Here is a 115,343-nt window from a genome sequence, read left to right on the forward strand (position 1 = left end):
ATCCCTTCCCGAACTCGGCCGTGAAAAACAGCTGCGCCAATGGTACTTTGCCTCAAGGCACGGGAGAGTAGGTCGCCGCCAGGTCTTCCCATCTCTCAAATCAAAAAAAAATAAACGCTTGCTTCTATAAAGTACATAAAACAGACGCGGGGTGGAGCAGCCCGGTAGCTCGTCAGGCTCATAACCTGAAGGTCGCAGGTTCAAATCCTGCCCCCGCAACCAAAAATAAAAAAATCCCACGTAGTAAAATACGCAGGGGGGGTTATATGGAGAAGCAGAAAAATCTTAGAGAGATTTGTTCTTGATAGGTTGTCTGAATGCGTTGCTCGTACGCAAAAGATGGATGATTTATCTGTTCAGATAATACTCTTATCTACGTTATTTTTATGATTATTTCAAAAGATTGGCACCTAATTTCTATTGGTGAGATTGGGGTGCTATTATTTATCTGGTTCTGGTCCTTTCCTAGGCAGGTATATGCTAACAATAGCCCAGAAGCTGGCGGAATCGGAGTGATCAGATCTGCTGTCATGGATACAGTGCACGTTCCGGCAAAAGCTCGTGATCTTGTTTCAGGGCAAGAAGAAGACCCGTCATAATACAGAGCGCCCCAAGCCAGCCGGTCACACCAAGGCTCTCTCCAAAAACCACAAAGGCAAAAAGGGTCGCAAACAGAGGGTCACTGCTTTCAATAATCTGGACGCTGCTTGCGTTGCCGCGTTGTATCGCTTTTGTGGTGAAGTAGAAGCCCCCAATAGTCGGGAATATGACAAGCCCGAGGATGGCAATGGCAACCGGCGGGCTTGGTATTGAAAGTCCCTCCATGGCATAAGGTATCGCCAGATACAGACTTCCAAATCCGAACAGCCATACGAGATGGGCAAGTCCAGACTCTATCTTTAGCAGCTTTGAGGCAAAGATAAACAGCGCGTACCCCAGGCCGCCAAGAAGGGCCAGTATGATGCCAGCCATGCTTCCCGATATGCCGGCTTCATGGGCGATTATAAAATAGACGCCGGATACGATGGCAGAAAATGCCAGTATTTTCATCAGGCTGATTTTTTCTTTCAGGAAAACAGATGATAGGACGAGCGTCACACCACCCGCTGCATAGGTCAGGAATGAGACAAGGGGGATATTAGCTTCCTTGAAAGCCCATGTTTCAAAGAAGTAGAGACAGAATATCCCCAAGAAAGACAAGATCATGAATTTCGGGGCTGATGTCCGCAAGGATACGAGTTCTGATCGGAGTTTTTTTGTGATGAGCAGAAGATCAAAAGAATCAGAAAAGCGGCAAAGCATTTGAAAAATGCGATCTGGTGATGTGACCCGCCTTCCATAAAGCCAGCGCGATTGAATGGGCCTATCATTCCATTCAGGGCCGCAGCAGCCAGCGCATGGAACTCTGGTCTTGATCTCCAGTTTTTTTCGTTCATGTGCGTGCAATCCGTACATTTTTTTTGAAGCAGGTATTGTCGGTCTCAAACTCATGTTCGTTAATGATATATTTGATTAGGCTGGTATTTTTAGGACTCCTTGAAGAGAAAATTCCACCCCACGTGTTATCCCATTCACGGAAATATTCATTGTTGCGTAGAACTGCTGTTGCCTTTGCGAGATTCCAGTGTGGCACTCCTGGTAATAGATGATGTGTTAAATGATAGTTGTCACCATGCATGCCTATTATGAATCTTTCAATGGGACCTGCGTACCGATTACGGGATGAGTAAAGTGGTGTTCCCAGACTATCTTTCATCATAGGGAAATGTTCAGAGAGTTCACTGAACCATCCAATAACTGGATGTACAATCATAAATGGGACGTACCAGAATAATAAATACTCTATTGTATTTAAGTGTATAGATAATGTTATAATTATGGAATGAAACAATATAATCCAGATGGTTTCATGACGATATGCATCTTCTCGCAGTGATCCAAGAAATCGATCTACGAGAAGGAACTTTACATAGCTTAGTGTGCGCCCGCCGAGAAAGGGAAGTATGAAAAATTTCCATATAAAATGATACCGCGTTTGGTTATCGTATACACCTTCCTTTGTCATATAATACAAGTCTGGTTCATTCGATTTATCGACAATATTACGATGATGTTTTAAGGCATGAGATGCCTTATATGCTCTAAGTGATTGGAATATAGTCCAACCACAAAATATTCGTCCTATTGTATTGTTTAGTTTGGTATTCAGTAATAGCGTGCCATGGGCAGCGTCATGGAATAAAGTGGCTAAAGTTATTTGCCTGGATCCTATAATTATTATTGATAATATAACTGTAAAGTGAGAGTTCGATAAAGTCAGCATAATAGAAGAATAAATCTATAGCACATTCTTAATCATGGAAATAATTCCATGATAATTATCTCTTTTGCAAAGAGATTTGAGTTGTATGATGTGCTCATGTTCAAGGCCAATGAAAGATCTGCGCATAGCAATGCCCCCCCCCCCCCTCATTTATAATCTTAAATATATTATATTTTTATTATTAAAACCAGAGATTATTTTTACTAGCAAGTGGGTATGTTCGGAACGAATCTTTTGAGTGCGCTGGGATCCGGCTTACGCTGTGTTTTGTTGTGGGCCAATCATTTTGCCTGCCTTCTTGCTGTCGTTTTCACCACATGAGGGCAGGCATGGAATAATAATCCGTGCCCCATTATCGTCGAGGATGCGTGTTCGGATAGCGAAGACCTGCTCTATGATATCCGGCACGAGAACATCATCGGGGTAACCGGTGGCTGCAATCTTGCCGTCGGCCAGAAGGATAATGTGATCTGCCCACGCAGCAGCCAGATTCAGGTCATGCAAGACAGCAACAACCCCGTTTCCTTGGCGAGCGAGAGCCTTGGCCTGCGCCAGAATTTGGTGCTGATGGGCTGGATCCAGGCTCGACGTTGGCTCATCCAGAAGCAGGTATGCCGGTTCTTTGTTTTCGCCATCGGCCAGTTGTGCCAGAGCTCTGGCAAAGTGCGTGCGCTGTTGTTCTCCACCCGACAGGTTAAGGTAATTACGTGCCTTCAGATGATGAATGCCGGCCTTCTGGAGGGCCTGATCTACAAGGCAGGCATCGTGACGGGATGTGCTGGCCTGATGCGGGCTTAGTCCGAGCTGTACAACCTCGGTGACTGAAAACCCGAACTGAAGAGACGGGTTTTGCGGCAGAACAGCCCGACGTCGTGCCAACGCCTTGAGCGGCCAGGCCTCCAGAGGGGTATTGTCCAAGTGTATCTGACCGGCGTCGGGCTTGCGTTCGCCAGCCATGACAGACAGCAAGGTCGATTTCCCCGATCCATTGGGACCGAGAATAACGGTCATGGTCCCCGGATGCACAGACAGGTTGATGTCAGACAGGATAGCGCGGTTACCGAACTGAACGTGAATATGGGATAAATCCAGGCTCATGATGCCGTGCTTCTTCGTGTGTGACCAAACAGTAACCAGACCAGGCACGGCGCGCCAATCAGGCTGCATAAAAGACCGATTGGCATTTCTGCCGGCTCAGCAAGGGTTCGTGCAGCCGTGTCGGACAGTGTCATCAGGATTGCCCCGGCTAGTGCGGATCCGGGAAGGAGGAGACGGTGATCAGCCCCTATCGCCAGGCGAACCAGATGAGGCACAACAAGGCCAACAAAGCCGATAACACCGGAGACCGAAACGGCTGCGCCCACGCCCAAGCTGATCAGAATGGTACTCCACCGTATGAGGCGTGGAACATCCATGCCCAAGTGCCCTGCTTCCCTCTCCCCCAGGACGAGAATATTCAGTTGGTTCGATTGCCGGACGAGAAGAAACACGGTCATAAACATGATCAGTGATGCGGGCACAATCTGGCTCCAGTCACTGTTGCTTAGGCTTCCCATGGTCCAGAACAGGAACTGGCGCATCTGCAGGTCATCGCCCAGATAGACAAGCAGGCCAATACCGGTTGCGCACAGCGCATTGACCGCAATGCCGGCCAGCAGCATGGTGGCTGGGTTGACCCGCCCGTTGATGGCTGCCAGAAGGTGAACAAAAGAAACGGCTGCCATGCCGCCGGCAAAGGCGGCTATTGGCAGAAGCCATGGCTCTCCTGTCAGTGTTGTTCCAAAGACAATGGCTCCGGCCGCTGCCAGCGCGCATCCACTGGAAATGCCAACCAGTCCGGGATCAGCCAGCGGATTACGGAAAATGGCCTGCAAGCTGGCCCCGGAGACAGCCAAGGTTGCGCCAACCAGCGTACCGAGAAAGATCCGGGGCAGGCGGATGCTGCCCAGAACAGCTTCGTGCTGCCAGGGGATTCCCGCATCAGTCAGTCCGGTATGGGATGCCATGTATTGCAAAACATGGATCGCGGGAATGGAAACACTGCCGGTACATGCCGCTGCCACAACCGTGATAACCAGAAGGATGGCCAGCCCGGGCACGGCAAGGCGCCTGCCTTCTCTTTTCATGGACGTGTTTCGCTGGTTCAGTGGGCGGGCCATGGTTCATCCCCTGCTGTGCCAAAGGATCGGGCCAGATCCATGATGGCCCGTGGCGTGCGCGGCCCGAGCCCCATCAACAGCGTGCTGTCGATGACCACAACCCGTTTATTCCGGGCCGCAGGTGTTGGCGCAATCTGGGGCAATTGAATAATAGCATCTGTCTTTTTGTCTGGCCCCAAGGTGTGATCCCCAAGGAGTAGGATATCGGGAGCTAGCAGCATGGCACCTTCACCGGACAGCGGTTTGAAGCCTTCCGTCTGACTGGAGACATTGCGGCCCCCGGCCTGCTGGATCAAGTAATCCACCACCGTCTTACGCCCGGCGGTAATCGGTGGTCCGGCCCCGGCTGACAACAGACACAGGACACCGGGTGCACTGGATTCTGCAGGGCGTTGTATGGCGTTCAGGGTTGCCATCAGGTCCTTGGCCAGATCATCGGCTTCCTGTGGTCGGTGAACCCAGTTCCCGATGTGGTGAATGTTGCTGCGCAGTGTTTCCAGAGTCAGGGCGGTGGGCAGGGTCTCCACCCGCACCCCGGCCTGCCGTATCTGCGACAGAACATGGGGTGGTCCGGCATCTGCCGGTACCAGAAGCAGGTCGGGCTCCAACGACAGGATGCCTTCTGCAGCCAGGGTCCGCATATAGCCAACCTTGGGGCGCCGGGCTGCGGCCTCGGGATACTGGCTGGTGGTGTCCACGGCAACAACGCGATCCCCGGCACCCAAGGCAAACACGATCTCTGTGACCGGAGCGCTGATGGAAACAATCCGCTGTGGTGCCTGACCGCTGTAAACGGGAAATACAGGCAGTATTGCCAGTGTCAGGGCCGCAAGAATGGCGACCCTGACAAAACAATGCTGTGGTTTCATGCGACAGCGGCGTGGTGGTCATGACCGGGCAGGGATTTGACAATTGCCCGCCAATCTTCGCGCTCGGGCTCCTGCCCATGCCTTTCCCCGCACAGGATGGCGACGTTCCGTCCCTGTGTGTCATACAGTTCCAGGGTCGTGATAACGCCGTTCATGCTGGGCTTGCGAACCACCCAGGTACCGGCAATCTCTTCGCCGCGGACGTGAAGGTTGAAATCCGGATCCATGATGTTCAGCCAGCCGTCCTTTTCCATGACCCGCTGTATGGTCCCGGTGTGGATCTGGATGCAGCCGGCACTGCCGACAAAGACCATCAGCGGGGCTTTCTGGTTGACGGCCATGTCCAGGGTGCGACGCAGGGCATCGGTGCTGGTTTCAAGGGCAAGATCCGGGCCGACCAGACGCATGGCCTGCAGGCGGTCAACCCCGAATTCCCTCAGCATGTCGTGGAAGTGATGGACATCGCGCAGGGCAGACCAGTGCGCCCGCAATCCTTCCACGTCAATCTGATCGTCAGGGCGTTCAACAGGCGTGCGGGCCGGAACAACATCCAGCCCGGTTGACTGGTTGTCAGAACGATATTGTTCTGTCAGACGGGCCCAAGCATCAACGTCACCATCAGCGGTCAGGAAAACCTTGTGTACAGCGGTTCCGTCAAGATCAAAGAATTGTAGTGAACGCCGAATTCCGTGCTGGTTCTCGGTCTTGACGGCGAACCCGTGGTGCCAGCGCCCCAGGAACAGGCGCAGGTCAATGCCGCCGTTATAAACAACGCCGCTGCCGCCGCTGATGTTGATGTTGCCAAAGGCGCCGGTTTTCTCGTGAACAACGGCATTGTTGCGGGTGATGACCTTGACCGGCCCCAGGGCGGGCAGCGCCTGTATCAGTTCGGCCCAGTCGGCGTCCAGGCGCACAACATCGTGCCCGCAGCCGGCCGCGACCAGCTGCGCTTCAGTTGTGCCAAGATCGGCAGCCAGATCGCGGGCATAGCGGCGGGCTGTTCCCGATGCCAAGGATGCCCAGGCGTGTTGCAGATCGGTGGTGGCGGGTGATTGAGAAGTCATGAAAGGTGTCTCCTTCGGGAAAAAGGCCGGCGGGGCGGGGTGCGACCGCTGTTCCGCCGGCAGATGCACAAAGCCGGTTGAAACGGTTGCCTAGAACTGGATCACAGCACTCAGGCGGATATCACGACCAGCGGCGTAGATCGCTGACTCGTGGGGTTTGTAATACCGGTCAAACAGGTTGTCGGCTGTCAGGTTTACACGCAGGGCATCGTTGAACTGTTCCGGCGCCCAGCTGACAAAGACATCGTGGATTGTGTAACCACCGCTTTTCTTATCGGTCTTGGCGCGGTTCTGGGCTGCCACCATGTGGGTGCGCCAGCCGGCTTCCAGATCCGTGCCGGGAATGCGGGTGCCGATGGTGGTCACAGCCTTGGCGGCGGGGATGCTTTCCAGCGGGGTGTGGCTGCTGCGGTTGTCGCCGCGCAGTTTTGAAGCCCCCAGGCTGGCAAACACAATCCCGGCGTCATAGGCGGCTTCCAGCTCCACCCCCCGGATCCGGGCGTTGGGGACGTTGCTGGTTGTGGTTGTGGTTGCCCCCACTGTTTGTTCGATGTAGTCCTTGATCCGGTTTTCAAACCCCGACACCTTCAGGCGCAGGCTGTCCCGTTCCAGTGCCAGGTTCTGAAACCGGAAGCTGGCACCAAGTTCGGCGTTGCGGGCTTTTTCCGGGCGCAGGTTCGGGTTGGGAACGAAGGTGTTATCAGTGAAGGTGCTGGGTGGGGTGAAGAACGTGAAGTGAGTGCCCTGATTGTAAAGGCCTTTCAGGTTCGGAGCGCGGAAGGCCTCGGCATAGGACACATAGGGCATGAACCACGGGGTCACCCGCCACGACAGCGCCGCCTTGGGCGAGGTGGAACTTCCGTCGCGCCCGGCCCGGTCGGTGGGTGACAGGTCAAAGCGGTCGTGGCGGACACCGGCGGTCAGGGTCCAGTCGGTGAACAGGGTGATTTCATCCTGCACAAATACGCCGGTCGTTTTCATGGTGGCATCGGGGTAGAAGCCCGGCGTGGGGCTGCCGTCACGCCGCCCTTCCTGTTTCTCCTCCATATACTCGACGCCATAGGTCAGGCGGTTGTGGGCGGAATCCCCGAACGAAAAACGGCTGGTATTGGCCACGTCCACACCGTTGACGGTTTGCTTGCGGGTGTCATGACGTACGCTTGCCCGGGTTTTCTCCTCGATATCGGCCTGATTCCGGTACAGGGTGGCCTGGACGTCAAAGAGCTTGTCTGCCGGGTTCTTGTAGTTCCACGACAGGGTATAGGTATCCTGCCTGGTGTCGCGGTCAACGGTGGGGTTTTTGTGCACATTGAGCGGATCTTCGGCGCTGGCGCCTGCCTTCTCGTCGCCGTCATAGCGCAGGGCCGACAGGGTGATGCGGTGGAAGGTGTCGGGATTGATGCCAACCTTGAACAGGGCGGAACGATTCCGTTCTGCCGAATAGGGCAGGTGAGTGTCGTTGCCGTGGCGCAGGTCGGCCTGGGTGTGGGCGCTGCCGCCAATCAGAAAATCCAGAGTTTCCATCGGGCGGGCATAGGCCATCAGGCTGCCGCGCTTTTTGTCGCTGGCGCTGGCATAGCCCGCTGACACCCTGCCGCCCATCATCTGCCCCGGCTTCAGGAAGTCGGTGGCGTCAACGGTGGTCATGTTCATCACCCCGCCCAAAGCCCCGGATCCGAACAGGGTTGATCCCGGCCCGCGCAGCACGTCTACCTGGCGCAGGAATTCGGGCTCGACGAAAATGCGTCCCTTGTGTTCGGCGTTGAAGTTCTGGCGTGCATTGTCCAGCCGCACCACCACGCGTTCCCCGCCCAGACCGCGAATGGTGGGGCGTACAGCGGTGCCGCGTGGCCCGCCAGAGAAGCTGGCGCCGGGAATGTCACGCAGCAGTTCAACTACGGACCCGGGCTGGCGTTTCTCGATGTCTTCACGTCGGACGACACTGACAGCTTCCGGAGTATCGATGGCAGTTTGTTCCGTCCGTGTGGCCGAAACGGTGACCGCATCCAGCCGCGTGGTTGTTGGCGCAGGCTGTGTCTGGGCCTGGGCCACACTGGCTATCAAGGGAAGGAGTATACCGGCCCCGAACAGCGGGGCCCCGAAATGTTTGTGCATGTCTTGCTCACCTCGTTTGATTGCTTTTTTGTGCGGGACCGGCAGGCCGGCAGATTTCCGGGCGGGAATTCATGAAAAAAGGGCAGGAGAAGGCGCAGCGTTCTTGCGTGCAGGCGATAGGCCCGGCTGAACGTCGTGCCATTATGGCTTGGTAACCGGCTGTGATGCAGGGGTGTTGCTGTATCGGATATTTGCAAAGCGGTGCGCGCATGGCGCAGAACGGCGATCTGTTTCCCGTACCGGGCAGATGTCAGGATACATGGCACCCTCTGCATGTAATAATCATTATCACACGCACTATGCACGGAGATTCCCAAAGGTCAAGCGCAGATCGTTTCAAGCGATCATCTTTGGGTTGTTTTTCTTTTCCTCGCAGAATCTTCCGCGCGGAAATCCCCGTGACCTATCGATAGGTCACGAAGGAACAGGTGTAGTGCGTCAGTGTTTGCAGCACGAAACACTACACCCGTTTTTCCTGTCTATTTCTTATTGGTTTTTCAGGCAGCGACCGACCGTTGGCGATTAGTCTTTATTTCGTATAAACGTTCGCGGGCGATGGTATCGGCGATGTCTGCCGTTGTCTGACCACCCAAGCGGGCTCTCTGGTAGATTCCGGTCAGTGTTTCTGCAATGGCAGCCGCTTTTTTCCGCAGCCCTTCGGTCGTGAAGGTCCCGTCTATATCCGATGCAATGGCCATGACCCCGCCAGCATTGATCACATAATCCGGGGCGTAAAGAATGCTGCGCTTTTGCAGCTCCATTGCCATATCCGGTGTTGCAAGCTGGTTGTTGGCAGCCCCGGCGACAGCCTTGGCTTTGATATCCGGAATGGTGACCGGGTTCAGCGAAGCGCCAAGTGCGCAAGGAGCAAAAATATCGCACTCCACGGCATGGATGCGGTCTGGGTCAACTGCAACGGCACCATATTCCCGAACGATATAGTCAACACGGGCAGGATCAATGTCCGATACGATCAGCTTGGCGCCGGCTGTGGCAAGATGGCTGCATACATAGTGCCCAACATGTCCCAGGCCTTGTACGGCGATGGTGCGGCCCTGAAGGTCCGGGGTTTCGAACAGTTCAGTTGCGGTTGCCCGGATGCCATGGAAAACGCCCCATGCCGTGAAGGGAGACGGATCGCCCAGCCCGTTCTTGCGCCCGGTTCCGGCAACGTGCTGCGTTTCAGTGGCAATGATGTCCATGTCTGCCGGTGAGGTACCGACATCTTCGGCAGCGATATAGCGACCACCCAAGGCTTCAACCTTGCGACCAAAGGCCCGGAGCAGGGCTTCGGACTTGTGCTGTGCCGGGTCCCCGATGATAACGGACTTCCCGCCACCCAAGGGCAGCCCGGCCATGATGTTCTTGTAGGTCATTCCGCGCGAGAGTCGCAGGGCGTCGATGATGGCTTCTTGGTGTGAGGCATAGGGCCACATGCGGGTTCCGCCGCACGCGGGGCCGGGAATTGTTGAATGGACGGCAATCACAGCCTTCAGCCCGGAGTCGGTGTCTGTAGCCAGCACAACGAGCTCGTGGTCATCGAAATCACGCAGTTCCACGATATTCATGGTGTTTTGTCTCCCTTGCTCTCCGGACATTCCTTGTTGTTCCGGCAGAGTTCTTATTTATTCGTCATAATGTGAACGTAAGATTATATTTATGCAATTCTCTTTCTCGCAAATGTTCTGAAAACAGCACGATCCGGTGCTTGTCGGTGTGTCAGTTATTTTTCCGGCTTGCGTATCTGGACACGGTTATGCAGGCACGTGTTGCCTGATGGCGGGGGGGAAGGTATCGTGTTGCCTGTTGTATCGTGGCCGGGGTTTGCCGGCTGTCCGGCGATGATCAGGGGAGTGTGCGGATGTCGGAAACCAAGTTCCGTCTTGTGACCCGCAGTGACTTTGATGGTCTGGTCTGTGCCATGATCCTCAAAGAGCTTGATATGATTGATGATATCAAGTTCGTTCACCCCAAGGACATGCAGGATGGAAAAGTTGAGGTGTCAAAGCGTGACATCACAACCAACCTGCCGTACGTGCCGGGTGTCCATCTGGCTTTTGACCATCATCTGTCAGAAACCATAAGGATCGGTGGCAAGCCCGAGAATCATATCATTGACCCGGATGCGCCCTCGGCGGCGCGCGTGGTCTACAAGTACTATGGTGCTGAAAAGGTCATCAAGAAAGTAACGGCAGATATGATGCTGGCCGTTGACAAGGGTGACTCCGCCAATTTCACCCGCGAAGAGGTTCTGAAGCCGGAAGGCTGGAACCTGATGAACTTCCTTATGGATGCCCGGACAGGGCTTGGGCGATTCAAGGAATTCCGGGTTTCCAATTACCAGTTGATGATGAACCTGATCGATTATTGTCTGGATCATACCATTCAGGATGTTCTTGCCCTGCCCGATGTCCGTGAAAGAATCGACCTTTACTTCGAGCAGCAGGAAAAGTTCACGGTCCAGATGCGCCGCTGCACAACGGTCAAGGGCAAGGTGGCTATTATTGATCTCAGGGAAGAGGACCCGATTTATGTCGGCAACCGTTTCCTTGTTTATGCGCTGTATCCGGATGCGAATGTATCCATACATATCATGCGTGGCTTTCAGAATGAAAAGACGGTTTTTGCGGTTGGCAAGTCGATCTTCGATAAATCCTCGAAAGCCAATATAGGCGAGCTGATGCTGAAGTACGGTGGCGGTGGCCATGCCAATGCTGGAACGTGTCAGGTTTGGCATCAGGATGCCTCCCAGGTGATGGAGGTTCTGGTGGCGCGTCTGAACATGGCGTCCTGACGCGCCCGGGGCAGGGTACGGTTTCCTGCCCTTGGTATTTTTCTGTTTTTGGTCTAACGCTTTGCAGCCTTGTGCTGACATCTAACGTGGACCCTGAACCGCCATGAATGACGACCCCCTGTCTCTTTACCGCGCCCGCCTTGCCCAAGGGTGTCTGCGTGCCGATCCTGTGCAGGAGCTGGCAGCGGAAAAGTTGAATTCCCTGCATCACGCCCTGAAAGGCTATCAGCCCTCTTCAGGCCGCAGCGGGTGGCGTGCCCGCTTTGGTTTTGCGCGGATGTCTCCCGACATGGATCCGCCCCAGGGTTTGTATCTGTATGGCCCGGTTGGACGCGGAAAGTCGATGCTGATGGATGTCTTTGTCCATACAGCCCCGGTCAAGGCTTGCCGGAGAGTCCACTTTCATGAATTCCTGCGTGATTTCCACAAGGCGGTGCATGCTTGGCGTAAGAGCCCCGACCGTGAGGGGACTGATCCTGTGCCACCCCTTGCACGGCGCATGGCGCAGGAAAGTTGGTTGTTATGTCTGGATGAGCTGGAGGTTCGCGATATTGCCGATGCCATGATCATCGGTCGTATTTTCGAGGAATTGTTTCGTGCTGGTGCGGTGATCGTTGTGACCTCGAACCGTGCACCGGATGAACTTTACAAGGATGGTCTGCAGCGCGAGAAATTTTTGCCCTTTATCAGCATGATCAAAACGCGGCTTGATTTGCTTGAATTGACGTCGCCAACGGATTATCGGCTGGGTCGGATGAAGGGAGCGCAGATCTACCATACTCCGCTCGGATCGCACGCGGATCGGGCGCTGGACGATGCATTTTTCCGCTTGGCCGGAGGATTGGCCGCGGTGCCGGTACAGCTGGATATCAACGGGCGTGCCCTTTCTGTGCCCCTTGCTGCCGGGGATGTGGCTCGTTTTTCATTCCGTGATTTGTGCGAGCATCCTTTGGCAGCGACCGATTATCTACATCTTGCTTCTGCGTATGATGCTGTTGTTCTGGACAGTGTTCCCGTTCTGGGGCCGCATAACCGTGATCATGCACGCCGCTTTGTCATGTTGATTGATGCTCTTTATGACCATAAAACCTTACTTGTCCTGTCGGCAGAGGCTGACCCGGAGCATTTGTATCCCGACGGGGATGGAGCTTTTGAATTCCAGAGAACGGTTTCAAGGCTGATGGAAATGCAATCGGAGGGCTATATTGGTGCACGTCATGTGGCATGATCACGTTTCCCCTTGTTGTGTCTGATGCCGGGACGGATTCGCGTATTTATGCCCTTGGTCATGGGGTCTTGTTTTCCATCATGCATCCAGAGCGAAAAACAGCCGTCAAAACCTTTGGCATGGCGTATGGTACGGGATACGGTGCTGTTTGGACGGCTGCATGCGATGCAGCATGGTCAAGAGGGGTCGATCGCGACAATGGTCCCCACAGGCACAAGAGAGGTGTTGCCGGGACCGGCTTTGGACGGTTTTGGCTTTTGCCTTGAGAGATATGGTCTGCAGTACAGTCTGCGGATGCCTTTGGTTGTGTGTCCGTGGAAAGAAACTGTTTGTCTGCAGGTGCTGTTCCTCCGGTGTGTTTGTATGCCTGCGGTGTTGGCATGCCAACTTGTTTTCAGGTGGGTATGTCGTTGTGTGATACCGGAAAGTGTGTGTCCTGGCGGCTTGCTTTCCGTGCAAAATCAGGCTATCGAAGGCCGCCTGTCGGGGTTGTCGACTCCCGCGCGGTACCCGTCCGGGAAACGCGACGAGCGGACTTGGCCTTTGGCATTCGCGCAGTTCGTAATCATACGAGGGGATTTTCCATGGCACGCAAGAAGATTGCTCTGGTCGGTGCTGGCAACATCGGCGGCACGCTGGCGCATCTGATCGGTCTGAAAGAACTGGGCGATGTCGTCCTGTTCGACATTACAGACGGTATCCCGCAAGGGAAGGGGCTTGATATCGCCGAATCCACGCCGGTGGAGGGTGTTGATGCCGCCTATTCCGGGGCCACGGACTATTCTGCCATTGCCGGTGCCGATGTCGTGATTGTTACGGCCGGCGTTCCCCGCAAGCCCGGTATGTCGCGCGATGACCTGATCGAAACCAATGCCAAGGTCATGGTTTCTGTGGGGAAGGGGATCCGCCAGTATTGCCCCAAGGCTTTCGTGATCTGCATCACCAATCCGCTTGATGCCATGGTATGGGTGCTGCGCGAAGCGGCCGGCCTGCCTCATCACAAGGTCGTTGGTATGGCCGGTGTTCTTGATTCCGCCCGCTTCCGGTATTTCCTGGCCGAGGAATTCAAGGTCTCGGTCAAGGATATTACCGCGTTTGTGCTGGGTGGTCATGGTGACACCATGGTGCCGCTGGTTCGTTATTCGACGGTTGCCGGCATTCCGTTGCCGGATCTGGTCAAGATGAAGTGGATCTCCCAGAAAAAGTTGGACCAGATTGTCCAGCGGACTCGTGATGGAGGGGCCGAGATCGTTGGCCTGCTGAAGACGGGGTCGGCATTCTATGCGCCGGCTGCTTCTGCAGTTCAGATGGCGGAGTCCTATCTTAAGGATCAGCGCCGTCTGTTGCCTTGCGCGGCTTGGGTTGACGGGCAGTATGGGCTGGACGGCATTTATGTCGGTGTGCCTGTCATTATCGGCGACAAGGGTGTTGAGAAGATTGTGGAGATCAAGCTCAACAAGGACGAAAAGGAAATGTTCGATCATTCCGTTGATTCCGTCCGTGGCCTGATTGCCAAGTCCCGGGAATTGATGCCCAAGGGGTAGGTCACAACAGTCCTCCCCCCGGGGGGCAAACCAGGAGAAGGCTGAAACATGAATATTCACGAGTATCAGGCCAAGGAACTGCTGAAGAAGTTTGGCGTTCCTGTTTTGGCGGGCGGTGTTGCCTATACCGCCGATGAGGCTGCCAAGGTGGCCTCTGGCCTGTCGTCACCGGTCTTTGTCGTAAAGTCCCAGATTCATGCCGGTGGGCGTGGAAAAGGCAAGTTCAAGGAATCTGCCGCCGGAGACAAGGGTGGCGTTCGTGTCGTCAAGTCCGTTGATGACGTCAAGGTGAATGCCGGACAGATGCTGGGCAAGACGCTGGTGACCCATCAGACAGGTGCGGACGGCAAGGAAGTCAAGCGGGTTTACATTGAATCCGGTTGTGACATCCGCCGTGAACTGTACCTGTCGATGCTCGTTGACCGTGCTACGTCGCGTGTTGCGGTCATGGTATCCACCGAAGGCGGTATGGATATCGAGGAAGTAGCTGCCCGCACCCCGGAAAAGATTATCGTCCAGGATATTGATCCCGCCTCGGGGATTTCCGGCTTCCATTGCCGCAAGCTTGCCTTTGCCTTGGGTCTGGAAGGAGGGCAGGTCGAGGTTTTCGGCAAGCTGCTGACAAGCCTGTACACGTGTTTCCTAGGCCTGGACATTGCCCTGCTGGAGATCAACCCGCTGGTTGTGACCGGTGATGGCACAGTCATCCCTCTGGACTGCAAGATGTCCTTTGATGACAACGCTCTGTACCGTCACAAGGAGCTTGCCGACCTGCGTGACGAGGATGAGGAAGACCCTTCGGAAATTGAGGCGGCTCTCCATGCCCTGAACTATATCAAGCTGGATGGCTCGATCGGTTGTATGGTCAACGGTGCCGGTCTTGCCATGGCGACAATGGATATCATAAAGCTTTATGGTGGTTCACCGGCCAATTTCCTGGATGTTGGCGGTGGTGCGACCAAGGAGCGTGTGACCACAGCCTTCAAGATCATTCTCCGTGATCCCAATGTCAAAGGGATCCTGGTCAACATCTTTGGCGGGATCATGCGGTGTGATGTTATTGCCGAGGGCGTGGTGGCTGCCGCGCGTGAGGTATCGTTGAATGTTCCTCTGGTGGTCCGCCTGGAAGGCACGAATGTTGATCTGGGCAAGAAGATCATGCGTGAGTCCGGTCTGCCCATTATTGCCGCCGACAACCTGGCGGACGCGGCCGAGAAGGTCGTCAAAGCCGTGAAGGAGGCAAAATAAAATGGCCGTTCTTATTGGCAAGGATACCAAGGTTATCTGCCAGGGTTTTACCGGCAAGCAGGGTACGTTCCATTCCGAGCAGGCCATTGCCTATGGCACCCGGATGGTGGGTGGCACCAGCCCGGGGAAGGGTGGGTCGCGTCATCTGGACCTGCCGGTTTTTGATACGGTGCTGGATGCCCGGGCAAAAACCGGTGCCAATGCCTCGGTGATCTATGTTCCTCCCCCGGGTGCGGCGGATGCTATTCTCGAAGCTATTGATGCCGAGATGGAGCTGATTGTTTGTATTACCGAAGGGATACCGGTTCTGGATATGGTGCGTGTCAAGCGGGCCTTGTCCGGATCGCGCAGCCGTCTGGTTGGCCCCAACTGCCCGGGTGTTATTACGCCGGGTGAGTGCAAGATCGGCATTATGCCCGGCCATATTCACCAGCGTGGCAAAATCGGCGTGGTCTCACGCTCTGGCACGCTGACGTATGAAGCGGTGGCACAGACCACGGCTGCGGGATTGGGGCAGTCTACCTGCATTGGTATTGGTGGTGACCCGGTTAATGGAACCAACTTCATTGATTGCCTGGAAATGTTCCTGGCCGACAAGGAAACCCAGGGCATCATCATGATTGGCGAAATTGGTGGATCTGCCGAGGAAGAAGCGGCCGAGTTCATCAAGAAGAGCAAGGTGAAAAAGCCGATGGTCGGTTTCATTGCCGGGGTGACAGCGCCTCCGGGCAAGAGAATGGGCCATGCCGGTGCCATTATCTCCGGCGGCAAGGGCACGGCGGATGCCAAGATGGAAGCCATGCGCTCTGCCGGCATTGTGGTTGCGGACAGTCCTTCTGCTCTTGGCAGCACCATGCTGTCCTTGATGAAGGGTTGAGATGATGGTGGGGAAACCGGTTGTCACGTGTTGTGGTTTCCGGTTTCCTGCGCATCCGTTCTGTTGGGGTGCGTTTGTGTGATATGGCCCGCACCGCGCCGGAACATCCCGGTCCGATCGCGGTTTGTTCAACAACGGGTATGACGTAAAGGACAGGAAGCGTGGAAGCTTCGTTCTTGACCGGCGCCAATGCCGCCTTTATCGCCGAGTTGTACCAGCGGTACCTCGACGATCCGTCGTCGGTCGATCCCAGCTGGATCGGCATGTTCAAGGAACTGATGGATGACCCCGCTGCCTTGGCGCGGGAAGTATCCGGTCCGGTCTGGGGACGTTCGGGAACCAAGGTTATTGGCGCTGCTGATGCTGATGCCCCGGCTGGGGGTAACAAGAAAAAGCCCGGCGGTGGGGGTGGTGTATCAGAAGCCGAGGTTCGTGCACGGGCCTTGGATTCCATACGTGCTCTTATGATCATCCGGACATATCGGGTTCGTGGCCATCTCATGGCGACCCTTGATCCCTTGGGAATTAACGAGCCGACACCACATCCCGAGCTGGATTATCGTACCTACGGCTTCACGGAAGCCGATCTGGACCGCGAAATTTTCATTGATGATGCTTTTGGGCTGGAAAAGGCTACGCTGCGCCAGATCCTGACCCTGCTCCGGAAAACGTATTGCGATACCATCGGTGTGGAATTCATGCACATCCAGTATCCGGACCAGAAGGCCTGGATACAGGAGCGGATTGAAGCCCCCCGTGTGCCGGGTGATGGTCCTGCCCTTGGGCGTCGGGCTGTTTACGAGCGTCTGTGCGAAGCCGAGGGGTTCGAGAAATTCCTTCAGGTCAAGTACACCGGCACCAAGCGGTTCGGGCTTGAGGGGGGAGAAGCAACGATCCCGGCGATCGAGCAGATTCTGCACCGGGGCAGCCAACTGGGTATCGAGGAAGTTGTAATTGGCATGGCGCACCGGGGCCGGCTGAATGTGCTGACCAACATCATGCGCAAGCCGTTCCGGGCCATGTTCTCTGAGTTCCAGGGCAACTCCTCGAATCCTGACGAAGTTCAGGGATCCGGCGATGTGAAGTATCACTTGGGAACATCGGTTGACCGCGAGTTTGGCGGCAAGATGGTTCACCTGTCACTGCAGGCCAACCCATCGCATCTGGAAACCGTTGATCCCATCGTTCTGGGCAAGGTGCGTGCCCGTCAGACCCAGCTGGGTGATACAGCCCGGACCCGCGTTCTGGGGCTTCTTCTGCATGGCGACGCCGCATTCTCTGGCCAGGGGGTTGTGGCCGAGTGTTTTGTGATGAGCCAGTTGAAAGGGTATCGTACTGGCGGGACCATTCATGTTGTGGTCAACAACCAGATTGGTTTCACAACGGCGCCCCAGTACAGTCGTTCAGGAACGTATTGCACTGAAATTGCCAAAATGGTGCAGGCCCCGATCCTGCATGTCAACGGGGATGATCCGGACGCTGTTGTCCACGCGGCTCGCATTGCTGTCGAGTATCGCCAGACCTTCGGTTCCGATGTGGTTCTGGATATTGTCTGCTACCGTCGCCACGGCCATAATGAATCCGATGAACCGGCGTTCACGCAGCCAAACATGTACCGCCGGATCGGTGCGCATGAAACGACATGCAAGCGTTACGCCGGGCGTCTGGTTGCGGACGGTGTTCTGAAATCGGACGAGGCTGACGGTATCTATAATGCCTTCCAGCAGCATCTGGAGCAGGAGTTCCAAGCGGCTGCCTCCTATAAGCCCAACAAGGCGGACTGGCTTGAAAGTCGCTGGAAGGGGTTGACCCGTCTTTCGGATGAAGAGGAAAGCCAAGAGTATGATACCCAGGTTCCGCTTGATGTCCTGAAAGATGTTGGTCGCGCCCTTTACACGCCACCGAAGGATTTCGACGTCAACCGGAAGATCCTGCGCCAGCTCAAGGCAAAGGAAGACATGTTCAAGACAGGCAAGGATATTGACTGGGCAACCGGTGAAGCTCTTGCCTTTGGGACCCTGCTTCTGGAAGGACACCCGGTTCGCTTGTCCGGTCAGGACTGCGGGCGCGGTACGTTCTCGCAGCGTCATTCGGTTCTGGTTGATCAGACAAGCGAGAAAACCTATGTTTCCCTCAATCACATCCGTACAGGCCAGGCCCAGTACGAGGTTCTGGACAGTCCGCTGTCGGAATACGGGGTGCTGGGTTACGAGTACGGGTATTCCATGGCAGAACCCAATGGCCTGACCCTCTGGGAGGCCCAGTTCGGTGACTTTGCCAACGGGGCCCAGATTATCTTTGACCAATACATCGCGTCTTCGGAGTCAAAGTGGCTGCGCCTGTCGGGTCTGACTGTCCTGTTGCCGCATGGTTTCGAAGGGCAGGGGCCGGAGCATTCCTCCGCCCGTCCGGAGCGTTATCTCCAGCTGTGCGCCGAGGACAACATGCAGGTCTGCAACCTGACGACGCCTGCCAACTATTACCATGCCTTGCGTCGTCAGCTGCGCCGGAATTTCCGCAAGCCGCTGATTATCATGACCCCGAAATCCCTGCTCCGGCACAAGCTGGCAGTCAGCGCGTTGTCAGAGTTTGGTCCGGGGTCTGCATTCCGGCGTGTGATTGGCGAGAAGCCAGGTGACCTGAAGAAAAATGTGAAGGTGCGTCGGGTCGTTCTGTGCAGTGGCAAGGTCTATTATGATTTGTTGCAGGCCCGTATGGATCAGGATATCGGCGATGTTGCAATCATAAGGGTCGAGCAGCTGTATCCATGGCCAAAGGCTGCTATCGTCCGCGAGTTGTCCCGTTATCCGGGTGCAGAGATTGTCTGGTGTCAGGAAGAGCCGGCCAATGGTGGATACTGGACCTTTGTGAAGATGCGTCTGGATGTTCTTCTGGAAGAAATGGGCCACAAGACCGGCAAGGTTCATTATGTCGGTCGTACGGCTTCGGCTTCCCCCGCGACAGGCAGCTATAAAAAGCACAATGCCGAACAGGCTCTGCTGGTTGAACAGGCACTGTCCTGGGCCTTCAAGGATTTGCCACAGCCCTTCCGACGGGCACCCACCCCGGGCAAGCCGGCTTGATTGCCGGGCTGCTCCGCCGTAATACGACGACACAATCGAGGACGTCATGGCTACCGAACTCAAAGTCCCCGCCCTGGGTGAATCTGTTTCCGAAGCAACCGTTGCCAAGTGGTTCAAGAAGCCGGGCGACGCGGTCAAGGCCGATGAGCCATTGGTCGAACTTGAGACCGACAAGGTAACGGTCGAGGTCAATGCCCCGGTTTCTGGTGCGTTGGCAGAGATTGTTGCCGATGTTGGTGCCGAGGTGGCTGTGGGTGCCATTCTGGGGCGGATCAACGAAGGTGCTGCCGGCTCTGCCGGGTCTTCTGCTGCTCCGGCCAAGGCGGCTCCTGCTGCTCCGGCCCCGGCCAAGGCAGCGCCGGCACCTGCTGCTCCTGCGGCCCGTTCCGGTGCTAATGCCGATCACCCGTTGTCACCGGCCGTACGCAAGTTGGTGGAAGAGAACAGCCTGGATCCATCGCGGATACCGGCATCAGGCAAGGATGGTCGCTTGACCAAGGAAGATGTGCAGGCGTTTCTTGCGTCCGGCAAGTCGGCCCCTGGTCCGGCGGCCCAGGCTGCGGCGGCGATGCAGCCGGGTGCGGCAGCAACCATGGCCCGCGGCCCGCGAGAAGAACGGGTGAAGATGACCCGTCTGCGTCGGGCTGTTGCCAAGCGTCTGAAGGATGCCCAGGATACGGCGGCGATGTTGACCACCTTCAACGAGGTGGACATGACCAGTGTCATGGAGCTGCGCAACCGTTACAAGGACGCCTTCGAGAAACGCCACGGTGTGCGGCTTGGCTTCATGTCCTTCTTTGTGAAGGCTTGTGTCCAGGCTTTGCAGGAAATTCCGGCAGTGAATGCCGAAATTGACGGCGATGACATTGTCTACAAGAACTACTACGACATTTCGGTGGCGGTTGGTGGGCCCCAGGGGTTGGTTGTGCCGGTTGTCCGGGATTGCGACCGCCTCAGTTTCTCTGAGATCGAGAAGACAATTGGTGACTTTGGCAAGAAGGCCCGTGATGGCAAGCTGACCATGGAAGACATGCAGGGTGGTACGTTTACGGTGTCCAACGGCGGGGTTTATGGCTCCCTGATGTCTACGCCGATCCTGAACCCGCCGCAGTCCGGCATTCTGGGAATGCACAAGACCCAGATGCGCCCGATGGTCATGCCCGATGGGTCCATTGCAGCCCGCCCGATGATGTATCTGGCCCTGTCCTATGACCACCGCATTATTGATGGCAAGGAGGCTGTTACCTTTTTGGTGCGGGTGAAGGAATGCCTTGAGGATCCGGGACGGATCCTGATGGATATCTAGTTGTGTGTTGACGGGGGGCCGGGAATCCAGCCCTCCGTTGTTTGTTTCTGGCCCCGGGGCGTGGGGTTTGTCACATCCTTTCCAGAAGGGTATATCGCATGTCGGAAGTCTACGATCTGGTTGTCATTGGCGGGGGGCCGGGCGGATATGTTTGCGCCATCAGGGCGGCTCAGCTTGGCATGAAGGTCGCGTGTGTCGAAAAGCGCGGCGCCCTGGGCGGGACCTGCCTCAATGTCGGCTGTATTCCATCCAAGGCTCTGTTGCATGCTACACATATGTATGAGCATGCGGCCCATCACATGGGTGATCTGGGCGTTGACGTGTCCGGTGTCCGGCTGGATCTGCCCAGAATGATGTCCCACAAGGACAAGGTGGTCTCGGACAATACCGGCGGCATCGAGTTTCTGTTCAAGAAAAACAAGATCACCTATATCAAGGGTGCAGGAAAGATTACCGCACCGGGTACGGTGCAGGTCAGTGGTGCCCAGGCCCAGACGGTGCAGGCAAAGAATATCGTGATTGCCACCGGGTCGGACGTCATGCCTTTGCCGGGTGTTACTATTGACGAGAAACGTATTGTCTCGTCCACCGGCGGGCTTTCGCTGTCGTCTGTTCCGGGGAAGATGGTGGTGATCGGGGCCGGGGTGATCGGTCTGGAACTTGGGTCGGTCTGGCGTCGCTTGGGGGCGGAGGTGACGGTCGTTGAATACCTGGACTTTATTTTGCCGCCAATGGATGGCGAGATCCGCAAGCAGGCCCAGAGAATTCTGGAAAAGCAGGGAATGAACTTCCGTCTGGGATATAAGGTCACGGGCGCTTCTACGGGCAAGAAGGGTGTATCCCTGAAGCTGGAGCCCTCAAAAGGTGGCGCAGGCGAAACCTTGGATGCCGATGTGGTGCTGGTGGCCATCGGGCGTCGCCCCTATACCGAGGGACTTGGTCTTGAGAGCATTGGTGTTGTTCCGGATGCTCGCGGCTTTATCGCGGTTGATCACGATTATCAGACCAAGGTTCAGGGCGTGTTCGCCATTGGTGACGTGATTGGCGGGCAGATGCTGGCCCACAAGGCCGAGGAAGAAGGCGTGGCCGTGGCAGAGCTTCTGGCTGGGCAGTCCGGGCACGTCAACTATGGTGCTATTCCGTCCGTGGTCTATACAGACCCGGAGATAGCCATGGTCGGGAAGACCGAGGAGCAGCTGAAGGAACAGGGTGTGGCCTACAAGGTCGGCAAGTTCCCCTTTACGGCCAATGGGCGGGCACGGGCCAACAACACGACCGACGGGTTGGTCAAGGTTCTTGCCGATGCAAAAACTGACCGGGTTCTGGGGTGCCACATTGTGGGAGCCATGGCCGGGGACCTGATTCAGGAAGTGGTTGTGGGTATGGAGTTCGGGGCTTCGGCCGAGGATATCGCCCGTTCCAGCCATGCGCATCCCCAGCTTGGAGAGGCGATCAAGGAAGCCATGCTGGCTGTGGACAAGCGCCCCCTACATATCTGAACAGGTGGCTGTGTCTGAAGAAAACCCGGCCATATGGCCGGGTTTTTTGTGGTGGTTTTATACTTCTGCCGGTGTTCCCTGAATGGATACCATCCGGATGCAACGATGACGGTACAGGGATGCGGTGATCAGGCCAACACCCCCCATGCCCAAGGCAAACCACACGCAGATCCAGGTGTTCTCCGGCATCAGGGCAATCAGCAGGGGTGGGGTAAAGCTGGCCCACAGGGAGTAGGCAATATTGTAGGTCAACGAAATGCCTGATACCCGCATTTCTGTTGGGAACAGGCCAACCATAACCGATGGAACCGTACCGACAATGCCACAGCACAGGCCGGAGACAACGCACGCCGCAATGAGCCAGGCGCCGCCCCCCAGGATACCGGCATACAGAACGGCAACGCCAATGGGCAGAAGCACGCTGTACAGCATTACGCTCTTCCAGGCGCCGATCCGGTCCACGACCATACCGGCAATCACGCAGCCAATGTTCAGGCACATAATGGCTACGCAGCTGAGAGAAAATGTATATTCAGCCGACATGCCAAACAGCTTTTGCAGCATGGTCGGCGTCACAACCACCAGAACAATGACAGCAGATGCAAGCACACATGTCAGGATAACAGCTGGAATCAATGATGCGGACTGTGTACGTACGACATCGCCCAAGGGGAACTTGCCGGAACGGTCACGCATGGCGGCCATGCGGATGAACAGCGGGGTTTCGTTCAGCCATTGACGCAGCCAGACCCCGGTGATGCCAAAAAAGCCCCCGATCAGGAAGGGCAGGCGCCAGCCGTAATCCAGCATCTCTTCGGGGCTGAAGGTTTTGGCCAGCAGGGTTGCAACAATGGCGGCAAGCAGATAGCCCAAAGTCAGGCCAGCCTGCAAAAGGCCAAGGGAATAGCCACGGCGGTGAGCCGGTGCGTGTTCTGCCACAAAAACCCAGGCGCTGGGCACCTCTCCCCCGACGGCTGCGCCTTGAATAATGCGCAACAGCAGAAGAATGCCCGGAGCCAGGTACCCAATTTCAGCATAGGTCGGCATGGCACCGATAACAAAGCAGGGTAGGGCCATCATCAGGATGCTGAGGCTGAATGCTTTCTTGCGCCCGTGTCTGTCGGCAAAGTGAGCCATAAGAATGCCACCAAGCGGGCGGGCTAGGTAGCCTGCTGCAAAGACACACACCGTCTGTAAAAGGCGGAACCATTCCGGTCCTTCAGGTGGAAAGAACAGCTGGCTGATCGTCAGGGCAAAAAATACGAAGATAATGAAGTCATAAATCTCCAGTGCACCCCCCAGGGCGGCCAGGCACAGGGTTTTATGATCAACGGCAGACATGCCGTCAGGCTTGACAGATGATTTGCTGAACACGGCGATCCTTTCATGAAGACCCGTTGTGTCCTGTTGACAGGGATACTCCGGGCTTGGCGGCACATTCACCCAAGCAAAAGACGAAGTATGGGCCCGGCAGTCCGACCCGCGGATGTAAAATACATAAGGTTGATCAAACTTCAAGAAATCTATATCAGCGTGTTTGTGGTCTGGTCCCACAGAGTCTGTGTAGCGGCAGCAATATGTCTGTACGTCTCTGTCGAGCTGTCATACCATCTGGGTTGTTCCCATCGTCTTTCCCTGCATGGCGAAAGGAAAACCGCATGTCCCGCAAGACGGCTTCTGCACCGGCAACAAAAATTGATATCGGTATTCCCGAAAAACAGAGACTGAAGATTGCTGAAGGTCTTTCCCGTCTTCTGGCTGATACCTACACACTTTACATCAAGACCCATAATTTCCACTGGAATGTTACCGGTCCGATGTTCAATACCCTGCATATGATGTTTGAAACCCAGTATAACGAACTGGCCTTGGCCGTTGATCAGGTGGCGGAACGGATCCGGTCCTTGGGGGCTTATGCGCCCGGTTCGTACAAGCAGTTTTCGGCTCTGACATCCCTGAAGGAAGAAACCGGCGTGCCCGCAGCCGAGGATATGATTGCCCAGCTTGTGAAAGGGCATGAGGCTGTTGCCCGCACGGCGCGGGACGTTTTTCCCCTGGCGGAAGATGCCCGTGACGAGTCAACAACAGACTTGCTCACCCAGCGGCTTCAGGTGCACGAAAAGACGGCCTGGATGCTGCGTTCCATGTTGGCCTAGGTCTTCTGTTTTCAGGCTCGGGGGTGCGCGGAGCGATGCACCTCCAGAAGGCGGCTGTCATCTACAGCTGTGTAGCGTTGTGTTGTGCTGAGCGAGGCGTGACCCAGAAGCTCCTGAATAGTGCGCAGGTCTCCTCCGCCGGCCAGGAGGTGTGTGGCAAAGCTGTGACGCAGTGCGTGCGGTGTTGCGTTTTCATCAAGGTTGAGCAGTACCCGTAACCGCCGCACCTGGCGCTGTACAACGCCCGGGTTCAGGGCCTTGCCCCGTGTTCCCAGGAACAGGGGACGGTTCGGGTATTCCGGCCATGGGCATGTGCTACGATACTCCAGAATGGCTTCCCGGACCATGGGCAACACGGGGACGACCCTTTGCCGTTTGCCTTTGCCGGTGACCACCATACTGTCCGAAGCCGGGCTTTGGCTGACCGTCAGGCCAAGGGCTTCCCCCAGGCGCAGGCCGCATCCATACAGCAGCAGAAGTAAAGCGGTGTCCCGGGCTGCCAGCCATGGTTCATCGTGCAGGGTTGATGCGCTTGCAATGGCTTCCAGCGCGGCATCTTCGCTCAAGGGGCGGGGGAGGTGCTGTGGCTGGCGGGGGGTTCGGACGGTTTTCAGAGCCGGGTTGCTGCAAAAACCAGCCCGGTCCAGGAAGCGAAAAAAGTTGCGCAACGTTGAAAGTCCGCGCGCCAGCGAGGGGCGTGACAGGCCTTCCTGCGTTCGTGCGGCCAAGAATGCCCGGAAGTCAGATCCTTTCAGCTTTGCCAGGGTCGGCAGGTCAGGAACGGTGCCGTGGAAATGAACAAGAAATTTCAGAAAGGTGGCCAGGTCGCGGGTGTAGGCATCCAGCGTATGTGTGCTGCAGCGTCGTTCTGCTGACAGCCAGCTGCGCCATTCATCAATGGCGTGGTGCAGGTCGGCGGCGGTACAGGTATGGAGATCAGTCACGGGTCAGCCAGCGTATCAGGCAGAAGTCAAGGACGGTGGCCAGGAAAACCAGAAGTTCGGTTCCCTGCCCGGGTTCAAAGGCTCCCGTGTCCCGGCTGGCCAGGGCCAGAACCGCAGGGGGGTGGCCGGAATGTCGCAAGCGCACCAGCGCATCGGAGCGGATCAAGGCCGATGCTTCACCATACAGGGCCGCTCCGGTTCCGCAGAAAGGACGCAGACGCACGTCACTATTTCCCAGCAGCCGGTCAATTTCACCATGCGGAACCTGGATGACCTGACCGGCAAGGGGAAGGGGCAGGCCTGGTTCACAGATCAGGGCCGCCAGATCCACGTGCACCATCATGGGTACATCCTGGGTCAGGACAATCATAAGGTCTTGCAGGCTTTCAGCCCCCAAAAGCGCGACGACGGCCTGGTGGGTTGCGTTCTGCAGGCTCATGTTTTCGCGCGCTGTGTGTATGACCTCCCGGGCTCCTGCCCGCAGCTCGTCAGCCTCTGTGCGCAGGGCTTTGAGGGCACGTGCCTGGAAATCAACCACCCCGGTACCAAGATCACGGTCCGGCAGCAGGGATGCCATCAGCTCCGGTCGCTCCATCAGGAAATCCGGGTTGGACTTCAGGAAGAGTTCCACGTCTGAAGGTAGCAAGGGCTGTGGAACCGGATCTTGGGTGCCGGGGGTCATGAGCCTAGCCCTCCAGGATGGACTGGCCGGTCCTGGCCCAATCGGACAGGAAGGTTTCCAGGCCGCTGCGTGTCAGCGGGTGGCTGATCATCTGCTCCATGACCTTGGCGGGCATGGTGGCCACGTGGGCACCCATGCGGGCTGCGTCGACCACATGCAGGGGCGAGCGAATCGATGCGGCCAGAATTTCGGTCTGGATGGCAGGGTAGTTGGCGAAGATCGTGGCAATGTCATCGATCAGGGCCATTCCGTCGTGGGACAGGTCATCCAGCCGTCCGACAAACGGGGATACAAATGTTGCCCCGGCCTTTGCGGCCAGAATGGCCTGTGCAGCTGAGAACACCAGCGTGACGTTGACCATGCCCCCGTCGCCGGTAATGGCGCGGCATGCCTTCAGCCCATCGGCTGTCAGGGGAACCTTGACGGCTACATTCGGGGATATGCGGCGCAGAATCTCTGCCTCGCGCATCATGGTGTCAAAGTCGGTCGCGGTGACTTCGGCGCTGACCGGACCACGGACAAGGTCGCAGATCTCACGAACCACTTCGACAAACTTGCGACCCGAGCGGGCAACCAGGGTCGGGTTGGTGGTCACGCCGTCGACAAGGCCAATGTCGGCCATGGCGCGAATTTCGGAAACATCGGCGGTATCAAGAAAGAATTTCATGGCAGGAGAATCTCTGTGGCTGAATACGCAGGATCGGAATTCAGGCTTACGAAGGCATGGTATCCTTGGGCCCGTCCGGTTAGAGTGTAGCCCATGCCGGAGTCCAATCCCACCCCAGACATTGTCCTTTCGCCCCTGTCCCCGCGTTTGCCTGCGGATGACTGCGGGGCTGATGACGCGTGTTTTGTTGCAGGAAGCATTGTGGCGGTTCTTTTGCCACTGCCTGTAGAGGGTCCCTATGACTACAGCGTGCCATCTGGCATGACCCTGAGGCCCGGCATTGCGGTGCGGGTTCCGTTGGGGCGGAAGATGGTTTGCGGCATTGTCTGGGGGCCGGGGGCGGGCATGCTTGATCGCGCTCGCATTCGGCCGGTGGATGCGGTGCTTGAGAATGCCCCCTATATCCCTGCCGTCTCGCGGCGTTTTGTGGAGTGGGTTGCGGCCTGGACAATGGCGTCCCCTGGCGCGGTCCTGAAGATGGTTCTGCCTGTTGCCGATGCGCTGGAGGAGGGGCCTGTCCGTTCTGTGTGGCGCTGGGCTGATGATGGTCCGGACCATGCGGAAATGCCTCGTATGACGCCGGCACGGTTGCGGGTGCGTGATGTCATGGCCGGGCAGGCTGTTCCATTATCCCTGTCGGATATGGCCCGGCTGGCCGGTGTCAGCGTATCGGTTGTACGTGGCCTTGCGGATGCCGGCTTGTTGCAGGCTGTTGCCGATAGTGTGCCTGCTGATGCCATGCCGGACGGAACCTGTGCCGGCCCCGTTCTGTCGCCGGAGCAGGAGCGTGCCGCAGCCCGGCTGGTGGATGCTGTCGGGCATGGATACCGCTGTACGATCCTTGAAGGCGTGACCGGATCCGGCAAGACGGAGGTTTACTTTGAAGCCGTTGCCTCTGCGCTGCGGGCTGGTTTGCAGGTGCTGGTCCTGTTGCCGGAAATTACTCTGACCGCGCAATGGCTGGAGCGTTTCCGGGTGCGTTTTGGCGCCTTGCCGTCGCAGTGGCATTCCGATCTTTCGTCGGCTGTTCGGCGGCGGACCTGGCGCGCGGTTGCCAACGGGACAGCCTCTGTCATCGTGGGGGCCAGGTCTGCGCTGTTCCTGCCGTATGCCAAGCTGGGCCTGATTGTTGTGGATGAAGAGCACGAGGCGGCCTTCAAGCAGGAAGACGGTGTGGTCTATCACGGCCGTGACATGGCTGTGGCCCGTGCGCATCTGGCGGGCATTCCGGTTATTCTGGCATCAGCGACGCCATCCCTGGAGACCGTTATCAACGGGCGGGAACGGCGCTACGATCGTGTGCATCTGGGCAGCCGTCATGGTGCAGCGGTTCTGCCGGACGTCGATATTCTGGATGTGCGTCGTGATCGTCCCGAGCCGGGGGCGTGGGGCCCGTCATGGTTGGCACCAACCTTGGTGAATGCCCTGGAGCAGACTCTTGCTGCGGGAGAGCAGGCACTGCTGTTCCTGAACCGTCGCGGCTATGCCCCCCTGACATTGTGCCGGACGTGCGGGCATCGTTTGCAGTGTCCGCATTGTACGGCGTGGCTGGTGGAGCATCGCCGCCATGCGCGTCTGCAGTGTCATCATTGCGGATATTATGTTGCCCGTCCTGACTTTTGCCCGTCCTGTGAAGCGCCGGATGATTTTGCAGCCTGCGGCCCGGGCGTTGAACGGATTGCTGAGGAAGTGGCAGGCCGCTTCCCTCATGCCCGCATGGCGCTGGTTGCATCCGACACGCTGTCAGGGCCGCGCGCCGTTGCGTCTTTGGTCCAGCAGGTGCAGAACCGTGATGTAGATATTCTGGTTGGCACGCAGGTGCTGGCAAAGGGGCTCCATTTTCCGTTCCTGACACTGGTCGGGGTTGTTGATGCGGATCTTGGTTTGTCTGGTGGTGATCTGCGCGCGGCGGAGCGAACCTATCAGATGTTGTCGCAGGTTGCCGGCCGGGCCGGACGCAGTGATCGACCGGGAAAGGTTCTCCTCCAGACTTTCCAGCCTTCCCACCCTGTTTTGCAGGCGCTGGCCGGAGGGGATCCCGCTGTGTTTCTGGAAGCGGAGGCCGAGGGGCGTCGTTTGATGGGAATGCCGCCTTTCGGACGTTTGGCCGCCTTGATCGTTTCTGGCCCGGATGCGTCCCGTGTCGAACAGACAGCACGTGCCCTGGCCCGGGTGGCACCGTCCATGCCGGAGGTTGAGGTTCTGGGGCCTGCCCCGGCTCCCATGGCTTTACTGAGAGGTTTGCACCGCTGGCGCTTGTTGTTGAAGGCGCCGCGCAGTGTGCGCATTCAGCCGATCGTGCGGTCATGGCTTTCCCGTGCTCCTGTATCCGGGCGGGTGCGGATCCAGATTGATGTCGATCCGTACAGCTTTCTGTGACCGGATTGTACCGGGTATGACAGCATGTGTGGGCGTCAGGTGCTTGCAACGCAGGACGCGTTATGTTACCAACCAACCGCGCCGGAGGGAGCCTTGATCCTTTCTCCGGTTTCCAGACGTTTGAAAAACAGCTTTCAGAAGATTTATATCCACCTGTATTCTTTTGTTTTCCCGGGGCAAGCAGAACGTGTCATCCGAAATTGCAGGAACAAAAGGTTTGGCAGACCGATATGCCTTGGCGCTGTATGAGCTTGCCGAGGAACGTGGTGTGCTTGACCAGGTGGCCGGAGACTTGCGGCAGTTCCAGTCCATGCTTGATGAGAGCGCTGACCTGAGGCGCCTGATCGCCTCTCCCGTTGTCACCCGGAAGGAACACCGGAAGGGTATTGTCGCGCTGGCCGAGAAAGCTGGTCTTTCCGAATTGTCGCGTCATTTTCTTGGTCTCTTGTCCACAAACCGTCGCTTGCCAGCTTTGTCCGGCATTATAGCGGCGTATCTGGCGCGCCTGTCCGCCGCGCGCGGCGAGGTAACGGCCGAGGTCGTTTCTGCCAGAAAGCTTTCCGACAGCCAGTCCCAAGCCCTGTCTGCCGCCTTGCGTCAGGCTGTGGGCAAGGACGTTGCTGTCCGCTCTACAATTGATCCGTCCATCCTTGGCGGTCTGATCGTAAGAATTGGGTCAAGGATGGTTGACAACAGCGTTCGCACAAAGCTGCAACGTCTTCAGCTTGCCATGAAAGGGGTCGGGTGATGGAAATCCGCGCCGCGGAAATTTCCGCTATCCTCAAGGAACAGATTGCCAGCTTCGGTACTGAAGCTGAATCCGCCGAAGTTGGTCGTGTGCTCTCCGTCGGTGACGGTATTGCCCGCATTCATGGCCTGGACAAGGTCCAGGCGGGTGAAATGGTCGAGTTTCCCGGCGGCATCAAGGGAATGGCTCTTAACCTGGAAACAGACAACGTCGGTGTTGTTGTTTTTGGTGATGACCGTTCGATCCGTGAAGGGGACACCGTTCGCCGCACCAGCTCCATTGTGGATGTTCCGGTTGGCAAGGGGCTTCTGGGCCGTGTGGTTGACGGTTTGGGCAATCCCATTGACGGCAAGGGTGCTCTGCCCGATGTGTCGCGGAGCATGGCTGACGTCAAGGCTCCTGGGATTATTCCCCGCAAGTCTGTTCATGAGCCAATGCAAACTGGCCTGAAGGCCATTGACTCCCTGATTCCAATCGGGCGTGGGCAGCGTGAACTGATCATCGGAGACCGCCAGACAGGCAAGACTGCGGTTATCATCGATACCATTCTCAACCAGAAGAAGGTCAATGATGCGGCCCGCAACGACAGCGAAAAGCTGTTCTGCATCTATGTGGCCGTTGGTCAGAAGCGTTCGACGGTTGCCCAGGTTGTGAAGACCTTGGCAGACCACGGTGCGCTGGACTACACCATTGTGGTGGCCGCTACCGCATCCGAGCCGGCTCCCATGCAGTTCCTGGCGCCCTATACAGGCTGCACCATGGGTGAGTACTTCCGCGACAATGGTATGCACGCGGTTATCTTCTATGACGACCTGTCCAAGCAGGCTGTTGCCTATCGTCAGATGTCGCTGCTGCTGCGTCGTCCTCCCGGGCGTGAAGCTTATCCGGGCGACGTGTTCTATTTGCACAGCCGCCTTCTGGAGCGTGCGGCAAAGCTTGGTGATGCTGCGGGCAAGGGGTCGCTGACAGCTCTGCCGGTTATTGAAACCCAGGCGAACGATGTTTCGGCCTATATTCCGACCAACGTGATTTCCATCACCGACGGCCAGATTTTCTTGGAAACAGACCTTTTCTTCAAGGGTATCCGCCCGGCTGTGAACGTTGGTCTGTCTGTGTCCCGCGTTGGTTCTGCAGCGCAGATCAAGGCAATGAAGCAGGTTGCCGGTACCATCAAGATGGATCTGGCCCAGTATCGTGAAATGGCGGCTTTTGCCCAGTTTGCCTCGGACCTGGATCCGGCAACGCAGAAGCTTCTGGCCCGTGGTGCCCGCTTGACCGAGCTTCTGAAACAGCCCCAGTTCAGCCCCATGCCGGTTGAAGAGCAGGTTGTTTCAATCTTTGCCGGTACGCGCGGCTATCTGGATTCCTTGCCCGTGTCTGCTGTCAACCGCTATGAACGTGAGATGTTGGCCGAGATGCGGAACAAGGGCGCAGATATGATTGCAGCCATTCGTTCCGAAAAGGCCATTTCCAAGGAAACAGAAGCGAAGCTGATTGCGTTCCTGGATAGCTTTGCCAAAGCTTTTGCTGCTTGAGACAAGGGTGTCGCGTACTGTTCCCGGCTATGTCGGGAACAGGTAGTTTGAACCAGACGGAGTGCCCCGGTTATCGCCGGGGAGTATTTCGAGTGAAAGAAGGCCTGACAGCCGATGGCTAGCCTCAAGGATCTCCGCGTTCGGATCAACTCGGTGAAGAATACCCGGAAGATCACGAGCGCCATGAAAATGGTTGCGGCATCCAAATTGCGTCGTGCCCAGGATGCTGCAGAAGCCGGGCGCCCCTATGCAGAGCGTATGGGGCGTATGCTGGCGGGGCTGGCTGCTTCGGTTGCTGGTTCTTCCGGCGCACCGAAGCTTCTGGCAGGTACTGGCCGTGATGATGTTCATCTTTTGGTCCTTATGACGGCCGATCGCGGGCTTTGTGGTGGCTTCAATGCCAACGTTGTGCGGTCAGCCAGAAACATGATCCGGGATTTGATCGCTGCGGGAAAGACCGTCAAGGTTCTGTGCATCGGGCGCAAGGGGCGTGATGCCTTGCGCCGCGAGTATGCTGGCCTGATTATCGGCACCCGTGAGGGAATGACCCGTCGTGGGGCCGAGTTTGGTTCGGCAAACGACGTGGCGCAGACCATTCTTTCCATGTTTGATGCAGGCCAGTTTGATGTCTGCACGGTGATCTACAACAAGTTCCGTTCTGCGATTTCGCAGGAAGTTACTCGGCAGCAGCTTGTTCCATTCTCTCCGCCTGAGGTTCCATCATCTGAATCTTCTGCTTCCGGCGTTGCTCGTCCGGTTTACGAGTATGAGCCCGGTGAAGAAGAAATTCTGGCTGACCTGTTGCCGCGTAATGTGGCGATGCAGGTTTTTTCGGCTCTTCTGGAAAGCGACGCTTCCGAGCAGGGCGCACGGATGAGTGCAATGGACAATGCCACACGGAATGCCGGTGACATGATCAACAAGCTGACGCTGGTTTACAACCGGACCCGTCAGGCGATGATCACCAAGGAACTGATCGAAATTATTTCCGGTGCTGAGGCTATCTAGCATTCCGGAACAGCCGGTACTGTTATGCGGTTCCGGATGCAGTGATAAACAGAGACTTTCCGGTTTTGAACAACCGGCCTAACAGGAGCGTCAAGCCATGGCGAACAAAAACGTCGGTACTATCAGCCAGGTTACTGGCGCCGTTGTGGACGTGAAGTTCGACGGTGATCTTCCCGCTATTCTTTCGGCACTTGAGACGGATAATCGTGGAAACCGTCTGGTCCTGGAAGTAGCTCAGCATCTTGGTGAAGGCATCGTCCGTACCATTGCAATGGACTCAAGCGAGGGACTGGTACGTGGCCAAGAAGTCCGTGATACAGGCAGTGCTATCTCGGTCCCGGTAGGGAAGGAAGTACTGGGCCGCATCATGAATGTGATTGGCGAGCCTGTGGATGAACGTGGCCCGATCCCGACCAGCCGTCGTTCCCCGATCCACCGTTCGGCTCCGCCGTTTGTCGAGCAGTCGACGGATACGGAAATTCTGGTGACCGGGATCAAGGTTATTGACCTGCTGGCTCCGTATACCAAGGGCGGAAAGATTGGTTTGTTCGGTGGTGCAGGTGTTGGCAAGACCGTGACGATCATGGAATTGATCAACAATGTTGCCAAAGGCCATGGTGGTTATTCTGTTTTTGCCGGCGTTGGCGAACGCACCCGCGAAGGCAACGATCTTTACCATGAAATGATTGAGTCCGGGGTTATTGACCTGGAAGGTGCCAATTCCAAGGTGGCCTTGGTGTATGGCCAGATGAACGAGCCTCCGGGAGCCCGTGCCCGTGTTGCCCTGTCAGGCCTGACTCAGGCTGAATACTTCCGTGACGAGGAAGGGCAGGACGTGTTGTTCTTCGTGGACAATATCTTCCGCTTTACACAGGCTGGTTCCGAAGTGTCGGCCCTGCTGGGACGTATTCCGTCGGCCGTCGGATATCAACCGACCTTGGCGACCGATATGGGTGCCTTGCAGGAACGTATCACTTCAACGAAGAAGGGATCGATTACGTCGGTTCAGGCAATCTATGTTCCGGCCGATGACCTGACAGACCCCGCGCCTGCCACGTCGTTTGCTCACCTTGATGCAACAACGGTGTTGTCGCGTGCCATTGCAGAGCAGGCTATTTTCCCGGCCGTTGACCCTCTGGATTCCACGTCTCGTGCCCTTGATCCGCGCGTGGTGGGTGAAGAGCATTATGCAGTTGCCCGTCGCGTCCAGGAAATTCTTCAGACCTACAAGGCTCTGCAAGATATCATTGCGATTCTGGGTATGGACGAGCTGTCTGAAGATGACAAGCTGACCGTTGCCCGGGCGCGCAAGATCCAGCGCTTCCTGTCTCAGCCGTTCCACGTTGCGGAAGTCTTTACGGGAACACCTGGTGTGTTCGTTGCACTGGAAGAGACCATTAAGGGGTTCCGTGGTATCGTTAATGGTGACTATGATCACCTGCCGGAGCAGGCTTTCTATATGGTTGGAACCATTGAGGAAGCGGTGGAGAAAGGCAAGAAGCTGGCTGCTGCAGCCTGATCTGTATCGGGTTGGTGCCAGGCGTTCTTGCTCTGGTTTGTTCTGATTGCTTTGGAGCCACGTGCTTATGGCTGAAACGCTTGAATTTGAACTTGTTTCTCCGGCCCGTCTTTTGGTTTCCGAACCAGCGGAGATGGTTGTCGTTCCCGGGGTTGAGGGGAATTTCGGTGCGATGCCGCAGCACGCCCCTTTCCTGTCGACAGTTCGCCCCGGTGTTGTTGAAGTTCATCGTGGGACAAGCCCGGTTCGCAAGATCTTTGTTGCCGGTGGCTTTGCAGAGGTGACGGCGGAGCGCTGCACGCTTCTGGCAGAAGAGGCTATTCCTCTTGATGAGATAGACCGTGAAGCCGCCTTGGCGCGGCTTCAGTCTGCCCTTGCTGTTCTTCAGGAGGCTGAAACCCCCTCTGAAGCGGCTGCTGCTCGTAAAAATGTGACAGTTGCCCAGGCGCTCGTTGATGCCTTGCCCTGATTTTTATCTAGCGTAGTGTGTGACCTTATAACCCCGCCGCTGCCCCGGCGGGGTTTTCTAATCCCAATAGCCGTCCGTGTCGTGCGCGGCTATGTCATGGCTTGCCCATAACAAAACCACTGTCGCGTGCTGCGACAGTGGTTTATGCGCGGTGTGCTTGGTCGATCAGCGCTCGGCTGTTTTTGCGGCTGTTTTTGATGAAGACTTGCCGCCGCCTGTCGGTCCATTTTTCACGGATTTCTCAATCATACTTTTCATTTCGTCCATGGATTGTGACATCCGGGCGCTCAGCAAATTGAGAACTTCATTCTGTGACTTTGTCATCATGTCGACCAGCTCGCGGGCGTTGGCGAGATTGGTTTCCAAGGCAGACTTGGCCAGTTCTGTCTGGCGCACAAACTGGTCTCCCGGGTTATCCACGCTTGTCAGACGTGAAGAGAGGGCGGAGGTATCCTCGACAGTCTGCCTCAGGATCTCGGCTTGGCGCTTCATGATGGTCTGGAAACCATCAAAAACCATTTTATTGGCAGCGTTCAGTGCCTCGATGTTTTTCTTCTGTGATGAAACAATGGAATCCACGTCAATTCCCGGCACCTTCATGTCGGCGATCAGGCGGCTTACGTCGAAATCGAACGGCATTTCAGTCTTGTACGCCATATCTCAGATCTTTCCTATGTACAAGGAGGCCGATGCCACGGAGACAACAGGAACAGGCAATGCCAGCAACCTACCCCGAAGCGCTGCGATACCGGATGGTACGGTACGCCAGAATGGGGGTCAAGTGTATATTGCGATGCAAAAATCGCTATGGGTGTTATTGTTCCGCGCCCTGACTATTCTTGATCGCATCAGCGTGGGATTCCCTTGTCCCAAGGTACGCACTTCGTTCGGCTGCGGCTTGAAGGGTTCTTGTCATCAGGGATGTTAGTTCCGGCATAAGGACGGCCAATCCCGCTTCTGTCGTACCGCCCGGGCTTGTCACATATTGGCGTAGTTGTTCCGCTGTGTCCGCTGATTGGTACATCAATTCCCCGGAGCCACATACGGTATGACGGGCCAAGGCTGTTGCCAACCTGGGCGGAAGCCCAAGGGCTTCTCCGGCTTTTGTCAGTGCCTCTGTCATGTGAAAGATATAGGCAGGGCCTGATCCGGACAGGGCTGTGACGGCATCCATCAGGCGTTCGTCATCAAGCCAGACAGCCAGTCCAGTCGATTCGCCGAGAGTGTGACACAGCTTCTTTTGTTCCTCACCCACGCCTGGTCCAGCGCACAAGGCGGTCACCCCGCGCCCGACGGCCGTAGGTGTATTGGGCATGGCTCGCACGCTGCGTGTTTGCGATCCAAGGCCGTCTTGAAGAGTTTTCAAGGATATGCCGGCTGCTACGGAAAGAAAGACTGTTTCCGGGTTGACCAGGAAACGGCATGAGCCCATGACGCCAGCCATGGCCCCTGGCTTGACGGCAAAGACAACCGCCGAGGCTTTCTGGGTGCGGGGAAGATCACCGATATCCCGCAGGACCCGTAAATCAGGATGCTGAGCGCCTTCGGGAAGATCCGCATGTCCCTTGCGGGCGATCACAAGGATGTTACCGGGGTCAAAGCCATTGCGCAGCCATCCGGAGAGCATGGCTCGTCCCATGTTTCCGCAACCGACAAGAACAACGGGCATTAATGGGGAAAGCACAAATATATCTCCGGACCCTGTACGCTGTGTTACGCGCTTTGCCTATGAGCACGATGCCTGGCAAGGCAGGCCCGCTTTCCTGTCAGGCTGCTCCCGCAACGTCAAAAAGGCAGGCATCGACGGCACGCCGGGCATCCATACCCTCTTCCAGAACGAAACGGAAGGCAGGAAAGACCCGTTCGCATTCAGCAACAGCGATATCGATCATATCTTCTACTGTGTTGTCTGTAACGGTCAGTTCCGGCGCCAGCAAGGTATGGCGAAACATGGGGATGCCTTCATCCAGCCAGATGGTGAAATGACCGATCCAGCAGCGCTCATTGAGCAGAACGAGAAGTTCGAGAACCCGTTCCTTGGCGTCATCGGGTATCTTCAGTTCGAATGTACACGAAAGGTGAAGGACATCCAGTTCGCGCGCCAGAACAAGGTAAAGGCACCATGAACCCCATTGTCCCGGAATCTGGACGGCAGCCTCTGCCTCGCTTCTGCGTTCGAAGATCCAGGCATTGCGGGTTGCCAGACGTTCTATACGGTTGATGGGATGGTCAATACTGTCTTCTGTAAACGGTTCGTCTGCAGCAATAGCGGGCATCCAGGTATCTCCCCTGATCGTGGATGCAGTGGACCTGATCTCTCAAGACAGGATGCACAGATCCACCCGGCGACAACCGAACCGTGCCAGAGCATACTGTGTCACGCAAGCAATAAGCCCATCATGCACTCAATATTCTGTGGATAATATATGCCTGATACCCCACCTGTTGGGGATATCTCTTCAGGGCTTGGGTTTGTCTGCCGCTTTTCGCCCCGGATTGGTGCCTTTGCCACTGTGTGGTGTGGCTTCTCCATGTTTTGGGTCAGAGACCCCCTGCAATGCCCGCTCCATCTCGGCCAGCTTCTTTTTCATGGCATCCGCATCGTTCCGGGCCTGGACTGCCATGGCCTTTACGGCCTCGAATTCCTCGCGGTTGACCAGGTCCATGTCTGCGAGGATGCGATTGACCCGGCTGCGGACCAGGATTTCCAGTTCCTCTCTCAGGCCGGACAAGGCGCCAAGTGCCCCCCCGGCAACGCGGGCAACATCATCAAACAAGCGATTGCGGGTTTGCATTGAACAGTCCTCCGGAACTTGGGCGCATGGCTTTTCCATGTCGCCACATTTCCATTATGGAGTGGCTGTTCATTTGTCGCAATATGTTGCAGGCATTGCCGGGAAGGCACTGTGACCGCATGGTTCTTGCCGGTTGTCGATGCGCCGCCTATAACGGTTCATACGGAACTTCACGCCGTGTGTCGTATGTATGGGATGGATATCGTCCGACATGGGTGTTCACGAAGGCTCCGACGGGAGGAGACAGAGCAATGTACGTAGTGACAGGTGGTGCCGGTTTTATCGGATCCAACGTCCTGGCAGCCCTTGAAGACCGGGGTTGTGAAGATCTGGTTGTCGTTGACAGGTTGCGCGACGGCAACAAGTGGCGGAACATCGCTCACCGGGAACTGGCTGATATTGTCGAACCCGTGCGTATTTTCGATTTTCTTGAGCAACACCGCACGAAAATAAAGGCCATCCTGCACATGGGGGCTGTGTCGTCGACGACCGAAAAAGATGTCGACAAGATCCTGACCAACAACTTCGATTATTCCATCGCCTTGTTGCGGTGGTGTGCCATGCATGGGATCCGCCTGATTTATGCGTCGTCCGGCGCAACATACGGGGATGGCAGCAATGGCTTTGACGATGATGCCAGCATTGCGCACCTGGCAAAAATGCGTCCCCTGAATGCTTATGGTTGGTCCAAGCATCTTTTTGACCGCCGGGTAGCCCGTCGCCTTGCCCAGAAGAAGAAGATGCCGCCGCAATGGGTCGGGCTGAAGTTTTTCAATGTGTATGGGCCCAATGAATATCATAAGGGGCAGCAGTCCAGCGTTGTATCCCAAGTGTATCCCCACGCAGCGCAGAACACCCATTTCAACCTGTTCCGCTCCCATAATCCGGCTTACAAGGATGGTGGCCAGCTCAGGGATTTCGTCTGGGTTGGCGATGTCGTGGATGTGATCATGTGGCTTCTGGATAATCCCCAGATTTCCGGGCTGTATAATCTGGGGACAGGTAAGGCCCGCTCTTTCTTTGATTTGGCTGCCGCTGCCTACCGTGCCTTGGGGCTGGAACCGAACATACGTTATATTGATACGCCGGTTCCAATTCGTGACAAGTACCAGTACTTTACAGAGGCGAAAATGGACCGGCTGCGCGCTGCGGGTTACACCAAGCCCTTTACCGGGGTTGAGGAAGGGGTGACGCGGTACGTCAAAGACTTTCTATCCCAGTCGGATCCCTATCGCTGATAGGATAGAGCTGCTTTCCCCTGATACGTTGCCGGGTATGTGTGAATGAGTGAACCCCTGATGTTTCCGGCTTTTGATCCGGTGGCCCTGCAGATTGGTCCCTTGGCAATCCGGTGGTATGCGTTGGCCTATATGACCGGCTTGCTCGGCGGTTGGCAGTTGATGAAATATCTCGCAGGTCGCATAGCGGGCAGCGGGATGATTCTTCTCAGCGATCCCGAGATCGATGACTACCTGGTCTGGGTTACATTGGGTGTGGTGCTGGGGGGGCGCCTGGGCTACGTGCTGTTCTACAAGCCGGATTATTATCTTGATAATCCGCTGGAAGTTGCTGCGCTCTGGCATGGGGGCATGTCATTTCACGGCGGTTTTCTGGGCGTCCTGGTTGCAACCATCCTGTTTTGCCGGTTCCGGGGTATACCGTTGCTCTTCTTGCTTGATCTTGCAGCCATGGTTGCGCCTCTTGGGCTTATGCTCGGGCGCTTGGCCAACTTCATCAACGGTGAGCTGTGGGGCCGCGTTGCTGATCCATCCGTCGTGCCGTGGGCCATGGTCTTTCCCGGCGCTGGTCCTGACCCGCGTCATCCCAGCCAGCTGTACGAGGCCGGCCTGGAAGGGCTGGCGCTGCTGGTTGTCATGCTTGTGCTCTTTTTCCGTTTCCCGGCGGTTCGTCTTCGCTTTGGTGTGCTGACGGGTGTTGGCATGGCCGGTTACGGATGTGCCCGGTTTTTTGTCGAATTCTTTCGCGAGCCGGATGCCTTTCTTGGTGTATTCTGGGGGGGGGTATCAATGGGGCAGATCCTGTCCCTGCCTATGGTCGTGTTTGGAATCTGGTTGATGTCATGGGCATGGAAACGTCCGGCGTGAGTTCTGCAGGTGACCGTTTGCGTGCTGAAATTGCTGCAACGGGACCGGTCCCTCTTGTGTCTTTCATGCAGCAGGCTGCGGATGCCTATTACGCCAAGGGTCGTGTCTTCGGACAGGATGGCGATTTTACGACAGCCCCTGAGATCTGCCAGGTTTTTGGCGAAATTGTCGGGTTGTGGGCTGCTGTGGTGTGGCAGTCTATGGGATCTCCTTCGCCGTTCTCCTTGGTCGAACTTGGGCCGGGGCGTGGCGTTCTGATGGCCGATGTCCTGCGGGTTGTCCGGTGTGTGCCGGGTTTCTTGGAGTCTATGTCCGTCCATCTGGTTGAGCGTAGTCCGGTGCTCAGGCAGCTCCAGCACCAGTCTCTGGAGGCTGTGAGTCCGGATACACCGGTATCCTGGCATGATGGGGTTTCTGATCTTCCTGATGGTCCGTTGCTGGTTCTGGCCAATGAATTTTTTGACGCCCTGCCGATCGAGCAGTTTGAATATACCCGGTCCGGATGGCTGCGCCGTCATGTGACGGTGGATGATGCGGGCAACTTTGTTCTGACAACGGCCGGTGAGCCCGTGGATGTCTGGTTTGATGAGCCTGATATCGGCATGGTGGCAGAGATTTGCCCGGCGGCCTGCGCCATTGTTGATGCCTTGTCCGGTCGTTTCCTGCGCGGGGCAGGGGCCATGCTGCTGGTGGATTATGGTTATGCGCGCAGTGCACCCGGTGATACCCTGCAAGCGGTCCGGAACCATGCGTTTGTTCCGCCGCTGGAGGATCCGGGGAATGCCGATCTGACGTCCCATGTTGATTTCGAACGGTTGACCCAGGTTGCGCGGGCTGCCGGGGCCTGTGTGTGTGGGCCTGTCGGCCAGGGCCGTTTCCTGTCATCGCTGGGGGCGGAGCAGAGGGGGCGTGTCCTGACGCGTGCAGCCGGTGGTGATTCAGCGCGTGCCATGAACCTTTCATCAGGATTGCGCCGTTTGATACATCCATCTGAGATGGGCTCCCTGTTCAAGGTTCTGTGTGTTCACAGCCCCGATCTTTCTGTTCCTCCCGGGTTTGAGTTCTGTTGATGATTACTGTCTCTGCCCTTAACAGCCTGAGCAAGGTTCGCCACGGATTTTTCACGCGCCATGACGGTGTTTCGGAGGGGTCTTTTGCCTCCCTGAATGTCAGTTTGTCTGTTGGTGATGATCCTGTGCGGGTTCTGGCCAATCGCGCCCGTGTTGCCAGTGCGTTTGACCTTTCTCCGGACCGTCTTGTCCTTGCCAGCCAGAACCATACGGCTCATGCCGTGGTTGTTGATGCCCCTTTCCTGGATGGCGCGATTCCTGTGGCAGATGCCTTGGTTACAGCATCGCCGGGTTTGGCGGTGGCTGTTCTGACTGCCGACTGTGCGCCTGTTCTTTTGGCGGACGGGGTGGCTGGTGTTGTGGCTGCGGCCCATGCAGGTTGGCGCGGTGCCGTTGGCGGTATTCTTGACAGCACGGTCCGCAAGATGGTTGCGCTGGGGGCAAAGCCGGGCCGGATCGCGGCGGCCATTGGCCCCTGCATAGCCCAGCGTTCCTACGAGGTTGGACCTGATTTCCCTGAGCATATCCTGTCCCGGGATCCTGATGATGACCGTTTCTTGGCCCCATCCCGCCGGGCGGGTCATTTCCTGTTTGATCTTCCGGGGTATGTGGCCCGGCAGCTTGCCCGTCTGGATGTTGGTACGATTATGCCAACGCCATGTGACACGTTCCGCGAGGAGAGCCGTTTCTTCAGCCACCGACGGGCAACCTTGCGGGAAGAGGGGCCGGTAGGGCGTCAGATTTCTGTTATTATGCTTGAACCGCAGGAGTAGCCATGAGGGGGCGGGGTTTCCTTGTATCAGCCTTGATGCTGGCAGGAATGATCTTGTCAGCTTGTGGAGATGTGCCGCGTCCCTTCTCCCATGTGTCCGGCGGTGCGTCTGCTCCCCTTGCCATGTTGCCCGGGGCTTTCGGTGTTGCGGTTCCTCCCGTAAAGGGCCTTCCTGCTCTGCAGGACCGGCAAGTAGCCGAAGATATGGTGCAGGCTCTCAGGGTTGCCGGGATTCCGGCTTTCTTTGCCCCTCACGGCATTGGCTATACGTTTCGTGGTCAGGCAGAGGAACATGGTGTTGGCGCTATAAGCTGGTCCCTGTCGGGGCCGGATGGGGTGGATATCAAACAGGTTACCCAGAATCCCGACCAGGATCGTACAAGCGTGGTTGCTGCTGTGGTTCCGCTTCTGGAGCGGGAGGCTGGTAACCAGTCTGCTCATGGCAATGGTCTTTCGGGCGGATCAGGGGATGTTGTGTTATGCGTTGTTATCCGCGGTTTGCCTGACACGCAAGGGCGTCTGCTGCAGCGTGCCATGGAGGTTGCCTTGCGTCAGGATGGTATCCCGGTTCAGCAACCAGGTGATGTGGCTTCGCCTGGTTCTGACGTGTTGACGGTAACGGGAACCTTGTCGCATCGCCCTGTATCTGACAAAGGCAATGGAAAATCCCTGGTGCGTCTGGTGTGGCGTGTCGAGGATTCTTCGGGCCAAAGTCCCGGTACCGTGACGCAGGAGAACGTTGTGCCGGATGCGGCATTGAAGACACGCTTTCCAGCCTTGGCGGTCCTGATTGCCCAAGGTGGCAGTGCCGGTGTTCTCGATGTGCTGGGTTCACGGAAAGCGTCTGTCGAGGCGCTACGACGCAGTGATCACAAAACGGGGAACCATGGTCCCTGATCCCTGTTTACAGGAGGTGTCAGGGTTGTTATGGTCCGCCCGCCCCCGAACCGGACTCTCGGGATAGCCGCTGTGCGGGGACGTATGTTGACACTGTGTCTGTTGCCCTGCAGCGGGAGATTGCTTTCATGAAAGTTCTGGGTTGCAACGCCAACCGCCCGCTGGCTGAGTCGATCGCGGCCTGCCTGCGTCTTGATGTGACCAATGCCAGTATCCGCCGCTTTGCGGATATGGAAATCTTTGTTGAGGTCCATGAGAACGTGCGTGGGGAGGACGTGTTCGTTATTCAGCCGACCTCCTATCCCGCCAATGACAATCTGATGGAACTGCTTGTCACCCTTGATGCCCTGCGCCGTGGTTCGGCGCGCCGCATTACTGCGGTCATTCCCTATTTCGGGTATGCGCGTCAAGACCGCAAGACAGGTCCTCGTACGCCGATTACAGCCAAGCTGGTTGCCAACCTGATTACCCAGGCTGGTGCCAACCGCGTTGTGACCCTTGACCTGCATTCCGGCCAGATTCAGGGTTTCTTCGATATTCCGGTGGACAATCTGTTTGCAGCCCCTGTTTTTGCCAATGATATCCGTCAGCAATATGATGGGGAACGTTTGATGGTTGTGTCCCCGGACGTTGGTGGTGTCGTCCGTGCGCGCCTTCTGGCCAAGCGTATTAATGCCGATTTGGCCATTATCGATAAAAGACGCGAACGGGCTGGTGTGTCCGAGGTTATGAACATCATTGGCGATGTTCGTGGCCGTACCTGCATTATGGTTGATGATATTGTTGATTCAGCCGGAACGCTGTGCAATGCCGCTGTTGCTCTTACAGAGGCCGGTGCGACGGCCGTCTCGGCATATGTTACCCATGGCGTTCTGTCCGGTGGTGCTGTTGCAAGGGTTGCTGCATCGCCCCTGAAGGAAATGGTTGTTACGGATTCGATCCAGGCCACGGAATCGGTGTGTATGGCATCCAATATCCGTCCTATTTCGATCAGTTCTCTTTTGGCCGAGGCGATTGCCCGTATTTCTGACGAACGGTCTGTGTCCAGCTTGTTTGACTGACTTCTGCCTTATAGTGTTTGTGTTGCGGCTCATTCTGGTAGAAGGGCCGCTTTTTTTTTATGAAGAAAAAAGATTGACCGAAAACAATTAATCGAAAACTATTTTCATTGGGTTGCATTGTTGTGCATACCCTGTTGTCCCGGCAATTTTGCAAGGGGTTATAAAAAGAAACAAACCGGTTATCCGGGTGCGCAGCCGGGTCCGACCTCTCTATGGGGTGTTGGTCGGTTACAGAAAATAAAGGATTTTATAATGACGCGCGAGCATTGGGGCTCAAAGCTTGGTTTTATACTGGCTGCCGCCGGATCGGCAGTTGGTTTGGGTAATGTCTGGAAGTTTCCTTATCTTGTGGGGCAAAATGGTGGTGCGGTATTTGTCATTACCTACCTTGTCCTTGCTTTGACGATTGGCGCGGCGCTTATTCTGGCAGAGCTTGCCTTGGGGCGCGCTGCGCAGAAGGATCCTGTTGGTACATTTGCAAACCTGAGAGGGGGCGCATGGTCACTGGCGGGTTACCTCGGCGTTCTTTCCGGCTTTCTTGTGCTGACCTTCTACAGTGTTATCGGTGGCTGGACCTTGGCCTACATTGTCAAGATGGTTGATGGCTCCCTTATGGAGACGGGGCTTGATTTGACAGGTGTGTTCAACGGGTTTGTCAGTAACTCGGTTGAGCCATTGATTTACCATGCCTTGTTTATGCTGATGACCGTGCTGGTTGTTCTTCGTGGTATTGGCTCCGGAATCGAGCGTTGCAACAAGTTCCTGATGCCGGCCTTGTTCCTTATTCTGGTATTCCTTGCCGTTCGCGCTGTGACCCTGGATGGGGCTGCTGCCGGCGTTGAGTTTTATCTTAGGCCCGATTTCTCCAAGTTCAGTGGTGATACACTGGTTGCAGCCTTGTCCCAGGCCTTCTTTTCGTTGTCGATCGGGCTTGGTATCCTGATCACATATGGCTCTTATCTGGATCGTTCCCAGAATATCCAGCGTTCAACGCTGTGGATCATTGTTCTGGATACGGGCGTCGGGATTTTTGCTGGCCTTATTATCATGCCTGCCGTGTTTGCTTTCGGTATTGAGCCGGGAGCTGGTCCGGGCCTGACATTTATTACTTTGCCCGGTATCTTCCAGCAAATAACGGGTGGTATTCTGTTTGGAACAGCCTTCTTTGTCCTGCTTCTTTTTGCTGCCTTGACGTCGTCGGTCTCCTTGCTGGAGGTTCCGGTTGCCTATCTGATGGATGAGCTGCAGCTTTCGCGCAAGACTGCGGTCCTTGTGCTGGGTGGGGTGGCGTTCCTGATCGGTATTCCCAGTTCCCTGTCCTTTGGTGTCATGTCCGACATGACTCTGTTCGGTATGGGCTTTATGGATCTGCTGGATTATCTGACAACCAAGGTCATGATTCCGGCTGGCGGTCTGGCTGTTTGTATCTTTGCAGGCTGGATTGTATGGCCCCGGATCAGCGCAGAGGTGTCAAATGACGGTACGTTGTCATTTCCGCTGTCAACTATCTGGGGTTGGGTGCTGAAGGTTATTGCACCTGCTTCCATTGCTATGATCATGGTTTATGGTTTCCTGCACTGATGGAAAGTCTGGGTCGGGCCGGTTGCAATGCCGGCCCGACTGGTGTATGACGCCCCATTCTCGTCTTTGCGACGGGCCCGGGTCAGCACCCCTGGAGGCTGGCCGTGGTATGTTATTGTGGAGATCCAACCATGGTTGATGTTGTTACCTTCAAGGTTGAAGCGCGCGAAAAGGCAGGTAAGGGGGCAGCCCGCGCCGTCCGTCGTCAGGGACTCGTCCCCGGCGTCATCTACGGCGACAGGCAGACTCCGGTTCTGGTACAGATGGATCCGCGTCAGCTTGTTGCGGCCCTTCATAAGTCCGGTTTTTACAGCCGTCAGTATGATCTGGAAATGCCGGATGGCACAAAGCACCGTGTTCTGGCCCATGACGTGCAATTTCACGTTGTGACTGACGCGCCGCAGCATGTTGATTTCCTGCGCATCAATCGCGATACCCCGGTTCATGCCGATGTAACGGTCGAGTTTGTGAATCAGGACAAGTGTCCGGGGCTGAAGCAGGGCGGTGTGCTGAATATTGTGCGTCACAGCATTCCCGTTATTGCCAAGGCAGATGACCTGCCCGAATCGTTCCGCGTTGATCTGTCAAATGTGGCGCTGAATGCAAGCGTGCATATTTCTGACATTGTAATGCCCGCAGGGGTTCGTCCCTCTGTGACAGAGCGTGACTTTACCATTGCTTCCATTACAGCACCTTCAGGCTTGAAGTCTGATGTTGCTGCAGAGGCTGCCAGCGAAGAATAGAAGGTATTTTCCGGATTCTTCCGGGGTGCCTGTAGAGGAAGAAAAGCAATGTGGCTTGTGGTTGGTCTGGGTAATCCGGGTGCGGAGTATGCTGGAAACCGCCACAATGTCGGCTTTATGGCGGCGGACGCTTTGGTTCGCCGCCATTCCTTTTCGTCCTGGCGCAGCAAACACCATGGCGAGTTGGCTGATGGCAGCATTGCCGGTCAGCGTGCGATGGTGCTCAAGCCCATGACCTTCATGAACCGGTCTGGTCAGTGTGTTGGAGAAGTTGCCCGGTTCTACAAGATTCCCCTGTCAAATATTCTTGTGCTGCATGACGAGCTGGAGCTGTCTCCCGGGCGCTTGCGTATAAAGCAGGGCGGGGGGCATGCAGGGCACAACGGGTTGCGCGATATTGACGCGCACCTTGGGCATGCGTACTGGCGCCTTCGTATCGGGATTGGTCGGCCGCACGACAAAGCTTTGGTCAACAAGTGGGTTCTTGGTGATTTTGCCAAGGCGGATTCTGTATGGCTGGATCCTTTCCTTGATGCGGTGTCCCTGCACTTTCATTTGATCCTTGATGGGGACCATGCGGGGTTCATGAACCGGGTTACAACAGCGACCCAACCGCCTCGTCCGAAGAAAGAAAAGCCTGCCGCGATATCGGGCGGCGAGGCAACGCAAGATACAGATAAAGGGAGCGCCTGAATGGGCTTCAATTGTGGTATAGTCGGGCTGCCCAACGTGGGAAAGTCCACCCTTTTCAATGCGCTGACATCAACGGCAGCAGCCCAGGCAGCCAATTTCCCGTTTTGTACCATTGAGCCCAATACAGGGCGTGTGTCTGTTCCGGATGAGCGCCTTGATATTCTGGCAGGGATTGCCGGGAGCAAAGAGACGATTCCGACCCGTCTGGAGTTTGTGGATATTGCGGGTCTGGTGCGGGGAGCCTCCAGAGGTGAGGGGCTCGGGAACCAGTTTCTGGCCAATATCCGTGAGACAGACGCGATTGTTCATGTGTTGCGCTGTTTTGAAGATGACAATATCACACACGTCGAAGGCAGTGTGGACCCGCTTCGTGATGCAGAGACGATCGAGACCGAGCTGATGCTCTCGGATCTGGAAAGTCTGGAAAAACGCATTGTTCCGATCGTAAAGAAAGCACGTTCAGGGGAGAAAGATGCCAAGGACCAGCTGGCTGTCATGGAGCCTGTCCTTGAGCTGTTGCGTGCCGGAAAGCCTGCACGTCTCTTTGTGCCTGCTTCAGCAGATGAGGGCAAAATTTTTCGTTTGCTCCAGCTGTTGACAGCCAAGCCTGTCCTTTACGTCTGTAACGTTGAGGAGAGCGCAGCGGCAACGGGCAACGAGTTTTCGGTCCAAGTTGCCGGGAAAGCCGAGGCGGAAGGCGCGGCAATGGTGGTGATCTCTGCGGCGATTGAGTCCGAGGTTGCTCAGCTGTCCGATGAGGATGAGAGGGCTGCTTTCCTTGAAGATCTGGGCCTTCAGGAGACCGGGTTGTCCCGGATTATCCGCGCTGGGCACACTCTGCTTGGTTTATTGACCTTCTTTACCGTTGGTCCCAAGGAAGCGCGCGCCTGGACAGTTCGCTGTGGTGCCAAGGCCCCCGAGGCAGCCGGCGTTATTCACACGGACTTCGAGCGCGGCTTTATCCGTGCCGAGACGATATCTTGCGCGGATTACATTGCCTGCAAGGGGGAGGCCGGTGCGCGCGAGGCTGGGCGTCTGCGTCTGGAGGGTAAGGAATACGTTGTTCAGGATGGTGATGTCTTCCACTTCCTGTTCAATGTTTGATTTCTGAACGATTTCCAAGCCAAGAAAGGTACGACCTGACCGCCAAGGAAGGTCGTACCTTTCTTCTTTCTTGATGCGGGCTTGGCTGTGAAATACGTGCCTGTCTTAGACCAGGACGTCCAGATTTAGTCCGCGACCGGGGCCTGGTGCAGAGAGTACAGCGCTCCTCTGGCTTGTTTTGTCCAAGGTCTCGACCAGTAATTTATCAACATTTCCTTGCTGACGGACAAATGACGTCATCATATTCCGGCGTGTTGCAAGGCGCCCCATGGTTTCCAAGGTGCTGGCCGTTGTCAGTGCATCCATGGTTTTTCCCCCATTTGGAAATGGCACAGTGATTGTATTGTATGTCCTCATGCATCTCAAGGTGAAGGCGTGTATTGATGTGTAAACACGGCTGCTGCGCAACAAAAGGAGATCACGCGGATGTGAACGTTTCTTCTTTTCTTTTCAAGTCTCGCTGATATTGTGCGCTTACACATTATTTGAGGTGGGGCGAAGGAGCCCCTTTCTTTATTTTCCGGAGAACCGTGCAAGATGGAACTTGCCTTTGTTGCCACAGATGTTGAGTGGCACGATGATGGTCATGGTTTGGCCTGTGCTTTTCTTTCCAAGGATTGCTATCTGACCTTCCGCAGGAGCGCGGGTAATGCTGAACTCTCTGTATTGTCGATGGAATGTGATGGTCTGCCGCCAATTGATGCCGGGCAGATCCATTCATGCACGCTTGGACTGTCCAGCCTGACTGTGGAATGGTCGTGTCCTGTGCATGGAGAAACGACGCTTCAGGTTGAATTCCAGCTTGCTCCGACGATTCTCAGCTTGGTTGGCGCTGTCATGCCGCGCTTGCTCTCTCAGAACAAGCGAATCCTGAGGTTCCTGAAAGCCTGATCGGGAAGAGGGGCTGCTATCCCGTGTTCCCGTGCAGGAGACTTGTTTCTAGTCAGGCCGCAGAGGGCGTTTCGGTCGTTTGGCGGTTTTTCAGACGTTCTCTTTGACTGGCGCTTTTCAACTGCCCGCAAGCAGCCAGAATGTCCCGTCCGCGTGGACGACGGACAGGAGCCGAGTAGCCAAGGTCACACAGAATATCGGCAAACCGCTCGATTCGGTCCCACGATGAGCATTCCAGATCACTGCCGGGCCACTTGTTGAAGGGAATCAAATTGAACTTGCAGGGAATGCCCCGGACCAGACGCGCCAGCTCGCGTGCATCGGCGTCGGAATCGTTGATTCCTTTGAGCATGACATACTCAAACGTAATACGGCGGGCATTCGATACAGCCGGATATTCCCGGCAGGCCTTGATCAGATCCTTCAGGGGCCATTTCTTGTTGATCGGCATGATCTGGTCGCGAATATCATCGCGGGCAGCATGCAGCGAAACTGCCAGGTTGACCCCGACATCCCGGCCAAGATCATACATCCGCGGTACAACACCGGATGTGGACAGGGTGACCCGTCGCTTGGACAAGGCAATGCCATCTGGGTCTGTCAGAATCTTCAGAGCCGTGACCGTGTTGTCATAGTTGAAGAGCGGCTCCCCCATTCCCATGACAACCACGTTCGACAAAAGACGCCCGGTTTCGTTGGGTGTCGGCCATTCACCGTAGGAATCCCGTGCGGTCAGGAACTGGCCGACAATCTCGGCTGCACCTAGGTTCCGTACCAGTTTTTGTGTGCCGGTATGACAGAAGCGGCACGTCAGCGTACACCCGACCTGGGTGGAGATGCATACCGACCCCCGGTCCCGATCCGGAATGTAGACCGTTTCTGCTTCATTTCTGTCCCCGAACTTCAGAAGCCACTTGCGGGTTCCATCTTCGGAATCCTGTTGGCTTGTGATGCAGGGGCGCGAGATATGGAAGACATCCTGCATTTTTGCCCGGGTCTCGCGCGAGATGTTGGTCATCGCGTCAATATCCCGGACCCCGCGATTGTAAAGCCAGCTCCAGACCTGGTTGACCCGGAACGGCTTCTCGCCAAGAAGAGCAAAACGCTCAGCCAGTTGCTCACGCGAAAGCCCTATCAGGTCCTCGCGTCCCTGATGGTCGGGGTTGTTGGGAATGCGTCCGGCGGCAGAAACGGGGATCTCTACCTGCGGGGTTTTCATGAAGGATGTGTCTGTCATGCTCGCTGTATAGCGCTGTCGGGGCATTCTATAAAGAGGTTTCCATTCTCTTGTTGAGTGCCAAGGTGGCATTTAACAGCGGGAAATCCCGCTCTTCAGCCGTTCTTGACCCCACAGGCCTCGCTGATGGCTTCCCATGCCTGGGTAGCGCCGCTCAGGCTGTATGTATCTGTGGTAAGTGTGCCCCGGGAAGATGTTCCCCGAATCACCATTTCGTTGCCTTTGCGGATCTGGGTGCTGATGGTTGTGTCAGTCTTGGAGTCGTGGGCCCACGCCCGTCCCCCGCTTGTGAACAGCGAGAATGTTTTCTTGCCTATTTTCAGTTCAACCGAGCTGCCATCCTTGTACGTGTAACCGGCTACAATCTGGAACACATCAAGGGCATTCTGGGCAGGTCGATGCGTGATCAGGGCAAAGATGTCACCGCGGTTGATGTAGTCACCTTCTGCCTTCAGGGGTTGACTTGCCATGTAGCACAGCTTTTTCCCTTTCTCCGTTGCTGTGTAGGCGGTCCATTCTCCATAAGTCCCCAAACGCTGGAGCTCCCCTGTCTCGGCGGCTTGGACTGGCTGGATCAGCAGGCGCAGAAGAGTCAGTACCGGAAAAAGGAGAGTACAGGACAGGACCAAGCGCAGGAACATGGGTACGCCTCCGACGTCGGGGCTGCGGTGACAGCAACCAAGCTCTTGGCATTCTAGCACAATCAAGGCGTGTTAAAAACCCTGTGCGGGGCGGCCTCATGTGCTTTCGGCTTGTTTTGACCTGTTATTGCTTGCCTCTGTTCTACAGCCACATGTCGAGGATTGGGATCAGGGGAAGGTCGGCCTCGGGCATGGGGTAGGAGCGCAGGGCTTGTCGAGAAACCCATGCCAGCTCCTGTCCCTCGCGGCTGCGCGGCGTTCCTTCCCATTGCCGACAAATGTAGAGAGGCATCAGCAGGTGGAAATCATCATAGTGATGGCTGGCAAAGGTCAGCGGAGCCAGGCAGCCAGTGCGAATATCAATACCAAGTTCTTCATGCAGTTCCCGCACCAATGCCTGCTCGGGTGTTTCCCCGGGGTCGACTTTGCCCCCCGGAAATTCCCACAGGCCTGCCATGGGCTTACCCACTGGTCTTTTCTGGAGGAGAATCCGGTTGTCCGGATCAATCAGGGCTGCTGCGCTGACCAGAACTGTGCGTCGCGTTGTGTGGCTGCGGAAGGAGCCGCGTTCCAGGATCAGGCCCTGAGGTGTTTGTGTGAAGCCAAGGGCGTCAAGTATTGCATGTGCGTCATCGGCTTTGAAAGGGTGATCGTTCAGCAGAATCTGTGCAACAGGCTGACTGTCGAATACGAAATCAATGATGGTCCGCAGGACGATGGTTGCCTGCTGTCCACACAGCAGGGGTGTTGCGTTCTCCACCCACATTGTGCAGCGACCATCTATTGTACAACGTAATCGAACGTGTCCAAGCTGTTCTTTTCCAGGTTTGCTTTCCACGGTCAGCAGAAGGTCTTGATCTGGCGATGCGTGGGCATGGCTGGGGTAGATCAGCGTATTCTGGGTTGCGAGCGGGAAGCGGGCAAGACAGCCGGCTGTCTCCACGTCGTGGAACCACGGATTCGCATTTGCTATGACGGACGGGGTGTGGGTTTCAGACATTGAGCCATGTTTCCCTTGATAGGGCGTGAAAGGGCATGCTTTCCGAAGAAAAATACCGGCTGCCTTGGCGGGGCCGCCGGTATATCAAAGGCCTGTGTCAGGATGCCCTGTCAGTCAGTTGGCTTGCTGCCGTCGGCATTGAAAACTTCGATGGCAGCTTCTTTGCGCAGGTCTGACAGAATCTCTGCTGCCACTTTTGCCGTAAGCTCCTCACGGATCTGATTGGCTACGTCCTCGAATTTCGGGGGCTGAACAGGGCGCTTGTCGCTAACCTGGATAATGTGCCAGCCGAACTGGGTCTTTACGGGGGCCTTGGAGATGTCGCCTTTTTCCATGGCAAAGGCGGCATCAGCAAATTCCGGCACGACGTTGGCGCGGGTGAAGTACCCAAGGTCACCATCTTCGGATGGGCCTGGATTCTGGCTTTCGGCCTTGGCCAGGTCCTCGAACTTGGCACCTTTGCGCAGCTTGGCAATCAGCTGCTTGGCCTTGCCTTCATCATCGACCAGAATGTGACGGGCATGTACTTCTTCTTCATTGGGTATATCCCTGACCAGCTCTTCGTAGCGGGCCTTGATGCGTTCATCGGTCAGCTTTTTCTCTATGGCTTCTGCAATCCAGGCGTGGCGGACCAGCTCTCCTTCCACTTCTTTCAGGCGAGTCTTGATATCCGCACTGTCTGCAAGACCGGTCTTTCCGGCCTCGCGCGCGACCAGCTTCTGGTCAATGGCCCGGTCCAGAAGCCCCTTGTAGACGGCGTCCAGATCAACGGATGCCAGCTGTGGAACCTGCTTTGTGATTTGTTCCTTCAGGCTTTCCAGATCGGATCTGTGGATCTTCTCGCCATCGATGGTGGCTACAACTGGATCATTGGCTGGTGCCTGTTCGTTGGCGCTGATGTCACCATAGGCAAAATAGGCGGCCACAGCGGCAGCAGAGGCAACAACCACGGCCAGGATCGTACCGCGAATCAAGGAAACAGACATGACAAACCCTCTTTGAACCCCAATAGGAGACAGCAGACCAGACAATCCGGGTGTACAGGCAACTCCGGAACGGGCAGTACAACACCACAGATAGCGCCTTCTGGCAAGGCTTGCGGCGGCATAAAATCCGCGCTTTCGTTGACACTGCCGATGGCAGGCACTATGTGTGGTCGCGGCCTTGTACGATATGTCCCTGTGTCGTTACGCCCCATGATGTCTTGAGGTTTTTAATGTTCGGTGCTCTTGCCCGGCGGCTTTTCGGGACCGCCAATGATCGCTTGATAAAGTCCCTGCGCGGCACGGTTGATGCTGTCAACGCGCTGGAGCAGTCCCTGGAGTCCTTGTCTGACGAGGCCCTGAGGGGGCGTACGCAGTGGCTGAGGGAGCGTCTGGCCGCGGGGGAGTCCCTTGACGATCTGCTGATCGATGCCTTTGCCACGGTACGCGAAGGCTCCCGACGGGTTATGGGCATGCGGCACTTTGATGTCCAGATCATGGGCGGGATCGTCCTGCATCAGGGTCGCATTGCCGAAATGAAGACCGGGGAGGGGAAAACCCTGGTGGCCACCTTGCCGACGTACCTCAATGCCCTGACGGGGAAGGGTGTTCACGTTGTGACCGTGAACGACTACCTTGCCAGTCGTGATGCGGAGTGGATGGGGCGTTTGTACCGGTTCCTGGGGCTGACGACCGGGGTGATTGTCAATGCCATGTCCGATGCCGAGCGCCAGGCCGCCTATGCCTGCGACATCACCTATGGGACCAACAACGAAATCGGCTTTGACTATTTGCGCGACAACATGAAGTTCCGCCTGGAGGATATGGTCCAGCGGTCCTTTCATTACGCTATTGTTGACGAGGTGGATTCCATTCTTGTCGATGAAGCCCGCACGCCGTTGATCATTTCCGGCCCGTCGGAAACATCGACAAGCCTGTATGCCGATGTTGATCGGCTGATCCGCGATGTTCGTCCCGAGCATTATGAAAAGGACGAAAAAGCCCGTACTGTTACCTTTACCGAAGAAGGAACCGAGTTTGTCGAGCAAATTATGCGTCAGGCCGGGCTTCTCGGTGAGGGGGGGCTTTATGACCTGAACAATGTCAGCCTTGTGCACCACGCCCAGCAGGCTCTGCGGGCGCATGCCCTGTTCTCACGCGATGTGGATTATATCGTCAAGGATGGCCGGGTCGTCATTATTGACGAATTCACCGGCCGTATGATGGACGGACGACGCTACTCCGAGGGGTTGCATCAGGCGCTTGAAGCCAAGGAAGGTGTCGCTGTCCAGAACGAGAACCAGACTCTCGCCTCCATCACGTTCCAGAACCTGTTCCGCCTGTACCCCAAGCTGGCCGGTATGACCGGAACGGCCATGACCGAAGCTGGCGAGTTCATGGAAATCTATAATCTGGAAGTGGTCGAGATCCCCTCCAATCGTCCCTTTTCCCGCGATGATCAGGATGATGAGGTCTATCGCATGGCCAAGGACAAGTACAAGGCCATTGCCGACCTGATTGCGGAGTGTCACAAGCGGGGGCAGCCTTGCCTGGTTGGTACCACCTCGATTGAGAAGTCTGAATACCTTGCGGATCTTCTGCGCAAGGACAAGAAGATCAAGCCGCAGGTGCTCAATGCCCGTTATCACGAGCAGGAAGCCCATATCATTGCACAGGCCGGTGTGCCCGGTGCCGTGACCATTGCGACGAATATGGCCGGTCGCGGGACGGATATCCAGCTTGGCGGCAACTTGGATATGCGTGTGGCGATCGAGCTGGCCAAGGTCACCGATGAGGCTGATCGTACCCGCCGTATTGCAGCTATTCGTGCCGACGTGGAAGACAAGAAGCAAAAGGCGCTTGCCGCAGGTGGCCTGTTTGTGATTGGTACCGAACGTCACGAGAGTCGTCGTATCGACAACCAGCTGCGGGGCCGTTCAGGGCGTCAGGGAGACCCCGGGGCATCACGTTTCTTCCTGTCGCTGGAAGATGACCTGATGCGGATTTTCGGGTCAGAGCGCATGGATGGCATGTTGCGCAAGCTTGGTCTGCGTGAGGACGAGGCCATTGTTCATCCATGGATCAACAAGGCTTTGGAGAAAGCGCAGCAGAAAGTCGAGGCGCGGAACTTTGAGGTTCGCAAGAATCTGTTGAAGTACGACGATGTGATGAATGACCAGCGCAAGGTCATTTACGAGCAGCGCCGCGAGTTGATGCAGGGTGACACTGTATCGGCTGATCTGGCCCAGATGCGGGCCGAGACGGTTGCTGATCTTGTGCAGCGCTGTATCCCCCGCCGGGCAATGGCGTCCCAGTGGGATGTGCCTACCCTGCATGAAGAATGCCTGAGGTTGTTCGGTCTTGATCTTCCGGTACAGGGCTGGGCTGCCGAGGAAGGGATTGCCGAGGAGGAACTTCACGATCGTATTCTGGCGGCTGTCGAGGAAAAGATGGCGGCCCGGCGTGCGCGTTACGGGGATGATATCTGGCTGATGATGGAACGCGGGCTGCTGCTCCAGATTCTGGATCAGGTCTGGAAGGATCACCTTCTGCAGCTTGATCATTTACGGCAGGGAATTACGCTTCGTGCCTATGCCCAGCGTGATCCGCTGAATGAATACAAAAGTGAAGCGTTTGAAATGTTCCAGGCGATGCTTGTGCATCTTCGCGAACGTGTGACGCAAGTCATGGCTTTGGTCGAGTTGCAGGTTGATCCGCAGCAGGACATTCAGGACCGTGTCCGTTCTCCGCGCCGTCCGGAATCCCATCCCCGGCATGAAATGGCGCATGCCATGGCCGGGTCTGGTGATGCACCTCTGCGTCACCCCCTGATGCGTGATCCGGCCAACCCGGAAACGTGGGGGCGGGTTTCACGGAACGAGGGATGCCCATGCGGGTCCGGGCGCAAGTACAAGCATTGCCACGGTTCCCTGAAATAACATTTCCGGCATTGAATGGATCCCGGGTCAGGGCATCAGCCATGCAGGCGGCCGTGCCTGTCTACAAGCTGTTCCCTGATCGTCTCACCTTTTGGGCTGAGTACGATGATACGCCGCCGCGCATCATCCTGGTCCGGTTTGGTTCTGACAAGGCCCAGTCCGCCAGCGCTTTCCGCCAAGACTGCAACCTGTCGTCCTATTGTCGGGGTTGAGGTCCGCAGCTGCCTTGCAAGGTCCCGGAAGCAGACATCCTTGGTGTGCCCAAGGCAGGCCTGCACGAAAACAATCACGCTGTTGAGCGGGATATCCGGATCAATGGTCTTGAACAGCATAAGGCAGCGCTCAAGGTATCTGAGCCCGGCGTCGGTATTCCGTGCCGTTATCGTTGCGGGTAGGTGATTCAGGCGTATGGACATGCAGAACTTCCCCATCAGTACTGTCTGTCGCCAGAGCCTAAACCTTATTCGCGCATAATTCCAGATCAATACCACTTTTAATGGTTCTGCCTTCTGCGGGTGCGGTCCTGTGTTGCTTTTCTGCAGACATAAAAAAACGCACGCCAGTTCTGCAATATGGCGCGCGCTTCTTTTGGCAGCGGGATATCTTACTCGGCTGTTTCCAATTCAACCTGGCGGAACCGGCGCGGGTCAGCAATGACATCACAGCTGTACGTTCTGGAATCCACACGGGTTGTCAGATTGCGCAACCGGGCATGCGGAACGCCGTGGCCATCCGTATAAAGGAACTCTACTTCCCAGAGCGAGCGCGGGTTTTCAACCCCCCTGAATCGCTGTCCGAGTTCTATTGGTTTGCGAGCCATAAAAGTCCTCTATTCTTGCACACGTCACACGCAACAACAAAAGATGCAGGCTATAAAAAAAAACGCCGACACCATTCTGTTACCAGTTTCTGTCACAGCGCGGCATTCTAGTGCATTGGCACATGGTGCGGCGAGCTTTTTTTATGACGGCAAGGTGTTGCCCGGTTGTTGTTGTGCATTCATCTGGACAGGATAGCGGTATAAACGACGTTCTTTCCTGCATGCATCTGACAATGGCGGGCTTGTCATTTTCCGACTGCTGCGGGCATGGGGAAGGCCCGTGCCGGGTTCCCCGATGCCGTTAACTTTGGCCCGACATGTGTATAGACAACGGAACCCGCAGCAACGCGCCCATGATTTCCTATCTGGCATCGTGCTGTTACAACGGCCCCTGATCCAATCAGGACGCAGTGACCCATTTCAACCCACCCATTGAGTACACTGTGTGGGCCAAGGGTTGATCCGTCGCCAATTCTGGTGTCATGACCTATGGCCGCGTGGGTATTGGCCAGCACATGTGCCCCCAGGATGGCTCCGGTTCCTATGGTGACAAATGGTGCGATGATGCAACCTGGACCCGGTTGGATTCCAGGCGCAAGCCATGCCAGCGGATGCACAAGCGGCGGGGCGAACAGGGCGCCCCGGTCGTGTAGTCGCTGTGCAAGGGAAAGGCGGCTGTCTGGGTCACCCAACGCAACAACGACCCTGTCGCCCTGCAAGGGCTTCCATTGGTCTATGGGCTCGGGCGGCGGCAGGGCAAGACCCGCTATATCGGGCCTTGCCCCCGTGTCATCCAGAAAAAGGACAGGAATCTGGAAGCCCGGGCACTGGCTGGCGTACACGGCCACTTCACGACCAAGGCTGCCTGCACCAACAATAATCAGGCGCTGCATGCTTTTTCCCTTTTATTGCGTCAGATCACCATGCCTCCGTCGATGCCCAGTGTTTGACCTGTAATGTACGATGCGGCATCAGATACCAGAAAGCAAACGGCGTTGGCGACATCATCGGGTGTACCTGGCCGCCCCATCGGAATGCTGTTCATGTGATTTTGTCGCGTTTTTTCATCCAGGTGTTCTGTCATGGCTGTATCGATGAAGCCCGGCGCTATGGCATTGACCCGTATGTGGTCACGTCCCAGTTCCTTGGCAGCAGACAACGTCATGCCTATGAGCCCTGCCTTGGCCGAGGCATAGGCAACCTGTCCTGCATTACCGCGTAGCCCGATAATCGAGCTGATTGTAACCACAGAACCCCCGCTTCTTCCGCGGCGCATCAGGCGGCTGGCCGTCTGCAGGTTCAAGAGGGCAGACCCCAGGTTGGTCCGTAACATATGTTCCATACTGTCAGGACTGATCATGCCCAGTCTGGCATCGTCCAGAATGCCAGCGTTGTTGATCAGAATGTCCAGTCGTTTGCATCGGGTATCAATTATCCTGTACAGGTCGGATACAGCTTTTGGGTCGGCAGCATCTGAAAGCAGGGCATGACAGTTCTGTCCTGTCTCTGCGCGGATTGCCGCAGCTGTTTCATCCAAGGTTTCCTGGGAATGTCGTCCTGTGATGATGACTTGTGCCCCGGATCGAGCCAAGGACTTTGCAATGGCTTGGCCAATGCCACGGCTTCCCCCCGTGACAAGGGCAACTTTGCCTGACAGATCAGCGCGATACATCGATGCCGTGCCGCTCAAGAATCTCGATGGCTTTGTCAAAGCTCGATAGTTCGATGATGTCCTGTGTTTCCATCATGAATTGAAATGCATTCTCTATAGCAGCGACTAGCTGCATATGCCCGACAGAATCCCACGTGGGTACTGCGCGATAGGCTAGGGAATGGATATCGATGCCTTCGGGTAAGTTCAGGCTGTGCAGAAATGTGTCAATCAAACGACGATGGGCAGACATATGTCAGGGTGTCCTTCTTTTGTATCTGGTGCATATGACTCGTTCATGCTGTGGGTCATTCCTGACTGACGTGTTCGCAGGCTGTATTTGCGATGCGCTGTATCGTTTCGTGATCCATGTCTTCGGAAAAAGGAAGCCCGAGTGTACTGCGTGCCAGATGCTGTGCGACAGGCGTGTCGTATTCCGAGAAGGATGCGAACGCGGTTTGCTCCGGCAAGGGACATGGCCACCAGCGCCGGGTTTCAATGCGTGCCCTTGCCATATCCCTCTCCAGGTTTTCTATGACATCGGGATTTGCTGATACCAGGCATGTAGAGGTAATCCATTCCTGCCCCCATCCGGGAAGCAGGCTTATGTCATCGACCGTGGACAATGCACGGCGCATGGCTTGGGCGACGCTGTATTGACGGGACCGGCGTTCTGGCCATTCCTCCAAAGCCGCCAAGCCTACGGCTGCCTGATACTCGCTGAGCTTGCCATTGATCGCGATCCGTTCTGCATTGCGCATCCCTAGGTACCCGAAATTGCCACAACAGGCAGCAGCACAACAGAACGCAGCGTCATGTGACACGATAAAACCACCTTCCCCGATACCAAAGCATTTGGTGGCGTGAAGGCTGACAATTTGCGGGATATGTGTCATACGCAGGCTGTCAAACCCTGATGCAGAGTCAATGACGACGGCAATGTTGTGATTGTCTTGCAGGTCTTCCCAGGCTGCTGGATCCAGTGGTTGTCCAAAGGCCCTGACAGGCATGGCTGCGCGCAAGGGGGGGGTATCCTTGTGGCGGCTGTGTGCTGCGGCCAGCACGGAATCCGGAGTGATAGTCCAGCTATTCTGGCTGACATCCAGCAGTACAGGTTCCATGCCGGCAGCCAGGACAGCATGGGCGCAGGCCGGAAAGGCCCAGGCCGGAACGGCGCACGCCGAAGGCCGTGGCAGATCCAAAGCCAGCAGCGCCATGGTCAAGGCTGCTGTTCCACTGCTGGCAAGGACGATCGTATCAGGATGGGTACCAAGACAGGACGCAAGGTTGGCACGGAACAGATTGGCCAGTGGACCGTGGTTGGAATAGATGCGCGTTGCATCGATTTGTTTCAGCCATGGAAGGAGATGTTCTGTCCGTGGAAGGCAAGGGCGAAGGACCGGGACGCTGTCAGGGAAAGACATGGAGCCATTCCAGAGAAGAGGACGTGATAATCCGGGGACGGAAATAAAAAGTAAAAGCCCTTTTTATGGTCATGCCATTGCATGTCCCTGTCGTCAATATTTGCGCATAATCCGTTAATGGCGAGTGATTGTGACACGTTATCCTGCCATTGTGTATGATCGCTTCTTGATATCCAGCCGGGGAGTCCGGTTTTCTATGCGCCTTATTAGTGGTTACACTTTGGAATCATGCCTCCATGCTGGACGTATACATACAGTATGGCGCGGTCGGCGTGATAGTGATGCCCTTGCTGTTGTAGTTAAATATATCAACACCGGCCTGCCGTCCCTGGATGCCGTCGAGCGTTTGCACCGCGAGTATCGGCTTCTTGTCCGTTTGGGGGGGACTGTAACGCCCCCGGCTGTCGATTTTCTGGAAGATCAGGCTGGCGTTGTTCTCGTTATGGCCGATACCGGTGCCCGGACATTGGCAACCGAGATCTCGCGTGGTCCTTTTGACCGTACGACATTCATTGATACATCGATCGGGCTTGTGCGTGCGCTGTCGTATCTGCATGCGGCAGGCCTTCTGCATCGCAATGTGTCAACCGTCAATGTCCTTCTTGATCATGATGGTACCGTACGCCTGGCTGACCTGGATGCGGTTCTGGACCGGACGGATCCGGCGACATTTCCCTTGCCTCCCGAACTGCCGCAAATGCGTTCTGTGCATGGTGAAGGTCGCGGGCCTGTCCGTCCGGATGATTTCCGTAATGACTACTATGCGCTCGGTTGCGTTCTTTTTGAGATGCTGACGGGGAACCCGGTGCGCTCCGGCTCTTCGTCGGTTCAGGTTGCCTTGCGCAGTCCGGGTATTTCACGGTCGTTGGCCGCTATTGTACTCAAGTTGCTGGCTCCGGCACCCGAGGACCGATACCAGAGTCTGGTTGGTCTGGAGGCTGACCTTCTGGCATGCCGGACATCTTCTGCTTCCCCTGTGTCTGCTACGGATACGGCATCGCGTGCGGGAGGGTTCCACCCCGGTCGCTTTGATCGTTTTGAACGGTTTGCCCAGCCCAGTCGCTTGTATGGACGATCACGCGAAATCACGATGCTACGCCGCTGTCGCGATAATGTTCTTAATGGCGAGGGTGGTTTTGTCATGGTCTGCGGACCGGCCGGGATTGGTAAGACAACCTTGGTAAATGAGGTATTCCCGCTTTCCGGTCATTTGATGGCTGTCATACTTGCCCGCTTTGGTGGACGCGAGAGCCGGTCACCCCATGGTGTTCTGGCAGAGGCCTTCTCGGAGTTTGTTGCTGCTCTGCTGGGGGGCGGAGAGTCTGATTTGCATGCGGCCCGCGCCCGTCTTGAGGCTTTGCCAGCGGATTATCTCGGGGTTTTGCTGGATCTGGTGCCTGACCTTGCCTTGATTGTTGGTCGCCGTCCTTTGCCTGATCCTCTTCCGCTCCGTGAGAACCAGGCGCGGTTGTTCCGTTCTGTTCTACGTTTCCTGCAGGCTGTTTCTGGTCCATCCAGACCTCTGGTTCTGGTCATGGACGATTTGCATGAAGCGGATTCCTCCAGTATCGCCTTGGTGCGCTATATTCTGGTCGAGGGTGACCTGCGCCATTTACTGGTTGTTGTCGCGTGGCAGGAAGATGCGGTGGGTGCCAATCATCCTGTTTCATCCTTGTTGCGTCGCAGTGACCGTAACGGCAGCATGCCACCTCTTGTGGCGCTTGGCGCCTTGTCGGTTGATCATGTCGTTGCCCTGCTGACAGATATGTTTGGGGGTGCTCCATCAGGTATAGAGGAGCTGGCCAACCTTCTTATTGTCCACAGCGGGGGGAATCCATTCTGGATTCACACGCTGTTGCGTATCTTGAATGACCAAGGGAAAATTATACTGGACCGTACCACATGGACGTGGTCTTGGGATGGTGCTGTTCTTGGCGAATACCTGTCTGCTCACGATCCCCGCGATGCCCTGCATCAGGCCATTGATGATCTTGGTGCAGAGTGTTGCAAGATTTTGATAACGGCGGCGTGCCTTGGATCTTTTGTATCCATGGATCTTTTGACCCGGGTTGTACACCTTGCTCCCGCTGTTATTCTCGAGCGTCTTGGTATTGCCCTGGAGCGTGGCGTCCTGCTTTTGCCTCATGCTCCTGTTCCTGATCCGGATGGCGTTCATGGTGTTCCCTATCTGATATTCAGTCACCACCTTGTTCGTGATGCCGTTGTTTCCCTGATGTCGGAAGAGGAGCAGGCGCTTCATCACCAGATGATTGGTTTGACCCTGTGTCAGGAACTGGGTACGGATGCTCCCTCTGTTCTTTTATTTACAGCGCTGGATCATGTGCGTGCCGGCCATATAGAGCCGGATGACCCCCGGCTTGGGGGGCGTCTGGCCGAGCTGGAGCACGAGGCAGCCCGGCGTGCTGCTGCCTTGGCTGCCTATGCTGTGGCTTATGATCATGCCGTCTCTGGTATCGACAGTCTTGGACCGGATCCGTGGCAGTCTTACCCTATTCTGGCCCATGATCTTTTTCTTGCGCAAGCGGAGTCAGCTTGTGCACTGGATTTCAGGGACAGTCTGCAACACGCGGCGGATGCCTTGCTTGCCGGGACAGGAGATGTCGCGGCGGCAGCACCGGCTCTGGAGTACCGTATTTTTTCCCTTGCTGCAGAAGGCAACCGGGCAGAAGCTATGGCTGTTGCCGTTTCTGCTCTTGCTTCCATGGGCCTGAATGTTCGGCCGGATAGCAGCTGGTTTGGCCGTGTGCTGACCAAGATTCGACTGTCTTGGCTTCTTCCTCGTTTGATGGCGACAGAACCCCGTGCAAATTCTGATGCCAGTCGCTCACTGGATGCTGCCGTGGGGCTTCTGTTTACAGCAGCAACGGCTTGTTTCCCATCCGGGCCATCCCTGTCTCCGCGGGCTGTTACCGTGCTTGTCCGGCTTGCGCTGGACAGTGGGACGCCGGGATCTCTTGCTGCCGCACATGCATCGGCAGTTATGCAGGTTGCCAGCGAGGGGCGTATCCGCCTGGCTGAAAGTCTGGCCCGTCGTACAATCCGCTTTATTGCCTCCCTGCCCTCGGGGATGATGCGGGTTCGGGCCGAGCTGGCTGCGCGTTGCCTCGGGCTGCATTGGGGAGAGAACTTGCATGCAGCCCGCGATGCGTTGCGTGCCTGTGCTGCCGAGGCAGGCCGTATCGGAGACGATGGCTCCGTTGTCATGGCCATGGGGCTTTCTGTTGAGCTGGCTTTCTATAATGGTGGATCTTTGCCCCAGCTGGCTTCTGAAACCGCAGGAACCCTTGATTTCTGCCAGCGTACGGGAAGCCGTGACTTTCGCCCCTGGTTGATGACGGTTCAGCGTACCTGCCGTCTCTTGATGCAGGACAGCCTTGTATCTGCCGATCTTCCCGGGCTTCTTGAGGAGGAACGTGCCTTTCTGGAGCGTCTTTTCAATTCGGCTCATCCTGCGTTGGCAGGGGGGGCAGGTATTGTTGTGCTGTTTCTTGCAGTCATCTGTGGCGAATATGGTCATGCCCTGGAGTTTGCGCGTCGTATTGCGGCCGTTGCACGCCGTATCGAGGGGACACTATCTGTTGCCATTTATGACTGGCTCTACATTCTGACGATTCTGAACAGTCGCAGTGTTAGCGAATCCGAACGGCGTCTGGCACTGCGGCGCTTCTTGCCCCTGATGCAGGAGCGGGCCGATATCGGTCCGGTGAACCATCTGCAACGATTGTTGCTGGTCGAGGCCGAAGTTGCCCGCGTATCGTTCCGCCTGACAGTGGCCGAGGGCCTGTATGCCAAAGCCTTCCAGACAGCAGCAGATAACGGTATTTATGCTGACGAAATCCTGATTTGCCTTATGGCGGCATCCTTTCATGATGGGCAACGCCAGTCCCGTATTGCCTTGTCATGGCGGCGCCAAGCTCTGGATGTAGCACGCAGTTGGGGAGCGGAGGGACTGGTATCCCTTTTGCGCAGCCGTTGGGTTGATTTGCGTGATGATGTGGGAGAGCGTCCTGGACGGCCGGTCAAAACATCCCGTGAGGGAGGTCTTGATCTTGCGGCAGCCATGCGGGCTGCGCGTGTTATTTCCGGCGAGCTTCAGCGATCGGTCCTGCTGGAGAATATTCTGCGGATTACAATGGGTGCTGCAAGTGCCAGCCGTGGGTTGTTATTCCTGAGGGGAGGCGATGGCTGGGCTATCGAGGCTGAAAGTGATGCCTCAACAGCGCGGGTGGATAGTATCCGGCGACCGGTTGCTGTAACTGGGGATCCGGGGCAGAATGATGTTGCGATGCTGTTCAGTCCGGCTGTTTTTGCCTTGGCGGAGAGCACAGGTGAACCCGTGCTGCTGGATGATGCGACGAAAACGGGTCCGTTCGTTCTGGATCCCTATATCAGTCATACCCAGACACGTTCCTTGCTGTGCATGCCCCTCTCAAAAGGTGGAGCACCCGGTGGAATGCTGTGGCTGGAGCATGCCCGGACCGCTGGCCTTTTTACACCGGCCCGGATGGAGTTCTTGCACTATCTTGCAGCACAGGCTGTTGTTGCCCTGGAGAATGCAAGGCTTTACCAGCACCTGTCCGCCCTGAACAGTGATCTTGAGACCCAAGTGGCCGAACTGGCCAGAACGCTTGGTCGCCAGAGCCGGTTGGTGGATGCAACCCTGGAATCCATACCCGATGCGTTGATTGCCTGCGATCCTGAAGGACGACTGGTGGCCTGGAACCGCCGGGCCTGTGATTTGTTCCGTATTCCACCGGGTTTGCGACGACGGGGGACACCCCTGTCATCTGTTATGGAAGCTGCCGTTGCTCCGGGTTCTGCGGATGCGGATGCGGTGCGTCTTCTGGAGAGGGGGGGGCGCCCGCAGGGTGACGGGGGCCCGGAGATGGAGAGTGCTGACCTTGTTTTTGCTGATGGGCGGATACTACGGGTCCGGCGGCAGGTGATGCCTGGCGGGGGAGAGGTCCTGATTTTCAGGGAAGTCACCGGCGAGCTGAAGCGCGAGCAGGAACTGGAAACGGCACGCACTGCAGCAGAGCGTGCCTTATCTGATTTGCGCAGCGCCCGCCACGACCTGATCCAGGCAGAAAAGATGGCATCCCTGGGTGAACTGGTGGCCGGCGTTTCCCACGAGATCAATACCCCGGTTGGTGTGACCCTGACTGCCGCTTCTTTTTTGATGGAGCGGGCCAATGTGATCAACCGCCAAATGGCATCAGGGGTGTTGCGCAAATCCGAGTTCGAACAGTTTGTGGCGCAGGCCACGGAAACGACGTCCCTGATGGTGGCAAATATCCAGCGGGCGGCAGATCTGATCAACAGCTTCAAACAGATTGCTGTCGATCGGAGCGGGGGTGAAAAAACGCGCTTCCGGTTGTCGAATTATATCAATGATGTCTTGCGTAGTTTCGGGCCCATGCTGCGTAAGGCCGGCCATCGTCTTGAGGTTTCTTGCCCCCCGGATCTGGAGATTGTCAGTTGGCCGGGAGCCTTGTCCCAGATTTTATCCAATTTTGTGACAAATGCCGTCATGCACGCTTATGACGAAGGGCAGAAAGGCGTCCTGTCCGTCAGTGTCCGTCCTATTGCCGGAGGTATGCTGGAACTGGTGTTTGCCGATGATGGAAAGGGAGTATCTGGAGAAGTGAGGGACCGTATGTTCGATCCCTTTTTTACAACCCGTCGTGGCTCCGGAGGGTCAGGGTTGGGTCTGAACATTGTGTTCAATCTGGTGACCGGTGTCCTTGGGGGAACGATAACGGTGGACTCCGAGCCTGGAAAAGGAACCCGCCTTGTTATTACCATGCCGGTTGAACCGGAAGGAGCAACGCAAAGTGGTCCTTTGGCCGCCCTGACTGTTACAAACCAATGGCCGCCACGTTTTCAGGACTGATCAGGCGGCAATCCGGATTTTGCTTTTGAGCAAGGGCGGGACTATGCCTAGATGGAGACTTTGAGGATCGTGTCAAAAATCTTTGCGTTCCGGATTTTTTTCTTGAGAAGGAGGGGGTTGTCCCGGATTTTGAGGATCGAGGCATAGGTTTGTGAGAGCCGTTCGCTTTGCATCACAGAGCGCAGCAGAACTTGGGCCTTCAGGGATTCCTCGCTTTTCAGTTTCTCGATTTCCGCTGCCTGGGCTTCTGCAGTCTTGATGTTATCGGCATCAATCGATGCGATGGCTGCTTTTGCCCTTTGTGCGTAGAACTCAGCGGTAATTTTCATGCTTTCAATGCGGGTCTTTTGTACGGCGATGGTGCCCCGCGCAGTCTCGATGTCTTTCAGTGCACGCGCACGCCCGTCCTCGGTTGCCAAGTCTTCGTAGAACCATGAGTCAGCAACGTCAAGCCCGCTGCGTTTCAGCGTAAAGCCAGTCATTGTCTGCGGTGATGCGGTACTGGCTCCGATTGTGAAGTCTACAGTTCCATCGGTATTGATTGCGTCCAAGCGCGCACCACCAGTCAGGAGCCCTGAATTCTTGGTTGCCTTCCCATCCACATACTCTATTAAAGAATTTGATGCTCTGTCCGCTTCCCACCGAATATTATCCTTTTCGAGGGAGAAGCGTGTGGAAAGATCCCGTCCATATTCAGTCTGTTCGCCCTCAGTGATTCCGGTCCTGTAGATCAGGCCACCGCTCTGGCTGTCCAGCAGTGGGGTTCGCCCCCGTGCACTGGTAATGGAGACGTCCATGGAGCGGATATAAGACTGAAGGGTTTGTGCATAGGCTTTTAGATTCTCGGGTTTCTCAACAGAATCAGCCGTTGCCTTCTGGACGACGTACTTCATCTGGGGCAGCGTGTTGGCAATATCGGTTAGGGCCTGAAGTGCATAGTCAATCTTGTCAACGGCACCCCGCACGCTGTCTTCGGTACGTGCCCATTTTGCCCGATCGAGACCTTTTGCCGATACCGATGCGGCATAACGATCGCCGATCATGGCCGCCTTGGCATTCAGCTGATTTTGTATGGTTTCCTGAAGCTTGGCTGTTACAACCAAAGACTTGTTGAACGTATTGACGGCGGTCAAGACGTTGGGTGTTGGCATTCTGCGTAGTTGGGTCAGATCTACCATAAGTTGCCAAGCCCTTTTCTCAGAAACTTCTGACGGCAACACTGCCAGAAAAGCCTTACGGAAAGCTTTCCAAGCACAGCTTACATAGTGCGTGCTTTGTCATGGAGAGTCATCTGCAAAGAGAAGCAAGGTGTTTCACCATTTCCCTGCGTTGCTTTTTCTCGTTGTCCAACAAGGGGGAAGGGGTACGGATTGCTTCCGGAAGACTCGTGTCAGATGTCAAAATATGTCTGTTCTGAAACGAATCGCTGGCTATGGAGTCCCTTGCCGTTTTCAAGGGGTGGTTGGAGCAGTCTTGTGCCCGATTCGTTTTGCAAGATGGGTGCCGCAGGCTATATCCGGGAGGCGGGGATATGTTCATGGCGATGGCTCCTGTACAAACAGGTTGTCGGCCCGGGGCGTGTATCCGGCCTGTATCAGTATAGTGCCCGGGACTGTGTTTTTACGGACAAACAACCTTTCCTGCGGGGCCAGGCGGCGGGTCAGGATCAGGGCAGCTTCGATCACATCTGCAGTCTCTGTTTCCAAGGATACTGTAAGCAGCATTGCGGGTGCTTTTGCATTCTCATCATCGTTGCCCGCGTTGTCAGATATGTGTTCCAGTGTTAGTGATCCGGCCTTCTGACCATCAACCCGGATATCGGATACGAGATGATCGCGCCTTTGCGCCTTCTGCGTTGCCGCTTGGGCTGGATGGAGTGTGATGGAAGATCCCGTCGGGGTGAGGACTGGAAGCAGAGCGCACATGGCCCGGAACAAGCCACGTCCGTCACACAGGGATGATGCTGTTTGCGCCATTGCAGCCCGCTTGCCCGGATTATGGATCAGGGCTTGTATCGCCCTCTCCAGGTCATCAATCTGGAGATCATGCCGGGATCCCAGATCCAGCGCGGCCCGGTGCTCTGACAATAATGCGCTCGTTTCTTTCTGATTGTCGGCAATCTGGATCAGTATGGACGGCAGGCCAAGACAACACCGTTCAAAGGCGCTGACGCCTCCGGCGCCAATGGCCATGTCAGCCTCGAGCAGTAATGCGGGTATATTGTCCGCATCAATGTGAAGCTGTGCGGGGGGATCACATTGAGCGGCGGCGGCCCTGATGGCTTCCAGCCATGGTGAACCCGAGCCGATGACAACATCAATGCTCAGGTCACGGACTGTTGTACGCAGAACATCCAAAACCAGGGATGTTGTATTATCCGGGTCTGTCAGGCCGAATGAGATCAAAATTCTTTCAACAGGTTGCATGCGCTGGCGCCGTTCCAGTGCTTTGTGACGTAGTGCCAGGAATGCGGGATTGAGGATTGCCCACTCCGGGCCACACAGCCACGGCCCTGGCCCCGCCGGGGGCAGGGGAATGGCAGACAGGACAGCACCGGAGTGTGGGCGCCCCGGGAGGTCATCAAGGCTCAGGATCATTCTTGCCCAGCCGTACAGGCTTTGTTCCCACGTGGCATCCAGGTCATAGTGATCGACAACAAGAAGGTCGCAGCCATCGGGCATCCAGTGACGCAGGGCATCGGGGTTCATGACTGAATCACCCGATAATTCAAGGGTTCCCGGTGGTTTGGTCCGGCCTGTTGCCTCAAAGCTGCCTGTTGCAGCGGCAAAATGACAGGACCAGCCCAGGGCTGTCAGCCCTTGGCTGAGATTCAGGCAGCGCATCAGGTGCCCCCCTCCGCGCCTTGGATCGGCATCACACCGGATGATTGCCGTCTTGCCTGAACGTAGGGCATCTGCCCGCAGCGACTTTTTCAGCCCTTCCAGACGATCATGTCCGGCATTGATGGATGCCAGTTCGGGATACCGATGCATGATGGCTGCCGGTACGGACCAACTGAAACGGTTTTCATCCACAGGCATCTTGGAAAAAAGAGTGCGCAGAAAAACCAGATCATCCGGGGTATCAAGAGTCCAGCGCCACAAGCATTCCGGCTCGCCCGGGCCGGGCAGGATTGCCGTGCGCGCAGCCGGATGGTTACGGATAAAGGGACCAACATGTTCCCGCTCGCTGGGGCGACGGGCTTCCCTGTGGGCACGGTCAAGCCATTGCAGGGTAAACGCCTCTGCCTCCAGCCCGTGAGGCCACAGGGGAGGAGCCGCATTACAGGCATAATCGATATCGGTCGTAACCAGTGCCAGAACCTGTCCATTGACCGACGGGTCTGTCAGCGGGCAATCGCTGGTGACCCTGAGAATGATATCAGCGCCGAAGGCGTGAGCTGCGCCGTGAAACCGCGACAGGACGTCATCGCGCGATCCCCTCCACACGGGAAAGCCAAGGCGGGTTGCTTCCTGTACAACGGGTTCATCGGTTTGTTCGTCGGGGATTGCCACCACAACCTGGTTTACCCCGGGCGTTGCGGCACATCGTTCCAGGACATGCGCCAGAACAGTCTTTCCTGCCAGGTTTTCCAGTACCTTCCCCGGTAAACGGGATGATGTCATCCGGGCCTGGACAATGCAGACTGTTCTTGTCATCAAACCTGCAACTCCGGCAGGGACTGCAGGGTATCGACAACGCGGTCGACCTGATCGACGGTCATCCCCGGGAACAGGGGTAATGACAGTGCGCGGCGATAATATTCCATGGCACCCGGTAGTTCAGCCCATGGACTATGCTGGCGATAATAGGGTTGTGTATGCACCGGGATATAATGAACCTGGGTTCCTATCCCTGCCTTGTGCAGTGCGTCCATGACGTGTGCACGGCTGGTCCCGGCAGCGTCAAAGTCGATCAGGGCAACAAAAAGATGCCACCCGGTTTGTGGGCGGTGCAGGTTCTTCAGTGGACGGATCCGGGGAGCCATGGGAGCAAGTCGCTCGTGGTAGCGAGCGACTTGGGCCGCCCTGCTTTCCAGGAACCGGTCCAGCTTGCCAAGCTGGCTTAGGCCAAGGGCGCACTGGATATCCGTAATACGGTAATTCGGGCCGATATCCTGCAGTTCATAGTACCATGGATTGGCGTGTTCTTCGGTAAAACCCATATCCCTGTTCATGAAAGCAGAGGGTTCCCGCGTGATGCCATGACTGCGCAGGCGCTGCAGCGTTTGCCCCAGATCGGGGTCTGCGGTGGTGACGGCTCCCCCTTCGCCGGTGGTAATTGTTTTGACGGGATGGAACGAGAAGCAGGTCATGTGTGCCGTGCTTTGGTCACTTCCGACCGGAATGCCCCCTGGTTCCTGCGATCCCAGTGCATGGGCGGCATCGACCACCACGGCGCAGCTGGCGCTGCTGGCAATATCAACCAGAACCGGAACATCGGCGCTTTGTCCGGCAAAATGGACGGGCAGGACAACGCGGGGAACCAATCCGTCGGAGCGGGCCCGGAACAGGGCGGCTTCCAGGTCGCAATCCCGCATCAGGCCTGTGTCTGGATCGACGTCGGAGAATACAACGTGCAGACCGATAAAACGGGCCACATTGGCCGTGGCTGCAAAGGTAATGCTGGGAACAATCGCGGCATCCCGCTTTCCCGGTTGCAGGTTCAGTGCCAGGAGTGCCAGGTGTAGGGCTGCTGTGCCACTGGAGCAGGCGACGACAGAAGACGCCCCGATACGCTGCCCCAGCGCGTGCTCGAAGTGTGTGACAACCGGCCCGGTTGTGATCAGGTCACCACGCAGGACCTGCACGACAGATTCGATATCATCCTCGTCAATAAGTTGGCGCCCATAGGGCAGGAACGGTTCCAGACTCATGATGTCGCTCCGGCACGGTGCTCCCTACGATGTGGAAAGAAGATGGCGTTTGTCAGGAAATTTGCTGTGAACAGCAGCCAGAAAAGTGTCCCGGTCAATCCACTCGTTATTTTTGTCTGATGTATAGGAGAAGGACTCATCAACCGGTGTCGCTCCGGAAAATTCCCGGCGCGGGGTGTCTGAGTGCGTCGGTACCGGCAATAAAATATAGCGGTCCGGCAGCTCGAGCGTAGACCGGGCATCATCCAGGGGGATCATGGCTTCGTGCAGTTTTTCGCCCGGTCGTATGCCAACGGTGCGCAATGTCAGGTTAGGAGCCATCCATTTTGCAATATCAACAACACGGGCGCTGGGAATTTTTGGAACAAAGACTTCGCTGTCCTGCATCATGGCCAAGCTGGACAGGACGAAATCCACGCCTTGTTCCAGGGAAATCCAGAACCGGGTCATCCGCTCGTCCGTTACGGGCAGGCTGTCGACGCCTTGCGCCATCAAGTCCAGGAAGAAAGGGACCACGCTGCCCCGTGATCCCAGAACGTTGCCATAACGGACAACGCAAAAGCGGGGAGAGCCGCCCGCAATGTGGCGTGCTGCAACAAAGATTTTGTCTGAAGCCAGTTTGCTGGCCCCATACAAGTTGATGGGATTGGCAGCCTTGTCAGTAGACAGTGCAACAACCTTTTTCACGCCAGCCCGGATGGCAGCGTATACAACGTTCTCGGCCCCTATGATGTTGGTATGGACGCATTCTATCGGATTGTATTCGGCTGCTGGAACCTGTTTCAGGGCGGCGGCATGAATGACGTAATCAATGTTCCGCATGGCAAATTCCAGGCGCATGCGGTCGCGTACATCACCCAGAAAATAACGCATGCAGCGGTGTGTTTCCGGTCGGAAGACAGCCGCCATTTCACTTTGCTTCAGTTCATCGCGGGAGAAGACAACCAGGCGTCTGGGGCGGTAGCGGTCCAGGACCGTGCGTACAAACTGCTGGCCAAAAGACCCGGTTCCCCCGGTTACCAGAATGGAAGCGCCGTCCAGATCGGGTGACGGAGAGTCGAACCGGCGGATGGGAACTGGGTCGTGCATAAGATTTCCCCCTGTTAATGACAATCGGGAAACAATGGTGATTGATAAAATTCCCTGTCGGTACTGTACACGGAATCCGATGCAGATGATGTTTGTTTTTATATTTCATAGGCCTTTCCGGCACTAGGCAATATCTGCCTATATGTTTGTGTTTTGAATGGGTTAGCCACTAACCATTGGGTAACACTTCTCCTGTAAATGCAGTATTGCGTCATCGGGACAGCCTGCACGGACAGATCTTCCGGGCGCGCTTGTGCTGGAGATCCCCCAGAACGGGGTTGAAGGCATTTTCAAGAATAGAGGATGCAAACCCATGGCTGACATCTCCCTTACTGCCTCCAGCCGGGCGAACCTGTTGTCACTGCAGTATACGCAGTCTTTGGTCAATCGTACCCAAGGGCGTCTGTCAACAGGCAAGGCCGTATCTTCGGTTATTGATGATGCCCTGAAATACTTTCAGGCCAAATCACTCAGTGACCGTTCCCGCGATCTCTCTGCGCGCAAGGACTCGATTGACCAAGGGATCAACGCCCTGAAGGTGGTGGTCGAGACAACCGAGCGACTTGAGCAGCTGGCCAACCAGATGCGCGGTATTGTCAACAGCTCGCGTACGGCGACCAAGGAACAGCGGCAGGAATTCACGTCGCAGCTTGGCTCGCTGGCCTGGCAGATCCAGAAGCTGATTGATGATACGTCCTATCAGGGTCAGAATCTGCTGAACTCCTCAGCGGCCAAGCTGACAGTTTATTTCTCTGAAAAAGCTGACTCAAAGCTGGAGATCAACGGCCTGAACTTCAACGCTTCGCGTTTGTTCCGTACGACCATCAATGGCGTATTGAGCATGAATGTTTCAAAGGCGGGTTTGGGGATTACTGTTCTCCAACGTCTCGGATTTACGGCGGCTCTTTCAGTCTATAACCTTTCGGTTGCGCCAAATCTGGCCAGCTATAACAACTTTGCCGACAAGGTTACCAACCGGTTGGAACGCACAATCGACAACGTGCGCGCCAAGGCAGCATCCTTTGGTGGTGCAGTGGCTATCCTCCAGGTGAGACTGGACTTTACCAAAAACTATACAAACATCCTGTCTGAAGGGTCTGACAAGCTTGTTCTTGCCGACCTGAACGAGGAAGGCGCAAACCTTCTGGCCCTGCAGACCCGGCAACAGCTGGGGATTCAGGCCCTGTCGTTCGCTGGTCAGTCTGAACAGTCGGTGCTGCAGCTCTTCAGGTAGTGTGCTGTTTCCTTGTTGCATATGTGCGGTGCCGGATGAACAACCCGGCACCGTTTTTCTTTGCCACAGTTTGCAGACGTTTCTTATGGTGATACCCGTTCTCGGGTGCAGGTGGTTTTGGCCTGTTTATCTGTGGGGTATCGGAATGTCTGTTTACTGGGTTGTCTTGTTTCTGGCCGTTATTACCGAGGTGATGTGGGCACTCAGCCTCAAGGCTGTCCAGCAGGAGCCCGGGGTTATGACACTTGGAAGCTGTTTGCTTCTGACGGTTCTGAATATCGGGCTTTTGTCCTTTGTCATGAGGGGAATCCCGATTGGGACGGCCTATGCAGTCTGGACCGGGTTAGGGGCTGTCGGGGTTGTTGCCGCCGGAATCATCCTGCACCAAGACCCGCTGACGGTCCGGCGGGTTGTCTTTACCGCATTGATTGTCTGCGGAGTCATAGGCTTGAAACTGGAATCCTGACTCACGCACATGTTATCGCTATGCGCTGGCTGGCGGGTTTCCCTGGCTGGTGTCCTCAGCCTCAAGCGGGCAGGTCTGGAAACCGAACAGGACGTAAACCGGGCAGTAGCCAAACACGGCGGTCAGCAGCGGGATTACTCCTACATAGCCCCACACATCAATGGCCCCGACAAGGGCTGAACCAATCAGCGCAACGCCTGCAATCAGGCGCAGGGCCCGGTCTATTGTTCCCATGTTGCGTTTCATGATCGTTCTCCGTGTTTCCGCACAGGTTTGCTACGAAGTTTCATATACATCAGGGCTGTCATAACGGCGTCGTCCAAGGCATTGTGGGCTTGGAGGCGTGGCAGGTCCAGTGTTTGCATCATGGTATCGAAGCGTAGGTCAACATGCCCCCTCCACAGCGGATCGTGCCGTGTAATTTCTCTGTCGTAGTAGAGAGAAGATACCTCGATTCGGCGATTCGGAAGGCGAATCCCCAGCCATGGTTTCAGCAGTCGGTTTACCAGTGCAATATCAAATTCCAGATAATAACCGACCAGCGGGCGCGTGCCGATGAAGTGCAGGAAGCGCGCCATGGCCTCCTGTGGGGCAAAGCCACCGGCCACATCGGTTTCACGCAGATGGTGGATGCGGATGGCATCCCGGTTTATGGCCCGACCCGGGCGAATGAACAGTTCCAGGCTCCGGCTGGTCAGGATCCGGTTTCCGCGAATACGGACCGCAGCCAGCGAGATAATATCATCCTTTTCCCGGTCCAGGCCGGTTGTTTCGCAATCAAAGCAGACGACTTCGTCCGGGTGTTCTGGCCCGAACAGGAAGCGCCACGACAGATCTTTCAGGCAGCGTCTGTTCCAGGCATGGCTGAGCAGCGAGAACACAGGGTAGCCCTTTCCTAGAATGCATCCAGACGCAGGCGCGTCACCAGGTGATTGCGGAAACGGCGGACAATCGCCAGGGAATCCCGCAGGGCATCGTACTGCAGCTTGCCAAGGGTCCCGGGATTGATCAGGGTGTCTGTGCCTGCGATATCCGTACCTTTATGGCCAATGCTGGTTCCAAGGCGCAGCTCCATCATGAACTGCAGGGCCTCTACCAATTCATCGGCCAGGCCGCGGTCAAGTTTTCCAGTGTCCCGCAGGGTATCAATGCGATCAAAAGTATTGGTTTCCATGATCCGTCCCTGCAGGGCGAGTGCCCTGACACCATGTATAACGGGAAAGATTCCGGCCTTCTTGATATCCAGGGGATCGCTGCGACTGCCTCCTTGCAGCAGGGTGTGCCACAGGCCGCCCCCGGGAGTATCAAACCACAACACAGGTCGTGCAAAATGGCTGATGAACATGTCGCTGTTGCTGACGCGGCTGAAAAGATTTTCCTTCAGGCTGTGCAGCAACAACGGGGACCCGGCAACCGGCTGTGCATCCAGGAATGCGGCCAGGTTGATGAAGCTTTGTTCACTGGGTTGATCTATCCACTGGAACAGGTTGTCGCGGAAGGCGGAACAGGTTTTCCGCCATTGGGGGTTGGAGACCATGATGTTGCCGGGGCAAGGTGGCCATCCAAACCGGATCATGGCTTCTGTAAAGCGCTGACACAGGGGTTCCAGCGCATCCGGATCAATGCTGTCTTCGACAATCAGGGCATTGTCCTGGTCGGTCCGGGCCATTTGTTCGCCACGTCCTTCCGATCCCATCACAATCAGGCAGCTTTTTTCCCCAAGTTCCGGTTCGGCCAGAAACTGGAACAGGCGTCTTTGCAGCTTGCGCGAAAGATCTGAGACCATTTCGGCAATAAAGCGGACCTTGACCCCCGAGCCATGCAGCCCTCTTAACAGGGGATCAAATGACCGGGCGGCCTTGTCCAGGGTATCAACAGAGTCAGCTCGCTCGATCTGGATGGCAACCAGATGGGAATGACTGGACATGTAGCCAAGCAGATCGATCAATTCCAGGACACCGATAACGTGGCCGTCATGAAGGACAGGCAGCCGGCGTACACCGTGCCTGGTCATCATGACCTGGGCATTGAACAGGAAGTCATCGGCACGGACAGTTATTGTTCCGAAGCTGGCGCATTGTTCGACCGGTGTATACAGCGGTTTCTGTTCAATCAGAACCGCTTCGCGGATATCGCTGCCGGACAGAATTCCAATGCGACCATCAGCGTGTTTTACCAACAGGCTGGTGGCGTGGTTTTTCTTCATTATCAGTGCGGCATCGCGCAGTCCTGTTGTGCCATCGGCAAAAACGGGCGGATGCAGGTAGGCATCACCGACCTTGGCGACCATAAAGGCCGCCATACCCCTGTTTGTCCGGGCTTCGGCACGAGCCAGAAGACGTTCGCTGACCGATGCGGTGAAGTACCGTTCAAAAGGTAGGTTGCTGCGGCACAGGTCCAGCAGCAGTTGGCGCGGAAGTGTATAGGCCAGCGTTTCTTCCCGTGCCTCGCATACAGGGGACGCACGCCCGCGTATCAAGGTCATGGCGCCGACGCAGTCCCCCGGTCCATGGACGGTGACCAAGGTGTCACCGTCATATTCCGTGACAATGCCCTTCATGATGACAAACAGGTGGTCTTGTGCTGTGTCTGGTGATGTCAGGCGTTCACCGGGCTGGAAGTAGGCAATGTCGGCCGCGCGTGCAACCTTCTCCCGTCCCGGGGTGTCCAGAAGGTCAAACGGTGGCATGGAAAAATCAAAGGCACTCATCGGGCCTGTATCCACAACATCAGGCGGGTTTACAGATGAAAAAGCCCCCGGCGTGCCTTGTGTGCATCCCGGGGGCTTCCGTTTTGCCGGGGTTCTTGTTCCTAGTGCTTGGACGCTCCCTCTGCACCCAGGCCAGTTTGTGAACGGACATACTGGTCTTCAAAGGCCTCCATTTCGGCGGCGGCCGTGGCGGAAGAGTCCGTCTTCGACATAATCCACGCGACCAGGAACGCCAGAGGCATGGAAATGATGGCCGGGTTGCTGTACGGGAAAATGGCAGCAGGATGTCCCAGAACCGTTTTCCAGACCGGCGGGCCCAGCACAACAAGAACCGTGGCGCATATCAGCCCGGAGAAGCCGCCATAAAAGGCCCCTTTTGTCGTCAGCCCTTTCCAGAACATCGACAGGAAGAGAACCGGGAAATTAGCGGATGCCGCAACCGAAAACGCCAAGCCAACCATGAAAGCGATATTTTGGCTTTCGAAGGCAATGCCCAGCAGGATTGCGATAATCCCCAAGCACAGGGTTGTGATCTTGGATACCCTGATCTCGTCGGCTTCCTCGGCTTTCCCGTCGCGGAAGACAGAAGCATAGAGATCATGGGAAACGGCCGAGGCACCGGACAGGGTCAACCCGGCGACAACAGCCAGGATTGTGGCAAAGGCAACCGCAGAGATAAAGCCCAGGAAGACATCGCCCCCCACTGCGGCCGCGAGATGAATGGCGGCCATGTTCGATCCGCCCTTGATCCCTTTTCCGTCTGCTGCCATGAACTCTGGATGTCCCAGAACCAGAACAATGGCCCCGAACCCGATGATGAAGGTCAGAATGTAGAAGTAACCGATGAATCCGGTCGCATAGAATACGGACTTACGGGCTTCTTTGGCATCCGAGACAGTAAAGAAGCGCATGAGGATGTGGGGCAGCCCCGCGGTTCCGAACATCAGGGCAATGCCCAGCGATATGGCATCAATCGGGTCGGATACCAAGCCACCGGGGGCCATAAGGGCTTTGCCCTTTGGGCTGTTAGCCACAGCACGCGCAAACATTTCTTCCGGTGAGAAGCCAACAGTGGAGAGCACCATGATCGCCATGAAGGTTGCGCCTGACAGCAGCAAGACAGCCTTGATGATCTGGACCCACGTTGTGGCCAGCATGCCGCCGAACATGACGTAAGCCACCATCAGAATGCCAACCACCGCAACAGCGAGGCTGTAGTCCAGACCAAAAAGCAGCTGGATCAGTTTGCCGGCCCCGACCATCTGGGCAATCAGGTACAGGATGACAACAACCAATGTTCCGGATGCGGCCATGGACCGAACCGGCGTTTGCTGGAGCCGGAAAGATGCGACATCGGCAAAGGTGTATTTACCCAGGTTGCGCAGGCGTTCAGCCACCAGGAACAGGATAATCGGCCATCCGACAAGGAAGCCGATCGAATAGATCAGGCCATCAAAGCCCGATGTAAACACCAAGCCAGCAATCCCCAGGAACGAGGCTGCGGACATGTAGTCACCGGCAATGGCCAGCCCATTCTGGAAGCCGGTGATACCGCCTCCCGCCGCATAGAAATCCTTGGCCGATTTTGTGCGTTTGGCAGCCCAGTATGTAATACCGAGCGTTGCTGCAACAAACGCAAGAAACATGGCAATGGCGGTCCAGTTGGTTGCCTGTTTCTGGACAGCGCCGTCAACGGAACCTGCCCCCAAGGCTGTGGATGCAGCCAGAACAAGGGGGCAGGCAAGAAGGAGGGAAAAGCCGGAACGATGCAACATCAGCGGGATTCCTCCACAATCTGGCGGGTCAGATCATCGTATTCGCTATTGGCTCGGGCAACATAGATCCCTGTCAGGACAAAGGCGGACACGATAACACCAATTCCTATGGGAATCCCGACTGTTGTAACGCCTTTATCCGAGATGGGAATTCCGAACAGGGATGGAGAGAAGGCGATAACAGCAATAAAGCCGAAGTATATGGCCAGCATGATCACCGAAAGAATCCATGCAAAACGGGTGCGCCGTGTGCAGAGATCGTGAAATTTTGGATTGGATCGAACTTTCTCGTACACTGTGCTGGACACGATATTCCTCCCGTTTTCTACTGCATCGTATTTCTTGATCCATATTGGCTTGTAAAAGCTGGCTACGACATGCAGCGCCTATTACGGCACTGTACACAGCGTGTTATTTGACACTAATTACGCTTATAGCATGTAGGGCGTAATCAAGATATCGTGAATAAGGAAGAATTCCACAACAAAATATGCAAGAGACTCTGGTCTAGGTTGCATTTGTAGGGCGGAGTTTTTCCGGAAGAGATAAAGAGAACAGATACGGACGTTATGTATTGTCTGTCTTGGCGTGACTTCAATGTTTCATGATCACCGCGCTTTTTCTCTGATTGCCACGTTAACAGGTGCACCAGAGCCTGTTGTGCCTGTGTTGTCATGACGTGATACCGTCCCGGATGACCCCTTCTGTCACGAAAGCAGGCAGAGTCATCCGAGACGTGTTTTTTATGAGGATGGTTTTGTTTCCGGGGAGACAGACGGGAGAGGATCTGTCCGGATTTCTTCCGTTTTCCGGTTTGCGTGCAGGGCTTGTCTCCACAAGATGGTCCCGACACCCGTAAGGGTAAGGAGTGCACCACCAACCTTCCACGCTGTTACATCCTCGCCGAGCAGCAGAACACCAACAGTCATGCCGACAACGGGATTAAGTAGGGAGAAGGGGACAACATGGCTGACCGGGTGTCGGCGCAATAACCAGTACCACAGGCCGTATGCGATAATCGATGATGCGACCGCTGTATAAAGAAGGGCAATCCAGGTTTGGTATCCGGCAGATGCGATGGCTTGCATCTGTCCTTCTTCAGTCAACCAGGACCACAGCGCCGTTTGCGGGAAGGCAAACAGGCTCATCCAGCCGGACAAGGCGACCGGGTTGACGGTACTGGTTTTTTTGGCCAACAAGTTGGATACTGCCCACGCGAAAGCCGAGATGATCAGCAACAAGGCCGGTGCAAGCGCGGGGACGTCAGGGCCGCCAGCCAGAAGAGCCGCGCCGGAGAAAGCAACGGCCAACCCCCCTATGCGCCAGGGACCAAGCTTTTCGCGGTACAAGATGACACCAAGAAGAGCAGAAAACGGAACACCCAACTGAATCAGGATACCGGTTGTTCCGGCGCTGATATCAGCCATACCGATAAACAGCAGGGCAAAGTGGAGTGTGCCCAGTGTGAAGGAAAGCAGGATGACATCACGCAACGCATTCAGCGGGATACGCAGAAAAGGAACGACCAAAAGGGCGACCAGGCCAAAGCGCAGCGTGACCAGAAGGATGGGGGGGAAGTCTGCAAGTCCGGTTTTGACGGCAACAAAGTTCAGGCCCCACAAAACCTGAACCAACAGGGCAAGAAAGATGTCAACAGGGCGCACGAAAAAACTCCGCAAAACGGGAATGTGGGATCTGGAGGTTAACGGCGCAGGCCACGATGGCGGGCAATCTCATCCCATGCTGCGTTGATGGATGCCATGCGTACACCGGCTGCGGCTATATCAGCCGGGCTTGCACCCTGTGCCGTCAGGGCATCGGGATGATTTGTGCGCAGCAGGGCTCGGTAGGCCTTGCGCACCGTGTCATCATCGTCGTTATCTCGGACGCCAAGCGTGGAATAGGCTTCATGTAGCCCCATTCCAGTACCGCCGGGCATCGTGCCGGGCCGACGTCCCAAGGCAGCTGCCATTGTGTCCAGTGCTTCCTGAACCGTGGCTGAAGGTTTTCCTTCGCAGGCTGAAAAAGCACCCAAAGCGGCAAGAAGGGCATCGGCCCTGTCGGGGTCGTTGTCCAGAAGAACAGCCAGTCCCCGCAGCAGGGGGAGTGGAAGCTCGGGCATATCATAGCCCCGGGTGAACAGGGCAAGGGCGGTTTCTCTGTCCTGAGGTGCCAAGGACAGGACCCGGAACAAGGCTGTTTGCCCCCGGTCGGGGTCCCAGCCAGACAATCTGGCCAGATGACCGGACAGGATCAGCAGGGCCGCTGACAGGGCGGTGTCGGTTGTCCCCGCCTGGAACTGGCGCAGGGATACTTCGGCAATGCGGAAGAATCCCAGAGGATCAAAGGTACGGAAGACGCCTTGGCGATCCCAGAAAAAGTGGCCAAAAGACGCCCCCAGGAGAGCGCCAAGCGGTCCCCCGGTCATCAGTCCCGCCATTCCACCGAATACCTTGCCCCACATTGCTCCAGTCCATCGCATGCGCCCGGTCACCATGTCGCTTGACCGGCGTGCCGTCAAGACGGCACGATTTTTCTTTTGTGCAGGGCAGGTAGCATTTTTTGTCAGTGCTGGAGGTTTTATGACATCTTTTATATCCCGGGCGGAGCTGTTTACCTTTCTGAACCACCTTGGAATCAAGACCATAACCCGGGAGCATGTCCCGGTCTTTACCGTGGAGGACGGGGCTGAATGCTGGGCTGATATCCCCGGCGTGCATTGCAAGAACCTGTTCCTGCGGGATGCTGGCCGCCAGAACTGGCTTCTGGTTGCCCCGGTACAGCGCCGGATTGATCTGAAGACCTTGCCTGATCGCATTGGGTCACGGCGGTTGTCGTTTGGTTCAGCCGATCGTTTGTGGGCAACCCTTGGGGTGCGCCCGGGGTCGGTTACGCCGTTTGCCCTTCTCAATGATCGTCAGGAGCAATCCGTGCGTGTGGTTCTGGATGCCTGGATGATGCAGCAACCCCTGCTGAACTTTCATCCCCTGGAAAATACGGCGACAACGACCATTGCGGCATCGGACCTTCGCCGTTTTCTGGAGGCCTGCGGACACGTGGTGTCGCTGGCTGTGCTGGATCCAGAGGCCGTTAACCCCGTCAGCGTGCCGGCCTGCAATACGATCTAGCCCCGCCCGCGGTATGGAGGCACGCCCTGATCCGGAAGCCAGACTCCGTCAGGCACCGGACCGGTCTGATAAAAGACGTCAATCGGGATTCCTCCACGCGGGTACCAGTACCCCCCGATCCGCAGCCATACCGGCTTCAGGGCTTCGGCAAGACGTTTCCCGATGTAGACGGTGCAGTCTTCATGAAAGGCCCCGTGATTGCGGAATGACCCGAGGAACAGCTTCAGGCTCTTGGACTCAACCAAGGTGGCGCCGGGTACATAGTCGATGACCAGGTGGGCAAAGTCCGGCTGTCCGGTGACCGGGCACAGGCTGGTAAATTCCGGTGCAGCAAAGCGTGCGACATACAGCGTGCCCGGATGCGGGTTGGGCACGGTCTCAAGGGTGGCTGCTTCCGGAGAGGAGGGCAGGGCAGACGCGTGGCCAAGCTGGGTCAGGCCCGAGGGGTCGCTGTTGGTCATTCCGGTTTCTCCACCGTCAGGGGTTCGATATCGCCAAGCGCCTGGCTTGCTTCAAACTGTGTCCTGTACTGCGACAGGGTTCCTTGCCCGATAGCCGAGCGAAGATCCTTCATGATATCCTGATAGTGCTGGATGTTATGCCATGTCAGCAGCATCGGCCCCAGCATTTCCCCGGCCCGGATCAGATGGTGCAGATAAGCGCGCGTGTACTGGCGACATGCCGGGCAGGGGCAGGTTTCCTCCAGCGGTCGCGGGTCGTCCTGGTGACGGGCATTGCGCAGGTTGACCGTGCCGCGGCGGGTGAAGGCCTGGGCCGTGCGCCCCGACCGGGTGGGCATCACGCAGTCAAACATGTCGATGCCACGGGCCACGGCACCAACCATATCGGAGGGTTTTCCCACCCCCATCAGATAGCGCGGCTTGCCGACCGGCATGTCGGGTACCGTGCTGTCAAGGGTCTGGAACATCAGTTCCTGTCCTTCCCCGACGGCCAAGCCCCCGACGGCATAGCCCTCGAAATCAATGTCCCGCAGCCGGGCCATGCTTTCCGCCCGCAGGTCAGGGAAGACGCTGCCTTGTACAATGCCGAACTGGCCATAGCCTTCACGCGGGACAAAGGCATTACGCGAGCGTACAGCCCACCGCATGGACAGCCGCATTGAATGGGCAGCTGTTTTCTTGTCCACAGGCCAAGGGGTGCATTCATCGAAGGCCATGGTTACCGTGGCATCCAGTTTGTACTGGATATCGGTGGAGTATTCCGGGGTCAGCGTCCATGACGACCCGTCAATATGGCTGCGGAAGGTGACGCCATCTTCTGTCATCTTGCGCAGCTTGGCCAGGCTCATGACCTGGAATCCGCCGGAATCCGTCAGGATCGGGCCGGGCCAGTTCATCATCCGGTGCAATCCCCCCAAGGCCTGCACCCGATCGGCCCCGGGCCGCAGCATCAGGTGATAGGTATTGCCCAGAATCATCTGCGCCCCCGTGGACGCAACGCTTTCAGGCAGCATGCCCTTGACCGTTCCGGCTGTGCCAACCGGCATGAAGGTGGGTGTATCCACGGGGCCGTGTGCGGTTTCAATGCGCCCCAGGCGGGCAGCGCCGTCTGTTTTCAGAACAGAGAAGGAGAAAGCCGTCATCAACAGGAATCCTTGCACCGCAACAGCGACCCGTCGCCGTAGGAATAAAACCGGTATCCGGTCTTTATAGCGTGGGCATAGGCCGCGTGCATCGTGTCCAGGCCGGCCATGGCACAGACAAGCATGAACAGGGTGGAACGCGGCAGATGGAAGTTGGTAACCAGAAGATCGGCGATCCGGAATTGATAGCCGGGTGTGATAAAAATAGAGGTGGAACCGGACCACGCCGACAGGGAGCCATCGGGTGCAGCCGCACTTTCCAGCAAGCGCAGCGATGTTGTGCCAACGCAGACGACCCGTCCGCCCTGTTCCCGGGCTTGTGTGATGGCCCGGGCAGCTTCGGCTGAAATGTCCCCTGTTTCGGCATGCATGCGGTGATCACGGGTGTCTTCGGCCTTTACGGGTAGAAAGGTGCCGGCACCGACATGCAGGGTGACGTGTACCCGACGAATCCCCCGGCCATCAATGGCTCCCAGCAGTTCCGGCGTGAAGTGGAGACCGGCCGTGGGGGCAGCAACAGCGCCATCGCGGGAGGCATAAACCGTCTGGTAGTCCTGCCGGTCGCGGGCGTCATCTTTCCGTCCCATGTAGGGGGGGAGGGGAATATGGCCGTGACGCTCCAGTGCGGCCATCAGATCAGCCCCGCTGCGGTCAAAGCGCAGGACGATCTCGCCCCCTTCCTGCCTGTCTTCGACACGGGCCGTAAAGTCTCTATCTGCTGACAGGACAACGGTTTGTCCGGGAGACAGCTTGCGGGCGCCCTTTGCAAAGGCGGCCCAGGTGTCTGACCCCAAGCACTGATGAAGGGTGATGTCCACGCCGGCCGGCTGACCGCCGGGATGGATGGCAGGCCGCAGCCCGGACAGGCGGGCTGGAATGACGCGGGTATCATTGAACACCATCACATCGCCCGGTTCCAGAAGGCCGGGAAGGTCCAGCATGGTCCGGTCGTGCAGGCCATCGGGTGCCACATCCAGAAGCCGGGCGCTGTGGCGTGGTGACACGGGGCGCGTGGCAATCTGTTCCCGTGGCAGATCAAAGTCAAAGGCATCAACCCGCATCGGTTGCCGTATCCTGTTTCCGTTTGCAGGCAAGAAAAGAAGGGAGGGTATGCCTTGCCCTGTCCCTGTGAGCAAGAGGGAAATCTGCCTGGTCCATAGTTTGGCTCCAAGGATGTCAATTTAGGATTGTGGGATCCGGGAGCGAGAAGCGTATGGGTAGAAAGTAATTCCAGGCAGAGACTGTTGTTAATGTGAGTTCATCTGCTGTCTAGTCTTGTCATATTGATCTTTACATGAATATTCATAGTTAAAAAGTATCCATATAATACCGTGCATTATAATTAATGATCTGATTCATAATGTAGTTTTATTGTTGACGTTTTCATTGATCTTCAATGCAATTGAATGGTTATTTTCACAGCCTGCGGGGGAGCAGATGTCTGTCGAAAGAGAATACCAGCCTACCGATATGGGTGTTAGCCGTGCGGTTATTGGCACACGCGGCAATGACGAAATCATCGGAACAGACCGCCGTGATCGTATGATTGGCGATGATGGCGATGACCGTCTGTTCGGTCGGGACGGCGATGACCTCCTGATTGGTGCGGATGGCGATGACTACCTTGATGGCGGTGATGGTGCTGACAGACTTGTGGGCAATGGGGGTGCCGATACGTTTGTTTTCCGCGAACTGGCATCTGACAAGCGCGACATGATTGTCGACTTCAAAAGTGCTGAAGGCGATAAAATTGATGTGTCGGTAATCAGTGAGCATATGATCCAAGCTGGGCTTCCGTCGCTTCGATTCAGTGGGCAGGAGCCGTCTCCCTATTCTGTCTGGTACCGCGGTGGGCCGGGTGAGCATGGCGTGACGCTGGTTGTGGACGTAGATGGTGATGTATCACCAGATCGTGTTGTCTGGTTGAGAAGTGCGTCCTCTCTTTCCAGTCAAGACCTTGTTCTTACCGGACCACAAAGAAAGGTTCCTGATTCCTCGGTACAGGAAGGGACGGATTATAATGATCGCTTGGTTGCCGGTTTCGGTCCTGACCACATGGACGGTCGGGGTGGTGAGGATGCCATCGATTACCGGGATGCCCTGTTACCCGTCAATGTGGCTCTTGCGGGATCCCAAAACGCAACGGTTTTTGTGGATGGCCGCGAAGAAGATACTGTCGTCAATATTGAGCATGCTTTTGGTGGTTTTGGTGATGACTGGTTGGCTGGGGACGATGGCAGTAACATTCTGTCCGGTCGTTCTGGTTCCGATATTCTGGTCGGTGGTCCAGGTGCGGATACCCTGAACGGTGGTCTTGGTGCGGACCGTTTTCTGTACATGGATTCTGTGGAAACCCATGGTGACCTGATTGTCGACTTCAATCGGTCCCAAGGGGATGTGGTTGATGTTTCATCGATCGATGCCAATGTTCATGAACCCGGGCGTCAGGAATTTGTGTTTTCCGGGCAGTTGCCCCAAGCGAATTCCATTTGGTACCGGATCTTTATCGATGGTGATGATACTGTTCACGTTCAGGGTGATGTGGATGGTGACCCTGAAACCCCGGAAATTGATATTGCTATGGAAGGGGTGACAAGTGTCAATGCCCGTGATCTGGGCCTGTTGACAGTCATCCGCGGAAATGCTGTCGATTTCTCGGCCCATATCCAGCCGACAGCGGTCAACCTGGATCAATTGGCTTTCCAGGGTGTCAGTTCGGTGGTTGGTGCCCTGAACGCCTGGAACAGGATACAGGGCTCCGACAGTGTCACCGGGGCATTTGTCGGGGGTGACAAGGGGAATAACATTGTTGGTGCCAGTGGCGATGATACCCTGCGCGGGGGGCGCGGTAATGACAGCCTGCACGGAGAAGGCGGCCGCGATATCCTGGATGGCGGGGATGGTGATGACTTCCTCAGGGGAGGATCCGGGGCTGATATTCTGACCGGTGGTCCGGGGATGGACCGGTTCCATTATCGGACTTCTGCCGAAGTGCAGGGTGACGTTATCAGCGACTTCAACCGCGATCAGGGTGACTGGGTTGACCTTTATCGCATTGATGCCAACACGCACGTGGATGGGTGGCAGCTGTTCACATTCAGTGGCGAAGAACCACGTCCCCATGCCTTGTGGTCCGGGCCTGATCCAGATGGGTCAGGTGTGCGACTTTATGGAGATACGGACGGGAATCCTGAAACAGTTGAGGTTGATCTCCAGTTTCTGGGTATCGAGGTCCTTGATGCCTCGGATGTTCAGTTGCCTGTCAGCAGGGATGGCACCCTGGATTTTTCAGACCTGATTCACTACGACCTGGTAAACCTGCATGAACATCATCCCTTCCTTCAGGTTATGGGGCCAAGGTCTGTTTCCTCAACGCTGCTGGGTGGCAGTGGTGCCAATGTCCTGATTGGCGGCCTGGAGGATGACTCGGTTATCGGGGATGAGGGGAATGACACGCTGTACGGCATGGAAGGTGATGATCATGTCAACGGCGGAGCCGGCGATGATTATCTCGATGGTGGGGAAGGTGACGACCTTGTCACGGGGGGCTTGGGTGCGGACAAGATGACCGGAGGGCGCGGAGCCGATCGTTTCGTCTACAGCAGTGTCGAGGAAGCTCAGGGTGATGTGATCACGGATTTCAATATGCTGGAAGGGGACTGGATTGACCTGACCAGGGTTGATGCGGGAAGCTCATCGGACGAGCCTTCATGGAGTGGTTTTGTTTTTGCTGGTACCACGCCGCAGGCTCATGCGCTCTGGTCCCGTTTTGACCGGGAACGGTTTGGGACGGAGCTGCTGGGTGATACGGATGGTAATCCTGAAACAGCAGAGATTTCCATCTATCTCAAGGGCACCGAGTTCTTTGGCCCCGAGGCGCTCCAGCTTCCCTCCCTTGCGGGGGATACTGTCGATTTCTCGGCCACAACAAAGCATACCTATATCCATCTTGATTACTACAACGGCATGAATCATGTGCGTGGCCCCCTTGATGTCGCGACAGAGATTCATGGAAATACCGACGCCAATACCCTGTCCGGCGGAGACAGGGGTGATACGCTGTCGGGGCATGACGGTGATGACACCCTGATCGGTGGGGGTGGGGATGACCAGCTCTACGGCGAAAGGGGAGATGATGTTTTGCGCGGTGGAGATGGTCGTGATGTGCTGGAGGGTGGTCCCGGTGCCGACACGCTGAGCGGTGGTACGGAAGCTGATCGTTTCCGCTACACATTGGCCAGTCATACTGTTGACGACGTGATCCTTGACTTCAATCGGGATGAAGGGGACTGGCTTGACCTGCACCAGGTTGATGCCAACATTTACGAAGCGGGATGGCAGGTCATGTCCTTTGGTGGTGCAAAGGCAGCGCGCCATTCACTGTGGTTCAAACCGGGGGAAGACGGGAACAGTGTGACCTTGTGCGGGGATACAGACGGAAACATCCGTACCCACGAAGTCAGCCTGGAAATCAGGGGTATAACGTCACTTCTGGCATCGGACTTTGATATGCCTGTGCTGCGTGCCGAGGCACCGAATCTTGCCGGGACACTGCAGGCTCTGCGTGGGGTTTTTGTACCATCGCCCCATGATGGTTCCAAGGCAGATTTCCGTTTCGATGACAGTGCGTTGTCGGGGGAAACAACGCCGGAGCAGGTTCCCGGCAACGATGAAGAGGGCTCTTTGCAGGCCCCGCTTGTTATTTCGCCGGGCGACGGGCCTTACGATACCCCCCAGGCTTCCGTATCTGGTTATACGGCATCCCAGTTCTCCAAGTTCCTGTTGCGTGTTCTGGATGACGAGGGGCGTTTCTCGGGGTTGCAGGGGCGTGACGCAGGTGGCAAGCCTCCGGCGCTAGAGACTCTTGACTTCTCGATGACATCCCATCACCGGCATATCGATATCACCACCTACAGGGGCTTCAACAATGTCGTCGGGCCGGCTGATTCCGGTGCGGAGATTCGCGGTGACAGCGGTCCCAACGTGCTGACAGGGGGGGATGGTCCCGACCAGATATACGGAGAAGCCGGTGATGATATCCTGGTCGGTGGATCCGGTGATGATACCCTGCACGGTGGTAGCGGCAACGACATCCTGACCGGAGAAGCGGGCAATGACACCCTCTACGGTGATGATGGCAATGACATCCTGACCGGCGGGACCGGAGCTGACATCATGCATGGCGGTCGTGGTCACGATACCCTGACCGGCGATGCCGGAAATGACACGCTTGAAGGTGGTGACGGAAACGATACCCTTTCTGGCGGCGCCGGGGCCGATATCCTGCGTGGTGGCCTTGGTCGGGATACGTTGTCCGGCGGGTGGGGTGCGGATCGCTTCCATTACCGCTCTGTCGATGAAACCGTCGGCGATGTGATTGCAGACTTCAACCCGTTACAGGGGGACTGGATTGATTTGCACGGGATAGACTCGGGCGACAATCCGGATGTATGGCAGGGTCTTGTCTTCCACGGAGCCAACGTGCGTCCGCATTCCCTGTGGTATCAGGTCGATGGGAATGGAAAAGGTGTACATCTTTACGGAGACACCGATGGCAACGTGGACACGCGCGAAATCAATATTGCCGTGAAAGGTGTTGCCGTTCTTGAGGCTCGCTCTGTTCCCCTGCCAGTCTTTACCATGGATACCGTAGATTTCTCGTCAAGCCGGTCTTATACGGCGATTGATCTGGCCGATTATCGGGGCATATCCAATCTGGTTGGTTCCCGTGTCGTTGGGATGGAGCTGCATGGAACCGGTGCGGACAATTCCCTGACCGGGGGTGATGGTGATGACCACTTGCATGGTGGTGGCGGTAACGATGTCCTTGCGGGCGGGGATGGCAAGGATGTGTTGACCGGCGGTAGTGGTGCGGATTCTTTTGTGTATTGGTCTGCTGCGGCAGCGGTTGGCGATGTTATTACGGATTTCAGTCAGGATGACAGGGATACCTTGGATTTCAGTCTGGTTGACGCTGATACATCCGCAGCCGGCGTTCAGGATCTTGTATTTTCTGATACGGTGCCGCGCGCACATGCTGTGTGGTATGTGCCCAATGCTGCGGGGAGTGACCTTGTTTTGTGTGGTGATACGGATGGTCATGTTGAAACCACGGAGATAGCCTTCCTTCTCAAAGGCGTCTCGTCACTTGCCGCATCAGATTTCCTGTTCTGAGATATTCTGATCTGCAAGGTTCCGTGGTGCGGCATGCCGTGTCACGGAACCTTTATTTTTGCAGGGAACATAACAGGCGCTGTGGCGTCGTGGCCTGTCATGAGTGCAAGATTACTTGATATATGGACATATTTTCGACCCACGAGGGTGTATCCTGTTAGAGGTATTTCCAGGATAAGGCGTGTGTTCCGGTACAGTGTTGCGGATTATTTGACAGGCAGGAGCAGGGATATTGAACGTGACAAATTATTCCACGTATGACAGCAAGGCGATGCCCGGTTCGGGCGGGCTTGTTCTTGTTGGGGGAGCAACGTCGGATACGTTGCAGGGGAGCAGTCTGTCCGATGTCCTTGTTGGTGGAGGTGGGTCTGATATCCTGCATGGCAAGAGTGGATCCGACACCCTTGTTGGTGGGGACGGGAACGACACACTGTATGGCGGTCGTGGCGCTGATCTTCTGGATGGACAGGGTGGGGATGACACATTACGTGGCGGGCCGGGTCGCGATATCCTTTCCGGTGGGGATGGGAACGATTTTCTGGACGGCGGTCGAGGGAACGATACCTTGGTGGGTGGTGTCGGTGATGATGTCCTTGTTGGCGGCGCTGGTGCTGATGTGCTCGTTGGTGGTCCGGGTGCTGATTGCTTTCGTTACCATTCTGTTGGTGAGGCGCTGGGCGATGTGCTGATGGATTTTGATCCACAGCAGGGAGACCGGATCGAGATGAGCCTTCTTGATGTTGGTCCTGGTCTGGATGCTTGGCATGGTTTTGCTTTTACCTATGAGGATTCCGCCCCTTTTTCGGTGTGGTTTGTGCTCCCCGAAGTCGTGGAGCCAATCTCTTTTCCCTGGGGGGTCGGAGAATTCAATGTGTCCCGCAAGGGAGGCAATATCAAGCTGCGCGGTGATACCGACGGTAATCCCGAAACGCTTGAAATGGATATGGTGATCCGGGGTATGGACTCCCTGGATGGAACACATCTTGATCTGCCCACCATTTCGGGAGGCATTGCTGATTTTTCATCCCAGATCCGGTATCGGGTTATTGATCTGGGGCAGCGTTCAGATGTGACAAGTATTCTTGGTCCCCGGAATGTGGGTGTCGAGATCCGGTCCGGCAAGCAGGGCACATTTATGGCTGGTGGGGATCTGGGCGACCAGCTGATTGGTTCTGATGGTGATGATGTCCTCGCAGGGGGGCGGGGATCCGACATCCTGACCGGCGGAGGTGGTGCGGACCGGTTCTGCTTCTGGCATGGCGATGGTTATGGCGTTGAAGATGTCATAACAGATTTCCGTCGCACTGAAGGCGATCGTATTGACTTTGCGCGTGTTGATGTGGACAGGGATGCCGAGGGGCGCCAACCCTTGTCCTTCTCTGGCACCATGCCAAGGGCGCACGCCGTTTGGTATCAGGTGCGTGATGGCGGGGTCGGTGTCACGTGTTATGCGGATGTGGACGGCGATCCAGCCAGTGCAGAGATTCGTATTCTGGTCAGCGGCAATACGTTTCTGGAAGAATCTGACTTTCTGTTCTGACAGCCCCATGCGAACAAGGCCCCTGTCATGCAGGAGCCTTGTTCATTCAGAGCAAGTTTTAGAATATGCCTACCGGAAGACAACAGTCTTGTTGCCGTTGGCCATAACTCGCTTCTCGACATGCCAGCGAACAGCCCGTGACAGGACCATCGTCTCGATATCGCGCCCGGTCCTTACCAGAGCATCGACAGAGAAGGTGTGGTCTACCCGTTCAACAGCCTGTTCGATAATCGGTCCCTCGTCCAGGTCACCAGTTACGTAATGCGCTGTTGCCCCGATCAGCTTGACACCTTTGCTGTGCGCCTGCTGGTAGGGCTTGGCACCCTTGAAGCTGGGGAGGAAGGAGTGGTGGATGTTGATGGCGCGTCCCGACAAGGCCTTGCAGGCTTCTTCCGACAAAATCTGCATGTAACGCGCCAGCACCAGCAGGTCAGACTTCGTTTCCGCAAACAGCTCTAGCATCCGGGCTTCCTGGTCTGCCTTGGTTTCCTTTGTCACCGGCAGATAGTGGAAGGGAATGCCGTGCCATTCCACCAGATCACGGAAATCAACGTGGTTGGACACCACCCCGGTGATATCGATCGCCAGCTGTCCCGTACGCCAGCTGTGCAGCAGGTCATTGAGGCAGTGCCCGAAGCGGGATACGGCAATCATGACCTTGGGGCGGTCGCCGGAACTGTTAATGTTCCACTCCATTCCGAACCGGCTGCCGATCAGGTCAAAGCCTGCCTTCAAACGATCCAGGGATGGAAAACTTTTGCCACCGGCGCGGAAAGAGGTGCGCATGAAAAAGAGGCCGGTATTCGGGTCGCCGTAGTGGGCGCTGTCGGTGATGAAGGCTTCGTTTTCGGCCAGAAAACCAGACACAGCGGCAACAATGCCGACCGTATCCGGGCATTTGATGGTCAGTACATAAAGCGGTTCGGTAACGACAGCGGCAACGTTCATTCGGGCCGGCTTCCTATTTTGCGGGATCTCGGGATGCGGGGCAATCTTTCGCGGCGGGCCAGCCATGGTGGGGGTGGAGGGACTCGAACCCACACTCCTTGCAGAACACGATTTTGAGTCGCGCGCGTCTACCAATTCCGCCACACCCCCGTGCGTGGCCCGCCAATGCGAAGGCGAAACTCTATAGAGGCTTTTCTGGACTCCGCCAAGGAAAAAATGGCGTTATCCTGATTGTATGCTGAAAATTATGGTGTCGGGGCTGGTCATTTTGTCGCCAGAGGTGCACTCTGCGGCGGTGTTTGCCCTGTGTGCGGAAGTTCCATGCCTTTATCTGCAATATCCTGTCGCCTGTTCTTTTCCTGTATCCTGGGGGCTGCGGTCCTGGCTCTTGCCGGTGCCCTGACGGCCGAGCATGTCTTCGGTCTGGAGCCGTGCATCCTGTGTCTGTATGAGCGGGTTCCGTGGGTTCTGGCCGGTTTGCTTTCCGCATGCTGGCTTGTTTTTCCCTTTGTCCGACGCAGCCCCATGCCGGGGGTTCTTCTTGTCACGGCGGTCTTTTCCGCGGGGGCTTCCCTGGCCGGGTATCATGTTGGAGTTGAACAGGGATGGTGGGCTTTTCAGGGATGTACCGGTGAGCTTCCCGGCCCCTTGGCGCTTGCCGACCTGATGGAGGGGCTGGACCGTCCGGTGCGCCCGGCCTGCAATGTCGTGCAGTGGACCCTGTTCGGGCTGTCCTTTGCCGGTTACAATGCCTTGGCCTCCCTGTTCATGACGGGGCTGGGTGTGTTTGTCTTCCTGTCGGGCGTGTTCCCGGTTTCCCGGCAGAAGGGGGAATAAGCCATGACCAAAAGCCTTGTTCGTGAATCGTCTTCTGCGGCCAGGGATATGCCTGCCGGGCGGACAGCCGACAGGCATATCCCCGGTGACTTGACCCGCGAGCAGCTTCTGGAGCGTTTTGTGCGGGTCAATCATGCCGGAGAATATGGTGCCGTCCGGATCTATACCGGGCAGCTTGCTGTTCTCTCGAAAGGAAGGCATGCGCAAACCCTGCGTCATATGCTGGACCAGGAAGTAGAGCACTGCACCTACTTTGAGAGACAGGTTGCCGCGCGGCATGTGCGTCCGACCGCCCTGCAGCCGTTGTGGCATGTCGCCGGCTGGATGCTGGGGGCGGGAACGGCCCTGTTGGGTGAAAAAGCAGCGATGGCCTGTACCGTGGCTGTCGAGGAAGCGATTGACGAGCATTATCAGGGCCAGATCGACCAGCTGGGTGATGATGAGAAGCCCCTGCGTGACACGATTGTCCGCTTCCGCGAGGAAGAGCTGGAGCACCGTGACATCGGGTATGAGAATGGTGCAGAGCAGGCACCGGCCTATACCCTTCTGCATGGTGCGGTCAAGGCCGGAACCCGGCTCGCAATCTGGCTGTCCGAGCGTATCTGAGAACAGCCTTCACCCCGGGGCCGTGCGTTCAGGCAACGCTTGCCCCGGGATTGGTCTTTCCGGTCAGGATGATGCGGCTTTGGCTTCGCTGTCCTGCGGTTCTCTACAGAATACCAAACGATGGAACAGGCTGTCCGGCATGGCGTGGATGATGCGCGCCAGAACCGCAATCACGCCGACGGCCATGATGATGCGGGCGACGATGATGCCGCTCCAATGTCCGCCCATGGCCAGAACCAGAAGACTGTCCTCGATCAGGTTGTGGCACAGCGACATGAAGCACACCGAGATCACCACATCCCGTGGCTTCAGAGCGCCGCTGCGGGCCCGGTCGATAATCAGCCCGCCACCATAGGTCAGACCCAGCAGCACACCGACCATGGTCAGGGGTGCCGCATCACGGCTCATGCCCATAACGCGCAGAAGGGGGCCCATGATCCGGGTCAGCCAGGCGGTGATCCCGGTACGGTCCATGATGCGCAGGACCAGCACAAGCCCGGCAATAACCGGCAGAATGACGGCCAGTGATTTCAGGCTTTCGATCAGCCATACCAGACGGGTTTGCGTCTGAGATGCGCCTTCTGTTGCCAACAGGACCGTGCCCGGTTCCTGCAGGATATCCAAGTGTCCGTAAAAGGCCTGCAGAAGCGCCCCCTGTCCAACGGCAAAGGCCATACGCAGCAGAACCGTCAGGGCAATGCCTACGCCGGCACGGCGGGCAACCCTCAGTTCGATCGGGAAGCTGTGCGCGGCCAGCATCATGCCGCCCAGAACGGTTAGGTCGGCGGCGCTGAGGGACATTTCGGGCAGCAGGCCCAGCAAGACAGCCACGCCGCCGTAAATACCCACCAGGCAGGTGGTGGCCCAGACCATGCCGGTCTCCGGGGGCAGGCCGACCAGGCCGGTCAGGGGTTCAAAGGCTGCGGCCAGCAATGGAACCGCATCCAGTTCGACGGCGATGCGCACCAGCACCATGACCGGGACCATGATTTTCAGCAGTGACCAGTACAGGCGCAGGGTGTCGCGGCCAATAGCCTTTACAAAGGAAGCAGGAGAGGACATGTACAATCCGGTTTCAGAGAAAGGGCATGCCTGATATTTATCAGGCAGCCGCGTGGAGGGAGTGTAGTGAAAAAGAGGTGTGACGGTATGGTCACGTCTGTTCACGGGCTACGGCACGCCAGCCGATATCCCGCCGGCAGAATCCATCCGGCCAGTCCAGGGTATCGACAGCGGTGTAGGCGCGTTTCTGTGCCTCGGTGACCGTCCTGCCAAGGGCGGTGATTCCCAGAACCCGCCCCCCGGCCGCAAGAATACGCCCGTTTTCTTCACGGGTTCCGGCGTGGCAGACAAAGACACCTTCGCAGCGGGACGCGGCATCAAGCCCACGGATTTCAGTATTGCGGGCATAGGCACCGGGATAGCCACGTGCTGCCATCACTACCACCAGGGCGGCCTGATCCTTCCAGCGCAGGTGGATATCCGCCAGTCGTCCTTCCGCTGCGGCCAGCAGGACCTCCAAGATGTCACTGTCCAGGCGCTCCATCAGAACCTGACATTCGGGGTCGCCGAAGCGCACATTGTATTCCAGAACCTTGGGGCCATCAGCGGTCAGCATGACCCCGCAGAAGAGGACACCACGATAGGGGCGCCCCAGTTTCTTCATGTGGGCCACAGTGGGCAGGATGGCCTTCTGCATCAGTTCGTCACGCAGGGCATCGGTAAAAGCCGGGGCTGGACAATAGGCCCCCATGCCACCGGTATTGGGGCCTGTATCCCCGTCTCCGACCGCCTTGTGATCCTGTGCGGCAGCCAGAGGAATGGCTGTTTCGCCGTCACTGATGGCAAAGAAGCTGAGTTCCTCGCCTTCCAGAAACTGTTCAATGATAATTTCTGTACCGGCATCTCCGAAAATGCGTCGGTCCATGATGTCTGTGACCGCTTGAAGGGCCTCTGCGGTGTTCTGGCACAGGATCACGCCCTTGCCTGCGGCCAGGCCATCGGTCTTGATGACAATCGGAGCACCTTTTTCGGTGACAAAGTCCCGGGCAGCATGGCTGTCGGTGAATCGCTGGTACCAGGCCGTCGGGACAGCGGCATCACGCAGGACATCCTTCATGAAGCCCTTGGAGCCTTCCAGCGCCGCGGCGGCTGCCGATGGGCCGAAGACCTTGATGCCGGCTTCTTGCAGACGGTCGGCAAGGCCGAGAACCAGCGGTGCTTCCGGGCCGATAACCACCAGGTCCACGGCATGGGTCTTGGCCCACGCGGTCAGGTCAACCACCGCTTCGGCGGCAACAGGTACCAGGGTAGCAAGGGCAGCAATGCCGGCATTGCCGGGGGCGCAAAACAGGGCGGAACAGCGCGGAGACTGACTCAGGGCCCGGCACAGGGCATGTTCCCGCCCGCCTGAGCCAACAACCAGAACTTTCATGGTGTTCTCTTTCGACCAAAGATATTTACCGGCAACGGCTGTTGTTCTAGCATCCTGTTTTCGCCCCGTCACCTTCTGTGCTGAAGACAAGAAACGGCCATCGCCCACGTTATGACAGCAACTGAAACCACCGGCCAGGCAGATCCGGTTCACAATCTGCCCGAACGTACTGTTTCCGAGGTCTCCGCCGACCTGAAGCGCACGGTGGAGGATCATTTTGCCCGTGTCCGGGTGCGTGGTGAAATCAGCCAGCCCAAGCTGGCCGGGTCAGGCCATTGTTATCTGCGTCTGAAGGATGACAATGCTGTTCTGGACGGCGTGATCTGGAAGGGCACGTACCCGAAGCTGGGAACCAAGCCGCAGGATGGTCTGGAGGTTATTGTTACCGGGCGTCTGACCACGTGGCCCGGGCGTTCGTCCTATCAGATTGTGATTGAATCCCTTGAGCTGGCCGGGGAAGGGGCCCTGCTCAAGCTTCTGGAAGAACGCCGGCGTCGGTTGGCCGCAGAAGGTCTTTTTGATCCTGCAACCAAGAAGGCGCTGCCGTTCCTGCCCCGGGTGATCGGTGTGGTCACCAGCCCGACGGGGGCGGTGATCCGCGATATCCTGCACCGCTTGTCCGACCGCTTCCCGGTTCATGTTCTGGTCTGGCCGGTTCTTGTACAGGGAGAGGGCGCCGCCGCCCAGATTGCCGCAGCGGTCCGGGGCTTCAACGCGCTGGGTTCCGACAGCCCTGTTGTTCGTCCCGATCTTGTGATCGTGGCCCGGGGTGGCGGATCTTTGGAAGACCTGATGGCCTTCAACGAGGAAGAGGTCGTGCGGGCTGTTGCGGCATCGGACATTCCTGTTATTTCCGCCGTAGGGCACGAGACCGACACGACCCTGTGTGACTTTGCCGCGGACCGGCGGGCTCCCACCCCGACCGGGGCTGCGGAAATTGCTGTGCCGGTGCGTCTGGACCTGTGTGTGCAGGTGGCCGATGTGGCCCGCCGTTTGACAGCGGCAACACGGCGGAGCTTTGCAGAGCAGGGGACCCGGTTGCAGGGCTTGGCTCGTGGCCTGCCACCCCTTGACCGTCTGGTGCAGGGCCATGTGCAGCGTCTGGAAGACCGGGCGGGGCGTCTGGGAACGGCTGTTGGCAGTTTTCTGGAACGGAATCGGTCCAGCTTTCTGGCTCTGGCGGCAGCCTTGCGCCATCCGCGTGACCGGGTGGCAATGGCCTCTGCCCGTCTTGATACGGTCGGATCCGCTCTGTCCGGTGCCTTTCGGCTGTCTCTGGGAGGTACTTCTACCCGACTGGGGGCCGCTGCGGTCCGTTTGGCAGCCGTATCACCGGTGCGTGGTCTTGCGCAGGGGCAGGATCGTGTAACCGGTCTGGAGCAGCGTCTGGTGGCCGCAATGCGCCGTTTGCAGCAGGATGAGGGGCAGCGGTTGCTCAATGCCGCAGAGCGTCTTGAGGCGGCTTCGTGGCAGCGTGCCTTGCAGCGTGGTTATGCTGTGGTTCGGGACTCCAATGGTCTGCTGGTTGACCGCAGGGCTTCCGTGCGCGTCGGGGATGTCCTGTCCATCCAGCTTGCGGATGGAGACCTGCCTGTTGTGGCTCGTGGCCCCGGGGGGCGGGTTTCACGCCGGACTCGGCAGGTTTCCGACCCCCGGCAGGATTCGCTGTTCTGACCCCCGGTTTTCGGCTGTGTTCGCACAGTCATATTCCTTGTCCGGGGCTTGACGGTCTAGAGCGGCGGGGATTGTCTTGTCCATCAAGCCTGCCCCCTGACGTTCCGGGGCTGGGATCAGGGAGCCCGTTATGGCGTTTGTTGAATGGTCTGTTTATGCGGTTCGTCTGAAGCGGTGTGCTGAACGTATGAGCCGGGCGCGAACCGTGGAAGAACTGCGGGTCTGTGTTGCCGAGAACACCCAGCTCTGGGCCCAGCTGGACGAGCTTCTGAGCGAGCGCCTGGAGGCCCGGTGCGCGGATTTTCGTACCCTGCACAACCGGGCTCGTTATGTAGCCGAGACATCCGCCGTGATCCCGACCCTGTCAGATTCGCACATCGAGGCTTTTATTGCCATTAACCGTCAGAGCGCTGAAATCCTGCCGATGCTGGATCTGTCGGCCGATATCAACCCGGTACGGAACTGACGGCGCGATTCCCCTCTTTCTGACGCTCAAGGACGGAGTCCAAGGCCCTGCCCAGACAGGCCAGATCCTGGGGGCGGGAGAGTCGGTGGTCGCCGGACTTGATCAGGATACATTCCACACTGGCTGAGCGCAGATGATCTGCCAGCCGCACGGATGTGTCCCACGGTACGGTATCATCCTGTTGCCCGTGCAGAAGGCAAACGGGACCATCAAAAGGCAAAGGGGTTCGCAGGACCAGGTTCTGCCTGCCATCCTCAAAGAAGGCTTTGGTGAAAACATAGGGTCGTTCTGAATAAGGGCACGGGATTTCCGTGCGTCCCTGTGTTTCCACATCCTGGCGCTGGGCCGGGCTCAGGGCTGACCATGTCAGGTCTTCGCTAAAGTCGGGTGCGGCGGCAATCCCCACCAGTCCGGCCACACGCTGTGGACGGGCCCGGGCCGCCAGAAGCATAAGCCACCCACCCATGGATGATCCGACCAGGATTTGTGGCCCCTCTGTCAGGGTATCCAGAACAGCCAGGGTATCTTCGACCCATGCGCTAATCGTGCCTTCGTCGAAGCGCCCGGATGAAGCACCGTGGCCCATCTGGTCGAAGCGAACAAAGGCTCGCCCTTGCATCCGGCACCGTTGCTCCATATACAAGGCTTTGTCACCCTCCATGTCCGACATCAGGCCGTGCAGGAATACAACGCCGGTCGTGGCGTTCGGGTTTGTTTGTGCCAGGCTCCGGAATGCAAGGAAACGTCCGCCGGGGCAGGGCATGTTTTGTGGTTTTGCAGATGCAGGGTACCCGGTTGTGGTATTCATCAGGAATGGTCTTTCGAAATGAAAACAGAGTCTGTGGGTTGGCCAGAGTGACGCACCTTAACACTGATTCTGCAGGCGAGCAGCCTGTCCCGGTGATTTTGCAGGTTCTGCCCCGTCTGGTGACAGGCGGTGTGGAGCGGGGCACGGTCGAAGTGGCGGCCGCGTTGCAGGCCGCAGGCTGGAAGGCGGTTGTCGCCAGCGAGGGTGGCCCGATGGTGCGCGAGCTGGACCGGGTTGGTGCCCTGCATGTGACCCTGCCGATGGCCAGCAAGAACCCTTGTCGCCTGCGTGCAAATACGGATGCCTTGAGAGCCCTGATCCGCGAGCACGGTGTTTCCTTGGTTCATGTTCGTTCCCGGGCACCGGGCTGGGCGGCTTTGCGGGCGGCGCGGAGTGAGGGTGTGCCCCTGGTCACGACCTTCCACGGTACCTATAACCTTGGTGTTTTGGGGGTCAAGCGTCCCTATAACAAGGTGATGGTGATGGGGGACCGGGTTATTGCCATTTCCCGTTTTATCCGTGGCCATATCCTGGACCATTACCTGCCTGATGACGGCCCGGTCCGGGTTATCCACCGTGGTGTGGATATCAGCCGCTTTGATCCGGACCGGGTCAGTGCGGAACGCATGATCCAGCTCAGTCGTCGCTGGCGCCTGTCCGACGGGGAGCCGGTGATCATGTTGCCCGGGCGTCTGACCCGCTGGAAGGGGCAATTGCTCTTGATTGATGCCCTGTCGCGTCTGAAGGATCGTCGTTTCCGCTGTATACTTGTTGGATCGGACCAGGGGCGGACGTCGTTCCGGCGCAAGCTGGAGCGTGCGGTGGCCCGTGCCGGCCTTGAAGATCGTGTGCTTCTGGCCGGGGAGTGCAATGACATGCCCGCTGCCTACATGGTCAGCGATGTCGTTGTCAGTGCTTCTACGGATCCGGAAGCCTTTGGCCGGGTATGTGCCGAAGGTCAGGCCATGGGGCGCCCCGTTGTGGCTCCTGATCACGGGGCCGCGCCTGAAATTGTCGAGCCGGGTCGCACCGGTTGGCTGTTTGCCCCCGGGCAAGCAGATAGTCTGGCCGCCGCCCTGGCCGAGTGTCTGGATCTGGATGCCGCGCAACGTCTGGAACTGTCCGCCCGTGCCATTGCACACGTGCGGGAGCAGTTTACAACCGACGCCATGTGCCGACAGACCCTGGATGTGTACCGGGAGCTTCTGGGGCGGTGAGTGCCGGTTTGCAGCGTATTCTGGTGATCAAGCTCTCGGCGCTGGGCGATTTTGTCCAGGCTTTTGGTCCGTTTGCCGCTCTTCGTGCAGCCCATCCGCGTGCACACATCACCTTGCTGACAACAGCCCCGTATGTGGCTCTGGCAGAAGCATCTCCCTGGTTTGACGCGGTGTGGACAGACAGCCGTCCCCGCATCTGGCAGGTGCCATCCTTGCTGGCGTTGCGATCTCGTTTGCGCGGTGGTCGGTTCGACCGGGTTTATGATCTGCAGACATCCTGGCGCTCATCGTCCTATCGACGGCTTATTGGTGGTGATGTGGAATGGAATGGCATTGCCCGTGGCTGCAGTCATCCGCACGACAATCCGCAACGGGACCTGATGCATACGGTTGAACGCCAGGCCGAGCAGCTGCATGTGGCCGGTATTGAGGCTATTCCGTCTCTGGATTTCTCTTGGCTGGAGAGGGGCACTCTGTCGTGTGGTTCCCTGCCCGATGGTCCCTTTGCCCTTCTTGTACCCGGCGGAGCCCCGCACCGTCCTGACAAGCGCTGGCCCGCAGACCATTATGCCGCACTGGCCCGTGTTTTGCTGCAATCCGGACAGACACCGGTTGTCATCGGGACTGCGGCTGAGCAGTCTGAAGCGGATGCCATTATGTCCTGGTGTCCCGGTGCCCTGTCGCTGGTTGGCAGGACGTCTATCATCGATCTGGCCGTTCTGGCTCGTCGGGCAACGCTGGCGGTCGGGAATGATACCGGCCCGATGCATCTTCTGGCCGGTATCGGGTGTCGGTCGGTTGTGTTGTATTCATCCGCTTCCGATCCGCGTCTGTGTGGGCAACGTGGTCCGGATGTAATCATTCTGCAGTCCTCTGATCTGGCGGCCATGCCGGTTGCCCATGTGTGTGAGGCCCTGGGTCTGCCCGGACTCGACAGTGCAGGGTAAAATGCGCTATTCCGGGGCTTGGTTTTTTCTTCGGATGGGACTCTCCTGCGTGTCGTGTATTGTCGTTTGCCCCGGTGCTTCCGGTTTTGCCGCTGCCCTGTTTCACGGCAGGGACGGGATCCGAACTAGTGGCACGGGGCCCGCAGTGACCCCTGTGGTCTGATCCTGCCGTTCCTCGTTTTGTTGTGTTGCTGATTCCGGGTCGTGCCGATCCGTATTCTGGCTGATGTTTTCCCTGTTCCGGCCCGATATTCTGTTTTCCGTACCGTGGTGTAACGGGCTGCGACGCTGAAGAGATATAGAGACAAATCATGGTTGCGATTACCCTGCCTGACGGCAATGTCCGTGTGTTTGATCATCCAGTCACCGGTATGGATCTTGCCCGTTCCATCAGCTCTGGTCTGGCAAAAGCCGCCTTGGCGGTGCTGGTGGATGGCGAGATGCGGGACCTGAACCGTGTGATCGAATCCGATGCAACCGTATCCATTCTGACGACCCGTGATGATGCCGCGCTGGAGCTGTTGCGTCACGATGCCGCACACGTGATGGCCCAAGCGGTTCAGGAATTGTATCCGGGGACCCAGGTGACAATTGGTCCGTCTATCGAAAATGGCTTTTATTACGATTTTGCCCGTGACGAACCCTTCTCCACCGATGACCTGGAGGCCATCGAGGCCCGTATGCGGGAAATCGTGGACCGTAATCTGGATATTGTACGCGAGGTCTGGGACCGGAACGAGGCAATTGCTCACTTTGAGTCCATCGGCGAGGCTTACAAAGCCGAAATCATTCGTGACCTGCCGGAGAGCGAGACGATAACAGTATATCGCCAAGGCGACTGGAAAGACTTGTGCCGTGGCCCGCATCTGCCATCTACCGGGCGGCTGGGGAAGGCTTTCCGCCTGATGAAGGTGGCCGGGGCCTATTGGCGTGGCGATTCACGCAACGCCATGCTGCAGCGTATTTATGGCACGGCCTGGGCCACCTCGCGCCAGCTGGATGACCATCTGCACATGCTGGAAGAAGCCGAGAAGCGCGACCACCGTCGGCTGGGCAAGGAGCTGGATCTGTTCCATTTCCAGTCCGAAGCGCACGGTGCCGTGTTCTGGCATCCCAAGGGGTGGTCCATTTACCGGACCTTGCAAACCTATATGCGCAACCGCCTGGAAGCATCCGGCTATGTGGAGGTGAACACCCCCCAGCTTGTGGACAGTGTGTTGTGGGAACAATCCGGTCACTGGGGCAAATACCGAGAGCATATGTTTGTGACCGGGTCTGAAGACAAGACCTTGGCCATCAAGCCGATGAACTGTCCATGCCACATCCAGATTTTCCGGCAGGGGATCAAGTCTTATCGCGATCTGCCGCTGCGTATGGCCGAGTTTGGCAGTTGTCACCGCAATGAGCCCTCTGGGTCCCTGCACGGGTTGATGCGGGTGCGGGCCTTTACCCAGGATGACGCCCACATTTTCTGTACAGACGAGCAGATCGAAAGCGAGACCCGCGCGTTCTGTGATCTTTTACAGTCTGTGTATGCTGACTTTGGTTTTACCGAGATCAAGGTCAAGTTTTCGGACCGTCCCGAGAATCGGGCTGGATCCGATGACGTCTGGGACCGGGCGGAAGATGCCCTGCGCCGGGCGACGGCGGCGGCTGGGCTGGAAGCGTTGCCAAACCCGGGTGAGGGGGCTTTCTATGGCCCAAAGCTGGAATTTGTCTTGAGAGATGCTATCGGGCGTGACTGGCAGTGTGGTACCTTGCAGGTTGACTATGTTCTGCCCGAGCGTCTGGATGCCAGTTATGTTGCCGAGGATGGCAGCCGGCAGCGTCCAGTTATGCTGCACCGTGCGGTTCTCGGGTCCTTTGAACGCTTTGTCGGCATTTTGATCGAGAATTTTGCAGGGCGCTTTCCCGCATGGTTAGCACCTGTTCAGGTTGTTGTCGCAACGATCACATCCGATGGCAATGCTTGGGCTTCCGAAGTTCTGGCTGCCCTGAAAGAGCGGGGAATCAGGGCTGACTTGGACGTGCGTAACGAAAAGATCAACTTCAAGGTCCGCGAGCATTCACACGCCAAAGTTCCATGGATACTGGTTGTTGGGCGCCGAGAGGCCGAAGAGCGAACGGTTGCACTGCGTTGTTTGGGTGGTCAGGCGCAAGAAGTACTTGCGCTGGAAGCTGCCCTGGTTAAGATTGCAGGGGAAGCGCGGATGCCGGGCTAGTTGTTCGCCCCGCCGCTTTAATGAACCGGACCCCGGTTCACGACCGGAAAGGAGCCACCCGCGTACATCCGACTGACCATACAGGAAGGATAAGACAGGGGGCTCCACCGAATTGGTCAGGGGTCCTTGTTGTTTCTGTATGTCATGGAGAGGGTTACATAGCCAGGTCACCGATGCAGACGCCGCCGTCCAAAGATGGACCGCGCGTCAATGATATGATCACCGCCCAGATGATCCGCCTGATCGACCAAGATGGCGAGCAGGTTGGTGTGGTGCATATTCGCGAAGCCCAGGAAATGGCTGACGAAGCTGGTCTTGACCTTGTCGAGATCTCGCCGAATGCAGAGCCGCCGGTGTGCAAGATTCTCGACTATGGCAAGTTCAAGTACGAGAATCAGAAGCGCAAGGCCGAGCAGCGCAAGAAGGCCAAGATCATCGAGGTCAAAGAAATCAAGATGCGCCCCAATATCGATGATAACGACTACAACGTGAAAATGCGCGCGTTGAAGCGGTTCATCGAGGAAGGTGACAAGGTCAAGGTAACCTTGCGCTTTCGTGGGCGTGAGCTGGCACACCAGAATATCGGCATGGACGTGCTGAACCGGGTGCGTGAGGAGACTGTGGAATTTGTCAAGGTCGAGCAGTTTCCGAAGATGGAGGGGCGGCAGATGACCATGCTGCTGGCTCCCAAATAATCCCGGGCTCTGGTTTCCTTTGCATCAGGTGACCAAGACAGCCTAAAAGGCGGGCCGCTCTGTAAGGTGGCTCCGCCTTTTTTGTTGTTATAGCGCTGTCTTTATGTTCCTGCCGGTTGTAGCTGCTGGGCGGTCTGCCTGTTGATCTGTTCGAACTCCAGAATAGACCGCAAACCATCTTTGTATGTGGGAAAAGCCAAGGTGATGCCCAGTTCTTCCTTGATCCGTGTATTGTCCACCCTTCGGCAGGCATTATAGAAACCAGCGCTCATCGGGCTGAGCTGTGCCTGTTCCCACGGGATCTCGGGGGGTGGTGTCATGCCCAGCAGTGTGCAGGCCCACGTCACAACGTCGGCATAAGACGCGGGCTCGTCGTCGGCAACGTTATAAATCTGCCCCGGATTTGGTCGCAGTGCAGAGGCTCTTAGGACCGTGGCAATGTCATCAACGTGTATACGGCAGAAAACGTGCCCGGGTTTTACAATCCGCTGTGCCCGCCCGCTGCGCACACTGTCCAGGGCGCTGCGTCCGGGACCATAAATGCCGGACAGGCGGAAAATATGTATCGGACCGCCATGTTCCAGCCATTGTTGTTCCGCCTCGATCCGGGCTGTGGAGGGGGTGCTGCCGGAACCGTTTCCGGAAACAGGGGTGTCTTCGGTCACAACGGCGCCCCGGTGGTCGCCATAGACGCCCGTTGATGATAGATACCCGATCCAGCGGAGGGTCCCTGCTTCGGTTGCCTGGCGCAGCTGTTCACGGTGGCAGTCCAGTACCGGATCAACGATCTTTCCGTTGTGCTCTTTGGGGGCTGCCGAGACCAGGATGTGAGTGACGCCATCCAGTGCTTCGGCAGGCATGGGCGTTTGTCCGTCAAAGATCCATGTCTCAATCCCGGCTGCCTGCAATGCCTTGGCTTTTTCCGGGTGCCGTGTTGTGCCTCGTACGGCCCAGCCTTCTTCAAGAAGGCGGCTGGCAAGGGCAGCGGCGCAAAATCCGAAACCGGAGCAGAGAAGTGTTGGCATATGGTGTCCTGACTCTTTGTTTGGCTGCAAGAACATCATGTTCTGTCATGACAGGCAATCTCTGAGTATCGTATGCCTGTTTTCGTGTGGTGAACGTGTTTGTGAGCATGGAGTCTTGCTGATGATGATCAAGGGTATTGCACCCGTTCTGGTGATGGTTGTCTGTGCGGCACTTCCTGTGGCGGGGCTGACGGCAGAATATGGTGCGTGTATGGCGCAAAGTCGGCAGGATCCTCATGCCGCCCTGCGTCTGGCCATATCCTGGGAAGAGCAGGCTGGTGGAGCATCGGCTCGCCATTGCCGTGCGTCGGCCCTGATCGAGTTGGGGCAGTTCAGTGAGGCTGCGGTCATCCTTGAGGCACTGGCCGGGGAGCATCGTGAACATCCCGCACAATATGCGCCGTTGTTACACCAGGCGGCATCGGCTTGGATTCAGGCCGGAGATCCCGGACATGCCTTGTTTCTTCTGGGACAGGTTCAGGATATTTCCCCAGAAAATGCCATAATTCTTGAAGATCGTGCAGAGCTGTCAGCGGCTGCGGGTCGCTTGTGGGAGGCTGTGGATGATCTGAATACCCTTCTGGATTATCAGCCGGAATATGGTCCCGCGTTGCTTCTGCGCGCCTCTGTTTGGCGGCAACTGAATGCGGCGGATCTGGCCTTGGCTGATCTGGAGCGTGCGCTTGCCTTGAGCCCGGCCGATCGCGGTGCGCTGGTCGAGCGCGGTGTCCTATTATGCCAGATGGGCGATACAGAAGCGGCGCGCAAGGATTGGATGGCCGTTATTCTTGGGAGTCCGAACTCTGCAGAGGCGGAGCGCGCGCGGACGCATCTGGCTGCCATGGATATCAGACACAGTTCCGTCCCCTGACGGCGACTCCATATATGTATAAAAAATTAAACTTCTATCTTCTGGTTGTAATATCAGGAGGAAATTGCATGTTGACTTATTTTAAAGAGAGGAGCCTGATTATAATCCCTTTATGATTGTGCCGGCGATGGCCAAGGAGGAATCAGGTTATGGGTATCGGATCTACCAGATATAACAGTGCGTTTACCGCGCCTTCCAGCGGGAGGCATGAAATTGATTCCCTGCTTGGGGGGAGGTTCTGGTCCTCCGATGGTGTTCCGGGAAAAGCTCTGAAGCTGACGTACAGTTTTGTATCTCCAGAGTACGAGAGTGTAACCACAGACTGGCAGGAAGGCACGGCGCTTGATCCTTCCTTCATTACAAATGGCCTGAAGTCATCGATTGCCGGGGCATTCAGGCATCTTGCAGACTTTACCAGTCTCTCGTTCACGGAACAAAAGGGAGGTGGGGAACCCGGAAGAATTCTGATCGGTGCCAGCAAGACACTGTCTGGAACCAGTCTTCTGGGGGTGGCGGCACATGCATCCTATCCTGCGGCGGATGATTTCGCCGGATCCGTCTGGTTTGATGCCTGGTACAGTTATCCACAAATGGATGCTCCCGTCGGGAGCGAGCTGCGTTCCATTGCCATGCACGAGATTGGGCATGCCCTGGGGCTGAAGCACCCACATGATGATGACAACGCCCACGGTTTTCCCGTGACGCTCGAGTATGATTCCTCTGCCTATTCATTAATGTCGTACAAGTCCAAGATTGGCGCTGAGGGTTCCGGCGGCTTCAAGTCCACGCCGCTGACCTACATGCTCAATGACATGGCCGCGTTGCAGTACCTGTACGGGAAGAACATGACAACGCGTACCGGCGACAACCGGTATGACTTTGCCGGCAAGGCCTATGTTTATGAAACCATCTGGGATGCGGGTGGCAATGATACGGTCAGCTGGAGCGGACGGGACACGTCTGCCAACATTGATTTGACACCCGGCACACTGTCGTTCTTTGGGGGCGTTGATACCAAATCCGATCCGGCAGCTTGGGACAAGGGCAGCGGAATTCTGGGTATTGCCTACGACACCCATATCGAGAATGCAGAGGGTGGAAACGGTCACGATATCTTGCGCGGCAACGATGGGAACAACCGTTTGCAGGGTGGACCAGGTAATGACCTCCTTGAAGGAAGAGGCGGGCGCAACACCCTGGATGGCGGCGATGGCATCGATACGGTCAGCTACGCTTTCCTGGACCGCCCTGTCTCCATAACCTTGAACGGGGCCATCAGTTCTGTTGTCAAGGTTGATGGCCAGGACAAGGACACCCTGCGCAATATCGAGAATGTGCAAGGAGGTGCCGGCGCAGACCACCTGACGGGCGATAGCGGTGGCAACGTCCTGGAAGGTGGTGACGGGGCAGACCGTATCAACGGCGGTGCCGGCCGCGACCGTCTTTACGGGGATGGCGGAGCAGACCATCTGACAGGCGGTGCCGGTGCCGATGTGTTTGCCTGGCGCAATGTTTCTGATTCCGGGCCGGGCATTATAGGGCGGGATACCGTCCATGACTTTAATTCTGCCGAGAACGACCGCCTGGATTTCTCGGAGCTGGATGCCAACGCCGTTCTGGAGGGACATCAGGCCCTGATATTCAGCGATCAAACCCCGCGCGCCTTTTCGTTGTGGTACAAACCCGATGCATCCGGGTTGACAGTTTTTGCCGATACGTCCGGGGACACGAAAGAGGATTTCTCCGTGCGCCTGAAGGACGTGAAATCACTGTCCGCCGAGAATCTGATTCTGGACACAGCAGGGGTTGTTTCCCTGGTGGATGCCAATGGCGTATTGGTGACCAGTGCGCTGGGTGGAGCGGTCCAGGTCTCCCTGGAAGGGGGGCAAACAGGGTATGGTGCGGTGCCTGTTCCGGTTCGGGTGAATGGTGTTGAGGTTGGCCGTGTTCAGGGAGCCAAGGATATTGTTGGCAGTTCCCATGATGATCACCTGACCGGGGATGCCCGTGATAACCGGTTTACGGGTTATGGTGGTCACGATGTACTTGATGGAAAAGAGGGGCAGGATACAGCTGTTTTCAGCGATGCGACCGGCCCTGTTTCTGTCACGCTGGATCGCGCGCGCCCTGTGACCGTAACTATCAATGGGGTTGCCGCTGCGACCATCAGCAATATCGAGAATGTTATGGGGGGGTTTGCTGCAGATACTCTTGTTGGCGACAGCGCGGACAATGTTCTTAGCGGTGCAATGGGGAATGATACGCTTTCTGGTGCCGGGGGGAATGACCGCCTGCACGGTGACATGGGAGCCGACCGTCTTACGGGTGGTCTTGGGGCAGACGTATTTTTGTATCGCAGTGCCTATGAATCGGGTCCTCGACCTCAAGGCCGCGATACCATAACGGACTTCAGCAGTGTCCATGGCGATCGCATTGATCTTTCCGGATTGGTCGTCTTTGACGCATCGGGTGCGTATCGTCCGCTGACGTTCGGTGGTACAGAAGCCGGGGCAGGTGGTGTCTGGTACGTGAAAGATAGCTTGGGCGTTGTAGTCTATGCGGATGTCAGTGGTGATGCGGCAGCTGATTTCTCGGTACGCCTTGATAATGTCCATTCCCTGTTGGCAAAAGACTTTATCCTTGATTCTGTTGTCCCGCTTGGTGAAGGCATAGAAGATGCAGTCTACAGTATGAGTTTTGCCACTGACCCGGTGAACCTGACACTTGGCACAGGCAACCCGTCTCCCGTTCTGGTTGGAGGTGTTCGTGTTTCCGAGATCACGGGCTATAATGGGTTGGCTGGTGGATATGCTGACGATTATCTGACGGGCAACGATGCTGACAACAAGTTCCGTTCCAGCGGTGGTCGGGATGTCATTGACGGTCGTGGTGGTCGTGACAGCATGGACTATAGCACAGAGCAGGGGCCTGTTGTTGTCACCTTGGCTGATGGTGCTGAAGACGCCGTGGTTCGTGTTAATGGCCTTGAAAAAGATACGCTGAGGCACATCGAAGCCGTTGCCGGTGGTACTGGTCATGACTGGATAACAGGGAATGCCAGTGACAATGTCCTGCTGGGCAATGAGGGTGATGATGTCCTGAGCGGTGGTGCGGGCCATGATGCCCTGTATGGTGACAAGGGCAATGATGTTCTGGATGGCGGGGCCGGGAATGACTTTCTGGGGGGAGGGGAAGGAACAGACTCTGTTAATTATGCTGGTTATACGCTCCCCCTTGAGATTGTCTTGCGCGGTGATTCATGGGGGTACGCATCAATCGGTAAGGTCGAAAAAGATTATCTGCACTCTATTGAAGTCGTAACGGCTGGCAGTGGTGATGACACGTTGGCTGTCGAGTTGCAGTACGCCACACTGTCTGGCGGTCCCGGTGCGGATACGTTTGTTTACAGTGGACGCTTTGGTTCCAATGATCCTTCTGTGATTTCTGGTACCCCAAGTGCCGAGCAGATTATACAGGATTTCAAGGCAGCTGAAGGTGACCGGATTGATCTGGCCCATCTGGACAAGGGGCTGTTTGTTTATGACTTCAGCGCGAAAGGGCCTGCGAAGAATGCCGTCTGGTCAAAGCAGGATGGCAAGGATCAGGTGCTGCGTGTTGATACAACGGGCGATGCTGTTTCTGACTTTACGATCAGGCTGAAGAATTGTTCAGCGGTGTCCGCTTCGGACTTTGTGCTTTCGCAACGACCTGACATGGGGCCAGATGCCGTCCTTGATACCGTCAGGAACAGTGGTGAGTATGCCTACTTTGACCTTTTCAATTCCGAGGTTCATTTTGGTGGGCAGAAGTATCCCTTTACGCCGTCCAGTACTCTTACCGGCGGTACGTGGCAGAACTACTTCCTGGCTCCACTGCCCTCTGCAACGGCATTGAATATTGATGGAGGAGACGGGACAGACACCGTCAGCCTTGCCTTGGCATCGGGTCCTGTTTCTCTGCCCCTGAATGGATCAAACTGGTCCAGGGTATCTTATGCCGGTGTGTCTGCCGCCACTCAGATCCGCAACATAGAAAATGTCGTTGCCGGTCATTACGGGGATACCCTGACCGGTGATCGCAACAACAATACGTTCACTCCCGGCTTTGGTGCGGACACCATTGACGGGGGACTTGGTTCAGACACCGTGGACTATCGCTCCAGCCCAGGCCCGATCATAGTGACCTTGGCCGGAAGTCAATGGGCCACGGTGTCTGTGGGGGGTGGTCAGCCATCAGATCGGATCCGTAACATTGAGAATATCAGTGGCAGTGGATCGGCCGATGTCATGGTCGGTGATGCCTTGGATAATACCTTTGTCGGCTATGGAGGAAAAGATGAGATCGACGGTGGTGCCGGGCAGGATACTGTTGATTACAGCTACAGCACCAAAGGTGTGGAGGTAACCTTGGCTGGGTCGGCTTGGGCCAATGTGTCTGTTGGTGGTCAAGTTGAAGACCGTATTCGTAATATCGAGAATGTGACCGGTTCAAGCATGAATGACCGCATTTTCGGTGATGAGGGTAACAATGTCCTGCGTGGAGGGGCCGGGAACGATTGGTTCAAGGCAGGCCTTGGCCATGATACCCTGGACGGAGGTCTTGGCGTTGACATTGCCGATTATACGGATCGCTCGGAATCCATTGTTGTTACCTTGGACGGGGTGAACCCGGCCCGCGTGTTCCTCAATGGAGTGGCGCAGGATACCCTGATCAATATCGAGTGCATGTGGGGTGGGTCCGGCAACGATCGCCTGGTTGGTGATTACAACGACAATAGCCTGTATGGGGGGAGAGGCGCTGACATTCTGGGCGGTGGAGGCGGCGCTGACACCTTCTTATACTTCCTGATTTCTGATTCGGGTGTTGATGAAGCCTCGCGCGATACCATCATGGATTTCAGCAGCAAGGATGGAGACCATATCAAGCTGGCTTCTGTTGATGCCAACAAAGCTCTTCCCGGTGATCAGCATTTTGTCTTCCATGGCCAGAATGCCGGGGCCAACGGTGTATGGTATCAGCCGGATGGGAGTGGCAATACGCTGCTGTTTGCTGATGACAATGGTGATGCCCAAGCAGACTTCTCCATTTTTCTGCTGGGTGTCAGCAGCCTGTCGCAGGCAGACCTGATTCTGAGCTGATCCTGTTTTTGTTTCCTTATTTGGTCATCCCCCCGTTATTCGAATGGGGGGATGTGTCTGTTCCGGGACTTGGGAGTCATGGAATCAAGAGTAGACCAAGGGGTGTCTTTATGATTGTTCTATAACCATCAGAATAACTATTGGGGGTATTGTGTGATGAGAATATCCGAGAAGGACGCACATTCCTACACAACAAGGGAATATGCCGGCGGTGCGGCGCAGGTTGCGGATACCGGATCTGACCCCGCAGTGCAGGAGAACGCGCCTGTGTGTGCCGAGCAAATATTCTATTATTCGATTGTACCGTTCCATCTTGCAGACAGAACCTTGGATTCTCTTTGGGGTGATCTGATTCCCAGTATTGCCCTGTCTCAAGGGCTGGAAGTTTTTTACGGTACGAATGGCCATGATCACCCTGCCGAGAAGAATGGGGCTGGTGTTCTGTTTCGTGGCAGTGAGGGAATGGATATTTTCGATGGTGGGCCAGGGTACGATATTCTGGATTATTCTGCCCAAGATCTTTCCATCCGCGTTGCGCTGCCTGACTCCTTGTATACTGTTGTGCATGCGGGTGGTCTGCCCAAGGACCTTGTGCGTGGTATAGAGGGCGTAATTGGTGGAACTGGTCCTGACTACATCATCGGTAATGCGCAAGACAATGTGCTGCTGGGTGGTCCCGGAGATGATGCCCTGTATGGGTTGGCAGGGCATGATCTGATAATCGGCGGAATTGGACATGACCTGATTGATGGCGGTGAGGGATATGATGCCGTCAGCTATGAGATGCGTATCGTTCCGGTTTCTGTCGCCCTGAACGGTCATAAAGACTCTTCCGTTATAGTTGATGGTCACCCCGAGGATGTTGTGCGCAATATCGAGGCGGTTATCGGGAGTGGTGGGAATGATATCCTTGTTGGTGACCAGCACGACAATTTCTTTAACGGTCTTGGCGGTGCGGATCGTCTGACAGGTGGTGCCGGAGCCGATATTTTTGCTTATGAGCGTGCCGAGCGTACGGAAGATGTCATTACCGACTTCAGCACTGCAGAAGGTGACCAGTTGGATTTGAGTGAATTTGATGCCAATAGTACGGTAGACGGGAACCAGCCGTTTCTATTCTCCGGCCAGCAGGCAAAGGCTCATTCCCTGTGGTACAAGCCCTTGGAGAAAGGAGCGGGGATTCGGTTGTTTGCTGATACAGATGGTCAGGAGGAGACTGCAGAGTTTTCATTGGTCCTGCAGGGTGTTGACACGATAGCAGTAGATGATTTTCTTTTCGGGACATTTGGTCCCCGCATCACGTCCAAGGGACTGGATCGCCTCTCTGTTTCCGGTACACAGTCTACATTTATTGATCTTCCGGGGTTATCGTATAGCCTCCAGGCTGCTTATCCGGGGCGTTTCCCGGATGGAGGGGACCATGATTACGACGTCATGGCTCATATGATCGGCAATATTGCGCCGACGGTTACGCATGTCAGTACGGGTTCCGGCGATGACATGCTGATTGGCGATCCCCGCGACAACATTTTCTCGTCGGGTGCGGGCAATGATCAGTTGGTCGGTGGTTTGGGGGTTGATTACCTGAGTGGTGGTAGTGGTGCAGACACGTTTACCTATAACAGCATAGCCGAAGGAGGAGACGTCATCACGGATTTCAGTTCAGAGCAGGGCGACAGGATTGATCTTGCAATGATCAGCGTGGATATACGCCATCCCGATGGTCAGCGCGGTCTTGATTTCTCAGGACATCAAGCAGCGGCATACTCTGTTTGGTATGCAAGCGATGGGGCTGACGGTTCTGTCGTAATGGCTGACGTCGATGGTGATATGCAGTCTGAATTCTTTCTTCGTCTTCAGGGGGTTCAGAGTCTGTCGGCAGACGATTTCTTTCTGATATAGTGATTCATCTCTGTCAGGTCCTGTTTCTTTATATGCAAAGCCTGATGGATAATCCCATGCTGTTCAATAATTTCGTGAAATAATATCTATGCGCCATGTATCAGAGACAATAACTAGTTGGAAAATATATTTAATAAATTATTTATTGATATCATAGCTTCTATTTTTGGTCATTAATCTGCCCCTTCTTTCTTTATGTGGGGGCAGATTTTTTTTGTTTGTCACAAGGTGAAGGGTTCCCGTGTGGGTATCTGGCTCTTGTGATAAGGTCGGCCTTTTTTCGGATGATGATTGTCGTGGAGGCAAAGGGGGAAATATGGGGACCTTGCATGTATTTAATGGGCATCTTCATAGTGTGGACACGTCTGATCTGTATGCATGCAAGCTATCGGGGGGGCACGGCTTTCGTACCATATTCCGGAGTGGCCCTATAACCGTTTCATATCTCACCCCTTCCGCGCGAGCTTTGTCTTCTCCTGTGGTTGGACATGATCATTCCGGGATAGATCTTGTTTTCAGTGGATCAACCCCTGCCCCCCATTCGGTTTGGTCTGCACGTTCCGGTACTGATTCCGGGTTACGTCTTATGATTGATCTTGATGGCAATGCTTCTGTCCCTGAACTTCAGATTCTCGTTAACGGGTCCGCGATTCCAGACAAATCAGAGAAGCCTGTTCCAGCCAAGGATGCTTCTGCTTCTACAGACAGCCAGTTACCGTTACCACAGACGGGGCCAGGGCGGCCTTCACGTACAGTTCTTGATGATTTCCTGGAATCATTTGTTCCTGATCCTACCCCTCTGGTGAACTATTACTACGGGACAGAGGAGCCTGACCTGTTCCACGGCGGTCCGGGAGAGCACACCATTAATGGTGGTCCCGGAAGTGATACCGTTAGTTATCTGCGTCATGATGCTCCGGTGATTGTCTTTCTGGCCGGTACGACCCCGGCCCCGGTACTGGTAGGTGGGAAGCCGGACGGCCTGCTGTCTGATATCGAGAATATTCATGGTTCATCACATGATGACATCTTGGGTGGGGATGCAGCGGACAATGTTTTCCACGGTGGTCCAGGTTATGACACGATTGACGGCGGTCTGGGCCTGGACATGGCCAGTTATGTTGATGCCTGCCTGCCTGTTTCTGTAACCTTGAATGGGATGATGGATACCAGCGTGTTTGTTGGCAACCGTCTGGAAGATACCCTGCGTAACATTGAGGGTATTCATGGCGGCTCTGCGGATGATGCCCTGACAGGGGATTCGCGGGCCAATGTCTTCTACGGGCATGATGGCGACGATCTGCTGCAGGGTATGAGGGGAAGCGACCGCTTGCAGGGCGGGCCCGGGCGGGACACCCTGGATGGGGGAGAAGGGATCGATCTGGCTGACTATTCCGACAAAGTGGATCCTGTTGTCATTCGCCTTGCCGGTTCTGCCAGATCAGTTGCTCTTGTCGGTTCGCAAGAGGAGGATAGCCTGTTCAGTATCGAGGACTTGCTGGGTGGGTCTGGCGATGATCACTTGTCCGGTGATGAGGCATCCAACCTTCTGGATGGGGGCCCGGGGATCAACAGCCTGACGGGTGGTGCTGGTACCGATGCGTTTATTTTTCGTTTTGCCGGTCTTGGGCACCGCATTACAGATTTCAGTCGCGCAGAGGGCGATGTGCTGGATTTCTCGGGCCTGGATGCAGATACAGGAATGCCGGGCAAGCAGGTTTTTCATTTCTCCGGATCGCGTGCAGCCCCGCATTCCCTGTGGTTTGATCCTGTCTCCGGTAGTTCGGGTGGATACGTGTATGCTGATCTGGACGGGAATGCAGATCAGCCCGAGTTTTCCGTCTTTCTGGAAGGTGTGGGGCATGTATTCCGGGAGGATTTCTCGCGGAGTACCTTTGTCTTGTCACCAATCCGTCATGGTGTGCGGGAGCTGTCGTTTGACGGAACGGCCGATGATGTTGTCACCGTTGACCTTGGGATTCGTGGGTACTGGGGGGGTAATCTGAAGGCTGGTTTGATTTATGGTTCTGTCGATCCTGCCATTGTGCATGTGACCACAGGAGCCGGTGATGACCACCTGATCGGTAATACACAGGTGAATATACTGTCTGCGGGGCCTGGTGATGATCATCTGAACGGTGGTGCAGGGGAAGACGTGCTGATCGGGGGAGAGGGGAAAGATATATTTGTGTACAATTCGATCGATGACAGCGGGGATGTGATTGTTGATTTCAGCCGTGAGCAGGGTGACTGCCTGGATCTGACCGCTGTTGATGCCGATGTCCACCAGACCGGTCACCAGGCATTCATCCTTTCAGGGTGTGAGCCACGTGCGCATGCTGTCTGGTATGAACCTGTGGCCGACGGTAAGGGTGTTCATGCCCTTGCTGACGTTGACGGCGATGCCAGACCGGATTTCTTTGTAACCCTTTATGGTATAACCAGCTTGGTTCTTCAGGATTTTATTTTCCAGGGGATATAGAAACCGTGCGAGGGGCATGCCTTGTCCTGTCAGGCTTCCCCCTGATTGTTCTTCGTGTTATATTATAATAACTTACGGTTTCCATTCAATCCGTTGGGGGGGCGAAGGAGCCGGGGACCATGTGGTAACAGCTTTCTGTGCTGATTGTGTCGGAAAGCGAATGGCCAGTTTGAAGAGTGAAAAGGATATTGTGTTATGGCAATAGACCCTAATGGTGATCTTTTGGCGTTTTTCTACCCTGCTGTTCCATATCAGGGAGGCGTTCTGTTCTTTCCGCCTTCTCCTTTCTCCGGACCAGATTCAGGGGCTGATCATGGTGCGCAGGCGATACCCCCTGCTCCCGTAGAGGATACGCCGCCGGATTATTACGGAAGCATTGATGTCAATCCTTGGTTTGCGATCTACTCTCTTGGTATGTCCCTGCCCATTCTGGGGGATATCCTGTAGCGCACGGGCTTTTTTGTTGGTGGTGGATACATTCAATAGCCAAGAGCGGTCGGAATCCCGTTGTTGACCATAAGGGAAACCAGAAGTTCCAGGATAACCAGTCCAACGGCGGTTGTTGTATCCACACCCAGCATCCGACGTGCGACAAGCCCATGATACCCCATAAAAGCGACAGCAGCCATCAGCACAGGCAGTGCCAGTGCCTGCATGGGCGTTTCCCCCACTGTGCTCAGCAAGACAATGGGGAGAAGGACGGCTGCTAATGGCAGGTGGAGCCAGTTGAAACCGATAATGTAGCGTTGCCACCGGTCATGGCACCCCAGAATGCGGGTTACGGGATCCATGATGACCGGAAAGACAAGCCATCCCAGCGCATACAACAGGGCTTGGAACGCAAGCCAGAAGACAGGCTCACTGTTGGTTGCCGCAGGGTCCTGCGTCTGACCTGCCAGCATTTGTATCAGGTAGACCGGAAAGACCATGGCCCCCAGCCGCAGCGATGCCCAGAAGCCCCGCGGGCTGTCGTCAACATAATCGGGGCAGCGTGGATCCATGCGTAAGATGGAGCGAACCAGGAGCATACCCCGGTAGAGATCGGTTTCCTGCTTCACGGTGTACCTGCTGCCTGACAACGGATCTGGAAAAAGCGCGACAACACCCGATGATAGATTTGGGTCAGTGTTTCCAGATCATCGATCCGGCAATGTTCATCAACCTTGTGCATGGAGCGTCCAACCAGACCGAACTCCGCCACGGGGCACAGATGGCGGATAAACCGGGCATCCGATGTTCCCCCGGATGTGGAGAGTTCAGGTATATGGCCGGTCAGGGTCGATACGGCCTCCATCAACAGGGCAGACAGTTCACCCTGTGGTGTCAGGAACGGTTCGCCACTGCATACTGTTTCCAGAGAATAGCGTGTCGGATCCGGGCAGACCCTTGCCAGCCGGGACCGGATCTCCGCTTCTAAGGAGTGGGCTGTATAGCAGGTGTTGAAACGAACATTGAAAACAACCCGTACCTGCCCTGGAATCACGTTGTCTGCCGTATTGCCGGTATCAATGGAGGTCAGCTCCAGGTTCGAGGGTTGGAAGTCTGCCGTTCCTTCATCCAGGGGTGTTGCCGTCAGGGCTTGGAGCAGCGCAAGCATCCGGGGCAGAGGGTTGTCGGCCCGGTGCGGATAGGCCACGTGCCCCTGTGTTCCATACACGGTCAGTGTACCGGACAGGCTGCCCCGCCGCCCGATTTTGATCATGTCTCCCAAGGTATCAGGGTTCGTGGGTTCCCCGACCAAGCACATGTCCGGCGCTGTGTCATGCCGTGAGACCCAGTCCAGAAGTTTCCGGGTGCCATTGATCGCCGGGCCTTCTTCGTCTCCGGTGATCAGAAGACTGATGGAACCAGCAGGATGTCCTTGTCCCAGCAAGCGAGCCACTGCTGCAACAAAGGCGGCAATGGCTCCCTTCATGTCGGCGGCGCCGCGCCCGTACAG

The 115,343-nt window shown here is 56.5% G+C and carries 96 protein-coding genes and 2 tRNA genes (1 of these 98 running past the window's edge); 48 read left to right on the forward strand and 50 right to left on the reverse strand.

The annotated features are described in order from the left end of the window. Nucleotides 1–145: 145 nt before the first annotated feature. A tRNA-Met gene (locus HEQ60_RS06250) sits at nt 146–222 on the forward strand. Between the two features lie 306 nt (nt 223–528). Here the strand turns inward: HEQ60_RS06250 and HEQ60_RS06255 are convergent. From HEQ60_RS06255 to HEQ60_RS06290, 9 genes are all read right to left on the reverse strand, one after another. Further along, nucleotides 529–1,302: a DMT family transporter gene (locus tag HEQ60_RS06255; protein WP_416046637.1), complete on the reverse strand. Its 774-nt coding sequence runs from the start codon at nt 1,300–1,302 to the stop codon at nt 529–531. Then, entirely contained in the window at nt 1,203–1,436 is a 234-nt protein-coding gene (locus HEQ60_RS10485) for a hypothetical protein (RefSeq protein WP_209315446.1), read from the reverse strand. The genes HEQ60_RS06255 and HEQ60_RS10485 overlap by 100 nt, the downstream gene beginning before the upstream one ends. Continuing rightward, nucleotides 1,433–2,323, reverse strand: a complete 891-nt coding sequence (locus tag HEQ60_RS10975; protein ID WP_168070671.1) for a fatty acid desaturase family protein — start codon at nt 2,321–2,323, stop codon at nt 1,433–1,435. The genes HEQ60_RS10485 and HEQ60_RS10975 overlap by 4 nt, the downstream gene beginning before the upstream one ends. 255 nt (nt 2,324–2,578) lie before the next feature. Further along, the gene (locus HEQ60_RS06265; RefSeq protein WP_168070673.1) at nt 2,579–3,421 is read right to left on the reverse strand and encodes a heme ABC transporter ATP-binding protein; all 843 of its coding nucleotides are present in this window, start codon (nt 3,419–3,421) and stop codon (nt 2,579–2,581) included. Further along, the gene (locus tag HEQ60_RS06270) at nt 3,418–4,482 is read right to left on the reverse strand and encodes a FecCD family ABC transporter permease (RefSeq protein ID WP_168070675.1); all 1,065 of its coding nucleotides are present in this window, start codon (nt 4,480–4,482) and stop codon (nt 3,418–3,420) included. The genes HEQ60_RS06265 and HEQ60_RS06270 overlap by 4 nt, the downstream gene beginning before the upstream one ends. Continuing rightward, the gene (locus HEQ60_RS06275) at nt 4,467–5,351 is read right to left on the reverse strand and encodes a heme/hemin ABC transporter substrate-binding protein (RefSeq protein ID WP_168070677.1); all 885 of its coding nucleotides are present in this window, start codon (nt 5,349–5,351) and stop codon (nt 4,467–4,469) included. Before HEQ60_RS06275 ends, HEQ60_RS06270 begins: the two co-directional genes overlap by 16 nt. Next, nucleotides 5,348–6,415 (reverse strand): hemin-degrading factor, encoded by a 1,068-nt coding sequence (locus HEQ60_RS06280; protein WP_168070679.1) that lies wholly within the window; start codon nt 6,413–6,415, stop codon nt 5,348–5,350. The genes HEQ60_RS06275 and HEQ60_RS06280 overlap by 4 nt, the downstream gene beginning before the upstream one ends. Before the next feature lie 90 nt (nt 6,416–6,505). Beyond that, the gene (locus tag HEQ60_RS06285) at nt 6,506–8,530 is read right to left on the reverse strand and encodes a TonB-dependent hemoglobin/transferrin/lactoferrin family receptor (RefSeq protein WP_168070681.1); all 2,025 of its coding nucleotides are present in this window, start codon (nt 8,528–8,530) and stop codon (nt 6,506–6,508) included. A 497-nt stretch (nt 8,531–9,027) separates the two neighbouring features. After that, nucleotides 9,028–10,098, reverse strand: a complete 1,071-nt coding sequence (locus HEQ60_RS06290) for a Glu/Leu/Phe/Val dehydrogenase (RefSeq protein ID WP_168070683.1) — start codon at nt 10,096–10,098, stop codon at nt 9,028–9,030. 293 nt (nt 10,099–10,391) lie between these two features. Between HEQ60_RS06290 and HEQ60_RS06295 the strand changes: the two genes are divergently transcribed. The 9 genes from HEQ60_RS06295 (at nt 10,392) to lpdA (ending at nt 22,109) form a co-directional block, all read left to right on the forward strand. Beyond that, a complete protein-coding gene (locus HEQ60_RS06295) occupies nt 10,392–11,324 on the forward strand; it encodes an exopolyphosphatase (RefSeq protein WP_167812182.1) in 933 nt (310 codons plus the stop codon). Nucleotides 11,325–11,427: 103 nt separating this feature from the next. Next, on the forward strand, nt 11,428–12,552 hold the full coding sequence (gene zapE / locus HEQ60_RS06300; RefSeq protein WP_168070685.1) for a cell division protein ZapE: 1,125 nt from the start codon (nt 11,428–11,430) through the stop codon (nt 12,550–12,552). Beyond that, complete coding sequence (locus HEQ60_RS06305) at nt 12,549–12,818, forward strand: hypothetical protein (protein WP_168070687.1); 270 nt, start codon at nt 12,549–12,551, stop codon at nt 12,816–12,818. Before zapE ends, HEQ60_RS06305 begins: the two co-directional genes overlap by 4 nt. A 318-nt stretch (nt 12,819–13,136) precedes the next feature. Next, a complete protein-coding gene (gene mdh / locus HEQ60_RS06310) occupies nt 13,137–14,096 on the forward strand; it encodes a malate dehydrogenase (RefSeq protein ID WP_066134106.1) in 960 nt (319 codons plus the stop codon). A 48-nt stretch (nt 14,097–14,144) separates the two neighbouring features. Then, nucleotides 14,145–15,344, forward strand: a complete 1,200-nt coding sequence (gene sucC, locus HEQ60_RS06315) for an ADP-forming succinate--CoA ligase subunit beta (RefSeq protein WP_168020484.1) — start codon at nt 14,145–14,147, stop codon at nt 15,342–15,344. Nucleotide 15,345: 1 nt separating this feature from the next. Next, entirely contained in the window at nt 15,346–16,221 is an 876-nt protein-coding gene (gene sucD / locus HEQ60_RS06320) for a succinate--CoA ligase subunit alpha (RefSeq protein WP_168020482.1), read from the forward strand. 161 nt (nt 16,222–16,382) lie between these two features. Continuing rightward, complete coding sequence (locus tag HEQ60_RS06325) at nt 16,383–19,304, forward strand: 2-oxoglutarate dehydrogenase E1 component (protein ID WP_168070689.1); 2,922 nt, start codon at nt 16,383–16,385, stop codon at nt 19,302–19,304. A gap of 46 nt (nt 19,305–19,350) precedes the next feature. Next, on the forward strand, nt 19,351–20,610 hold the full coding sequence (odhB, locus tag HEQ60_RS06330) for a 2-oxoglutarate dehydrogenase complex dihydrolipoyllysine-residue succinyltransferase (RefSeq protein WP_168070695.1): 1,260 nt from the start codon (nt 19,351–19,353) through the stop codon (nt 20,608–20,610). Nucleotides 20,611–20,708: 98 nt separating this feature from the next. Next, nucleotides 20,709–22,109 (forward strand): dihydrolipoyl dehydrogenase, encoded by a 1,401-nt coding sequence (gene lpdA, locus HEQ60_RS06335; RefSeq protein ID WP_168070697.1) that lies wholly within the window; start codon nt 20,709–20,711, stop codon nt 22,107–22,109. A gap of 57 nt (nt 22,110–22,166) precedes the next feature. Here the strand turns inward: lpdA and HEQ60_RS06340 are convergent, their stop codons facing one another. Then, nucleotides 22,167–23,483 carry an MFS transporter gene (locus HEQ60_RS06340; RefSeq protein WP_209315447.1) on the reverse strand — a complete coding sequence of 439 codons (1,317 nt, stop codon included), beginning with the start codon at nt 23,481–23,483 and terminating at the stop codon, nt 22,167–22,169. Nucleotides 23,484–23,767: 284 nt separating this feature from the next. On the opposite strand from HEQ60_RS06340, the gene HEQ60_RS06345 reads away from it, so the two are divergent. Beyond that, entirely contained in the window at nt 23,768–24,265 is a 498-nt protein-coding gene (locus HEQ60_RS06345; RefSeq protein ID WP_168070699.1) for a Dps family protein, read from the forward strand. 11 nt (nt 24,266–24,276) lie between these two features. On the opposite strand, the gene HEQ60_RS06350 is transcribed toward HEQ60_RS06345, so the two are convergent. Genes HEQ60_RS06350 through fsa form a run of 3 tightly spaced genes read right to left on the reverse strand, consistent with a single transcriptional unit; the run spans nt 24,277 to nt 26,558 of the window. Next, entirely contained in the window at nt 24,277–25,209 is a 933-nt protein-coding gene (locus tag HEQ60_RS06350) for a tyrosine recombinase XerC (protein WP_168070701.1), read from the reverse strand. Beyond that, nucleotides 25,202–25,891 (reverse strand): DUF484 family protein, encoded by a 690-nt coding sequence (locus HEQ60_RS06355; RefSeq protein ID WP_168070703.1) that lies wholly within the window; start codon nt 25,889–25,891, stop codon nt 25,202–25,204. Before HEQ60_RS06355 ends, HEQ60_RS06350 begins: the two co-directional genes overlap by 8 nt. Before the next feature lie 4 nt (nt 25,892–25,895). Beyond that, nucleotides 25,896–26,558, reverse strand: coding sequence for a fructose-6-phosphate aldolase (fsa, locus tag HEQ60_RS06360; RefSeq protein WP_168070705.1), 663 nt, complete (start codon nt 26,556–26,558; stop codon nt 25,896–25,898). Nucleotides 26,559–26,651: 93 nt separating this feature from the next. Between fsa and HEQ60_RS06365 the strand changes: the two genes are divergently transcribed. The 6 genes from HEQ60_RS06365 (at nt 26,652) to HEQ60_RS06390 (ending at nt 34,216) form a co-directional block, all read left to right on the forward strand. Further along, entirely contained in the window at nt 26,652–28,937 is a 2,286-nt protein-coding gene (locus HEQ60_RS06365) for a primosomal protein N' (protein ID WP_168070707.1), read from the forward strand. Between the two features lie 187 nt (nt 28,938–29,124). Continuing rightward, entirely contained in the window at nt 29,125–29,685 is a 561-nt protein-coding gene (locus HEQ60_RS06370) for a F0F1 ATP synthase subunit delta (protein WP_168070709.1), read from the forward strand. Next, the gene (atpA, locus tag HEQ60_RS06375) at nt 29,685–31,220 is read left to right on the forward strand and encodes a F0F1 ATP synthase subunit alpha (RefSeq protein ID WP_168070711.1); all 1,536 of its coding nucleotides are present in this window, start codon (nt 29,685–29,687) and stop codon (nt 31,218–31,220) included. Before HEQ60_RS06370 ends, atpA begins: the two co-directional genes overlap by 1 nt. A 114-nt stretch (nt 31,221–31,334) precedes the next feature. Then, nucleotides 31,335–32,228, forward strand: coding sequence for a F0F1 ATP synthase subunit gamma (locus tag HEQ60_RS06380; RefSeq protein ID WP_168070713.1), 894 nt, complete (start codon nt 31,335–31,337; stop codon nt 32,226–32,228). A gap of 97 nt (nt 32,229–32,325) precedes the next feature. After that, nucleotides 32,326–33,747, forward strand: coding sequence for a F0F1 ATP synthase subunit beta (atpD, locus tag HEQ60_RS06385; protein WP_168070715.1), 1,422 nt, complete (start codon nt 32,326–32,328; stop codon nt 33,745–33,747). Between the two features lie 67 nt (nt 33,748–33,814). Beyond that, nucleotides 33,815–34,216 carry a F0F1 ATP synthase subunit epsilon gene (locus tag HEQ60_RS06390; RefSeq protein WP_168070717.1) on the forward strand — a complete coding sequence of 134 codons (402 nt, stop codon included), beginning with the start codon at nt 33,815–33,817 and terminating at the stop codon, nt 34,214–34,216. 165 nt (nt 34,217–34,381) lie between these two features. On the opposite strand, the gene HEQ60_RS06395 is transcribed toward HEQ60_RS06390, so the two are convergent. The 4 genes from HEQ60_RS06395 to HEQ60_RS06410 all read right to left on the reverse strand — a co-directional run bounded on the left by HEQ60_RS06395 (nt 34,382) and on the right by HEQ60_RS06410 (nt 37,011). Further along, complete coding sequence (locus tag HEQ60_RS06395) at nt 34,382–34,873, reverse strand: phasin family protein (protein WP_168070719.1); 492 nt, start codon at nt 34,871–34,873, stop codon at nt 34,382–34,384. A gap of 157 nt (nt 34,874–35,030) precedes the next feature. Then, nucleotides 35,031–35,900 (reverse strand): pyrroline-5-carboxylate reductase, encoded by an 870-nt coding sequence (gene proC, locus HEQ60_RS06400; RefSeq protein WP_168070721.1) that lies wholly within the window; start codon nt 35,898–35,900, stop codon nt 35,031–35,033. A gap of 82 nt (nt 35,901–35,982) precedes the next feature. Next, a complete protein-coding gene (locus HEQ60_RS06405; RefSeq protein ID WP_168070723.1) occupies nt 35,983–36,492 on the reverse strand; it encodes a YbjN domain-containing protein in 510 nt (169 codons plus the stop codon). 183 nt (nt 36,493–36,675) lie between these two features. Next, the gene (locus tag HEQ60_RS06410; RefSeq protein ID WP_168070876.1) at nt 36,676–37,011 is read right to left on the reverse strand and encodes an accessory factor UbiK family protein; all 336 of its coding nucleotides are present in this window, start codon (nt 37,009–37,011) and stop codon (nt 36,676–36,678) included. Nucleotides 37,012–37,262: 251 nt separating this feature from the next. Between HEQ60_RS06410 and rfaD the strand changes: the two genes are divergently transcribed. The 10 genes from rfaD (at nt 37,263) to ychF (ending at nt 47,037) form a co-directional block, all read left to right on the forward strand. After that, nucleotides 37,263–38,249 (forward strand): ADP-glyceromanno-heptose 6-epimerase, encoded by a 987-nt coding sequence (rfaD, locus tag HEQ60_RS06415; RefSeq protein ID WP_066134149.1) that lies wholly within the window; start codon nt 37,263–37,265, stop codon nt 38,247–38,249. A gap of 45 nt (nt 38,250–38,294) precedes the next feature. Further along, nucleotides 38,295–39,116, forward strand: coding sequence for a prolipoprotein diacylglyceryl transferase (lgt, locus tag HEQ60_RS06420; RefSeq protein ID WP_168070725.1), 822 nt, complete (start codon nt 38,295–38,297; stop codon nt 39,114–39,116). Further along, nucleotides 39,113–40,186: a class I SAM-dependent methyltransferase gene (locus HEQ60_RS06425; RefSeq protein ID WP_322099303.1), complete on the forward strand. Its 1,074-nt coding sequence runs from the start codon at nt 39,113–39,115 to the stop codon at nt 40,184–40,186. Before lgt ends, HEQ60_RS06425 begins: the two co-directional genes overlap by 4 nt. Then, a complete protein-coding gene (gene pgeF, locus HEQ60_RS06430) occupies nt 40,186–40,959 on the forward strand; it encodes a peptidoglycan editing factor PgeF (protein WP_168070880.1) in 774 nt (257 codons plus the stop codon). Before HEQ60_RS06425 ends, pgeF begins: the two co-directional genes overlap by 1 nt. A 2-nt stretch (nt 40,960–40,961) precedes the next feature. Beyond that, complete coding sequence (locus tag HEQ60_RS06435) at nt 40,962–41,855, forward strand: hypothetical protein (protein ID WP_168070727.1); 894 nt, start codon at nt 40,962–40,964, stop codon at nt 41,853–41,855. A 128-nt stretch (nt 41,856–41,983) separates the two neighbouring features. Beyond that, entirely contained in the window at nt 41,984–42,916 is a 933-nt protein-coding gene (locus tag HEQ60_RS06440; RefSeq protein WP_168070729.1) for a ribose-phosphate pyrophosphokinase, read from the forward strand. 252 nt (nt 42,917–43,168) lie between these two features. Then, nucleotides 43,169–44,497, forward strand: a complete 1,329-nt coding sequence (locus HEQ60_RS06445) for a sodium-dependent transporter (protein ID WP_168070731.1) — start codon at nt 43,169–43,171, stop codon at nt 44,495–44,497. A 131-nt stretch (nt 44,498–44,628) separates the two neighbouring features. Then, nucleotides 44,629–45,240: a 50S ribosomal protein L25/general stress protein Ctc gene (locus HEQ60_RS06450; RefSeq protein WP_168070733.1), complete on the forward strand. Its 612-nt coding sequence runs from the start codon at nt 44,629–44,631 to the stop codon at nt 45,238–45,240. A 48-nt stretch (nt 45,241–45,288) separates the two neighbouring features. Next, nucleotides 45,289–45,933, forward strand: coding sequence for an aminoacyl-tRNA hydrolase (gene pth / locus HEQ60_RS06455; RefSeq protein ID WP_168070735.1), 645 nt, complete (start codon nt 45,289–45,291; stop codon nt 45,931–45,933). Next, nucleotides 45,934–47,037 carry a redox-regulated ATPase YchF gene (ychF, locus tag HEQ60_RS06460; RefSeq protein ID WP_168070737.1) on the forward strand — a complete coding sequence of 368 codons (1,104 nt, stop codon included), beginning with the start codon at nt 45,934–45,936 and terminating at the stop codon, nt 47,035–47,037. A gap of 105 nt (nt 47,038–47,142) precedes the next feature. On the opposite strand, the gene HEQ60_RS06465 is transcribed toward ychF, so the two are convergent. Then, nucleotides 47,143–47,343 (reverse strand): hypothetical protein, encoded by a 201-nt coding sequence (locus HEQ60_RS06465; RefSeq protein ID WP_168070739.1) that lies wholly within the window; start codon nt 47,341–47,343, stop codon nt 47,143–47,145. Between the two features lie 231 nt (nt 47,344–47,574). Between HEQ60_RS06465 and HEQ60_RS06470 the strand changes: the two genes are divergently transcribed. Further along, the gene (locus HEQ60_RS06470) at nt 47,575–47,928 is read left to right on the forward strand and encodes a hypothetical protein (protein WP_168070741.1); all 354 of its coding nucleotides are present in this window, start codon (nt 47,575–47,577) and stop codon (nt 47,926–47,928) included. 52 nt (nt 47,929–47,980) lie between these two features. Here the strand turns inward: HEQ60_RS06470 and rlmN are convergent, their stop codons facing one another. The 4 genes from rlmN to HEQ60_RS06490 form a co-directional block, all read right to left on the reverse strand. Next, nucleotides 47,981–49,147: a 23S rRNA (adenine(2503)-C(2))-methyltransferase RlmN gene (rlmN, locus tag HEQ60_RS06475; RefSeq protein ID WP_245183813.1), complete on the reverse strand. Its 1,167-nt coding sequence runs from the start codon at nt 49,145–49,147 to the stop codon at nt 47,981–47,983. A gap of 113 nt (nt 49,148–49,260) precedes the next feature. After that, nucleotides 49,261–49,806: an invasion associated locus B family protein gene (locus HEQ60_RS06480; RefSeq protein ID WP_209315449.1), complete on the reverse strand. Its 546-nt coding sequence runs from the start codon at nt 49,804–49,806 to the stop codon at nt 49,261–49,263. Nucleotides 49,807–49,948: 142 nt separating this feature from the next. Next, complete coding sequence (gene mutT / locus HEQ60_RS10980; protein WP_416046639.1) at nt 49,949–50,380, reverse strand: 8-oxo-dGTP diphosphatase MutT; 432 nt, start codon at nt 50,378–50,380, stop codon at nt 49,949–49,951. A gap of 536 nt (nt 50,381–50,916) precedes the next feature. Then, entirely contained in the window at nt 50,917–51,792 is an 876-nt protein-coding gene (locus HEQ60_RS06490) for a peptidylprolyl isomerase (protein WP_168070745.1), read from the reverse strand. Nucleotides 51,793–52,022: 230 nt separating this feature from the next. Here HEQ60_RS06490 and secA point away from each other — a divergent pair, with 230 nt between their 5' ends. Beyond that, nucleotides 52,023–54,728 (forward strand): preprotein translocase subunit SecA, encoded by a 2,706-nt coding sequence (secA, locus tag HEQ60_RS06495; protein ID WP_168070747.1) that lies wholly within the window; start codon nt 52,023–52,025, stop codon nt 54,726–54,728. 35 nt (nt 54,729–54,763) lie between these two features. Here the strand turns inward: secA and HEQ60_RS06500 are convergent, their stop codons facing one another. The 6 genes from HEQ60_RS06500 to HEQ60_RS06525 all read right to left on the reverse strand — a co-directional run bounded on the left by HEQ60_RS06500 (nt 54,764) and on the right by HEQ60_RS06525 (nt 58,623). Beyond that, the gene (locus HEQ60_RS06500; protein WP_168070749.1) at nt 54,764–55,144 is read right to left on the reverse strand and encodes a MarR family winged helix-turn-helix transcriptional regulator; all 381 of its coding nucleotides are present in this window, start codon (nt 55,142–55,144) and stop codon (nt 54,764–54,766) included. Between the two features lie 188 nt (nt 55,145–55,332). After that, nucleotides 55,333–55,548 carry a hypothetical protein gene (locus HEQ60_RS06505; protein WP_066134187.1) on the reverse strand — a complete coding sequence of 72 codons (216 nt, stop codon included), beginning with the start codon at nt 55,546–55,548 and terminating at the stop codon, nt 55,333–55,335. A gap of 245 nt (nt 55,549–55,793) precedes the next feature. Further along, nucleotides 55,794–56,441 carry an acetyltransferase gene (locus HEQ60_RS06510; RefSeq protein WP_168070751.1) on the reverse strand — a complete coding sequence of 216 codons (648 nt, stop codon included), beginning with the start codon at nt 56,439–56,441 and terminating at the stop codon, nt 55,794–55,796. A gap of 20 nt (nt 56,442–56,461) precedes the next feature. Further along, nucleotides 56,462–57,220 (reverse strand): SDR family NAD(P)-dependent oxidoreductase, encoded by a 759-nt coding sequence (locus HEQ60_RS06515; RefSeq protein ID WP_168070753.1) that lies wholly within the window; start codon nt 57,218–57,220, stop codon nt 56,462–56,464. Further along, a complete protein-coding gene (locus HEQ60_RS06520) occupies nt 57,207–57,452 on the reverse strand; it encodes an acyl carrier protein (protein ID WP_168070755.1) in 246 nt (81 codons plus the stop codon). Before HEQ60_RS06520 ends, HEQ60_RS06515 begins: the two co-directional genes overlap by 14 nt. Nucleotides 57,453–57,507: 55 nt before the next feature. Further along, nucleotides 57,508–58,623, reverse strand: coding sequence for an aminotransferase class I/II-fold pyridoxal phosphate-dependent enzyme (locus HEQ60_RS06525; protein ID WP_168070757.1), 1,116 nt, complete (start codon nt 58,621–58,623; stop codon nt 57,508–57,510). A 196-nt stretch (nt 58,624–58,819) separates the two neighbouring features. Here HEQ60_RS06525 and HEQ60_RS06530 point away from each other — a divergent pair, with 196 nt between their 5' ends. Next, on the forward strand, nt 58,820–64,537 hold the full coding sequence (locus HEQ60_RS06530; RefSeq protein WP_168070759.1) for an AAA family ATPase: 5,718 nt from the start codon (nt 58,820–58,822) through the stop codon (nt 64,535–64,537). Between the two features lie 47 nt (nt 64,538–64,584). Here HEQ60_RS06530 and HEQ60_RS06535 read toward each other — a convergent pair whose 3' ends face one another. The 4 genes from HEQ60_RS06535 to pseB all read right to left on the reverse strand — a co-directional run bounded on the left by HEQ60_RS06535 (nt 64,585) and on the right by pseB (nt 70,502). After that, entirely contained in the window at nt 64,585–65,715 is a 1,131-nt protein-coding gene (locus tag HEQ60_RS06535; protein ID WP_168070761.1) for a hypothetical protein, read from the reverse strand. Between the two features lie 357 nt (nt 65,716–66,072). After that, nucleotides 66,073–68,196, reverse strand: a complete 2,124-nt coding sequence (gene pseG, locus HEQ60_RS06540; RefSeq protein ID WP_168070763.1) for a UDP-2,4-diacetamido-2,4,6-trideoxy-beta-L-altropyranose hydrolase — start codon at nt 68,194–68,196, stop codon at nt 66,073–66,075. Then, nucleotides 68,196–69,413: a UDP-4-amino-4,6-dideoxy-N-acetyl-beta-L-altrosamine transaminase gene (gene pseC / locus HEQ60_RS06545; RefSeq protein ID WP_168070765.1), complete on the reverse strand. Its 1,218-nt coding sequence runs from the start codon at nt 69,411–69,413 to the stop codon at nt 68,196–68,198. The genes pseG and pseC overlap by 1 nt, the downstream gene beginning before the upstream one ends. A gap of 24 nt (nt 69,414–69,437) precedes the next feature. After that, the gene (gene pseB / locus HEQ60_RS06550) at nt 69,438–70,502 is read right to left on the reverse strand and encodes a UDP-N-acetylglucosamine 4,6-dehydratase (inverting) (RefSeq protein WP_168070767.1); all 1,065 of its coding nucleotides are present in this window, start codon (nt 70,500–70,502) and stop codon (nt 69,438–69,440) included. A 313-nt stretch (nt 70,503–70,815) separates the two neighbouring features. Between pseB and HEQ60_RS06555 the strand changes: the two genes are divergently transcribed. Both HEQ60_RS06555 and HEQ60_RS06560 read left to right on the forward strand, forming a co-directional pair. Then, complete coding sequence (locus HEQ60_RS06555) at nt 70,816–71,736, forward strand: flagellin (protein ID WP_168070769.1); 921 nt, start codon at nt 70,816–70,818, stop codon at nt 71,734–71,736. Between the two features lie 145 nt (nt 71,737–71,881). Next, a complete protein-coding gene (locus HEQ60_RS06560; RefSeq protein ID WP_168070771.1) occupies nt 71,882–72,202 on the forward strand; it encodes a DMT family transporter in 321 nt (106 codons plus the stop codon). A gap of 18 nt (nt 72,203–72,220) precedes the next feature. Here HEQ60_RS06560 and HEQ60_RS06565 read toward each other — a convergent pair whose 3' ends face one another. The 7 genes from HEQ60_RS06565 to HEQ60_RS06595 all read right to left on the reverse strand — a co-directional run bounded on the left by HEQ60_RS06565 (nt 72,221) and on the right by HEQ60_RS06595 (nt 79,115). Next, entirely contained in the window at nt 72,221–72,448 is a 228-nt protein-coding gene (locus tag HEQ60_RS06565) for a DUF2892 domain-containing protein (protein ID WP_168070773.1), read from the reverse strand. Further along, a complete protein-coding gene (locus tag HEQ60_RS06570; RefSeq protein ID WP_168070775.1) occupies nt 72,445–73,083 on the reverse strand; it encodes a 3'-5' exonuclease in 639 nt (212 codons plus the stop codon). The genes HEQ60_RS06565 and HEQ60_RS06570 overlap by 4 nt, the downstream gene beginning before the upstream one ends. 14 nt (nt 73,084–73,097) lie before the next feature. Then, nucleotides 73,098–74,912, reverse strand: coding sequence for a DUF294 nucleotidyltransferase-like domain-containing protein (locus tag HEQ60_RS06575; protein WP_168070777.1), 1,815 nt, complete (start codon nt 74,910–74,912; stop codon nt 73,098–73,100). Between the two features lie 101 nt (nt 74,913–75,013). After that, nucleotides 75,014–76,687, reverse strand: coding sequence for a cation acetate symporter (locus HEQ60_RS06580; RefSeq protein WP_168070779.1), 1,674 nt, complete (start codon nt 76,685–76,687; stop codon nt 75,014–75,016). Next, nucleotides 76,687–76,995, reverse strand: a complete 309-nt coding sequence (locus tag HEQ60_RS06585) for a DUF485 domain-containing protein (RefSeq protein WP_066134234.1) — start codon at nt 76,993–76,995, stop codon at nt 76,687–76,689. Before HEQ60_RS06585 ends, HEQ60_RS06580 begins: the two co-directional genes overlap by 1 nt. Nucleotides 76,996–77,430: 435 nt before the next feature. Beyond that, on the reverse strand, nt 77,431–78,351 hold the full coding sequence (locus HEQ60_RS06590; protein WP_168070781.1) for a DMT family transporter: 921 nt from the start codon (nt 78,349–78,351) through the stop codon (nt 77,431–77,433). A 38-nt stretch (nt 78,352–78,389) separates the two neighbouring features. Beyond that, a complete protein-coding gene (locus tag HEQ60_RS06595) occupies nt 78,390–79,115 on the reverse strand; it encodes a DnaJ domain-containing protein (RefSeq protein ID WP_168070783.1) in 726 nt (241 codons plus the stop codon). Between the two features lie 154 nt (nt 79,116–79,269). Between HEQ60_RS06595 and HEQ60_RS06600 the strand changes: the two genes are divergently transcribed. Continuing rightward, nucleotides 79,270–79,815, forward strand: coding sequence for a prolyl-tRNA synthetase associated domain-containing protein (locus HEQ60_RS06600; RefSeq protein ID WP_168070785.1), 546 nt, complete (start codon nt 79,270–79,272; stop codon nt 79,813–79,815). Here HEQ60_RS06600 and queF read toward each other — a convergent pair. The 3 genes from queF to queA are packed head-to-tail and all read right to left on the reverse strand — an operon-like array spanning nt 79,812 to nt 82,479. Further along, complete coding sequence (gene queF, locus HEQ60_RS06605; RefSeq protein WP_168070787.1) at nt 79,812–80,276, reverse strand: preQ(1) synthase; 465 nt, start codon at nt 80,274–80,276, stop codon at nt 79,812–79,814. The genes HEQ60_RS06600 and queF overlap by 4 nt on opposite strands. Next, the gene (gene tgt, locus HEQ60_RS06610) at nt 80,273–81,418 is read right to left on the reverse strand and encodes a tRNA guanosine(34) transglycosylase Tgt (protein WP_168070789.1); all 1,146 of its coding nucleotides are present in this window, start codon (nt 81,416–81,418) and stop codon (nt 80,273–80,275) included. Before tgt ends, queF begins: the two co-directional genes overlap by 4 nt. Beyond that, on the reverse strand, nt 81,418–82,479 hold the full coding sequence (gene queA / locus HEQ60_RS06615) for a tRNA preQ1(34) S-adenosylmethionine ribosyltransferase-isomerase QueA (protein ID WP_168070791.1): 1,062 nt from the start codon (nt 82,477–82,479) through the stop codon (nt 81,418–81,420). The genes tgt and queA overlap by 1 nt, the downstream gene beginning before the upstream one ends. A 376-nt stretch (nt 82,480–82,855) precedes the next feature. Here queA and HEQ60_RS10655 point away from each other — a divergent pair, with 376 nt between their 5' ends. Next, nucleotides 82,856–87,592 (forward strand): M10 family metallopeptidase C-terminal domain-containing protein, encoded by a 4,737-nt coding sequence (locus HEQ60_RS10655; protein WP_168070793.1) that lies wholly within the window; start codon nt 82,856–82,858, stop codon nt 87,590–87,592. 238 nt (nt 87,593–87,830) lie between these two features. Beyond that, entirely contained in the window at nt 87,831–89,132 is a 1,302-nt protein-coding gene (locus tag HEQ60_RS10800) for a calcium-binding protein (protein WP_168070795.1), read from the forward strand. Between the two features lie 69 nt (nt 89,133–89,201). Here HEQ60_RS10800 and purU read toward each other — a convergent pair whose 3' ends face one another. Together purU and HEQ60_RS06635 are read right to left on the reverse strand one after the other, a co-directional pair. Further along, nucleotides 89,202–90,080 carry a formyltetrahydrofolate deformylase gene (purU, locus tag HEQ60_RS06630; protein WP_168070797.1) on the reverse strand — a complete coding sequence of 293 codons (879 nt, stop codon included), beginning with the start codon at nt 90,078–90,080 and terminating at the stop codon, nt 89,202–89,204. Between the two features lie 65 nt (nt 90,081–90,145). Continuing rightward, nucleotides 90,146–90,230 (reverse strand) — tRNA-Leu (locus HEQ60_RS06635). Nucleotides 90,231–90,401: 171 nt separating this feature from the next. Between HEQ60_RS06635 and HEQ60_RS06640 the strand changes: the two genes are divergently transcribed. Continuing rightward, a complete protein-coding gene (locus HEQ60_RS06640) occupies nt 90,402–90,917 on the forward strand; it encodes a disulfide bond formation protein B (RefSeq protein WP_168070799.1) in 516 nt (171 codons plus the stop codon). A gap of 3 nt (nt 90,918–90,920) precedes the next feature. Beyond that, complete coding sequence (locus HEQ60_RS06645; RefSeq protein WP_168070801.1) at nt 90,921–91,523, forward strand: demethoxyubiquinone hydroxylase family protein; 603 nt, start codon at nt 90,921–90,923, stop codon at nt 91,521–91,523. Between the two features lie 63 nt (nt 91,524–91,586). Here the strand turns inward: HEQ60_RS06645 and HEQ60_RS06650 are convergent, their stop codons facing one another. Both HEQ60_RS06650 and purD read right to left on the reverse strand, forming a co-directional pair. Continuing rightward, complete coding sequence (locus tag HEQ60_RS06650; protein ID WP_168070803.1) at nt 91,587–92,585, reverse strand: nucleoside recognition domain-containing protein; 999 nt, start codon at nt 92,583–92,585, stop codon at nt 91,587–91,589. A 91-nt stretch (nt 92,586–92,676) separates the two neighbouring features. Then, nucleotides 92,677–93,957 (reverse strand): phosphoribosylamine--glycine ligase, encoded by a 1,281-nt coding sequence (purD, locus tag HEQ60_RS06655; RefSeq protein WP_168070805.1) that lies wholly within the window; start codon nt 93,955–93,957, stop codon nt 92,677–92,679. A gap of 111 nt (nt 93,958–94,068) precedes the next feature. On the opposite strand from purD, the gene xseA reads away from it, so the two are divergent. Both xseA and HEQ60_RS06665 read left to right on the forward strand, forming a co-directional pair. Further along, complete coding sequence (gene xseA, locus HEQ60_RS06660; RefSeq protein ID WP_168070807.1) at nt 94,069–95,631, forward strand: exodeoxyribonuclease VII large subunit; 1,563 nt, start codon at nt 94,069–94,071, stop codon at nt 95,629–95,631. Between the two features lie 130 nt (nt 95,632–95,761). Then, a complete protein-coding gene (locus HEQ60_RS06665) occupies nt 95,762–96,097 on the forward strand; it encodes a hypothetical protein (RefSeq protein ID WP_168070809.1) in 336 nt (111 codons plus the stop codon). Here the strand turns inward: HEQ60_RS06665 and HEQ60_RS06670 are convergent. Beyond that, entirely contained in the window at nt 96,078–96,905 is an 828-nt protein-coding gene (locus tag HEQ60_RS06670) for an alpha/beta fold hydrolase (RefSeq protein ID WP_168070811.1), read from the reverse strand. The two genes, HEQ60_RS06665 and HEQ60_RS06670, sit on opposite strands and share 20 nt — an antisense overlap. 47 nt (nt 96,906–96,952) lie before the next feature. Between HEQ60_RS06670 and HEQ60_RS06675 the strand changes: the two genes are divergently transcribed. The 4 genes from HEQ60_RS06675 (at nt 96,953) to infC (ending at nt 101,986) form a co-directional block, all read left to right on the forward strand. Continuing rightward, on the forward strand, nt 96,953–98,122 hold the full coding sequence (locus HEQ60_RS06675) for a glycosyltransferase family 4 protein (RefSeq protein ID WP_322099304.1): 1,170 nt from the start codon (nt 96,953–96,955) through the stop codon (nt 98,120–98,122). Further along, nucleotides 98,119–99,069: a glycosyltransferase family 9 protein gene (locus HEQ60_RS06680; protein ID WP_322099305.1), complete on the forward strand. Its 951-nt coding sequence runs from the start codon at nt 98,119–98,121 to the stop codon at nt 99,067–99,069. Before HEQ60_RS06675 ends, HEQ60_RS06680 begins: the two co-directional genes overlap by 4 nt. Before the next feature lie 311 nt (nt 99,070–99,380). Next, nucleotides 99,381–101,291 (forward strand): threonine--tRNA ligase, encoded by a 1,911-nt coding sequence (gene thrS / locus HEQ60_RS06685; protein ID WP_168070815.1) that lies wholly within the window; start codon nt 99,381–99,383, stop codon nt 101,289–101,291. Nucleotides 101,292–101,464: 173 nt separating this feature from the next. Further along, nucleotides 101,465–101,986: a translation initiation factor IF-3 gene (gene infC, locus HEQ60_RS06690; RefSeq protein ID WP_066134279.1), complete on the forward strand. Its 522-nt coding sequence runs from the start codon at nt 101,465–101,467 to the stop codon at nt 101,984–101,986. Between the two features lie 101 nt (nt 101,987–102,087). Here the strand turns inward: infC and HEQ60_RS06695 are convergent, their stop codons facing one another. Continuing rightward, nucleotides 102,088–103,011, reverse strand: a complete 924-nt coding sequence (locus HEQ60_RS06695; protein WP_168070817.1) for an SDR family oxidoreductase — start codon at nt 103,009–103,011, stop codon at nt 102,088–102,090. A 121-nt stretch (nt 103,012–103,132) separates the two neighbouring features. Here HEQ60_RS06695 and HEQ60_RS06700 point away from each other — a divergent pair, with 121 nt between their 5' ends. The 5 genes from HEQ60_RS06700 (at nt 103,133) to HEQ60_RS06720 (ending at nt 113,851) form a co-directional block, all read left to right on the forward strand. Then, nucleotides 103,133–103,882 (forward strand): hypothetical protein, encoded by a 750-nt coding sequence (locus HEQ60_RS06700; RefSeq protein WP_168070819.1) that lies wholly within the window; start codon nt 103,133–103,135, stop codon nt 103,880–103,882. A 149-nt stretch (nt 103,883–104,031) separates the two neighbouring features. Continuing rightward, nucleotides 104,032–109,020, forward strand: a complete 4,989-nt coding sequence (locus HEQ60_RS06705) for a M10 family metallopeptidase C-terminal domain-containing protein (protein ID WP_168070821.1) — start codon at nt 104,032–104,034, stop codon at nt 109,018–109,020. 156 nt (nt 109,021–109,176) lie between these two features. Then, the gene (locus HEQ60_RS06710; RefSeq protein ID WP_168070823.1) at nt 109,177–110,922 is read left to right on the forward strand and encodes a M10 family metallopeptidase C-terminal domain-containing protein; all 1,746 of its coding nucleotides are present in this window, start codon (nt 109,177–109,179) and stop codon (nt 110,920–110,922) included. Between the two features lie 586 nt (nt 110,923–111,508). Then, nucleotides 111,509–113,404: a calcium-binding protein gene (locus tag HEQ60_RS06715; RefSeq protein WP_168070825.1), complete on the forward strand. Its 1,896-nt coding sequence runs from the start codon at nt 111,509–111,511 to the stop codon at nt 113,402–113,404. A 195-nt stretch (nt 113,405–113,599) separates the two neighbouring features. After that, nucleotides 113,600–113,851 (forward strand): hypothetical protein, encoded by a 252-nt coding sequence (locus tag HEQ60_RS06720; RefSeq protein ID WP_168070827.1) that lies wholly within the window; start codon nt 113,600–113,602, stop codon nt 113,849–113,851. A 32-nt stretch (nt 113,852–113,883) separates the two neighbouring features. Here HEQ60_RS06720 and HEQ60_RS06725 read toward each other — a convergent pair whose 3' ends face one another. Further along, nucleotides 113,884–114,462 carry a hypothetical protein gene (locus HEQ60_RS06725; RefSeq protein ID WP_168070829.1) on the reverse strand — a complete coding sequence of 193 codons (579 nt, stop codon included), beginning with the start codon at nt 114,460–114,462 and terminating at the stop codon, nt 113,884–113,886. Next, nucleotides 114,459–115,343 carry the 3' portion of a succinyl-diaminopimelate desuccinylase gene (gene dapE / locus HEQ60_RS06730; protein ID WP_322099306.1) on the reverse strand. It continues 336 nt past the right edge of the window, so only the last 885 of its 1,221 coding nucleotides appear in the window; the start codon falls outside the window, past its right edge; the stop codon is at nt 114,459–114,461. The genes HEQ60_RS06725 and dapE overlap by 4 nt, the downstream gene beginning before the upstream one ends.

Source organism: Haematospirillum sp. H1815 (assembly GCF_012102705.1).
Lineage (GTDB): Bacteria > Pseudomonadota > Alphaproteobacteria > Rhodospirillales > Rhodospirillaceae > Haematospirillum.

Excerpts from the sequence above, each read along its gene's own strand:
- HEQ60_RS06255 (WP_416046637.1), bottom strand. The coding sequence starts at position 1,302 with ATGCTTTGCCGCTTTTCTGATTCTTTTGATCTTCTGCTCATCACAAAA.
- HEQ60_RS10485 (WP_209315446.1), bottom strand. The coding sequence starts at position 1,436 with ATGAACGAAAAAAACTGGAGATCAAGACCAGAGTTCCATGCGCTGGCT.
- HEQ60_RS10975 (WP_168070671.1), bottom strand. The coding sequence starts at position 2,323 with ATGCTGACTTTATCGAACTCTCACTTTACAGTTATATTATCAATAATA.
- HEQ60_RS06265 (WP_168070673.1), bottom strand. The coding sequence starts at position 3,421 with ATGAGCCTGGATTTATCCCATATTCACGTTCAGTTCGGTAACCGCGCT.
- HEQ60_RS06270 (WP_168070675.1), bottom strand. The coding sequence starts at position 4,482 with ATGGCCCGCCCACTGAACCAGCGAAACACGTCCATGAAAAGAGAAGGC.
- HEQ60_RS06275 (WP_168070677.1), bottom strand. The coding sequence starts at position 5,351 with ATGAAACCACAGCATTGTTTTGTCAGGGTCGCCATTCTTGCGGCCCTG.
- HEQ60_RS06280 (WP_168070679.1), bottom strand. The coding sequence starts at position 6,415 with ATGACTTCTCAATCACCCGCCACCACCGATCTGCAACACGCCTGGGCA.
- HEQ60_RS06285 (WP_168070681.1), bottom strand. The coding sequence starts at position 8,530 with ATGCACAAACATTTCGGGGCCCCGCTGTTCGGGGCCGGTATACTCCTT.
- HEQ60_RS06290 (WP_168070683.1), bottom strand. The coding sequence starts at position 10,098 with ATGAATATCGTGGAACTGCGTGATTTCGATGACCACGAGCTCGTTGTG.
- HEQ60_RS06295 (WP_167812182.1), top strand. The coding sequence starts at position 10,392 with ATGTCGGAAACCAAGTTCCGTCTTGTGACCCGCAGTGACTTTGATGGT.
- zapE (WP_168070685.1), top strand. The coding sequence starts at position 11,428 with ATGAATGACGACCCCCTGTCTCTTTACCGCGCCCGCCTTGCCCAAGGG.
- HEQ60_RS06305 (WP_168070687.1), top strand. The coding sequence starts at position 12,549 with ATGATCACGTTTCCCCTTGTTGTGTCTGATGCCGGGACGGATTCGCGT.
- mdh (WP_066134106.1), top strand. The coding sequence starts at position 13,137 with ATGGCACGCAAGAAGATTGCTCTGGTCGGTGCTGGCAACATCGGCGGC.
- sucC (WP_168020484.1), top strand. The coding sequence starts at position 14,145 with ATGAATATTCACGAGTATCAGGCCAAGGAACTGCTGAAGAAGTTTGGC.
- sucD (WP_168020482.1), top strand. The coding sequence starts at position 15,346 with ATGGCCGTTCTTATTGGCAAGGATACCAAGGTTATCTGCCAGGGTTTT.
- odhB (WP_168070695.1), top strand. The coding sequence starts at position 19,351 with ATGGCTACCGAACTCAAAGTCCCCGCCCTGGGTGAATCTGTTTCCGAA.
- lpdA (WP_168070697.1), top strand. The coding sequence starts at position 20,709 with ATGTCGGAAGTCTACGATCTGGTTGTCATTGGCGGGGGGCCGGGCGGA.
- HEQ60_RS06345 (WP_168070699.1), top strand. The coding sequence starts at position 23,768 with ATGTCCCGCAAGACGGCTTCTGCACCGGCAACAAAAATTGATATCGGT.
- HEQ60_RS06355 (WP_168070703.1), bottom strand. The coding sequence starts at position 25,891 with ATGACCCCCGGCACCCAAGATCCGGTTCCACAGCCCTTGCTACCTTCA.
- fsa (WP_168070705.1), bottom strand. The coding sequence starts at position 26,558 with ATGAAATTCTTTCTTGATACCGCCGATGTTTCCGAAATTCGCGCCATG.
- HEQ60_RS06365 (WP_168070707.1), top strand. The coding sequence starts at position 26,652 with ATGCCGGAGTCCAATCCCACCCCAGACATTGTCCTTTCGCCCCTGTCC.
- atpA (WP_168070711.1), top strand. The coding sequence starts at position 29,685 with ATGGAAATCCGCGCCGCGGAAATTTCCGCTATCCTCAAGGAACAGATT.
- HEQ60_RS06380 (WP_168070713.1), top strand. The coding sequence starts at position 31,335 with ATGGCTAGCCTCAAGGATCTCCGCGTTCGGATCAACTCGGTGAAGAAT.
- atpD (WP_168070715.1), top strand. The coding sequence starts at position 32,326 with ATGGCGAACAAAAACGTCGGTACTATCAGCCAGGTTACTGGCGCCGTT.
- HEQ60_RS06390 (WP_168070717.1), top strand. The coding sequence starts at position 33,815 with ATGGCTGAAACGCTTGAATTTGAACTTGTTTCTCCGGCCCGTCTTTTG.
- HEQ60_RS06395 (WP_168070719.1), bottom strand. The coding sequence starts at position 34,873 with ATGGCGTACAAGACTGAAATGCCGTTCGATTTCGACGTAAGCCGCCTG.
- HEQ60_RS06405 (WP_168070723.1), bottom strand. The coding sequence starts at position 36,492 with ATGCCCGCTATTGCTGCAGACGAACCGTTTACAGAAGACAGTATTGAC.
- HEQ60_RS06410 (WP_168070876.1), bottom strand. The coding sequence starts at position 37,011 with ATGCAAACCCGCAATCGCTTGTTTGATGATGTTGCCCGCGTTGCCGGG.
- rfaD (WP_066134149.1), top strand. The coding sequence starts at position 37,263 with ATGTACGTAGTGACAGGTGGTGCCGGTTTTATCGGATCCAACGTCCTG.
- lgt (WP_168070725.1), top strand. The coding sequence starts at position 38,295 with ATGAGTGAACCCCTGATGTTTCCGGCTTTTGATCCGGTGGCCCTGCAG.
- pgeF (WP_168070880.1), top strand. The coding sequence starts at position 40,186 with ATGATTACTGTCTCTGCCCTTAACAGCCTGAGCAAGGTTCGCCACGGA.
- HEQ60_RS06435 (WP_168070727.1), top strand. The coding sequence starts at position 40,962 with ATGAGGGGGCGGGGTTTCCTTGTATCAGCCTTGATGCTGGCAGGAATG.
- HEQ60_RS06440 (WP_168070729.1), top strand. The coding sequence starts at position 41,984 with ATGAAAGTTCTGGGTTGCAACGCCAACCGCCCGCTGGCTGAGTCGATC.
- HEQ60_RS06445 (WP_168070731.1), top strand. The coding sequence starts at position 43,169 with ATGACGCGCGAGCATTGGGGCTCAAAGCTTGGTTTTATACTGGCTGCC.
- HEQ60_RS06450 (WP_168070733.1), top strand. The coding sequence starts at position 44,629 with ATGGTTGATGTTGTTACCTTCAAGGTTGAAGCGCGCGAAAAGGCAGGT.
- pth (WP_168070735.1), top strand. The coding sequence starts at position 45,289 with ATGTGGCTTGTGGTTGGTCTGGGTAATCCGGGTGCGGAGTATGCTGGA.
- ychF (WP_168070737.1), top strand. The coding sequence starts at position 45,934 with ATGGGCTTCAATTGTGGTATAGTCGGGCTGCCCAACGTGGGAAAGTCC.
- HEQ60_RS06465 (WP_168070739.1), bottom strand. The coding sequence starts at position 47,343 with ATGGATGCACTGACAACGGCCAGCACCTTGGAAACCATGGGGCGCCTT.
- HEQ60_RS06470 (WP_168070741.1), top strand. The coding sequence starts at position 47,575 with ATGGAACTTGCCTTTGTTGCCACAGATGTTGAGTGGCACGATGATGGT.
- rlmN (WP_245183813.1), bottom strand. The coding sequence starts at position 49,147 with ATGAAAACCCCGCAGGTAGAGATCCCCGTTTCTGCCGCCGGACGCATT.
- HEQ60_RS06480 (WP_209315449.1), bottom strand. The coding sequence starts at position 49,806 with ATGTTCCTGCGCTTGGTCCTGTCCTGTACTCTCCTTTTTCCGGTACTG.
- HEQ60_RS06490 (WP_168070745.1), bottom strand. The coding sequence starts at position 51,792 with ATGTCTGTTTCCTTGATTCGCGGTACGATCCTGGCCGTGGTTGTTGCC.
- secA (WP_168070747.1), top strand. The coding sequence starts at position 52,023 with ATGTTCGGTGCTCTTGCCCGGCGGCTTTTCGGGACCGCCAATGATCGC.
- HEQ60_RS06500 (WP_168070749.1), bottom strand. The coding sequence starts at position 55,144 with ATGTCCATACGCCTGAATCACCTACCCGCAACGATAACGGCACGGAAT.
- HEQ60_RS06505 (WP_066134187.1), bottom strand. The coding sequence starts at position 55,548 with ATGGCTCGCAAACCAATAGAACTCGGACAGCGATTCAGGGGGGTTGAA.
- HEQ60_RS06510 (WP_168070751.1), bottom strand. The coding sequence starts at position 56,441 with ATGCAGCGCCTGATTATTGTTGGTGCAGGCAGCCTTGGTCGTGAAGTG.
- HEQ60_RS06515 (WP_168070753.1), bottom strand. The coding sequence starts at position 57,220 with ATGTATCGCGCTGATCTGTCAGGCAAAGTTGCCCTTGTCACGGGGGGA.
- HEQ60_RS06520 (WP_168070755.1), bottom strand. The coding sequence starts at position 57,452 with ATGTCTGCCCATCGTCGTTTGATTGACACATTTCTGCACAGCCTGAAC.
- HEQ60_RS06525 (WP_168070757.1), bottom strand. The coding sequence starts at position 58,623 with ATGTCTTTCCCTGACAGCGTCCCGGTCCTTCGCCCTTGCCTTCCACGG.
- HEQ60_RS06530 (WP_168070759.1), top strand. The coding sequence starts at position 58,820 with ATGCGCCTTATTAGTGGTTACACTTTGGAATCATGCCTCCATGCTGGA.
- HEQ60_RS06535 (WP_168070761.1), bottom strand. The coding sequence starts at position 65,715 with ATGGTAGATCTGACCCAACTACGCAGAATGCCAACACCCAACGTCTTG.
- pseG (WP_168070763.1), bottom strand. The coding sequence starts at position 68,196 with ATGACAAGAACAGTCTGCATTGTCCAGGCCCGGATGACATCATCCCGT.
- pseC (WP_168070765.1), bottom strand. The coding sequence starts at position 69,413 with ATGAGTCTGGAACCGTTCCTGCCCTATGGGCGCCAACTTATTGACGAG.
- pseB (WP_168070767.1), bottom strand. The coding sequence starts at position 70,502 with ATGCACGACCCAGTTCCCATCCGCCGGTTCGACTCTCCGTCACCCGAT.
- HEQ60_RS06555 (WP_168070769.1), top strand. The coding sequence starts at position 70,816 with ATGGCTGACATCTCCCTTACTGCCTCCAGCCGGGCGAACCTGTTGTCA.
- HEQ60_RS06560 (WP_168070771.1), top strand. The coding sequence starts at position 71,882 with ATGTCTGTTTACTGGGTTGTCTTGTTTCTGGCCGTTATTACCGAGGTG.
- HEQ60_RS06565 (WP_168070773.1), bottom strand. The coding sequence starts at position 72,448 with ATGAAACGCAACATGGGAACAATAGACCGGGCCCTGCGCCTGATTGCA.
- HEQ60_RS06575 (WP_168070777.1), bottom strand. The coding sequence starts at position 74,912 with ATGAGTGCCTTTGATTTTTCCATGCCACCGTTTGACCTTCTGGACACC.
- HEQ60_RS06580 (WP_168070779.1), bottom strand. The coding sequence starts at position 76,687 with ATGTTGCATCGTTCCGGCTTTTCCCTCCTTCTTGCCTGCCCCCTTGTT.
- HEQ60_RS06595 (WP_168070783.1), bottom strand. The coding sequence starts at position 79,115 with ATGACCGGGGGACCGCTTGGCGCTCTCCTGGGGGCGTCTTTTGGCCAC.
- HEQ60_RS06600 (WP_168070785.1), top strand. The coding sequence starts at position 79,270 with ATGACATCTTTTATATCCCGGGCGGAGCTGTTTACCTTTCTGAACCAC.
- queF (WP_168070787.1), bottom strand. The coding sequence starts at position 80,276 with ATGACCAACAGCGACCCCTCGGGCCTGACCCAGCTTGGCCACGCGTCT.
- tgt (WP_168070789.1), bottom strand. The coding sequence starts at position 81,418 with ATGACGGCTTTCTCCTTCTCTGTTCTGAAAACAGACGGCGCTGCCCGC.
- queA (WP_168070791.1), bottom strand. The coding sequence starts at position 82,479 with ATGCGGGTTGATGCCTTTGACTTTGATCTGCCACGGGAACAGATTGCC.
- HEQ60_RS10655 (WP_168070793.1), top strand. The coding sequence starts at position 82,856 with ATGTCTGTCGAAAGAGAATACCAGCCTACCGATATGGGTGTTAGCCGT.
- purU (WP_168070797.1), bottom strand. The coding sequence starts at position 90,080 with ATGAACGTTGCCGCTGTCGTTACCGAACCGCTTTATGTACTGACCATC.
- HEQ60_RS06640 (WP_168070799.1), top strand. The coding sequence starts at position 90,402 with ATGCCTTTATCTGCAATATCCTGTCGCCTGTTCTTTTCCTGTATCCTG.
- HEQ60_RS06645 (WP_168070801.1), top strand. The coding sequence starts at position 90,921 with ATGACCAAAAGCCTTGTTCGTGAATCGTCTTCTGCGGCCAGGGATATG.
- HEQ60_RS06650 (WP_168070803.1), bottom strand. The coding sequence starts at position 92,585 with ATGTCCTCTCCTGCTTCCTTTGTAAAGGCTATTGGCCGCGACACCCTG.
- purD (WP_168070805.1), bottom strand. The coding sequence starts at position 93,957 with ATGAAAGTTCTGGTTGTTGGCTCAGGCGGGCGGGAACATGCCCTGTGC.
- xseA (WP_168070807.1), top strand. The coding sequence starts at position 94,069 with ATGACAGCAACTGAAACCACCGGCCAGGCAGATCCGGTTCACAATCTG.
- HEQ60_RS06665 (WP_168070809.1), top strand. The coding sequence starts at position 95,762 with ATGGCGTTTGTTGAATGGTCTGTTTATGCGGTTCGTCTGAAGCGGTGT.
- HEQ60_RS06670 (WP_168070811.1), bottom strand. The coding sequence starts at position 96,905 with ATGAATACCACAACCGGGTACCCTGCATCTGCAAAACCACAAAACATG.
- thrS (WP_168070815.1), top strand. The coding sequence starts at position 99,381 with ATGGTTGCGATTACCCTGCCTGACGGCAATGTCCGTGTGTTTGATCAT.
- infC (WP_066134279.1), top strand. The coding sequence starts at position 101,465 with ATGCAGACGCCGCCGTCCAAAGATGGACCGCGCGTCAATGATATGATC.
- HEQ60_RS06695 (WP_168070817.1), bottom strand. The coding sequence starts at position 103,011 with ATGCCAACACTTCTCTGCTCCGGTTTCGGATTTTGCGCCGCTGCCCTT.
- HEQ60_RS06700 (WP_168070819.1), top strand. The coding sequence starts at position 103,133 with ATGATGATCAAGGGTATTGCACCCGTTCTGGTGATGGTTGTCTGTGCG.
- HEQ60_RS06705 (WP_168070821.1), top strand. The coding sequence starts at position 104,032 with ATGGGTATCGGATCTACCAGATATAACAGTGCGTTTACCGCGCCTTCC.
- HEQ60_RS06710 (WP_168070823.1), top strand. The coding sequence starts at position 109,177 with ATGAGAATATCCGAGAAGGACGCACATTCCTACACAACAAGGGAATAT.
- HEQ60_RS06715 (WP_168070825.1), top strand. The coding sequence starts at position 111,509 with ATGATTGATCTTGATGGCAATGCTTCTGTCCCTGAACTTCAGATTCTC.
- HEQ60_RS06720 (WP_168070827.1), top strand. The coding sequence starts at position 113,600 with ATGGCAATAGACCCTAATGGTGATCTTTTGGCGTTTTTCTACCCTGCT.